The 93,983-nt window shown below is 45.0% G+C and carries 87 protein-coding genes, 2 tRNA genes and 1 pseudogene; 50 read left to right on the forward strand and 40 right to left on the reverse strand.

Features of this window, described 5'->3' with window-relative positions:
* Nucleotides 1–88 precede the first annotated feature (88 nt).
* The 4 genes from DSM107010_RS08355 to DSM107010_RS08365 all read right to left on the reverse strand — a co-directional run bounded on the left by DSM107010_RS08355 (nucleotide 89) and on the right by DSM107010_RS08365 (nucleotide 3,218).
* On the reverse strand, nucleotides 89–880 hold the full coding sequence (locus DSM107010_RS08355; RefSeq protein ID WP_158631754.1) for a TonB-dependent siderophore receptor: 792 nt from the start codon (nucleotides 878–880) through the stop codon (nucleotides 89–91).
* A gap of 78 nt (nucleotides 881–958) precedes the next feature.
* Nucleotides 959–2,074, reverse strand: a complete 1,116-nt coding sequence (locus DSM107010_RS08360; RefSeq protein ID WP_106165967.1) for a TonB-dependent receptor plug domain-containing protein — start codon at nucleotides 2,072–2,074, stop codon at nucleotides 959–961.
* Between the two features lie 124 nt (nucleotides 2,075–2,198).
* Complete coding sequence (locus DSM107010_RS39505) at nucleotides 2,199–2,339, reverse strand: helix-turn-helix domain-containing protein (protein ID WP_277871319.1); 141 nt, start codon at nucleotides 2,337–2,339, stop codon at nucleotides 2,199–2,201.
* A gap of 6 nt (nucleotides 2,340–2,345) precedes the next feature.
* Nucleotides 2,346–3,218 (reverse strand): AraC family transcriptional regulator, encoded by an 873-nt coding sequence (locus DSM107010_RS08365; protein ID WP_199755445.1) that lies wholly within the window; start codon nucleotides 3,216–3,218, stop codon nucleotides 2,346–2,348.
* A 373-nt stretch (nucleotides 3,219–3,591) separates the two neighbouring features.
* Here DSM107010_RS08365 and DSM107010_RS08370 point away from each other — a divergent pair, with 373 nt between their 5' ends.
* The gene (locus DSM107010_RS08370; RefSeq protein WP_106168688.1) at nucleotides 3,592–4,170 is read left to right on the forward strand and encodes a Uma2 family endonuclease; all 579 of its coding nucleotides are present in this window, start codon (nucleotides 3,592–3,594) and stop codon (nucleotides 4,168–4,170) included.
* Between the two features lie 4 nt (nucleotides 4,171–4,174).
* On the opposite strand, the gene DSM107010_RS08375 is transcribed toward DSM107010_RS08370, so the two are convergent.
* The 7 genes from DSM107010_RS08375 to DSM107010_RS08405 all read right to left on the reverse strand — a co-directional run bounded on the left by DSM107010_RS08375 (nucleotide 4,175) and on the right by DSM107010_RS08405 (nucleotide 14,712).
* On the reverse strand, nucleotides 4,175–5,596 hold the full coding sequence (locus tag DSM107010_RS08375) for an oligosaccharide flippase family protein (RefSeq protein WP_106168689.1): 1,422 nt from the start codon (nucleotides 5,594–5,596) through the stop codon (nucleotides 4,175–4,177).
* 98 nt (nucleotides 5,597–5,694) lie between these two features.
* Nucleotides 5,695–6,684 carry a glycosyltransferase family 2 protein gene (locus tag DSM107010_RS08380; RefSeq protein WP_106168690.1) on the reverse strand — a complete coding sequence of 330 codons (990 nt, stop codon included), beginning with the start codon at nucleotides 6,682–6,684 and terminating at the stop codon, nucleotides 5,695–5,697.
* 494 nt (nucleotides 6,685–7,178) lie between these two features.
* The gene (locus DSM107010_RS08385) at nucleotides 7,179–8,195 is read right to left on the reverse strand and encodes a methyltransferase domain-containing protein (protein WP_127022784.1); all 1,017 of its coding nucleotides are present in this window, start codon (nucleotides 8,193–8,195) and stop codon (nucleotides 7,179–7,181) included.
* Nucleotides 8,196–8,215: 20 nt separating this feature from the next.
* On the reverse strand, nucleotides 8,216–9,739 hold the full coding sequence (locus DSM107010_RS08390; protein WP_127022751.1) for an O-antigen ligase family protein: 1,524 nt from the start codon (nucleotides 9,737–9,739) through the stop codon (nucleotides 8,216–8,218).
* A gap of 24 nt (nucleotides 9,740–9,763) precedes the next feature.
* Nucleotides 9,764–11,902 carry a GumC family protein gene (locus tag DSM107010_RS08395; protein ID WP_015155527.1) on the reverse strand — a complete coding sequence of 713 codons (2,139 nt, stop codon included), beginning with the start codon at nucleotides 11,900–11,902 and terminating at the stop codon, nucleotides 9,764–9,766.
* A gap of 38 nt (nucleotides 11,903–11,940) precedes the next feature.
* Nucleotides 11,941–13,143 (reverse strand): glycosyltransferase family 4 protein, encoded by a 1,203-nt coding sequence (locus DSM107010_RS08400; RefSeq protein ID WP_015155528.1) that lies wholly within the window; start codon nucleotides 13,141–13,143, stop codon nucleotides 11,941–11,943.
* 339 nt (nucleotides 13,144–13,482) lie between these two features.
* The gene (locus tag DSM107010_RS08405) at nucleotides 13,483–14,712 is read right to left on the reverse strand and encodes a glycosyltransferase family 4 protein (RefSeq protein WP_106217432.1); all 1,230 of its coding nucleotides are present in this window, start codon (nucleotides 14,710–14,712) and stop codon (nucleotides 13,483–13,485) included.
* Between the two features lie 625 nt (nucleotides 14,713–15,337).
* On the opposite strand from DSM107010_RS08405, the gene DSM107010_RS08410 reads away from it, so the two are divergent.
* A complete protein-coding gene (locus tag DSM107010_RS08410; protein WP_127022754.1) occupies nucleotides 15,338–16,915 on the forward strand; it encodes a dolichyl-phosphate-mannose--protein mannosyltransferase in 1,578 nt (525 codons plus the stop codon).
* Between the two features lie 91 nt (nucleotides 16,916–17,006).
* Here the strand turns inward: DSM107010_RS08410 and DSM107010_RS42125 are convergent, their stop codons facing one another.
* Complete coding sequence (locus DSM107010_RS42125; protein ID WP_258184070.1) at nucleotides 17,007–17,129, reverse strand: hypothetical protein; 123 nt, start codon at nucleotides 17,127–17,129, stop codon at nucleotides 17,007–17,009.
* A 97-nt stretch (nucleotides 17,130–17,226) separates the two neighbouring features.
* Here DSM107010_RS42125 and DSM107010_RS08415 point away from each other — a divergent pair, with 97 nt between their 5' ends.
* Nucleotides 17,227–17,922, forward strand: a complete 696-nt coding sequence (locus tag DSM107010_RS08415; protein ID WP_106170506.1) for a DJ-1/PfpI family protein — start codon at nucleotides 17,227–17,229, stop codon at nucleotides 17,920–17,922.
* Nucleotides 17,923–17,987: 65 nt separating this feature from the next.
* On the opposite strand, the gene trmB is transcribed toward DSM107010_RS08415, so the two are convergent.
* The 5 genes from trmB to DSM107010_RS08440 all read right to left on the reverse strand — a co-directional run bounded on the left by trmB (nucleotide 17,988) and on the right by DSM107010_RS08440 (nucleotide 24,792).
* Complete coding sequence (gene trmB / locus DSM107010_RS08420; protein WP_106170508.1) at nucleotides 17,988–18,617, reverse strand: tRNA (guanosine(46)-N7)-methyltransferase TrmB; 630 nt, start codon at nucleotides 18,615–18,617, stop codon at nucleotides 17,988–17,990.
* Between the two features lie 198 nt (nucleotides 18,618–18,815).
* Entirely contained in the window at nucleotides 18,816–20,024 is a 1,209-nt protein-coding gene (locus tag DSM107010_RS08425) for an FIST signal transduction protein (RefSeq protein ID WP_041463243.1), read from the reverse strand.
* A 281-nt stretch (nucleotides 20,025–20,305) separates the two neighbouring features.
* Nucleotides 20,306–21,937 (reverse strand): ArnT family glycosyltransferase, encoded by a 1,632-nt coding sequence (locus DSM107010_RS08430; protein WP_127022757.1) that lies wholly within the window; start codon nucleotides 21,935–21,937, stop codon nucleotides 20,306–20,308.
* Between the two features lie 158 nt (nucleotides 21,938–22,095).
* Nucleotides 22,096–23,901 (reverse strand): ArnT family glycosyltransferase, encoded by a 1,806-nt coding sequence (locus DSM107010_RS08435; protein WP_106165924.1) that lies wholly within the window; start codon nucleotides 23,899–23,901, stop codon nucleotides 22,096–22,098.
* 276 nt (nucleotides 23,902–24,177) lie between these two features.
* The gene (locus tag DSM107010_RS08440) at nucleotides 24,178–24,792 is read right to left on the reverse strand and encodes a hypothetical protein (protein ID WP_015155536.1); all 615 of its coding nucleotides are present in this window, start codon (nucleotides 24,790–24,792) and stop codon (nucleotides 24,178–24,180) included.
* 210 nt (nucleotides 24,793–25,002) lie between these two features.
* Between DSM107010_RS08440 and DSM107010_RS08445 the strand changes: the two genes are divergently transcribed.
* The 4 genes from DSM107010_RS08445 (at nucleotide 25,003) to DSM107010_RS08460 (ending at nucleotide 27,871) form a co-directional block, all read left to right on the forward strand.
* Nucleotides 25,003–25,335 (forward strand): DUF565 domain-containing protein, encoded by a 333-nt coding sequence (locus DSM107010_RS08445; protein ID WP_015155537.1) that lies wholly within the window; start codon nucleotides 25,003–25,005, stop codon nucleotides 25,333–25,335.
* Nucleotides 25,336–25,441: 106 nt separating this feature from the next.
* Entirely contained in the window at nucleotides 25,442–26,365 is a 924-nt protein-coding gene (locus DSM107010_RS08450; RefSeq protein WP_106165923.1) for a glycerate kinase, read from the forward strand.
* A 4-nt stretch (nucleotides 26,366–26,369) separates the two neighbouring features.
* The gene (locus DSM107010_RS08455) at nucleotides 26,370–26,741 is read left to right on the forward strand and encodes a YunG family protein (protein WP_106165922.1); all 372 of its coding nucleotides are present in this window, start codon (nucleotides 26,370–26,372) and stop codon (nucleotides 26,739–26,741) included.
* Nucleotides 26,742–27,247: 506 nt separating this feature from the next.
* Nucleotides 27,248–27,871 (forward strand): Uma2 family endonuclease, encoded by a 624-nt coding sequence (locus DSM107010_RS08460; protein WP_106165921.1) that lies wholly within the window; start codon nucleotides 27,248–27,250, stop codon nucleotides 27,869–27,871.
* A gap of 114 nt (nucleotides 27,872–27,985) precedes the next feature.
* On the opposite strand, the gene DSM107010_RS08465 is transcribed toward DSM107010_RS08460, so the two are convergent.
* Nucleotides 27,986–29,407, reverse strand: coding sequence for a protein adenylyltransferase SelO (locus tag DSM107010_RS08465; protein ID WP_106165920.1), 1,422 nt, complete (start codon nucleotides 29,405–29,407; stop codon nucleotides 27,986–27,988).
* A 292-nt stretch (nucleotides 29,408–29,699) separates the two neighbouring features.
* Here DSM107010_RS08465 and DSM107010_RS08470 point away from each other — a divergent pair, with 292 nt between their 5' ends.
* From DSM107010_RS08470 to glmM, 4 genes are all read left to right on the forward strand, one after another.
* Nucleotides 29,700–29,921, forward strand: a complete 222-nt coding sequence (locus tag DSM107010_RS08470) for a Calvin cycle protein CP12 (protein WP_015155543.1) — start codon at nucleotides 29,700–29,702, stop codon at nucleotides 29,919–29,921.
* A 170-nt stretch (nucleotides 29,922–30,091) separates the two neighbouring features.
* Nucleotides 30,092–30,688 (forward strand): DUF3177 family protein, encoded by a 597-nt coding sequence (locus tag DSM107010_RS08475; protein ID WP_015155544.1) that lies wholly within the window; start codon nucleotides 30,092–30,094, stop codon nucleotides 30,686–30,688.
* Nucleotides 30,685–30,984, forward strand: coding sequence for a DUF7734 family protein (locus DSM107010_RS08480; protein ID WP_015155545.1), 300 nt, complete (start codon nucleotides 30,685–30,687; stop codon nucleotides 30,982–30,984). Before DSM107010_RS08475 ends, DSM107010_RS08480 begins: the two co-directional genes overlap by 4 nt.
* Nucleotides 30,985–31,217: 233 nt before the next feature.
* Complete coding sequence (glmM, locus tag DSM107010_RS08485; protein WP_015155546.1) at nucleotides 31,218–32,660, forward strand: phosphoglucosamine mutase; 1,443 nt, start codon at nucleotides 31,218–31,220, stop codon at nucleotides 32,658–32,660.
* A gap of 583 nt (nucleotides 32,661–33,243) precedes the next feature.
* On the opposite strand, the pseudogene DSM107010_RS08490 reads toward glmM, so the two are convergent.
* Nucleotides 33,244–34,209 (reverse strand): annotated as a pseudogene (locus DSM107010_RS08490) (aldo/keto reductase).
* A gap of 29 nt (nucleotides 34,210–34,238) precedes the next feature.
* On the opposite strand from DSM107010_RS08490, the gene DSM107010_RS38255 reads away from it, so the two are divergent.
* The 5 genes from DSM107010_RS38255 (at nucleotide 34,239) to DSM107010_RS08510 (ending at nucleotide 37,748) form a co-directional block, all read left to right on the forward strand.
* A complete protein-coding gene (locus tag DSM107010_RS38255) occupies nucleotides 34,239–34,409 on the forward strand; it encodes a hypothetical protein (protein WP_158631755.1) in 171 nt (56 codons plus the stop codon).
* A gap of 47 nt (nucleotides 34,410–34,456) precedes the next feature.
* Nucleotides 34,457–35,587: a D-alanine--D-alanine ligase family protein gene (locus tag DSM107010_RS08495; RefSeq protein ID WP_015155548.1), complete on the forward strand. Its 1,131-nt coding sequence runs from the start codon at nucleotides 34,457–34,459 to the stop codon at nucleotides 35,585–35,587.
* A gap of 89 nt (nucleotides 35,588–35,676) precedes the next feature.
* Entirely contained in the window at nucleotides 35,677–36,516 is an 840-nt protein-coding gene (locus DSM107010_RS08500; protein ID WP_106165919.1) for a hypothetical protein, read from the forward strand.
* A 23-nt stretch (nucleotides 36,517–36,539) separates the two neighbouring features.
* The gene (locus tag DSM107010_RS08505) at nucleotides 36,540–36,947 is read left to right on the forward strand and encodes a ChuX/HutX family heme-like substrate-binding protein (protein WP_015155550.1); all 408 of its coding nucleotides are present in this window, start codon (nucleotides 36,540–36,542) and stop codon (nucleotides 36,945–36,947) included.
* Nucleotides 36,948–36,965: 18 nt separating this feature from the next.
* A complete protein-coding gene (locus tag DSM107010_RS08510; protein ID WP_041463246.1) occupies nucleotides 36,966–37,748 on the forward strand; it encodes a DUF6816 family protein in 783 nt (260 codons plus the stop codon).
* On the opposite strand, the gene rpsU is transcribed toward DSM107010_RS08510, so the two are convergent.
* Together rpsU and DSM107010_RS08520 are read right to left on the reverse strand one after the other, a co-directional pair.
* Nucleotides 37,745–37,924, reverse strand: a complete 180-nt coding sequence (gene rpsU / locus DSM107010_RS08515) for a 30S ribosomal protein S21 (RefSeq protein ID WP_015155552.1) — start codon at nucleotides 37,922–37,924, stop codon at nucleotides 37,745–37,747. The two genes, DSM107010_RS08510 and rpsU, sit on opposite strands and share 4 nt — an antisense overlap.
* Before the next feature lie 237 nt (nucleotides 37,925–38,161).
* A complete protein-coding gene (locus DSM107010_RS08520) occupies nucleotides 38,162–38,479 on the reverse strand; it encodes an RNA recognition motif domain-containing protein (protein ID WP_015155553.1) in 318 nt (105 codons plus the stop codon).
* 258 nt (nucleotides 38,480–38,737) lie between these two features.
* Here DSM107010_RS08520 and DSM107010_RS08525 point away from each other — a divergent pair, with 258 nt between their 5' ends.
* The 5 genes from DSM107010_RS08525 (at nucleotide 38,738) to DSM107010_RS08545 (ending at nucleotide 44,241) form a co-directional block, all read left to right on the forward strand.
* Complete coding sequence (locus tag DSM107010_RS08525; RefSeq protein ID WP_127022760.1) at nucleotides 38,738–40,552, forward strand: ABC transporter ATP-binding protein; 1,815 nt, start codon at nucleotides 38,738–38,740, stop codon at nucleotides 40,550–40,552.
* A 52-nt stretch (nucleotides 40,553–40,604) separates the two neighbouring features.
* Nucleotides 40,605–40,686 (forward strand) — tRNA-Tyr (locus DSM107010_RS08530).
* A 22-nt stretch (nucleotides 40,687–40,708) separates the two neighbouring features.
* A tRNA-Thr gene (locus tag DSM107010_RS08535) sits at nucleotides 40,709–40,780 on the forward strand.
* A 160-nt stretch (nucleotides 40,781–40,940) separates the two neighbouring features.
* Complete coding sequence (locus DSM107010_RS08540; protein ID WP_199755447.1) at nucleotides 40,941–42,071, forward strand: tyrosine-type recombinase/integrase; 1,131 nt, start codon at nucleotides 40,941–40,943, stop codon at nucleotides 42,069–42,071.
* A 610-nt stretch (nucleotides 42,072–42,681) separates the two neighbouring features.
* Nucleotides 42,682–44,241: a metallophosphoesterase family protein gene (locus DSM107010_RS08545; RefSeq protein ID WP_106165917.1), complete on the forward strand. Its 1,560-nt coding sequence runs from the start codon at nucleotides 42,682–42,684 to the stop codon at nucleotides 44,239–44,241.
* A 91-nt stretch (nucleotides 44,242–44,332) separates the two neighbouring features.
* Here DSM107010_RS08545 and DSM107010_RS08550 read toward each other — a convergent pair whose 3' ends face one another.
* The 3 genes from DSM107010_RS08550 to DSM107010_RS08560 form a co-directional block, all read right to left on the reverse strand.
* Nucleotides 44,333–45,283, reverse strand: a complete 951-nt coding sequence (locus DSM107010_RS08550; protein ID WP_015155556.1) for an alpha-E domain-containing protein — start codon at nucleotides 45,281–45,283, stop codon at nucleotides 44,333–44,335.
* 86 nt (nucleotides 45,284–45,369) lie between these two features.
* A complete protein-coding gene (locus tag DSM107010_RS08555; RefSeq protein WP_127022763.1) occupies nucleotides 45,370–46,803 on the reverse strand; it encodes a circularly permuted type 2 ATP-grasp protein in 1,434 nt (477 codons plus the stop codon).
* Nucleotides 46,804–47,031: 228 nt separating this feature from the next.
* Nucleotides 47,032–47,412, reverse strand: a complete 381-nt coding sequence (locus DSM107010_RS08560; protein WP_015155558.1) for a DUF1636 family protein — start codon at nucleotides 47,410–47,412, stop codon at nucleotides 47,032–47,034.
* A 72-nt stretch (nucleotides 47,413–47,484) separates the two neighbouring features.
* Between DSM107010_RS08560 and DSM107010_RS08565 the strand changes: the two genes are divergently transcribed.
* Nucleotides 47,485–47,709, forward strand: a complete 225-nt coding sequence (locus DSM107010_RS08565) for a hypothetical protein (protein ID WP_015155559.1) — start codon at nucleotides 47,485–47,487, stop codon at nucleotides 47,707–47,709.
* Between the two features lie 397 nt (nucleotides 47,710–48,106).
* On the opposite strand, the gene DSM107010_RS08570 is transcribed toward DSM107010_RS08565, so the two are convergent.
* The 3 genes from DSM107010_RS08570 to DSM107010_RS08580 all read right to left on the reverse strand — a co-directional run bounded on the left by DSM107010_RS08570 (nucleotide 48,107) and on the right by DSM107010_RS08580 (nucleotide 51,922).
* Nucleotides 48,107–50,149: a primary-amine oxidase gene (locus DSM107010_RS08570; RefSeq protein WP_106165915.1), complete on the reverse strand. Its 2,043-nt coding sequence runs from the start codon at nucleotides 50,147–50,149 to the stop codon at nucleotides 48,107–48,109.
* A 36-nt stretch (nucleotides 50,150–50,185) separates the two neighbouring features.
* Nucleotides 50,186–51,340 (reverse strand): LbetaH domain-containing protein, encoded by a 1,155-nt coding sequence (locus DSM107010_RS08575; protein ID WP_241994159.1) that lies wholly within the window; start codon nucleotides 51,338–51,340, stop codon nucleotides 50,186–50,188.
* A 348-nt stretch (nucleotides 51,341–51,688) separates the two neighbouring features.
* Entirely contained in the window at nucleotides 51,689–51,922 is a 234-nt protein-coding gene (locus DSM107010_RS08580; protein ID WP_127022766.1) for a hypothetical protein, read from the reverse strand.
* A gap of 90 nt (nucleotides 51,923–52,012) precedes the next feature.
* Between DSM107010_RS08580 and DSM107010_RS08585 the strand changes: the two genes are divergently transcribed.
* The 5 genes from DSM107010_RS08585 to DSM107010_RS08605 all read left to right on the forward strand — a co-directional run bounded on the left by DSM107010_RS08585 (nucleotide 52,013) and on the right by DSM107010_RS08605 (nucleotide 56,561).
* Complete coding sequence (locus tag DSM107010_RS08585) at nucleotides 52,013–53,644, forward strand: alpha-D-glucose phosphate-specific phosphoglucomutase (RefSeq protein WP_106165926.1); 1,632 nt, start codon at nucleotides 52,013–52,015, stop codon at nucleotides 53,642–53,644.
* Nucleotides 53,645–53,731: 87 nt separating this feature from the next.
* Nucleotides 53,732–54,040 carry a hypothetical protein gene (locus DSM107010_RS08590; RefSeq protein ID WP_106165914.1) on the forward strand — a complete coding sequence of 103 codons (309 nt, stop codon included), beginning with the start codon at nucleotides 53,732–53,734 and terminating at the stop codon, nucleotides 54,038–54,040.
* 279 nt (nucleotides 54,041–54,319) lie between these two features.
* Nucleotides 54,320–55,576, forward strand: a complete 1,257-nt coding sequence (locus DSM107010_RS08595; protein WP_106165913.1) for a 5'-methylthioadenosine/S-adenosylhomocysteine nucleosidase family protein — start codon at nucleotides 54,320–54,322, stop codon at nucleotides 55,574–55,576.
* A gap of 97 nt (nucleotides 55,577–55,673) precedes the next feature.
* On the forward strand, nucleotides 55,674–55,862 hold the full coding sequence (locus DSM107010_RS08600; RefSeq protein WP_106165912.1) for a hypothetical protein: 189 nt from the start codon (nucleotides 55,674–55,676) through the stop codon (nucleotides 55,860–55,862).
* Between the two features lie 288 nt (nucleotides 55,863–56,150).
* Complete coding sequence (locus tag DSM107010_RS08605) at nucleotides 56,151–56,561, forward strand: hypothetical protein (RefSeq protein WP_015155566.1); 411 nt, start codon at nucleotides 56,151–56,153, stop codon at nucleotides 56,559–56,561.
* Here the strand turns inward: DSM107010_RS08605 and DSM107010_RS08610 are convergent.
* Nucleotides 56,545–57,957: a HEAT repeat domain-containing protein gene (locus DSM107010_RS08610; protein WP_127022769.1), complete on the reverse strand. Its 1,413-nt coding sequence runs from the start codon at nucleotides 57,955–57,957 to the stop codon at nucleotides 56,545–56,547. The genes DSM107010_RS08605 and DSM107010_RS08610 overlap by 17 nt on opposite strands.
* 707 nt (nucleotides 57,958–58,664) lie before the next feature.
* On the opposite strand from DSM107010_RS08610, the gene DSM107010_RS08615 reads away from it, so the two are divergent.
* The 10 genes from DSM107010_RS08615 to gatC all read left to right on the forward strand — a co-directional run bounded on the left by DSM107010_RS08615 (nucleotide 58,665) and on the right by gatC (nucleotide 72,594).
* Nucleotides 58,665–60,281 (forward strand): ferredoxin--nitrite reductase, encoded by a 1,617-nt coding sequence (locus DSM107010_RS08615; protein ID WP_015155568.1) that lies wholly within the window; start codon nucleotides 58,665–58,667, stop codon nucleotides 60,279–60,281.
* A 72-nt stretch (nucleotides 60,282–60,353) separates the two neighbouring features.
* On the forward strand, nucleotides 60,354–61,688 hold the full coding sequence (locus tag DSM107010_RS08620; RefSeq protein WP_106168373.1) for a CmpA/NrtA family ABC transporter substrate-binding protein: 1,335 nt from the start codon (nucleotides 60,354–60,356) through the stop codon (nucleotides 61,686–61,688).
* A gap of 113 nt (nucleotides 61,689–61,801) precedes the next feature.
* Nucleotides 61,802–62,632: a nitrate ABC transporter permease gene (ntrB, locus tag DSM107010_RS08625; protein ID WP_106168374.1), complete on the forward strand. Its 831-nt coding sequence runs from the start codon at nucleotides 61,802–61,804 to the stop codon at nucleotides 62,630–62,632.
* 92 nt (nucleotides 62,633–62,724) lie between these two features.
* Nucleotides 62,725–64,725 (forward strand): ABC transporter ATP-binding/substrate-binding protein, encoded by a 2,001-nt coding sequence (locus tag DSM107010_RS08630; RefSeq protein WP_106216523.1) that lies wholly within the window; start codon nucleotides 62,725–62,727, stop codon nucleotides 64,723–64,725.
* Nucleotides 64,726–64,879: 154 nt separating this feature from the next.
* A complete protein-coding gene (locus DSM107010_RS08635; protein ID WP_106167779.1) occupies nucleotides 64,880–65,716 on the forward strand; it encodes an ABC transporter ATP-binding protein in 837 nt (278 codons plus the stop codon).
* 498 nt (nucleotides 65,717–66,214) lie between these two features.
* Nucleotides 66,215–67,735: a NarK family nitrate/nitrite MFS transporter gene (locus DSM107010_RS08640; protein ID WP_106167778.1), complete on the forward strand. Its 1,521-nt coding sequence runs from the start codon at nucleotides 66,215–66,217 to the stop codon at nucleotides 67,733–67,735.
* Nucleotides 67,736–68,266: 531 nt separating this feature from the next.
* A complete protein-coding gene (locus tag DSM107010_RS08645) occupies nucleotides 68,267–70,483 on the forward strand; it encodes a molybdopterin oxidoreductase family protein (protein WP_106167777.1) in 2,217 nt (738 codons plus the stop codon).
* 387 nt (nucleotides 70,484–70,870) lie between these two features.
* A complete protein-coding gene (locus tag DSM107010_RS08650) occupies nucleotides 70,871–71,617 on the forward strand; it encodes a sulfite exporter TauE/SafE family protein (RefSeq protein WP_106167776.1) in 747 nt (248 codons plus the stop codon).
* Nucleotides 71,618–71,688: 71 nt separating this feature from the next.
* Nucleotides 71,689–72,210, forward strand: coding sequence for a photosystem I assembly protein Ycf3 (locus DSM107010_RS08655; protein WP_015155576.1), 522 nt, complete (start codon nucleotides 71,689–71,691; stop codon nucleotides 72,208–72,210).
* 93 nt (nucleotides 72,211–72,303) lie between these two features.
* Entirely contained in the window at nucleotides 72,304–72,594 is a 291-nt protein-coding gene (gatC, locus tag DSM107010_RS08660; RefSeq protein ID WP_015155577.1) for an Asp-tRNA(Asn)/Glu-tRNA(Gln) amidotransferase subunit GatC, read from the forward strand.
* Between the two features lie 8 nt (nucleotides 72,595–72,602).
* Here gatC and DSM107010_RS08665 read toward each other — a convergent pair whose 3' ends face one another.
* Nucleotides 72,603–74,030 carry a sodium/proline symporter gene (locus DSM107010_RS08665; RefSeq protein WP_106167775.1) on the reverse strand — a complete coding sequence of 476 codons (1,428 nt, stop codon included), beginning with the start codon at nucleotides 74,028–74,030 and terminating at the stop codon, nucleotides 72,603–72,605.
* A gap of 546 nt (nucleotides 74,031–74,576) precedes the next feature.
* On the opposite strand from DSM107010_RS08665, the gene DSM107010_RS08670 reads away from it, so the two are divergent.
* Nucleotides 74,577–75,557, forward strand: coding sequence for a glutathione S-transferase family protein (locus DSM107010_RS08670; protein ID WP_106167780.1), 981 nt, complete (start codon nucleotides 74,577–74,579; stop codon nucleotides 75,555–75,557).
* A 29-nt stretch (nucleotides 75,558–75,586) separates the two neighbouring features.
* Here DSM107010_RS08670 and DSM107010_RS08675 read toward each other — a convergent pair whose 3' ends face one another.
* Entirely contained in the window at nucleotides 75,587–76,768 is a 1,182-nt protein-coding gene (locus DSM107010_RS08675; protein WP_127022772.1) for an RtcB family protein, read from the reverse strand.
* A gap of 32 nt (nucleotides 76,769–76,800) precedes the next feature.
* Between DSM107010_RS08675 and DSM107010_RS08680 the strand changes: the two genes are divergently transcribed.
* The gene (locus DSM107010_RS08680; RefSeq protein ID WP_127022775.1) at nucleotides 76,801–76,980 is read left to right on the forward strand and encodes a hypothetical protein; all 180 of its coding nucleotides are present in this window, start codon (nucleotides 76,801–76,803) and stop codon (nucleotides 76,978–76,980) included.
* 193 nt (nucleotides 76,981–77,173) lie between these two features.
* Here DSM107010_RS08680 and DSM107010_RS08685 read toward each other — a convergent pair whose 3' ends face one another.
* Nucleotides 77,174–78,400 carry an MFS transporter gene (locus tag DSM107010_RS08685; protein WP_015155581.1) on the reverse strand — a complete coding sequence of 409 codons (1,227 nt, stop codon included), beginning with the start codon at nucleotides 78,398–78,400 and terminating at the stop codon, nucleotides 77,174–77,176.
* Between the two features lie 108 nt (nucleotides 78,401–78,508).
* On the reverse strand, nucleotides 78,509–79,177 hold the full coding sequence (locus tag DSM107010_RS08690; RefSeq protein ID WP_015155582.1) for an HAD family hydrolase: 669 nt from the start codon (nucleotides 79,175–79,177) through the stop codon (nucleotides 78,509–78,511).
* A gap of 106 nt (nucleotides 79,178–79,283) precedes the next feature.
* Here DSM107010_RS08690 and DSM107010_RS08695 point away from each other — a divergent pair, with 106 nt between their 5' ends.
* From DSM107010_RS08695 to DSM107010_RS08705, 3 genes are all read left to right on the forward strand, one after another.
* On the forward strand, nucleotides 79,284–80,486 hold the full coding sequence (locus DSM107010_RS08695; protein WP_015155583.1) for an ROK family transcriptional regulator: 1,203 nt from the start codon (nucleotides 79,284–79,286) through the stop codon (nucleotides 80,484–80,486).
* A gap of 150 nt (nucleotides 80,487–80,636) precedes the next feature.
* The gene (locus tag DSM107010_RS08700; RefSeq protein ID WP_106167320.1) at nucleotides 80,637–81,515 is read left to right on the forward strand and encodes a class I SAM-dependent methyltransferase; all 879 of its coding nucleotides are present in this window, start codon (nucleotides 80,637–80,639) and stop codon (nucleotides 81,513–81,515) included.
* Between the two features lie 14 nt (nucleotides 81,516–81,529).
* The gene (locus DSM107010_RS08705) at nucleotides 81,530–82,258 is read left to right on the forward strand and encodes an HAD family hydrolase (protein WP_015155585.1); all 729 of its coding nucleotides are present in this window, start codon (nucleotides 81,530–81,532) and stop codon (nucleotides 82,256–82,258) included.
* A gap of 111 nt (nucleotides 82,259–82,369) precedes the next feature.
* On the opposite strand, the gene DSM107010_RS08710 is transcribed toward DSM107010_RS08705, so the two are convergent.
* Together DSM107010_RS08710 and DSM107010_RS08715 are read right to left on the reverse strand one after the other, a co-directional pair.
* Nucleotides 82,370–82,717 carry an HNH endonuclease gene (locus tag DSM107010_RS08710; protein WP_106167321.1) on the reverse strand — a complete coding sequence of 116 codons (348 nt, stop codon included), beginning with the start codon at nucleotides 82,715–82,717 and terminating at the stop codon, nucleotides 82,370–82,372.
* A 195-nt stretch (nucleotides 82,718–82,912) separates the two neighbouring features.
* Nucleotides 82,913–85,663, reverse strand: coding sequence for a two-partner secretion domain-containing protein (locus DSM107010_RS08715; protein ID WP_106167322.1), 2,751 nt, complete (start codon nucleotides 85,661–85,663; stop codon nucleotides 82,913–82,915).
* A gap of 841 nt (nucleotides 85,664–86,504) precedes the next feature.
* Here DSM107010_RS08715 and DSM107010_RS08720 point away from each other — a divergent pair.
* Nucleotides 86,505–86,903 (forward strand): response regulator, encoded by a 399-nt coding sequence (locus DSM107010_RS08720; protein WP_106167323.1) that lies wholly within the window; start codon nucleotides 86,505–86,507, stop codon nucleotides 86,901–86,903.
* A gap of 213 nt (nucleotides 86,904–87,116) precedes the next feature.
* Here the strand turns inward: DSM107010_RS08720 and DSM107010_RS08725 are convergent, their stop codons facing one another.
* The 5 genes from DSM107010_RS08725 to DSM107010_RS42875 all read right to left on the reverse strand — a co-directional run bounded on the left by DSM107010_RS08725 (nucleotide 87,117) and on the right by DSM107010_RS42875 (nucleotide 90,620).
* Nucleotides 87,117–87,464 carry a hypothetical protein gene (locus DSM107010_RS08725; protein WP_106167324.1) on the reverse strand — a complete coding sequence of 116 codons (348 nt, stop codon included), beginning with the start codon at nucleotides 87,462–87,464 and terminating at the stop codon, nucleotides 87,117–87,119.
* 152 nt (nucleotides 87,465–87,616) lie between these two features.
* Nucleotides 87,617–88,006, reverse strand: coding sequence for a response regulator (locus DSM107010_RS08730; protein WP_106167325.1), 390 nt, complete (start codon nucleotides 88,004–88,006; stop codon nucleotides 87,617–87,619).
* A 490-nt stretch (nucleotides 88,007–88,496) separates the two neighbouring features.
* Nucleotides 88,497–89,108, reverse strand: a complete 612-nt coding sequence (locus tag DSM107010_RS08735) for a hypothetical protein (RefSeq protein ID WP_106167326.1) — start codon at nucleotides 89,106–89,108, stop codon at nucleotides 88,497–88,499.
* 122 nt (nucleotides 89,109–89,230) lie between these two features.
* Nucleotides 89,231–90,352: a hypothetical protein gene (locus DSM107010_RS08740; protein WP_127022778.1), complete on the reverse strand. Its 1,122-nt coding sequence runs from the start codon at nucleotides 90,350–90,352 to the stop codon at nucleotides 89,231–89,233.
* Nucleotides 90,339–90,620 carry a helix-turn-helix domain-containing protein gene (locus tag DSM107010_RS42875; protein ID WP_373425468.1) on the reverse strand — a complete coding sequence of 94 codons (282 nt, stop codon included), beginning with the start codon at nucleotides 90,618–90,620 and terminating at the stop codon, nucleotides 90,339–90,341. The genes DSM107010_RS08740 and DSM107010_RS42875 overlap by 14 nt, the downstream gene beginning before the upstream one ends.
* 76 nt (nucleotides 90,621–90,696) lie before the next feature.
* Between DSM107010_RS42875 and DSM107010_RS08750 the strand changes: the two genes are divergently transcribed.
* The 7 genes from DSM107010_RS08750 to DSM107010_RS08780 all read left to right on the forward strand — a co-directional run bounded on the left by DSM107010_RS08750 (nucleotide 90,697) and on the right by DSM107010_RS08780 (nucleotide 93,200).
* The gene (locus tag DSM107010_RS08750; RefSeq protein WP_106167329.1) at nucleotides 90,697–91,074 is read left to right on the forward strand and encodes a hypothetical protein; all 378 of its coding nucleotides are present in this window, start codon (nucleotides 90,697–90,699) and stop codon (nucleotides 91,072–91,074) included.
* Nucleotides 91,075–91,188: 114 nt separating this feature from the next.
* Nucleotides 91,189–91,461, forward strand: a complete 273-nt coding sequence (locus DSM107010_RS08755; protein WP_106167330.1) for a hypothetical protein — start codon at nucleotides 91,189–91,191, stop codon at nucleotides 91,459–91,461.
* A gap of 21 nt (nucleotides 91,462–91,482) precedes the next feature.
* The gene (locus DSM107010_RS08760) at nucleotides 91,483–91,767 is read left to right on the forward strand and encodes a hypothetical protein (protein ID WP_106167331.1); all 285 of its coding nucleotides are present in this window, start codon (nucleotides 91,483–91,485) and stop codon (nucleotides 91,765–91,767) included.
* A gap of 35 nt (nucleotides 91,768–91,802) precedes the next feature.
* Complete coding sequence (locus tag DSM107010_RS08765) at nucleotides 91,803–92,027, forward strand: hypothetical protein (protein WP_106167332.1); 225 nt, start codon at nucleotides 91,803–91,805, stop codon at nucleotides 92,025–92,027.
* 76 nt (nucleotides 92,028–92,103) lie between these two features.
* Nucleotides 92,104–92,415 carry a hypothetical protein gene (locus tag DSM107010_RS08770; protein WP_106167333.1) on the forward strand — a complete coding sequence of 104 codons (312 nt, stop codon included), beginning with the start codon at nucleotides 92,104–92,106 and terminating at the stop codon, nucleotides 92,413–92,415.
* 119 nt (nucleotides 92,416–92,534) lie between these two features.
* Nucleotides 92,535–92,843, forward strand: coding sequence for a hypothetical protein (locus DSM107010_RS08775; RefSeq protein WP_106167334.1), 309 nt, complete (start codon nucleotides 92,535–92,537; stop codon nucleotides 92,841–92,843).
* An 18-nt stretch (nucleotides 92,844–92,861) separates the two neighbouring features.
* Nucleotides 92,862–93,200, forward strand: a complete 339-nt coding sequence (locus DSM107010_RS08780; protein WP_106167335.1) for a hypothetical protein — start codon at nucleotides 92,862–92,864, stop codon at nucleotides 93,198–93,200.
* Nucleotides 93,201–93,429: 229 nt separating this feature from the next.
* Here the strand turns inward: DSM107010_RS08780 and DSM107010_RS08785 are convergent, their stop codons facing one another.
* Nucleotides 93,430–93,636, reverse strand: a complete 207-nt coding sequence (locus DSM107010_RS08785; RefSeq protein ID WP_127022781.1) for a hypothetical protein — start codon at nucleotides 93,634–93,636, stop codon at nucleotides 93,430–93,432.
* Nucleotides 93,637–93,983 lie beyond the last annotated feature (347 nt).

A 93,983-nucleotide genomic window follows, 5' to 3' on the forward strand; every position in this document is an offset into this window, starting at 1 on the left:
CTAATACCATTTCACTAAAACTATGCTACAGAAGATCCCCCCTAGCCCCCCTTGATAAGGGGGGTTGGGGGGATCTCTTTTGTCGTAGTCAAAGAGTAAATTGGTATAAGGTAGCTGTCAGTCTATTATCAAGAAATTCAGTTTTTACACCGACTTCAAACTGTTCGCCACGAGTTGGCTCAAATCGATCGCCTGCTAAATCGGCTCCAAACTGCGGGACAAACGAGCGACTCCAGCTTGCGTAGAGGGAGACTGGCTCGATGGGTTGATAAACAAGACCGATACGGGGGCTAAATGCATTAACTTCAGTATTTTCTGAAAAGTCTTCTATCCTATCTTCAAAGTTGTCGGAATACCAATCGAATCTTCCACCCAGCAAAACTTTTACCTGCTCGCCGATCGCAAGTAAATCTTGGGCATAAATCCCAATGATGTCGGTTGTGCTAACTTCATAATTTCGTTCAGACTCGTCGGGAATTGAAAAATTGCCATACTCAGGCTCGAATAAATCGATTGGTGGAGCATCTGCATTGACAAATCTTCTGGTGTAAACATTACGCTGAAGCTCTACACCCAGCAATAGATCGTGATTAATAATGCCTGATTGAAATTCGCCGTTGACATCCGTTTGTAATATATAACTTTCGTTATCAGCCTTATTGTTATTAGCAAAACGAAGTACAGTTCGGTTATCAGCTTCAAGAGCTTCAAGACCGCCATTTGCCCCAACCGATCGATCCTCAAAAGTTGAGAAAGAGGCGATGAATCGATTACGCAGCGACCAGCGATCGCTAAACTGGTGATTGAGACGATACCCAACGCTACCTTCCCATAAGTTATATCTGTTATCAGGCTCTCCCAAAAAACGCGATCGAGGCACTTCTCCTAAAGAATTGGGTAAAACCGTACCAACAGTAGGTAAAGGCTGTCGTTCTATAGCAGATATATTTTCATAAGTTCATTCAAAGGCTAAAGTTGTCCTTTTACCTAACTGAAAACTTAAGACTGGAACAACACAAAACTGTTTGTTCTCAACAAAATCGACAAACGAATCAGAGTTTTCATAGGCAAGATTCAAACGGTATAAGATTGTTTTGTTGTCGTTCAGGGGATCCGTTAAATCGATCGTAGAACGGTAAAAATCAAAGTTACCAATAGTTCCTGTAATTGCATAAGCAGGCTCTTTGAGGGGTTGTTCGGTGACGAAATTGATTGTACCTCCAGGTTCTCCATTACCGTAAAGTACGGATGCTGGTCCTTTCAGAACTTCTACTTGTTCGATATTACTTAAATTCAAGTTGGTTCGACGAAAACTGCCTTCTACTCTAGCGCCATCGCTGAAGAAGTTGTCAGTCGCATCAAAGCCACGAATAGAAAATAGCCCATCGACTTGCGAAATGCCACTAACATTGCGAAGCACTTCATCCACTTCAGTCGCTCCCTGGTCTTCAATTACCTGACGAGGCACGACTTGAATCGACTGGGGAATATCCCGCAAAGGTGCATCTGTGCGCGTTCCCACGCTGGCATTCGGCACGGCATAGCTTTCTTGTTCTCCCGTTACTACAATTTCCATTTCTGCTTTAGCATCAGGAGTCACCGCGATCGCTAACCCATTGCTAGTAGTATTAATCTTGGCTGTTGGCGCTCCAGTTTCACCAATGACTCTCACTTCAAGACGATTTTCTGGCTGTTGCGTCACCGTTACTTGGCTAATTTCTGCGACTGGATTATCTGCTTGAAAAATTTTTCTAGGTTTTAATACAGCATTAGGAATATCTGCAATTAGAATATTGTCTTGAGTTCTGGTAGTGGCTGGAATAGTTGCACCAGTTGCCGTTTCTAGAATGATGTTCAATCCTGTTGGCGTGGCGTTAACTTTTACTGCTGTAACTTCTACAACCGTTGTATTATCTTGATTCTGAGCTAATCTTTCATTCCTACGCTGTTCTAGATTTACCTGCTGCTCGATCGCAGCGCGATCGCTATCTATTGCTGCCACTGCTAAATAAGATCCAAATCCTAAACTAGCGCCTGTCAGTAAAAGGCTCCAGAGCAAAGCTCTAAACTTCATCAGCTCATCTCCATCACACCAACAACTACCCTTTGTTGAGAAACTTTCTTAAATATCTCAAGCAAGACAGTATGTTATCAGATTCGCACTTGCAAGGTGAGTGCTAGAGGGAGATTTTTGAACTCTAAAAGAATTTCGAGCCTTTTTTCAGCATTTCACTGGGATTTATGCCAAATTTTTGTCGAAAGGCTTTGGCGAAATAACTGCGACTGGCAAATCCCACTTGATAAACCACCTTCTCAACGCTCATTTCTCCTTCTAACAATAATTTTCAGGCTTGTTCTAGGCGGTAGTCGTGCAAATATTTGAAGGCAGTTGTGCCGAAAACCTGACGAAATCCGCGCTTTAACTGAAAATCACTCATACCTACTCGCTGCGCCAATTCTTGCAATGAAGGTGGATTTTCTAGATGGTTAATGAGAATCTCTTTTGCTTGGTAAAGACGATCGCGATCGCGCTGTTTAATTTTCGGTAGGTTCTCTTGTGGGGAATTCTGCGCTTGAAATTGAACAAATTGAAGCGTCATCAACTCCAACGCCTTAGCTTCCAAATAAGTTCGCTTCATCAAACCTTGAAAAGGACAGCATAAAATTTGGTGTAGTACCTGCTGCATTTCTAAGGTAGTTCTTCCTTGACGGTAGTATGGTTGAGGGCGATCGTCAATTACCGCTTGTCGAATTTCTAGGGGCAATTCTGCCAATTGTACCTCAGTTAAACCTGCAAACAAACGCTTTGGGTCAATCCCTAAATAAACCCGATGAAATTGTTCCGCTGCCCAAAATTCGGTTTCCTTCGTTCCTACCTCACAACATAGACAGTTATGTCCAACTAATTCATCGATTTCATCAGTTAACCCGTGTAGAATCGTCCTGACTTTCCCTGCAAGAAAAAATGTCAAACTCCACCAATGACTATCACTTTCTTCTGCTGGAGTGAGAATTAAATCTTCGATTATTTTATTATCTTGAACCCCGATGTTTAGTCCCTCTCGCAGCTCTACATTCCAGCCGCAATGACTACCATAATTTAGTAAAATTCCTTGCCAAGCAAATTCAAAATCAGTTTCGTAACAAAAAGCCTTGCCGTTTGTTTCACTTTTATCCCAGAAATCGCACAAATCTTGTTCTGTTAAAATTAGAGTCATAATCAGTCCGTTTTTAAAATTGTGTTTTAAAATCGCGTTTTTAAAATTGTCATATTTAAGCGCTCGCATGGAAAAATATTTTGTTATTGGGAGTAGCAAGTCGTAATCCTCAAAAGCGACTGCTTCTTTGCAAAAATTATGTCAATATCATTATATAATTTCAATTGATAATTTGTATCTCGCCATTCAATCTGGATAACTATTCGCAACTAAATTAAAGTTACTTAAAACAAAGAAGGAAATCGAAGTTTTTTATATAAATAAAGTTAGAAAATTCAAACCATTAATTACGAATTACGAATTACGAATTAGTAATTATTCAGTCATACGTTAAAATCGATCGTGACGTGAATCCTCAAAGTCAAGCAGTGAAATGACTACAACCAGTAAGCGATTCACCTTAGTAGAATACCTTGCTTATGATGACGGCACGGATAAGCGCTATGAATTGGTGAACGGGGAATTAGTTGAGATGCCGTCAGAAAGTGATTTGAATAACTTGATAGCGATATATCTAATTGGAGTCTTCATTCAAGTTGTACCTATTAGCTTGTTGCGTCGAGGAACGGAAATTGTTGTCAGTGGTTCCCGTGCGACATCGCGAGTGCCAGATTTGATAGTGTTAACGGAGGAGTTAGCTGCCGCTTTGACTGGGACTGCTCGCAGTATTATCATGCCCGATATGCCACCGCCAGCATTGGTGGTAGAGATAGTATTACCTGGCAAGGAGAACGAGGATCGAGACTACCGCTACAAGCGATCGGAGTATGCTGCGCGTGGAATTGCTGAATACTGGATTGTCGATCCTCAAAGCGATCGCGTTGTGGTGCTAACCTTGGTGGATGGGTTATATGAAGAAGCAATTTTTCCAGGAGGCGATCGCCTGGTTTCCCCAATGTTTCCTACGCTAGAATTAACCGCAAAACAAGTTCTCCGTGCAGGTGAAGCATAGCAGGCTACGACTTAGGCGTTTTCCAAGCTGCATACAATTCTAGAGGAATGCTTCTGAGGGTGGGTCGAGCCAGAAATAAAATACTGTAGCTGGCAACCAACAAACTCAAACTGATGTAAAACGGTAGCCAGGGACCAGCAAGTAGGGGAATTGCCGTGGCGATAATTAAACAAATTGCATCCCCGTAATCCGGTGCGCCACACAATCTGGTGATGGAAAAATGCAGCGCCAAAAAACTAGGTAAGGCAAATAATTCTGCCACGCCATAACCCCAAGCTCCTAAAACTGGTAGGAGCAGCCAAGCAGCTAGCCAAAACAGACTAATATAGATGGCGTTAAACCGAGCCACATCGCGATTGTGTCCTGCGGCATATAACGCCGAAATATGCATGTTGAATACCGTGTAGAGCAAGGTTGCTAGGGCAACGAACGTAAAGACTTGGGTGCTGGGTAGCCAACTCTTGCCAAACATTAAAGGGACGATCCAGTTAGCACAGCAAGAAAAGAGAGCAAACACTGGACCAACCAACAGACCTTGATAGATAATCCCACGACTGATGGCGCGGCGCAATGCATCAGTATCGCCGAGTAATTTGGCAAGAGTGCTGATGGAAAGCCGAGCGATCACGATCCGCAGCATTCCCAACTGATCGGAAAGACGGATGGCAATACCGACAATTCCAGCCGCTTCTAACCCACCTAGACGGCTCACAACTAGGGGGACGGTGAGAGTTTTAAAATTCCAAATTAAATTAGAGCCGGAGTAAGCCAGACCGCTACGCAGTGCAGAACTGATGAATTGCGGTTGCCAGCGCCAACGCCACGCGATCGGATAGCAAACAGAAGCCATCACTGCTAGTAGCGTAAACTGAACGACAAAACCAGCGATTGGTCCCCAATAGCCCCAATTTAGGAGTACGAGCGGTACGGAGACTGCATAGTTCGATACCTGTGCCAAAGTTTCAACTAAACCAACTTGAGGGAAACGCAGTTCTCGCTCCATCATCGCGATCGAGGCACTAGCTACCATTTCCAACCAAATGACGGGAACTAGCCACCGCAGGACTTCGACTAGCACGCTTTGTCCCGTCCACGCACCCACTAGAGGCGTAGCAAACCACAGCAACACGCACAGCCCGATTCCTACCGTATTGTAAAACGCTAAAATCTGCTCTGCGGCATCTTTCGGTAAAGTGGGTTGGCGGATCGAGTAGACATCTAAACCGCATTTTGCCGTCCAGAAAGTGAAGTAAAGAATAAATGCAGCCGAGACAACTACGCCATAATTTTCTGGTCCTAAGACGCGAGCAATTACCAGCACGCTGACTAAGGAAAGCGCTGATGCTGCCAACTGTCTAATAGTTAGATAAATACCTCCTTGGAGGACTTTGTTTTTGAGAGTTTTGAGAGATTGGTTGGTATGCATTAATTCTTGGTTTTAGACGGTAGTTCGTCGCCGTCCGGTCGCACTAAGCTAGACGATTGAGGACTCGAACTACTTGAAGCATAAGTTACAAGCAACACTTAACCCGTACTGAGAGGAAGTGAAAGCCGATTTCTGAGGTTTGAGATTCGCCGCCGCAGAGCATGAAATATTGCCAAGAGACGATTGTAGCCATCAGCACCGCACCAGCGCACGATCGCAATTGCTACACTCAGGCGAACGTACTCTTTAGAGTACCGCAGTTGAGGGGAATAGGCGATCGCGGTGGTACGAAATTGAATCGCTTGTTTGTAATCCTTGGTTTGAGTTTGCAGGCATTTCCAAGCAAGGGTTAAGTTTACCAAGCCATAACAACGGTCTTTTAAATCTTGTAGTTCTGGCAATTTAGATTGAAATGCTTTGTCCAGCACTGTATAAAAACATTTCTCCACCCGCTGCCAGTTTTTGGACATGCTGTTCGAGTACTGGCGATAGTACACTAAAGGTTCCTCGATCGCCCCAAAATTATAGCGAGCGGCAATTCGCAAACACATATCCCAGTCGCCAACGTGGGATAAGGTCGTGTCGAATACCCCTACAGTTTCAAAACAGCAACGGCGCATCATAAACGAACTGCCAGATTCCGTAATATTGCGCTGTACGAGTTGCTGCCACACGTCACCCCGATCGCGACTAGCAAAGATTCTGCCCGTAGGTCTACCTTCGGGATCGATCAATGCTGTCCAAGTATACACTAAGCCGACTTCTGGATGTTCGTCCAAATAGCGGACTTGTTTAGCTAACTTGGTTGGATGCCACAAGTCATCTGCGTCGAGGAATGCTATGTATTCTCCTTGCGCCAGAGCAATACCTGTATTGCGTGCGGCACAAGTACCTTGATTGGCTTGAGTCATGAATTGGACGCGCCGGTCTTGGATTTGACTGCCCCATGCAGCAGTATTATCCGAACTACCATCATCAATAATTAAGACTTCAAAATCAGTAAACGTCTGTCTCAGCACGCTGTCCAGAGTTGCTGGTAAATAGGTGATGGAATTGTAGGCTGGAATAATGACTGAAACTTTAGGCATATTGTTAAATTTCAACTTGGGAAATTATGTTTCTTAAACTAGAGTATTTCTTTTCAGTTCGTCTAGATATCGGAAATACATAATAGCCAATTGAAATCATTTTTTGACTTGATGCGATCGCTTCGATCTTCATGACAAGAAACAGCGATCGGGCAACATCTCTTCACAGATGAACAAGTCTTGATACAAGCACGATCTTGTCATTCATTGACTTGTCTTTATCTCACTTTCTACGATAAATCGATATATTGCTATGCAGATATAGCGGTTTCAAATGATTTGTAAAGTAGGCTTCTAGCCTGCGGCAGGCTAGAAGCGTTCATGAATCAAATAGGATTGCTATATTAGTTAATAATTGGGCTTTGAAATGTATCGAGATAGAGTGCGATCGATCGCATTAAATTGCGATAGCTGCAAATCCAGGGAAAGATTCTGCTTTGCAGCTATCATTGGTTTCTATCAGGTAAGATATACCATTGTATGGTAAAGCTCTTTTAAAAAGAGCTAGCTTGAGCGCCTTTATATTGAGCCAGCAATTCTCGATCTGAAACAGTGCGATCGCTTTTCGTACCGAGAAAATAGAAACCAGATGCCGCATCATACGTTCCGGCGCGGTCAATTAAGAGGTAGTCGAAATACTTCAACCAAAAACTAGTTAGCCTTGTTATTATCTTCACCACAGCTCTAGCAGCGGATGACTTGACAAAGCTCAGCAGAAAATACTGATAGCTCCAAGCGAGTGCCATTCCCGTACCGCAAACTGGACCGCTGGCGATTTCGGCGAAATTCCTAAATAAACGCTGATGTCCCAAGTGGGTAAAGCGAGTAAAATCATATCTCCCCAAGTGGACTTGCTGCATGAAAGGAGTCTCGGAATAAACAACTCCTTCTGGTTTGAGAACGCGATGCACCTCTGCGACGCACTGATAAGGATCGACGACGTGTTCGAGGACGGCTTGAATGACAACTCCATCGAAAGAATTGTCTGCAAAAGGTAGGCTGTGAGCGTCGCAGATAATTGAGACATCCGCGCCAAAAGCAACATCTGTTTCTACAAGTTCTAAGTCAGGAGCAGAATACAGGGGTTCCATTCCTTGACCTCTGATGCTACTACCAACAACTAAAACTTTTGGACGGGAATGGCGTTGCTGAAGTAGGGCAACAAATTTTTGATAGTTTTGCTTGCCTTTAAGATTTAAATGAATGCTGGGAATTAAATTAATGAGTTGTCTTTCCCATAAAGGTTTTGGTTTGAGAGTTGAATTGTCTATATCGAGATAATCGTCGATCGCAAACACGCTTGCCTCATCATCAATCAATATGGGGATGCCATTCACGATCGGAAAACAAGCCTGACATAGAGTGTTCGTACATTTGAGCTGAGACTCGTCCAATTCTAATTGAGCGGAACAAACTGGACAACACAACAATTGTTGTGTTTCCTCAGATGGACGCAGGGACGAACGAGTACTGTCAGCAGTTAATAAGGAAATGGGAGATTGTGTTTTCACGGATTCATTTGGAATGAGGATTAATTTTTCACTTCGATAGCAGTCTCCATCGTCAACAGCATGGCGCGATCGCCTGCACTGCGATCCTTCCGCTCTTGCCAGTTCCAGCCTGCTATGCCCATTACAGTCCACCAGTAAAAGTAAAAAGCCGTACCGCTCCAAACATTATCCGTTGCCATACCCAAGGACGTTGCAATCAGTAGGGCTAACAAACTCCAGCAGAAATTCCAGCGATCGCTACCTTTAGGAGCTTGTCGCAGCAGTTGGAGCAGTCGGATCGCCTGTGCCACCAAGAGTGCCACAAACGTTACCAAACCGATAATACCTCCTTCTGCTAAAGCGCGAATGTATGCGTTGTGCGGTACTAAATTATACGGACTCAAGTAAACGCCAGTACCAAGTCCGTAGCCAAACCAAGGTTCGTACAGCCATGCGCGTAAAAGATAATACCACTGGGCAATCCGCCAGTTAAAACTGTTGTAGTCGGAAAACGACATAACGATCGCCCGCGAAACGTCGATATCTGGGTTCAGCAGTGGTGTATTGGCAATTCCATCCAGGCGGCTGCGTCCGTAATCCGTACTGGCAAATAGAACTATAACCAACAGCAGTAACATGATGCCACCAAGGGCATTATAAAATTTCAACCTGGGGGCGATCGCAATTCCTAGAGCCGTCACGAGCATGACTAAACCAAAAATTGCCCCAGTACCGACGTAGAGATTTGCCATTAAAAATAAGAGAATCAACCACATCCAGCGTGGTTTGCTTCCCCGTAACAGTTGCCAGAAAGCCAAACAAATAAAAAGTAGTAAATAAAGTACGAAATTATTCGGATGGGCAAACGTGCTGTTGATCCGCGTGCCTGAGACCACCTCCGCTGGCACAAACTGACTAACAATCGCTGGCTTTTTCAATGCCAGGATAGATGGTAGCAAGAAATTAGCATATTTCTGCAACATGCCGACAATTATTGGGGGAATTAACGAGAAAAATAGCAGCGCGATAATCTTTTGCGGTGCAACTCTATCTTTCATTTGCATGACTAATAGATAGACCATTGCCCACGAGAATAAGCGCGTCCACTCTCTGACGTTATCTGCTAGGTAGGGCGAGGCATTCAGTCCCAAGCCTCCCAAGATGCAGAGCACGGGCCACAAACCTTGCAGCATCACCCACGCCAACAAAAACCACCAAAACCAATCTGTCTGTATGGTGCGTCGTTCTAAAAACGCAGCGGCGACGTAGAGTAATGTTAAAGCCGCTAGTCCTAGCGCAAATAACGCCGGGATTTGCTGCGCCGAGAAGATATCCAGCGAACTGCGAAGAATTAACAGGGCGATCGCCGTGCGTTCAAAATCAGCAAAGAAGTTGATAATAATCGCAAAAGCGATCGCCCCAGCAAATAGATAAACAGGCTGAGCAGCTACCAGGATGCCCGCAGCTAGCCCTACCAAGACACCCGCCACTCCGATCCAAAAAGAGACCTGTGAAGCAGGCAGGTAGCTGGTGGCTAACCTTCTGATTTCATTTCTCACGTTCATAACACCTGGTTTTAGCAGCTAGTTCTAGGAAACATTAGTCAGAGTCTTGTAGCTTTGGAAAGCATAACGGTAGTACTTGTCAATTTGAGGATCGATCCCATTGACGGCAACTCCCAAGATCTCGACTCGTTTCGCCCTGAGTTCTGCCACTGCTTGCGTGAAGATATCCCTTTGCGTAAAGCTCGGACGGGCAACTAGGAGTAGTTTTTCGCCGTTGCCGCACAAGCTCACGGCATCGACGCAACTCGTCACGGGGGGAGTATCTATGACGATCAGGTCGTATTGACTCGCAGCAGCGGCGATAACTTGCTGAATCTGCCTGGATTCAAATAATTCCGAAGGATGGCTGCGAGGTCTGCCGCTACACAAAACCTTTAATTTGTCAATACCCGTAGTTTGAACGGCTTCTGCCAAAGCTAGCTTACCCTGTGCCACTTCTGCAAGACCTGGTTTGGCAGCAAGTTTAAAAAGTTTGTGTTGTGTCGGACAACGTAAGTCGGCATCAATGAGTAAGGTGCGGCGCGATAGGGTGGCGGCGACTGCGGCAAGGTAGGAAGACACTAAAGATTTGCCTTCACCAGACAGAGCGCTGCTGACGACGATAACTTTAATATCCTCGTTGGCAGCAAATTCTGAGGATCTCAGCAGGCTGCGATAGGATTCTAGAATCGCTGGCTCTTGCATCAAAGCATCAGCGTATTCTTTGCCCCTGACTTCTGGTGAGATCACAGGCAGCACCCCCATGATGGGAACTTCGACTAGACTGCTTGCTTCTGTAGCATTGCGTAGCGTGCCGTCGAGTCCTTCTTGTAACAGCACAGTCCCGAGGGCTAGCGTACCTCCAGCGACGGTGGCAAGTACCAAAACGATCGCGGGATTGGGCCAAGTCGGTAATCTGGGCGGCTCGGCAAGGTCAACCGGACGCAGGTTGCTGACTTTTTGCGCTTCGGCAATCCGTGCTTCTTCTAACTTGCGCTGCAAAAACTCTAAGGAGGTGACTGCTTCTTGGCGTTGCCGTACCAAGGCGGCTAATCCTTGTTCGCGGATTGGCAGTTGGTTGAGGCGTTCTTGCAGGGTAGCGCGATCGCGACGAATTGCTGCAAGTCTACCTTCTAATGCTGAAGCCTCAACCTCTCCAGTAATTAATTGCGTGGCAAGATCTTGGCTTAACTTGTCAGTAGCGGCGTTGGGAGTGCTAGCCGCTGGGTTGCCTGTTTCGCTACCGATTTTTTGCTGATAGAGGGCGCGGGCTGCATCCCGTTCTTCGATTAAATTCAGCAGTGGTGGGCTGTCGGCTTTATATTTCGATTGAGCGCTAGCAACTTTTGCCTCCAACTCTACTAATTGCGTGCGTAGTGCTTGCAGTTGCTCGTTCTGCCCGCTGCGGACGGTGGCATAGGTATTTTTTAAGGTGCTGCTATCTGTCACCTGTTCTAGGGAACTATTGCGTGCCTTAACTTCTTGCAGTTGGGCAAGCGTGGTGCGTTCCTGTTCTTCTATCTGGGCTAGACTTTCGACTATACTCGTCGTCTGGGCGTTGTCCCGTCCTTGATCGTCGGCGATCGAGACAATTCCCTGCGATTGCTTGTACTGCGATAGCGTTGCTTCTACTTGGGCAAGCTGGGCGCGTTTTTTCGGAACTTCTACTGCTAAGAATTGCCGTGCCGAGCCAGCCTCGCGCCGAATCACTGCCGTATCCTCGTTAATCATGGCTTCTGTTAAAGCATTGAGCAGTTTAGCCGCGATTAAGGGGTCTTTGTTGCTGTATTTAATTTCCAGAATGCTAGTTGCAGGAACGGTTTTAACTTTTAACTGTTTTCTGAGTTCTTCTACCGTTGGTGGTTCTGCGTTACTATTGCGATTATTTGCCGTATACGCTTCGTAAATTGCTTGACGTAAAACTTTTTGGGAAAGGGCGAGTTCCGCTTGGGTTGCGACTGGGTTGGAGTCAAGTCGGGCTGATTCTTGAGTCAAATCGCGTCCTGTTTCTCCAGCTAGGCTCAATTGTTTGCCATCAAGCATTAGCCGCGCTTCTGCTTCGTAAGTCCTGGGGGCAAATATAAGATAGACCAGCGCACCAAGCATCACTGAGATGAAGGTGGCTAAAGCGGGCAAGCGCCGCCGATAAAAAATTGTCGGTAAAAGCGCGTATTTCTGTTCCATCACAACACCTTCATCTATCAGCCTGTTGGTTAACGTGGTTAGCGACTTATTTTTTCTGAAGCTTGAACGGGAGGGGTAGTAGCCAGTTGCTTGGCAACACTGGGGCGGATTGTTGTTGTCTGATTCAGTGTTTTGTACACGTTCAGAGTTTCAGTAGTAATATCATCCCAGTTATGGTGCTGCTGAACGTATTTTTGCGCTCGATTTGCCATTGCAGCCAGTGCTTCGGGATGGGCGATCGCTCGCTCTAAAGTCTGGGTGCAATCTGTTACGTCGCCAGCCCCGAACAGCAATCCCCGATCTTGAGCAATTAATTGCTGGTGGGCGGGAATATCGCTGGCGACGACTGGTACGCCTTCTTGCATGGCTTCTAGCATGGCTAGGGGTAGTCCTTCCAAATCGGAAGGGAGAGTAAAACATCCCGCCCCACGCACGATTTCTGCTAGTTTTTGCCCCCGGAGTTCTCCTGTAAAGACAATGTTAGGGTTGTTATTAGCGAGTTCTGATAACTCGGTGGCAAAGGCATTAGTATCGCTTGTCCCGCCGACGAGAACGAGTTTCCAGTCACGCGGCTTTAGCTTTTGAAAAGCTTGAATTAGCAAGTCTGGACGCTTTTCCGGTACGAGTCTGCCGACATAGGTAATGTATTTGCCTGGAGTCAGTCCTAAGGAAGTACCGTAGGCAAAACTACCATCTGTAGGAGCGTATCTAGCGGGTCCGTTAGGGATGTAAACCGTGTCGCGATTGTATGTCTGTTTGAAATAGGTGCGCAGTTCGTCAGAGACGACGACAATTCCATCTGCAAATCGTGCTGCGGCTCGTTCGCCTGCATGTAAGATGCGGCTGGAGATTTTACCCCACTTTGCCCGCTGCCAATCTAAGCCCTGACAGGTGACAACGACTTTGGCAGTGGAGGCAAATTTTGGCAACCAGCTAAATACCGAGGGTCCGAGAGCGTGGAAATGAATGATGTCGTATTGACTGCCGCTTGCCGCGATCGCCCCTAGTAGGGAAGTGAAAAAGGCATCTGCTCCTCTTAGCTGCAAACAGGGCAAGGAAATAACTCTCACCCCTTTGTATTTATACTGTTCCAGCCAGGAAGAACCTAGATAAGAGGAGCGGGCAAACAGGTCTACGGAATGATTGCGTTCCACCATACGGGGATACATTTCCTGGCAGTAATGTTCGATACCACCCTGGTTGGCGGGCAATCCTTTAGCACCAATAACGGCTATTCTCATGCAAAGTGTGTCTGTTAAATCTACGTGTGTTTGGGTATACCAGTCGTCTCTAGATTGGCTTAGAAGACTAGCTGGCTTGTTGCATTCAATTTGTCGATCTTTTTTGTCCTTACTCGTTCCAATGAGTCAATTGTTGAATCTTGAGCTTTCCCTTAGAAACTATGGGCGAGGCAAATTTTGTTGGCTAGTATAAGAGTGGACTCCTGAGATTTACGTGTGTTTGGGAGCCTAGCGGTCTTTAGATTGGCATCGGAGACCGCTTCTTTTGCCACAGGTGCGGCAAGTTGATTCGGGTCGTATCTTATCCCTGTCATACTTCCTCATCCATAGGTTGACCAGCTAGACATAACTTGTAGACACACCAGATGCTAACTGACGCTGTTCCCAGCGCACCCACATATTTTGATACACATCACTGACAATTTGACGCACCCCGTATGGTGCAGCAGCCCGCACGCAAGCTTCGATTGTATAATTTTTATCTCGTGAAAGGATCTGACTTATGGCAGAGGCGATCGCTTCTGGCGTGCGTTCTTGACAAACGATCCCGCTACCTGAACTCAGTAATTTAGGTGTTTCTCCACAATCTGTAGTGACTACTGGCGTACCGCAAGCTAATGCTTCTAACGCTACTAGCGGCAAGCCTTCGTAAGCACTCGTTAATACAAAGGCGCTACAAACTTGTTGTAGCTTTGCGAGTTCGGTTGGTGGAACCGCGCCTAAAAGAGTCACTTGCTGAGATAGATCTAATCGAGCAATCTCTGCTTTTACTATCTCAGCTAGTTCTCCTGCACCTGCAATTAGGAGGTGTACGTTTGGCTGCTGCATGGCAAACAGCGATCGCACCAACAAAACGGGATCTTTTTGCGGGTGCAAGCGTCCGGCAAATAATAAAAAACGAGTCTCCGCCGATTTGCCCATCCGCGCTGCTAAGGCGCGTCTTCCTTCCTCGCGTTGCTCGGGAGAAAGCGGGTAAAATACTCCATTATCTACCGGATTTTTGATGTATTTAATTCGTTCGCTTAGATTAGCATAACGTTGTTGATAAAGCTTGACTGATTCCGTATTACACGATAAGATTTCGGCGAATTGCTTTATTAATAGTCCTTCTAGCGCAAAATAGCCTGCCGGAAAATATCGCCATAAGATTGCCTTCTTATTATCCTTGGCAGTCATTTGCTGGCGAATATCGTTGTGAATAAAAAGAGTCTTATCTCCCTGCCAATTAAGCGAGGCTAGCGTTGGTTCGATTCGATGAAAGTGCATGAAATCTGAAGCGAAGTCATGCTGCAATAACGCTACGGTATATTTCACCGTGGTCGGCAGCAAACCCCTTACATCATCATTCTCCACGGTCAGCAAGGGAAAAAACTGAATCGCCCTTCCCTCCAGCTCTGCTTCTTGCCACTTTCTAGAAGAGAAATTAGCTCGGTCTGAAGTTCCTACAACTCTGACATCAAACTCGCTAGCAGCATATTTGATAAAGTATCGAATGACGGTTTGAATGCCTCCTATGCTGGGAAACCAGGGATTAAACTGATAAAAAATGGTTAAAACTGGTTTTCGCATTCTAGTTTGCTTCAGAAACTGAATTTTTCGTCTATTTTACTTGGCGTTATAAAATTTATACTAATTTAATACATTAGGTCAAGTTAAGAACGTCACCTACTCGATCGACAGTCGTTATTTTTCGCTCTGCTGCAATCTCTCTACCATGTCTTTTGCCTTACGGCTAACTTTGCCACTACGAAACATGACAGAATTTTGAAGGCTTCTCAGCCTAAATGAGCTTTAACAACAACAGATAGTCTAGTCTTCTCCAGCGAGAGATTTTTTCTGGAAACAGAGCATCTAACAGTTTTGGGGTTACGTGCTTTCGTGTTTGAGGGCGAACAGGTTGAAGACTGAAATTAACAATATTTTTAGTTCATGTAGATTTATACTAGATTTGCCATACCAGAAGCAATCCATGATTGATTAATATATTTAAACTAATAACCGCTACTGCTGGCAAAAGTACTTGTATAGCTTATGTCTAGCTAAAAGATGGGCTGCATTAAATAGTCTGAATCAAGTGAAAAACTAGCAAAAGTGAGTACAATCGCCTTGGGAGTGGCTCCATTGCACGGTTAGGTCGTTAAGATAGAAGACTGATTTTAGCATGTGCTAACTCTTTTGAGTTGAGTGACATCATATGCCCTCTACTAGAAAGTTTCCGCGTCCTCCCTGGTTGGTGATCGCTATGGTTGCAGTGTTTGCATTCAGCGCTGGCTTGCGGTTTTGGCAATTGAGTCGATTCAATACACTAGTCTTTGATGAAGTGTATTATGCAAAATTTGCGAACAACTATCTGACGCAAACGCAATTTTTTAACGCCCATCCACCACTGAGTCAATACATTATCGCGATCGCAATGTGGTTGGGCGGACACATGCCGATCGACCGAGACATAGTGAACGGACTGACGGGTTCTTTGCATTCTCCTTGGAGTTATCGCTGGCTGAATGCCTTAACAGGCTCGTTTGTGCCGCTAGTTGTGGGGGGAATTGCCTATCAGTTGAGCGATCGCCGCAGTTATGCTGTAATTGCAGCCATCTTCGCCGCCGCCGATGGGTTATTTCTCGTCGAATCTCGCTACGCCTTGAACAATATATATTTAGTCATCTTAGGGCTACTCGGGCATTGGTTTTTGTTAATAGCATTGAAAGCACCTAAAAAAAAGCGCTACTTGTGGCTTACCCTAGCTGGAATAGGTTTCGGTGCATCAGCAGCAATTAAATGGAACGGCTTAGGTTTTTTATTAGGAGCCTATTTACTCTGGATTGTGGGATGGATTGTCAAACGGACAAGGGAGCAGGGAGTAGGGAGCAGGGAGCAGGGAGTAGGGAGGGACAAGGGGGACAAGGGGGACAAGGGGGACAAGGGGGACAAGGGGGACAAGGGGGACAAGGGAGCAACTACCAATTACCAATTACCAATTACCAATTACCAACTACCAACTACCAACTACCAATTACCAACTCTCCTAGAAATAGCTTTTTACCTAGCAATCATCCCTGTTGCCATTTACAGTATCAGTTGGATTCCTCACCTCATGCTCAATCCCATACCTAACTTTTGGGAAATGCAGCGCGAGATCTTGTTTTATCACCAGCGCATCGGTAGTAGTGCAGACGTGCATCCATATTGTTCTCGCTGGTACACCTGGTTGTTGATGTTGCGTCCGGTTGCCTATTTTTACAAAACTACCATTTCTCTTGACGAATCAGTACCAGTCGTGGGACCACCTCTACCAGAAGCGAGCGCAAAAGTCATCTACGACGTACACGCAATGGGAAATCCGATCTTGTGGTGGTTCTCCGCTGTTGCAATTGTGTATGCTGTTTGGATAGTCGCTAAAAGCGCGATTGCGTTTGCAACTGTTAATTCTGCCACATCACAAAATCCTAGAATTCAAAATTTTGGAATTCAAAATACTGGAATTTATTTGTTCTTCACCCTGAATTGGTTAGCCAATTTATTACCGTGGATGCGGGTGACGCGCTGTACGTTTTTGTATCACTACATGGGTGCTTCGGTGTTTGCCGTGCTAGCCTTGGCTTGGATCGTCGATCGATGGTTGCGCAGTTATCACAGAAACCTACGGCTGTTAGGCGTAACGGCAATATTTTTGATTCTTCTGGCTTTTGTCTTTTGGATGCCGCTTTATTTAGGTCTACCGCTGTCTCCTGAAAGTTATCGCTGGCGGATGTGGTTGCCGTCTTGGGTTTAATCGAACGGTCTTCTATCTGCAATCCTATGCCGCTTAACAAAAGTATCTGAGACACCTTGGATATCGCAATTGGCTGTGCGGTTCTCTCGATCTAGAAACTAAATCCCCCAGCTTTGTATCCCGAAGTACGTGCCGACACCATCCATGAACCTGCATCGCAATTCTCGTTCGGTTGATGCAGTAGCGATCGCCTAGAACGAAGAGAACTAACCATAATCGTGCTAAAAGTGTACCCACTTGAGGACTTCCCAGGATTGGAGCCTCTGCCTACAATCGTTTCACGATCGGAAATTTCAGGCAATAGTGAAAATATGACCCTACTACAATTCGGCTTTTTGATTTATCCTGGCGTTATTCAACTCGACGTGACGGGAGCTTACCAAGTTCTGGCATTTCCGCCCAATACGCAAGTACATTTAATTTGGAAAACGCTAGATCCAATCGTCAGTAATGAAGGACTAACCCTGATTCCAACCACAACACTGATAGATTGTCCACCCCTTGACGCGATCTGTGTCCCTGGTGGTGGGATGGGACAAGTTGAAATAATGAGAGATCCTGAAATTCTAAATTTCCTGAAACAGCAGGGTACGACAGCCCAATATGTGACTAGTATATGCACGGGGTCGATGATTTTAGCAGCAGCTGGTTTATTGCAAGGCTATAAAGCAACCTGTCATTGGGCATTTCGAGAGCAACTGGCAATGCTGGGGATTGAAGTTGTTCCTCAACGGGTGCAGATCGATCGCAATCGAGTGACGGGGACTGGTGTCACATCAGGAATCGATCTTGGTTTAACTCTGCTAGGCTTACTCTGTGGGGAAGATATGGCGAAGATGACTCAGCTGATGCTGGAGTACAGTCCCGAACCGCCTTTTGATGCAGGCACGCCAGAAACAGCAGGTGAAAGAGTGTCACAATCTTTGATGCAGTTTGGCAAACCTCTGCTAGAAGCATTCCTAGCTCAAACTAAAGAAACAGCAGCTCACATGGAACTGAAAAGCTGATTCCCAGCGATCGCGCAACAGCTAACCTCCAGGTTACTCTTCCCACCAAGAACATAGCAGGATGACTAACTTCTGAGAAATACAGTCCGATACACGGGTTCCCCCCGCGACAGAGTAGACTGTTCCCTTTCCGTAGCTACGGGTAAAGGGTTTTCTGACAACCAATTTTCACTCTGGATTTGAAACACAGAACAGGCGAGAAAGCGATCGCGCATTTCTACTGCGATCGCTTCAACATCTGATTGTAAAAATACGATTCCCCCAGGAATGAGATATTTGGCGATTTCTTCTACCAACTCCGGTTGTACGACTCGCCGTTTAGCATGGCGATTTTTAAACCAAGGATCGGGAAACTGAATCGTGACGCGCTGCAATACTCCTTCTGGTAAAGAACTGAGGATAGGTAATAGCGAATTATTCACATTACAAAATAGGTAATGCAAATTGGTCAATCCCAATTCATCCCGCCACTTATTCGCCTCATCTACTAACGGTTCCCGAATTTCCAGTCCGAGAAAATTCCAACTAGACTCTAGCTGCGCCATCCTCAACACAAAACGTCCCTTCCCGCAACCTATATCTAGATGTAGCGGTTGGGTAGGCAGAGCAAATATCTTATCCCACTCTGGCGGACTGACCGGAGTTTGATACTTGTTAGCTAACGGATTAACGTGCTGACGAACGCGAATAACCACTAGTTTAGGGAGCAGTGAGCAGGGAGCAGGGAGCAGAGGGGCAGAGGAGGACAAGGGGGACAAGGAAGCAGAGGGGCAGAGGGGCAGAGGGAGCAGAGGAGATCGAATAACTAACTGGTCACTGGTCACTGGTCAGGAGTCACTGTCGCCCCACACCCTTTCTTTACCGATAACTGATAACTGATAAGTGATAACTGGTTACTGTTCCCTACATATAGCAAAAACAGAGGTATACCCGTGCAGAAAGGTACTATTGCCGACAGGACCGATTTCACCGTTGCAGAAAAAGCCACCCAAGGGTAGACCTGGTAAGTATTGGCGGAATAATTGCGAATCGAAATTAGCTTTACCATAAAGTCCTTCACCTCTGCCCAGACAGGAGAACATCAGCGCTCCAGCCGCAGCAGGAGAAGATTGAGTTTGAATTTGATAGCGTTGCAACAAATATTCTAAATCTTCAGCTGAGGTATTGGCATCGCGCAGATGAAACTGAATGCGCTGTCCTGGACGAATGCGATCGCCAATCGCAATTGCGCCAAACTTCGGGTCTACTCCTAGTAAGTTACGGATGAGAAAGTCCCCCTGTTCTAAATCTTGCTTGAATTCGTCTCGCGCTACACCAATGAATAAGGAATTTTGTGCCAACTCGCGATCGTCTTCGCTTAAGTCTTCCAATATATCTCGCAACACTGTCAAGGGGGGTTGAGCTTCTAGTTCTAAGACGATATTGCGATCGCAAGCGCCGATCTGATAAGGTTTGCCAATCGGACGACAACCTTGCGCCACAATAGTTTCCAACACGACATTTCCGCTTAAAGCAACACCGACTGCTCCTTCACGGTAGACTTTATCGTTGAAAAACAAATTGATTCGACCACCCATTTGACTACTGCTGGCAAGTCCGCCAACAGTCACCGAACCAGGATAAGCAAAGTCTAGTCCTGCAAGTAAATCGTTGATTTGAGATGAAAATGGTTCAGCTAGTAAAATGAATTGCGGTGTAGGAGATGCAGGAACGCCCAAAAGCTCCTCCCAGGTATTAGGAGAGCTATCTAAGTCAGGCAATTCCTCTGAGACGATATGAAACGGCGTGACTTGCACGCCAGGAAGATGTGCTAACGTCAAGCTCAGGGCTGGTAAATCTTCTATTTCTTGGGTTTGTTTTTGCCCATCCATCCCAATAATTCCACCACCGCTACAGCCAATTAGCACTGGGATGGATATGCGTTCTTTCAGCAAAGGTAGCAGGCGGGGATATTCGCTGGTAAAAGCCGACGAAATAAAGACTATGCCTAAATCTATTGGTGCTTGTAAAGCAGAAGTTGCCACTTCCACAACTTCCGCCACCGCAGCCTCTAAAGAAGGGCGAGTTGATAGGGCGTTTGCCCACTGCATTTTATCTGCCATGAGTTCTACCATCCCTTCTCGATCTAGATTTATGCATCATTTCATCTAAAATTATGGCAATCGATCTTCCTTAAAAGCATCTTACTTCAGTTATCAGTTATCAGTGGCTAGTGGCTAGTGGCTAGTGGATAGAATTGCTTCCTCTGCTGCCTCAGTTCCTCAGCTCCTCAGCTCCCCTGCTTCCTTGTCCCCCTTGTCCCCCATCTCCCCCTAATCCCCACTCCCTTCGGTCGTGGGGTCCCCGAGTTCCCCCTTGTCCCCCTGCCCTTCTGCTCCTCTACCTACTTGTTTCCATAGGGACGCGGATAGGGTTTAAGGAGATTTTTTGCCTGGTAGATGTGAAAAGTATCTATAGTTGCTCCGCCACGCTTGATGGGTACAGTGCCAATCTTTTCAATCGATTGGAAGTAGAGATTGTAGCGATCGAGAAATTTTTGGTCTTGGACGAAAAGATTGTTGGTGACGTACAAAGCATCTTTGCCAATCCATTCGTCAGGCTTTGACCAAAATGCAAATCCCCGCAAATCGCGATCGAAGGTTGTCATCGGTGTTGGCGCGAGAGGAGCCAAAGCCATCCCTATTTGTCCGGCGAGATAATAACGATTGGTAAACACAAAGCTGGAATTTTGTAAAGCAGAGAGTAAAACTGGTGATGTGGCAAATCCCTGTCTCAACTGCTGAATGTCGAATATTTGGATCGAAGGATCGTCCTCTGGAGGGACAAAGCCGCCAAATAAAGCATACTGACTTGGTTTTTGTAAGGTTCCAGTAGTTACGTGCAGCAATGCAAAGAGCAAGAGACTGCTCAGTGTGATTCCCGTTCCCCACAGCCAGCGACGTACCCAGCGAGGATGGGCGATTTTCCAGGCTGTTGCTGCTTGCCCTAACAACAAAGTAGCTCCCCAAAATCCAGGTGTAGCCCAAGTTGGTAAGATTTGTTTGTATCCTCCCAACCAAGTAAAACCTAAAATTAGGGGTAAAGAAACCCAGAGAATGAATATTTCGCGATCGCTACCAGTTACTATTCCCCGTTCCCCGCTTCCGGTTCTCTTAAACTTCGATCGAGGTAACTTTGCCAATATATTTCTAAAAAATCTCTTTAAGCTAACCCACCACAAAGGAAGTCCTAATGTGGGAAATAAATAGCCAATTCCAGACAAGAAAGTGACAAATAAATCTAAGAAATTGTATCCTCCCGAGGGAATTCCTCGTCGTGATTGAAAGCGGAAAGAAACCCATTCATGCTGGCTATTCCAAATTAAGATGGGAGAAATTGTTAAGCAAAATAATCCTAGTCCAAACAGAGTCCAAGGAGAATATAAGGCAGAACGATAGCGGGAACGAGTCAAACAAAAGCCAACTAATCCTAGTCCTAAAATAAACCCGTGATATTTGCTTAGGCAGGCTAAACCAACAAGTAAGCCCAGAATTGCCAAACGATAGCTGGGCTGGTATCTTTTAGGTCGATCTTTTTCTTGTTTGTTAGGAAAAAATTCCCAGCTAGCGCAGTATAGGCTAGCCGTCCAAAAAAAGATTAAAGGACTATCAGGCAAAGTTAAAACACCAAAACCGATTTGAAAAATGGGGACGAGAGAGGCGATCGCCAGGGCAAATATTCCGGCTGAAGGTGAAAATAATCTTGTCCCAGTTAAATAGAGTAAAAATAGAGAGCCTGTATGTAAGATTAAGGCTCCTAACCGAATGGTAAATTGAGATACTTCCCCTGTTAACCAACAACCAAAACCCGTCATCAGAGCCACTAAAGGCGGATGATCGAAATAGCTTAAATCTAAATTTAACGTGTAGAGAAAGTAATAAGCTTCGTCAAAACCAGGATAAAGCAAAATTGCAATGATTATCCTAAATATCAGTCCTCCAATTAATAAAGCTGCTACTTTTTGGTCATTTGTCATTTATCAGTTATCAGTTATCAGTTATCAGTTGTCAGTGGAGAGTGACTAGTGGCTAGTGGTAAATAGGGTGTAGAGTATTTTTGCTCCCTCAGCTCCCTCAGCTTCGCGACTCTCCCTCAGCTCTCTTCTCTCCCTTGTCTCCCTTGTCCTCTTGCCTCTTACCTAACTCGAAGTAATTGATAGATTCCAGCCTGACTAATTGGTTCGGATTGCTGGGGTGTCAAGCCTGTTTTAGCTAGAGCTTTACTGGGGGCAATTAATAACACTGACTTAGTATCCGACTGTCGATCGCCCAGAATTTGCCGAATCTTGCGCGAAGTGCGGGACGATCGCAGAACGTATGTAACGGGGTGTTGGGTATAAAATACTAAACTGGGTTTGGGAAATCCCTTAGACAGCATAACTAATTCTTCCCCAGGCTGGCGAACTTGGGTAACAGCTTGGGCTAATTGACGTAGAGGAAGTTGTCGTTCGAGATCGACTAAATGAGAGAAGGGGAATGCTACAAAAATCAAAAAAGCAACAAATCCAATTAAGTTGACTCCCCAGAGGCGATGATGCTGGCGTTTAAGTACTAGAATTAAACACGCGATCGCGCTGCTTAACCAAATCGCCGCCCCCATAATTGGTAAAGTCGCCTGTTGTATGCGTGCGCCAATATTGGGCATAGAAGGATCGTCTTCTAACCAGTTGGGGCTGTAATAGCAGGCAAATGCGAGGACAATTAAGAAAATTAGGTTGGCAATGCAACTGAGTTTAAATCCCCACCCAGGACGGCGAAAACTTTGCGTTTGAGCAATGCGATCGCTCCACCATAAAGCCACAATAATGCTAGCCGCAGGCATCAACGGCAAGGTATAGCTGAAATACTTCGTTGCCGCAACGGTAAAAAAGCCCAACACTCCCACAAACCAGAATACGGCAAACAAGCCGAGGTGGTGCGATCGCGGTCGTTCTTGCCAGTGCTGGCGCTGTAAAGGCTGAATGCGGGCGATCGCCACTGGTAAATAAATCGACCAAGGAGCAAAACCTAATAAAACAACAATAAAGTGAAAATACCAAGGTCCCTGGTGTTCGTTGACGACGCTGGTAAATCGCTCGAAATTGTGAACGCCAAAGAAAGAATCAATATAAGCTTCACCATTTGCCAACGTGACGAGAATATACCAAGGTACGGTAATGGCTAACACCAGCGCCATCCCGCGCAACCAGGACATTTCTCGCAACACTTCTCTAACTTTGCCTAGATAAAACAAAAAGCTGAAGATAATCAATCCTGGCAAGACAATTCCCACTGGTCCCTTAGTTAAAATCGCTAAGGCAATCAGAATGTAAAAAGTGAGATACCATCGCGATCGCACCTTTGGCAATTCTGTTTGAGCGTAACCTAGAAAAAAAGCAAACAGTCCGCCGCCAAAACAAGCGCTCAATAACATATCTGAGTAGCCCAAGCGCCCGAAGAAAAAAGTCAAGGGATGAAGGGCGAGCATAGTTGCCCCTAAACCCGCCGTCAGCCATAATTGACTCGGCCTAGAGAGCCGATTTTTCACTGGCAGAAATTCTTTTTTTGCCCTGGCTGCAATGCCATAACGCTTCAGGACGTAAAAACAAAAACTAACTAAACACAATCCCGCGATCGCTGAAGGAAGTCGCGCCGCCCATTCGTTGACTCCTAAAGCGTGAAAGGCGATCGCGATCGACCAATATATCAGAGGTGGTTTATCAAATCGCGTCTCGCCATTGAAATAGGGCGTGATCCAATCTCCCGTCACTGTCATTTGGCGGGCAGCTTCTACAAACAAAGGTTCTGTCTCATCCAGCAGCCCGTTGCTACCCAAGCGCCAGAAAAAAGCCATTCCTCCTAGTAGCAACAGCCAGATAATAGCCAACAGCCAAGCTAAGGCTGTCCGATCCGATCTGTTTTGCAGCCAATGGTCGAGGCTGCGAGCCAAACTCAGTTTCATGCGATCGCGCAGTCAAACGACTCGTATGAGTGGTCGTGTTTAATTGTAGTAGGGAGTGGGGTGACAGTGACCAGTGACCAGTTATCAGTGACCAGTTATCAGTGACCAGTGACCAGTGACCAGTGACCAGTGACCAGTGACCAGTAAATAGGGTGTGGGGTGTGGATAATGGGTAATTGGTAGTTGGTAGTTGGTTAAAAAGTGGTACGTGGTGCGTGGTGCATGGTAGTTTTGCTCCCGATCGCTCCCGATCGCTCTCTTATCCCGACTCCCGATTTAAGGCTGTAAAACTAATTGCCACTCAGAAGTTTGCCGATCTAAAACTGGTGCTGGTGTCTCGCCTACGATATATGGACCCCAATAACGACGCGATCCATCTTCGGCGAAAGCGACAATCACATCTCCTTTTTTCAGTTTCAGGCTGCCTTGAGGTAGGGATAAGATTAATCCTTGGCTGCTACCTTCTCCAGGTGCAAAGTCCCAGTGGATGGGTTCGCTGTATTTATCCTTGCTAGCTGTAGAACTCGTTTCAGGCTGTTTTGTCAGTAGTGCGACGCGCAAAGGTTGCTCGCTTTGGTTGCTAACGCGCAAAGCCCCAGGAACCGGTGCTGCGGTTGGTGCTTGTGGAGTAGACTGAGCTATAGTTGTTGGTTCTGGCGATCGCTCTGATGGGGTAGAGGCGGGTGAAACAATGGCAGTACTGTTAGTTACGTCAGATTTATCTGGGGAATTTATCGCTGATTTCCCTGGCAAGACTGCTGTATCCGATCCCATTGGTTCGACAGTAATCGAGACTTGAAACCACAGCAGTAATATTCCTACCAATCCCAATACACCCAATACAGAAGCAATAATTACCGCAGGATAAGATCCGGGAGATTTGGCGTTCATATTGTCTACAGATAAAGATAATTCTTGAAATTAACGTGCGGTTTGGTGACTGAGCGGGATGCTATTTTTATTAACTGGTTACTGTAAAACTGGTAACTGTTGCGATCGCTCCCTATTACTATTGAAACAGGCTTAAAGCTGGTATGTAATACGGCGAAGGAAATATTAGCTCAAATTTTGTTGTGTCATAGTTAGCACCAATTTCAACAAATGCAAAATACTCGAATTAACGGGCTTTTAGGGGCAATTGCGGCAGCAACACAGCGCTGGTTTTTCAATCCTTGGCGGCGCTTATCTGTTTTAATAGTCAGCTTGCTATTTGGCTTTTTCCTCGGTTCTGCTTTCTCCACCATAGCCGGACAAGCGGCTGATTGGGATATCATCGGCGCTGGGGTTTTGGTTGCTGGCAGCGAAATTATCGATCGCATCTACTACAACCGTATCTGGCAAGCAAGGCGCGGGTTGTGGCTTGAAGCACTAAACGCGCTCAAAATTGGTTTAACTTATAGTTTGTTTCTAGAAGCGTTTAAGCTAGGGTCTTGAATCAGTGACCAGTGACTAGTGACTAGTGGCTAGTGGTTAGTGGAACCAGTGACTAGAAAAGAGTCTAGCCACTCACCATCAACCATCAACCAATGACCAATGACCAATGACCAATGACCAATCGCAGCTTTTACGCTCTTTTTACCCGACTTTCGAGCATTTTTGTCAAAACACCCTTCACAAACCACCACAGCAGTTAGAGGAGACGCTACGGGGTTTGTGGCTACCCTTGGCTATGCAGATAGCCTCCTACCGTCAGGCGCAGTCGCGTACTTTAATTCAAGGCATTTTGGGCGGACAAGGGACGGGGAAGACGACTCTAGCAAAAATCCTTAGTCTAATTTTAGGACATTTGGGTTATCGAACTCTGAATTTATCCCTTGATGATTTGTACAAGACTTATAGCGATCGCCTAGCTTTACAACAGCAAGACCCGCGTTTCATTTGGCGAGGTCCACCAGGAACTCACGATATTCAATTAGGTTTGCAGGTTTTGGATCGATTGCGCCAATCCGATCCCCATTCACCCATTGAAATTCCCCGTTTTGATAAATCAGCTTGGCATGGTGCGGGCGATCGCGGTACGCCTGAAATTGTGAATGGTGCTGATATTGTTTTATTTGAAGGTTGGTTTGTAGGAGTTCGACCGATCGAGCCGAGCAATTTCGATCGTCCACCGCCGCCGATTAATACTTACGAAGATCGGCAATTCGCGATCTATATGAATACTCGATTGCAAGAGTATTTACCTTTATGGGACAAACTAGACCGATTAATAATTCTTTACCCAGTTGATTATCGTCTCAGCCAACAGTGGCGTAAAGATGCCGAACATCAAATGATAGCAACAGGTAAAACAGGAATGACAGATTTACAAATCGAGCAATTTGTAGAATATTTTTGGAAATCGCTTCACCCAGATTTATTTATTAAACCCCTAATTCAAGACTCCCAGCGATTAGATTTAGTGATAGAAATTAATTGCGATCGGTCTATTGGCAAGATTTATCGTCCAGGTCATCCGAGTTAATTCAATGGTATTAATTGCTATGAACGAGAAATTAATTACACATCTGCTGAAAAAATGTTGGTCGCGAGAATCAAGCTCTCTCTATACTCAAGACAATCCTACAAAAGGACAATGTAGCGTGACTGCTCTTGTTATTCAAGATTGCTATGGTGGTCAATTACTTAAAACTAGAGTTGGTGAAAGCTGGCATTTCTATAACTACATAAATAGGATGCGCTACGATCTTACAGCAGAGCAATTTGGTTTACCGATAGAGTATTTAGATTTAGCTGCAACTAGAGAAGAAGCTTTTGATGATACGAATGTAGTGCAGTATAATTACTTGTTAAATGCATTTCAGCAGCGTCTTACAAAGCAGACACAGAGAAGAAAATAAGTGAATTAGGCGGATGAAAAAAACTCGATCGGAATAAAGAGTTTCTGTTATGACTGCCAAAAACCAATCGACATAAAAGTAGGACAAGCAGTAGTTAACCTCTGTCTTAGATGGTTTACTTCATCTACTTGTTCATTTTGTGGGGCAGCAGTAGAATCAGACGATACCGGTTTTCCACCAGATGAAATCTGACAGAGTATTTTATCCGAACAAGGTGAGTGGATTCTCGTAATCGAGAAATTAGAGGTCAGTAAAGTCAAAGCAATCAAAATATTACGTCAAGCTCTGAATCTATCAATTGTAGAAGTAAAAAAAATGTTAGAAAACTATTCTAATATCCTCATAAAGGGGACTCTAATTGAGATGCAATGGTTAAAAGAGATTTTAGCAAACGAAGGAATACAAGCTACAATAATCAAACAAAAATAGAATACTGAAAATTTGCCATCACATCTCTAACTAAAAATGTTACGATAAAATATAAAAATCCAGTAGTAGATAAACTCGTGTCTACCTTTCTTTCATCTAGCGTCCTAAACTTCGAGCAACCTCCGATCGTGCCAACTGAACCAGTATGGCGCTTCAGTGTCGAGCAATATCATCAAATGATTCATCTTGGCATTTTAACTAAGGACGATCCTGTGGAATTATTAGAAGGGTGGATAGTCCGAAAAATGCCAAAAAACCCCTTACACCGCGCGACAACAAAACTAACTCGCAACGCCCTAGAACAGATTGTACCGGAGGGGTGGTATGTAGATGCACAAGAACCTATTACTCTGGATGACAGCGAACCTGAGCCTGATGTCGTAGTTGTTAAAGGTAATACTCGCGATTATCTCGATCGCCATCCAGGTGCAAAAGATGTAGCATTAGTTATAGAAGTTGCAGACTCTACTTTAGAGCGCGATCGCAATTCTAAAAAACGCCTTTATGCGCGTGCAGGCATTTTATTTTACTGGCTTGTTAATCTTCCCGAACAAAAAGTAGAAGTTTATACACAGCCTACAACCTCAACAATAAAACCAACATATCAACAACGCCAAGACTACAGCTTATCTGACGAAATAGTTGTTTTCATTGAAGGATTAGAAGTCGGTCGTATTACTGTACGCGATAGAATTCCATAAAATATTAGAAATCTCTTTGTGTCTTTACTTTGCGTCTTTGCGCGGACACTTTCCTCAACGGGGGATACCCCCGCACGTAAGTGTCCTTGTCTTTGCGCGACACAAAAAAAGACCTTACTGCCCTCCTTGAATCTGCCTTACCAAATCGTAAAAAGGCTGCCAATCATCCTCATTTATAATCGCCTCCCAAACCGATTCTATAACTGGTCTTAGCAAAGCAACATTAGGATTAACTTCTTGCAATCTCCGAGAAACATTATCCATCTCTTCCCGAGAAAGTTGACCTAAAACCTGATGATAAAGTCTTCGCCATTCATCCCAGTAATCTAACGGTAAGACATCCACCAAAAACAGAATTGAATTCACATCCTCGCGCCAACTAGGCGAAAAGCTTTCAGTCAATTGAATAAAGAAATGATGGTAAGAAATCTGAGTCTCTTTAAGCAAACTCACCGTCAATTGCAACAACCGATCTAATTCAGATGAATTTGTCGCAACCAACCCCAACTTTTGTAGCATCAAACTTCGATAGGCGATCGCATAACATTCATCAAATTTTGCTAATCCAGCTTCCAGATCGTTCGCATCAATAACCGCTTTTAACGGCTTCTGAAGCATTGCCAAATTCCACTGACAAATATTTGGCTGTTGTCCGTAACAATAACGCCCTGAATAGTCAAAATAAGCCGCAGTAAATAGCGGATCGTAAGTAGGAATGAAAGCATAGGGACCGTAATCAAAACTTTCACCCGTAATCGACATATTATCCGTATTCAAGACCCCATGACAAAATCCAGCCGCCATCCACTGAGCAGTTAATTCCGCCACTCGCTGGACTAGCTCGGCATAAAATAGGGCATAAGCATCAGATTTACCCCAAATGTGTGGATAGTAATATTCGATCGCGTGGTCTACAAGTTTCTTAATTAAATCTGCACGTTTGAGATAGTGCAAGCGTTCAAACGTCCCAAAACGAATGTGCGATCGGCTAAATCTTACCATTACCGAAGATCGCGTCGGGGAAGGTTCGTCACCGCGCCACAGTTGTTCCCCCGTCTCGACTAAACTGAAACAGCGAGAAGTCCGCACACCCATGTAATGCAAAGCTTCTGCTGCTAAAACTTCCCGCACCCCTCCCTTAAGAGTTAACCTACCATCGCCGCCACGGGAATAAGGAGTTGTGCCACTCCCTTTTGTGCCAAAATCGTAGAGTTCGCCGTCTACACCACGCACTTGACCGTAGAGAAAACCCCTCCCATCACCCAAAAACGGATTATATTCGCCAAACTGATAGCCGTGGTAGCGCAATGCTAGTAAAGGTTCTCGTCCTTGAAATTTACCAAAAGCCTCGATAAAATCTATATCCTTTACTGCTGCGGGATCTAGTCCAATTTGAGGTAACAGGCGATCGCTACGATAGCGCAAAATATGTTGCGGAAATTCGGCGGCGCTAACTTCATCAAAATAATCGTCGCCGAGAGATTCTAAAGCAGGTTCGTAGTCGAGGGACAGAAAAGGATTGGGTCTACTATTCATTACCAGCAGGTTTAATGAGCTGCATAGTCTATTGTTGCATCTAGACTTGTAGGTATTTCTTCCTTTTGTCCGATCTAAACGCAGAGGTTAGATTGTACGATCGGTGAAAGAATATGATTGTAGTTGCTTGTATTCAATGATAAGTGACTGCCCTGTTCGTTTGCTACAGCCAACTAGAGCGAGTTAAAGATCGCTTTACATCACAATCGCCGAAAAAACCTTTGACAATCGCTTTTGACAATTGCGAAGGTTTTCTATACTGAGAAGAGGAATACTGGACTACTTAATATCTATGAGCAACATCCAAGATCAAATCGAACAAGCAAGAGAGCAAGCCAGGCAAGCTTGTGAAACCAGCGGTGAAGATTCTGCTGATTGCGCAGTAGCTTGGGACACAGTAGAAGAATTACAAGCTGAGGCTTCCCACAAACGGCAGGTCAAGCCCAAAAATTCTCTAGAAATGTACTGCGATGAAAATCCTGATGCTGCTGAATGCCGCGTTTACGACGAATAAAGTTCGAGTTAGCATTACCGAACATTAACTTAGATGGCAACAAGGATAACTTTTCTGTATCCTTTGTTGCTATTTTTCATTAAATCATTGGCACTTTGCGATTAGCAATTATTATTGTTATCGGTGGTTGAATACACAAACCTTAGTCCTCGATCTCTAGCCTCCGATATATGCAAAGCGATATTTGGTTTCGACCTTTCATTTGGATGGATTTTCGTTTGGCGCTGTTATTTACCGTCATAGCACCATTAGTTTTAATTATCTGGGCGTTCGTGCGGAAAGTAGAACCTATGCAACACCTGCTGGCAATTTACTGGCGGGTGGCGAGTTTGCTAGCGATCGCATTGTACGTGTCTATCGCACCGTTTCAAGTTGGATTCATTGCGGGATTGATGTCACGCATTCTCATTCCACTATCTCTCTGGTTTTGGATCGATCTCAACGAAGAAATTGAAGACCTGCCAGGTAGTGCTTTGAAACTCAGCTTCAATGCTTGGCGCTGGGCGGTGACGCTTTACTGTATTATCGGCGCGATCGCTCAATTACCGAGTTTGCAGTGTGCCTTTTCAGATACGTTCTTGCAAGATCCGTTGTGTCAAGCTTGGCTGGAAGTGCCTTTAGTTTATAAAGATATCTTTCATCCAAACACGCAAGCAGGTTTCCTCGGCTTTATTGGTGGCATGGGTTTAGTTGTTTACGTCTTGTACTTAATCTATTTTGTTTTCCTTAAACTAGGTAAACAAGGACGATTTGCAGTCAGACAATGATAGATTCTGCGGGAAAACGACTGGAAAAATATTCGGCGATCGCCAAACAAGAGGTTTTGATCGTCACTGTGGAGATTGACGGTGTTGGCGATCGCATTGCGATCTTCAAAGGTTTCTCCAGTTCGTTAACCAGTCCTACAGCCTTCGATCCAGACGTTCCAGTCATTCCAGATACGGCGAGGATTGTGGCGATCGATCGCGTCGCCAGTCCCTACAATCCTCAGTCTCCTCAGTACATTCAGCAGGGGCTGACTTGGGAGGAATTTCAACCGCTACTAACGGCTTTGGGGATATAGCGCTGCTTGCAGGCAAATTTAAGCAAACAAATTTAAATTTTGAATAAAATTACACCTTCTATCGCTCTTGCTGCACTCAGAAGATAGTAGGATTGCGAATGAAAGTCTACTAACGTAGTACTAAGAAAATACTAAAAATATTTTTGTTTTACAAAAATCTACCGAAATTTTTAAGGAAGTGTTATTCTCCAAACGTGGGTATTACGTGAGGAGTTAGGAGTCAATAGTTTAATATGCTAAAGCAAAATTATAAACGCGATCGCCAAAATAAAACAAATATACTATCAAATAGCAACTCGCAACTCGATCTTCCCGCTACCGCTTTATTTGGTACAGACGGCATTCGGGGACGAGTAGGAGATTTACTCGATGAAGCTTTGGCTTGGCAGGTAGGTTTCTGGACGGGTCAAGTTTTACAGCAGCAGACAGACAACGATCTCAGTCCGGTTATCGTGGGGCAAGACTCCAGAAATTCGAGTGAAATGCTAGCAACTGCCTTATCTCAAGGTCTTGTAGCTGCGGGACTAGATGTTTGGCATATCGGTCTATGTCCGACTCCTGGCGTTGCCTATCTCACTAGTGCTAGCAATGCCGCAGGTGGAGTTATGATCTCCGCCAGCCACAACCCTCCAGAAGACAATGGAATTAAAATTTTTGGCAGCAATGGCGCTAAACTTTCTCAACCCTTACAAGAAGCAATTGAAGCAGGGATCAGAGGAAAGGCAGTACCCACCTCTATTCAAGGTCAGGGATATTATGTTCGGCGACCGGAGTTAGTTCAGAAATACGTCGAATCTTTAAAAGTGCCGCTATCGCCCAATCATGGCGATTTTAGTGGAATGCGTGTCGTGTTAGACCTGGCTTGGGGGGCAGCAGTTGGATTAGCACCGAGTTTGTTCCGCGATCTAGGTGCAGAGGTAATTTGTTTGCACGATCGACCCGATGGCGATCGCATTAACGTCAACTGCGGTTCCACTCACCTCGGACTGCTGAAAACAGCCGTTAACCAAAATTCAGCCCACCTGGGATTTGCCTTTGATGGGGATGCCGACCGAGTGCTAGCAGTCGATTGTCAAGGTAGACCTGTAGATGGCGATTACATCCTTTACTTATGGGGTCAAACCTTGCGACAAGCGCAAAAATTGCCAGATAACTTGATTATTTCTACTGTCATGGCAAACTTGGGTTTCGAGCGGGCGTGGCAAAAGCAAGGTGGTAAACTGATTCGGACGGCTGTAGGCGACCAATACGTACAAGCAGAAATGGTACGAACTGGAGGTATGTTAGGCGGAGAACAGTCAGGACATATCCTTTGCCGTCACTATGGTATTGCTGGAGATGGTTTATTAACTGCCCTCCACTTAGCTGCATTGGTTAGACAGGCAGGAGTCTCTTTAACCCAATTAGTAGACCAAAGCTTTCAAACTTATCCGCAACTATTACGCAACGTGCGAGTTGAAAATCGCGATCGCCGCATGAATTGGCAACAGTGCGAACCCTTACAAAAGACGATCGCGCAAGCCGAAGCCGCAATGGGCGATCGCGGTCGCATCCTCGTCCGCGCCTCCGGTACGGAACCCGTAATCCGCGTCATGGTCGAAGCTGCCTGTAGCGAACTCACTCACCATTGGACGGAGACTTTAGTTTCTGCCGTTGAAAAACATGTTGCGGCGTAAGTGTAGAGACGTTACATGTAGAGACGTTACATGTAACGTCTCTACACCAATCGCGTAAAAACTTTTTGGGGTCTAGCTAGTGCTGCTAGACCCCTACAACGTCGGTTGGATTTAATTCGTTCAAAGCAGACTCAATTAATGCACAACAACTAAGGTGAACAACTCTTGGATCTCTAGCATAGTTGCGTCTTTCCAGACCGTAGGTTGGCTACCTTCACTCTTGAGTGATTTACCTATTGGTCTATGCTTGAGCGATCGCAAGTGGGCTTTTGACAGGGGACACTAGGTCATTGCCCGTATAGATTTGTTTTTTGTTTTTGTTTGTGTCCTATGTATCTAAAACTAGCACTGCTATCTTCTTACCACAACCTACTATTTACTAAAATTAAAAAGTTGTGAAATTTCTCCAAGTTCTCGCAATATTAGGTAACGCTCAGCAAGTCAAAAGTTAAAAGTTAAAAGTCAAAATGTTTAAGCCCGCTCGTAGCAGGCGATTTGATTGCACTCATAATGCAAGTTAAATGTGTGACAGCTTAACAGTTAACAATTAACTGCCAATCTTTGACCATCAACTATCAACCATTTAAACATCAAAATTCCACATCACAGGGTTTTCATCTAAACGATCGGTGACGCTTTTGCCGATCGCGTCAATTTCCTACAACTCTTCCGGCGAGAGATAGACATCTGCGGCTTTAGCATTAGCAACGGCTTGTTCGGTGTTTCTCGCCCCAACGATCGCATTGGTTTGCGGTTGGGCAATTAACCAAGCGATCGCTAAATTAGCTAACGAGACTTGATGTTTCTCGGCAATTGGGCGCAGTCGATCTAAAGCTTGTTGCGCCCGCACGTAATTTTCTCCCTGAAACAACCGATTCTTGTTGCGATGATCGTCGGGATGAAATTTGTGTTCGGGTCCGAATTTTCCTGTCAGCAACCCTTGCGCTAAAGGAGAGTAGGCGAGGATAGAAATATTATTTTCTACGCAATAAGGCGTGAGATCTTTTTCTGCCCAACGCCAAAACAGAGAATAAGGTGGTTGAACGCTATCGATCCGCCCGTATTGGGCTGCTTCTGCTAGTTGGGTACGGGAAAAATTAGAAACGCCGATCGCCCGAATTTTACCCTGCTGTTTCAATGTATTTAAAGCACTCATCGTCTCTTCTATCGGTACGACTTCACTTTTATACGAACCAGAGGGCCAGTGAATTTGGTAGAGATCGATATAATCTGTATTGAGATTTTGCAGCGATCGCTCGCACGCTTCGATAACTTGGTCGTGTTTTAAATGATTGGAAAATACCTTCGTTGCATAAACCACGCGATCGCGCACGTCAGAGAGGGCTTGTGCAACGATTTGTTCTGAATGCCCTTTTCCGTAAACTTCCGCCGTATCTACAGTCGTAATCCCAGCCTCAAATGCTGCCCGGATCGCTTTAATAGTTTCGGCATCCTCTATTCCTACCCACATAGCCTTACCAGCTTGCCAGGTTCCCATAATCACGGGAGTAATTTTAATCTCCGATGTCCCAAGCGATCGCAATTCCATGCCATTCTCCCAAGTTATAAAGTTCAGGTATGAAGTTCTGTATAGATTTTAAAAGCCTGACACAGATCGTGCTTACACCTATACTTAGTTATCAGCCATCAGTTATCGGCGATCGATTATCAGTGACATCTTTTCAAGTACCACCCAACTACCAACTACCAACTACCAATTACCGATTACCACTCTTTCCCCAGTTGTGATAGGCTATTGCGCATTAATAGTGTCTAGAGGCTGAGAGGATAAAAAAATGAAGGTAGGACTGTTATTCGGTGGACGATCTGGGGAACATGAGGTGTCAATTAATTCGGCAAGGGCGATCGCTAAAGCCATCTCAACCGGAGAAAACCGAAATAAGTACGAGCTACTACCATTTTATATCCAGAAAGACGGGCGCTGGCTGGCAGGACAAGCATCTCACAAGGTTTTAGAGTCGGGGGTTCCTATACTCACAACGGCTGATTCTGTTGCTTCTCAGTCTCACTTAGGCGGATGGGAAGATGAGGAGATGAAAAATAGCAGCCAACTAGACAACTTCCACGATGCAAAAATGCTCGATTGCATCCCAGCTTCTTTACCCCAAGTTGCATCTGTCGATGTCTGGTTTCCAATCTTACATGGACCTAATGGAGAAGATGGGACGGTGCAAGGACTGCTGAAATTAATGCAAGTCCCCTTTGTTGGTTCTGGTGTTTTGGGTTCGGCGCTGGGAATGGATAAAATCGCGATGAAAATGGCATTTGCCCAAGCGGGATTACCGCAGGTAAAGTACGTCGCCGTCAATCGTTCTCAAATCTGGTCAAATCCGTGCGTATTCCCCAAACTTTGCGATCGCATTGAAGAAACTGTGGGTTATCCCTGTTTTGTCAAGCCTGCTAACTTAGGTTCTTCAGTTGGAATTAGTAAAGTGCGATCGCGATCGGAATTAGAAACTGCTCTCGACAACGCTGCTAGCTACGATCGCCGTATAATTGTCGAAGCTGGTGTGGTTGCAAGAGAGCTAGAATGTGCGGTTTTAGGTAATGATGAACCCAAAGCCTCAGTAGTGGGCGAAATTACTTACCAAAGCGATTTTTATGATTACGAAACCAAATACAGTGCAGGGATGGCAGATATTATAATTCCCGCCGCCATTCCAGAAGCTGTTGCCGCTCAAATTCAGCAAATGTCTCTCGAAGCTTTCGCAGCTGTCGATGCTGCGGGATTGGCTAGAGTAGACTTTTTCTATACCGAAAGCGGCGAAGTCTTAATCAATGAAATTAATACCATCCCTGGGTTTACTGCGACTAGTATGTATCCCATGATGTGGGAAAAAAGTGGTATTCCTTTTCCAGAATTAGTCGATCGATTAATTCAATTAGCTTTAGAAAGAAACAGTTAACGGTTATCAGTGTACAGACCTTACCTGTAACGTCTGTACAAGTTATCTAGCCACCAGCCACTAGTTCCACTAGCTACTTACTTTTTCTAATGCAGTATCAAAATAATTCGCAACATACTATTACTAAGCCTCTTGCTTCAGACGATGAAATTAAAAGAGTTAAAAAGCAAAACGAACGAAAAAAAGTAGCTAATTCTTATTTTTTTCGAGAACTGATTCAGCGCCATCCAAGGTGGGTTTTGCTTGGAGTTAGTGCTTTTTTATTATTCGCTATTTACTCTTCTATCACGAGTATATTTCAGATTGGCGTTCTGAAAGAAGAAACTGGAACGACATCTATAACTCCTGTAAATACTTCAAATTCTTCACCTGCATCGTCTGATAATTCTTTGTCTTCGTGGTTGCTAGGTGCAGTTACTCTGGGGGCTGCTGTAGGTGGAGTTGCGATCGCCAAGCGTTTGTCTAAGTCATCGTCGGACTTGTCTCAATTTTTCTTACAATTTCACTCTTCTCCTCAGCAACAATTTTCGCCATTGCGAGAATCAATTCTCAGTCTTTCCTCTCTCAAACTTTCAGAACCGAAACCGACTTGGGTAGAATCTTCTATGGAGACAGAATCGAAGTTAAATATCTATTCAGAAACAGACGAATTTACTATTTTGATAGAAGAAGATTCATTAGACGATGGAAAAGAACACTTTTTAGAGACGCTAGAACTAACACCAGAAGAGAAAAATCTTATCTTTGAAAATATTGTTTTTCATCAGAGATCGGAATTATCTTCAGTAGAAGATATCTCCCCTTCTGAAACTGAATCGAATTCAGTACCAGAAAATGATGTATACTCTCCTTGTAGTAGATCTTTAGCAGAAATGTTAGATCTGCGTCAGAAACTTTCTCTAGCAACACTGTTAGAAATTGACAAATAACAGCCTTAGTTCCTTATCTCCTCATGTCTGCCACACTAAAAGAATTCTTGGAAGCCTGCGAAAGCCTCTCCACGCTGCGGATCATTGTCACTAGCAGCGCGGGTGTTTTAGAAGTCCGCAGTAAGTTACAAAAGCTGTTTTATGCTGAATTACCCAAAGGAAAATATGCAAATATGCACGCCGAAGACTTTGAATTTCACTTGAATATGGATGAAATTCAGCAAGTTAAGTTTGAGACTGGGGAAGCGAAACGAGGTAATTTTACAACATATGCAATTCGATTATTAGACAAACAAAATCAGCCTGCTTTGAGTTTATTTCTACAATGGGGCAAACCAGGAGAATACGAACCTGGACAGGTAGAAACTTGGCATTCCTTACGAGAAAAGTACGGTGAAGCATGGGAACCCGTACCAGTTGAAAGTTTATAAGTGTTGAAAAACTTTCTCGTGAAAAAAATTTTGCTGCTATCCCTAACTCTAGTCTTATTCTTATTCTGGATAGGTGAAGCTAATGCCGGACAATTAAGCGATCGCATTGCAACCTTTCCTAAGTGGGATAATAAGCCTACGGTACAGGTTGCATCTGGCGATTTAGTCTATCCAGAGTGGATGGCAGGAACTTGGATGGTAAAAAGTACTTTAGTTGATTTGATTGCTCCTTTAGCCCCAGAGATTACTACCCCTGGATTTGAAGGTAATCGGCGTTATTTGAACCAATCAGTCCAGTTTCAAGTCAAATTTATCAAACAAAACTTACTCGGACAGCCCTCAAAGTTAATTCCCCAGCCTGTGAAGGTAAAATCGGCTGTGGTAGCAGATCGAGCTTTTAATGGTCTAAGTCTAGCAAGAGCATATCTGGGCGATCGCACCGTGAAAGCAGTAAAAGTCGATCCAGACTCGCCCAACCGTCAGATTACCTTATTACAAGGCGATCGCCAACTCATTTCAATTGTGACTGGTCGTACTACAGAAGTGACAGCAGAGAATGGATATGTTACTACAGAAATATTCGGGCAGCAATTTCGCGGTAATAGGGTGCGTCCCTATTTCAACCAAGTAGAATCGACAACCGCATATCACTACGTACCCAATTCTACTGTTAAAATTGTCGCCGACCAGTTTACGGCTGTTTATCTGTCTGCTCAAGATCCAGATTACTTTAAAGCGGGCGATCGCCCCGTTGCTCTCTATCGCTACCGCTTGGAATTTTCCCCACAAACCGATCTTTAAAAGCGGCTTCTCTTACGTCGTCTGGCGATCGCTTTGCGCTTGCGCTTTTCAATTGGAGTTTCAAAGTGGCGCAGCCGTCTTAAATCTGGGAAAATTCCAGCCTTCGAGACTTGACGCTTAAACCTACGTAATGCCGATTCTATATTTTCATTTTCACCCACAACCACTTGGGTCATCGTATTTCCTCCTAAACTTGCGTTGACGATCGGGCAATTGCACTTCCTCTGAAAAGAGTTTGTGCTAAATTGCCCGTTCAAACTGGTACACTCCTGACAGTGAGTGCAAGACTAACGTTGAACTTCAAGCTATCCAGCTAAATTACAGTAGCAAGTTCTGTCGGAAATGCTAATGCATTCGATCGAAATTGGAAATTCTGCTCTAATTGTAACTGTCTACTTTCGTCTCAAAGGAATTTAGTAGCGATTGCGCGAGTAACCACCGCCACCACCGCCGCGATTATTTCCCCAGCTACCACCACGGCTCTTTTCTTCGCGCGGTCTAGCCTTATTGACCTTAAGTTCTCTGCCCATCCACTCAGCACCGTCTAAAGCTTCTATCGCTGCTGCTTCCGCTGCTTCTGTTTCCATTTCTACAAAAGCGAAACCGCGCGGACGACCAGTTTCTCTATCGGTGGGTAGTTGCACCCGCTTTACGGTGCCATATTCGCTAAATACTTTGCTGAGTTCTTCTTCTGCGACTTGATAAGACAAATTTCCTACGTATACTGACATTGCGTCCCTCACTGTGTTGTCGAAGTACTTCCGGAGAGGCGCTTGTGAATAATTGAACAAACACTACCACCGAATCTACTTTTCTTTTAGTAGACTAACACAATATTGACTGGGAGCAATGTTGACTTCGAGCAAGTCTCAATTTGACTTAACAAACCTGTAACATTGCCGCTCGATCGCCACAACTTAACTTTTGTAGTATAGTGTAGTATAAGTTTCCCAGTAGCACCGTGCTAAAGAGTTCGGCTCCCAAGCATTATGGCGAAATTTCAAGACTTATTCAAATATTATCGTCCCTGGCGGACAATCGCCCTGTTTAGCATTGCCGCAGCCTGTTTTTTCGAGATTGTCGATTTAGTAGTTCCTTATGCAATCGGACAGATTTTAAACGTACTGTCTAACCACCCCTTAGATCGTCCCATCCAAGAAGCAATCGCTGCCATTTCTCAACTGACTCATTTGCCACGCGATCGCTTTCTATCTTTAATCGTCCTGATGGGTGTGATTTTTGTCGTCACTGTTGGCAAAGGTCCAACGCAAATGTGGTTAAGTGGTTGGTTTCACTGGGATATAGCCTTGAGATCGCGTCAGTATCACACGCGAAAAGCGATTGCTAAAATTCTGACTCTGCCGTTAGAATTTTACGATGTAAATAACCCAGGTAGAATCTCCGGTCGAGTCGCCAGAGGATTAAGCAATCATACTTGGACATATCCAGAGATAGCCGGACAGTTAATTCCTAAACTGTTTCGCGTTCTGGGAATTTTTGTAGTGATTTGGTTTATTGAGTGGCGTATTGCTGTTTTATTTCTAATTTCGTTTATCGTTATTCTCGGTTTTAGTCTCAAAGATTTAACCCGGTTGATTAAACAAGAAGAACGACTCGATCGGTACATGGAAAATACCGAAAGTCGAACTTCAGAAATTATCACTAACATTAAAACAGTCAAAGCTTTTGCCACCGAGGGTTTAGAACTAAAACGCCAGCATCAGCGCCTCAATCGCGAGTTAAAGGTCGTACTATTTCGCATCCATTTAGGTTATGTAAAACTAGGAACTTGGCAAAAAACTGTCATTCAATTATGCGTTTTTGGCGTATTGGGATTAACGCTCAAATCCACAATTCAAGGACAAATTTCGCTCGGACATTTTATCACGACTTTGACTGTTTCTAGTATGGCTTATGCAGAGTTAGAACCGATTAGCAACTTTGCCGAAATTTTTGCCCGTCGGTATGCTTCTATGATGCGACTGCATGAGTTTATGCAACACCCCATAGGTAAAGATGCTGGCAGTCTAGAGACTTCATCTGATGTAACTCAATATCGTTTTACCGGTAAATTGGAGTTAGCTAGCGTTACTTTCGGCTACGATCCGCTACGTCCGGTATTGAAAGAGATTGACTTGTCGATCGAACCTTATCAAACAGTAGCATTAGTAGGGCGATCGGGTTCGGGCAAATCTACTTTGGTTAAACTACTGTATCGCTATTTTGAACCAAACGCAGGACGCATCTTGCTAGATGGACGAGATATTCGGCAATTTGATATTGCCGCTTACCGCAGACGATTGGCGATCGTGCATCAAGAGGTGGACGTATTCAATGGTAGTTTGATAGATAACCTAATTTATGGCAATCGTAGTGCTAGTTTTGAGGAAGTAGAACAAGCCTGTGCGATCGCCCGTTTAGATGAAGTTATCGCGCAGTTACCTGAAAGATATTTTACTGTAGTAGGTGAGAGGGGCGTGCGCTTATCTGGCGGACAGAGACAGCGATTAGGAATTGCTAGAGCATTGTTAGTAAACCCAGATATTCTAATTTTTGACGAGGCTACCTCTAGCCTGGATTACGAATCAGAGAGATCGATTCAGCTAGCCATGCGCTCGATTCTCGGTACTCGCACTACCATCATTATCGCCCACCGTCTCAGTACAGTGCGGGAAGCAGATAAAATTGTCGTCCTCGATCGCGGTAGGATTGCGGAAGTTGGCAGCCACACAGAGCTATTAAACCACGCCGGAATTTACCACCGTCTGCATTCTTTGCAAGAAACTGGAGAATTGCTTACATAAGCCTTGTCATCTCAGATAACTCATGTTACTATAGTGAATCGGTGGATTCAATGGGTCGATGCCCGAGCGGTTAATGGGGGCGGACTGTAAATCCGTTGGCTATGCCTACGCTGGTTCAAATCCAGCTCGGCCCATATCCACAAAAAGAATAAATTTGCCCGTGTAGCTCAGTGGTAGAGCACACCCTTGGTAAGGGTGAGGTCATGAGTTCAATCCTCATCACGGGCTTTAGTCAAAACCCTCTATTGGAGAGGGTTTTCGCGTTTGTGAGGAGCTGTAGCATCCCTAGTTCATTCTCAATAAGGGTGCTAGTTTGGGGCATTTTAGGTCTTGTTTATATCAAAAATTGAGATAACAATGAGATACAAAATTTAGATGTATTGCCCTTATGTCAAGCATTAGGAATGCTGTCGAGAAGACGAGCGAACTCCCACACTTATCTCAATCGTTATCTCAATCGCAATCTCAACAAAGAAGGAAAGCACCCAAGGGGACGGTTTCAGTCCAGGTGTTCAAAGACAGGCTGCGTTTGTGTTGGAGCTACTACGGCAAACGTTACTTTTTGTATGTTGGGTTGCCCGATAGCAAGATTAATCGAGTGGTTGCCGAACAAAAAGCCAGACAAATAGAAGGCGACATGGCGACTGGTAACTTCGATCCAAGCTTAAGGAAATATAAACCGGAGTACCAACAACATCAAAGTATTAGCGTTACCAAGCTGTTTGAACGCTTCATGGAACAAAAAGCTAAAGATGTCACACCTAAAACAATGGAGAAGTATCGAGCTACCCTTGTCTATCTAAAATGCTTTTTTAAGGATGTAGCCGCCGAATCAGTTACTAGCTCTAACTCTGAAGGCTTTGCTCGGCATCTAAATGACGAAGGTTTAGCACCAAACCAATGCAAGCGGAGGTTAGAAGAATTAAAGGCTTGTTGGAATTGGGCGATCGCCAAAAATGCGATCGCGTCTAACAACCCCTGGACTGAAGTTGCTAAGCGGATCAAAGTACCACCGAAGCAGAAACCCAAGCCGTTTAGCAAAGAGGAAATTAAGGCGATCGTCCAGGCGTTTAGGACAGACCATTATTACTCGCATTACACCGACTATGTCGAGTTCTTGTTTGGTACGGGAGTCCGAACTGGGGAGGCGATTGGACTGCGATGGAAGCACCTCACAGATGACTGTTCCATTGTCTGGATTGGTGAAATTCTGAGCCGAGGCAATCGTAGACCTACCAAAAGTAATAAGGATAGAACTATCAACCTCACTCCTAAACTACAGAAAATGCTACTAGCGCGTAGACCTGCAAACCCAGATCCAGAAGGTTTAGTTTTCGTCTCTCCTCCAGGTAAAGCTATAGAAGACCAGAACTTTAGAACTCGCGCTTGGAAGAAAATACTATCCCACTTACAGATTGACTATCGCAAGCCATACACAACTCGCCACACCTTGGTCAGCCATGCTTTGGATTCAGGGATGAATCCTGTCAATGTTGCTCAGCTAACAGGACATACATAACGTTAAGACACTGTACGAAAACTATGCGGGAAACGTTAATAGTCGTCCCCTGTTACCGGAGCTATAGGAATGAGCGATCGCATAATACCAATTTACTCTTTGACTACGACAAAAGAGATCCCCCTAACCCCCCTTATCAAGGGGGGCTAGGGGGGATCTTCTATAGCATAGTTTTAGTGAAATGGTATAAGGTATTAAGAATTTCCTCTCTACCAAATTTATAGGGGTTGCCTCGCAAAACCCACACTAATTCGCACAGTACAATGTTGGCGATAAAGCACAGTTGCCTGCTTTCTATTACCTCACAAGCTTGTTGCCACTGGCTTTCGTCATCCCGTGTTAGCGAAGCAAGACATTCATATCAAGTCCAATCACTCGTACCCAGGTGCGATCGCTTGCTCCATTTCCTCGATCGTTGCTGCTTTCATTCCCTCACGATGCAGAATTCCCGACAACGCATTGGCAGGAACATTTAAGGGGATAACTTTTACCTGTCCGTCAGCATCAATGACCTCAATTTACCAAATTCCCATATTGATAGATGCCCTATAACTAGACCTACAATTACGATTATTGTGGTTTGCAGTTGAGCATCTAGAGGTAAGTAGCCTTGAAACTCGTGTCCGATCCCGCGATCGCTGACAAAATTAGCAGAATGAAGGAACGAGTCCGGTGGCAAGATCCTGTCATTCAACGACGAGGAATTGACCAAACTCGGCTAGTGCTGGAAGACTATCGAGCGGACGATCCAGAGTTTTCGTTTTTAGTTATCGGCGATACTGGCACTGGTTCGCACCGATATAATAATCCCCAACGCGAGGTAGCTGGACTATTGCAGCCGCATCTTGCCGACAGTAGTTTTATGCTACATACGGGCGATGTCATTTATCTAGTTGGATCGAGCGAGTTTTATCTGGATAATTTCATCAAGCCTTATCGAGAGTTTTTAGTCGGTGGCGAAAATCCCAAAGCGATCGCCTACGACCAAATGACTTTTAGCCGACCCATCCTCCCGGTTCTGGGAAATCACGATTATTACAATTTGCCATTATTATTTGGCGCAATCTCTTTGACGACATTACCCGTGCGCCGTCTGCTTAAATTTAGAAGAGACTTTGATGTAGGTTGGCACGGATCGAAACAGGGTGATGCTTATGCACGAGCATTTTTAGATTATCTCAAAGCGTTGAGACTACCTGGCGAATTAGATAATCACTTAAATAGACACTACACGGCGAAAACAGATACGGGTTATTGCTTGCGCTACGAACCCGGGCATTTCACGCGCTTGCCCAATCGTTACTATACTTTTCGCTATGGCGGAATTGATTTCTTTGCTTTAGATTCCAACACGTTTAACGACCCGATCCCACTATCAACCACCCCAGAGGGAGAAGCACGTCGTCAGCAGTTAATACAGCGCCGCGATCGCCTAGAACAAGAAAAGCTACAAATTCTTGACGCATCGGATAAACTGAATCCCGACGATCCCGACGATGCAGAACAACTAGACGATTTGCAAGTCAAACTGTCGCAGATTGAGGAAATTATTGTCGATATCGAAAAGCAATTAGCTATTAACAAAGCAGTTGTCACCGACACCGAACAACTCGATTGGTTGCAACAGCGATTAATTGAATCGTGGCATACAGATGAGGTACGGGGTAGGGTGCTGTACTTCCATCATCCCCCTTACGTGACTGAGGCGACAAAATGGCATCAAGCGCAAACTTTAGCAGTGCGCGATCGCTTGCGTAACGTCCTCAACGGAGTCGCTGAGGCTGTGGGTTCTCTTCCCCAAGGTCGTCCAATTGTCGATCTAGTTTTAAACGGTCACGCCCACTGTTTAGAATACCTAAAAACTATGGACACGGGACACGCTGACTCCAATATCAATTGGATTGTTTGTGGTGGAAGCGGTTACAGCTTGCGCCGCCAGCGCCAAGAGGGGACAGATCTAATGGAAGGAGAGGCGGAAGAAAGGTTAGTAGCGCGATCGCATCTGTTTGTCGGTCGCAACGGTTATGCTACCGAAAAACGTCGCCCCTACACTTGTTTGCGAATTGACGTACAAGATGGTTGTCCTCCCAAATTTGTCATCCGTCCTTTTGTTACCGAACGATATCAAAAGCAGTGGCACAGATACGCGATCGATCCTTTTACGATTTGAATAGTATTGGTAATGGCGAGAAGTGAGGAGCGAGGCGATCGCGCTTGCCGAGGTTTATACCAAAAATTCAACTCTACGACTCACTACGCGCTTAAACAGGATCGACCGCTACAAAAGTCGTAAAAATCTTGTCACCCACATCGTTAATTTGATGCTGAATGCGATCGAGAAATTCATGCAGTCCAATATTGACAATTTCCTCAATTGTGATGTATTCCAATTCCGATCGCGATCGACCGAGGGCGCGTTCGGCGGGATTTTGCCAAGTACCGATGGGAGTTCCAGTAATTTGATGTAGCGATTGCTCTGCTTGGAGTAAGCAAAATTGAATCGAACGAGGAAATTCGCGGTTGAGAATCAAAAATTCCGCTACAGCTGTAGGCGCAATGCGATGTCGTCCCCATTTACGATACATCTCGTAAGCACTCGCAGATTTTAGCAATGCTATCCATTGCAACTGGTCTAGAGTCGTCCCCACATCTTTAGCTGAAGGTAGCAAAATATAGTATTTTACATCTAAAATTCGAGCAGTTTTATCAGCTCGTTCTAACAAACGTCCAATTTGTCCGAAATGCCAACCTTCATTGTGCGTCATGGTTGCATTCATCACCCCAGCAAACAAGTGACTGGCTAGCTTGACTTCAGCAAAAAAATTCGACCATTCAGGAACGGTATGAGATTGAGCCGCTTCCTTGACTAGGAAATAAAATGCATTTACCCGTTCCCACATTTCCGAGGAAATAATTTCACGGATCGATCGCGCGTTCTCTCTAGCAGCAAACAAGCAAGAAGCGATCGAATTAGAATATTCGCGATCGAACGTTAAGAACTGAATCACATTTTCTGCTGTCGCTTCACCGTAGCGTTCTTGAAATAATGATAAATCTCCTGTAGTTAAAATCAAAGGTTTCCACTGCTGCGCTTCTCCAGTAGGAGCATCCAACAATAGAGTTAAATTAACATCAATAAAACGGGCAACATTTTCTGCCCTTTCTACATAGCGGTTTAACCAGTAAATTGAATCAGCAACTCTGCTTAGCATAATCGGTTATCAGTTATCAGTTATCAGCGATCGGTGGCTAGTAGCTGAATTCTTCATCTAGCCACTAGCCACCAGCCACTATCCACTCATTTACATACCACCCAAGTATCTTTACTCCCTCCACCTTGGGAGGAGTTGACTACTAGAGAACCTCTTCTGAGGGCAACGCGGGTTAGTCCACCTGGATTGACGTAAATTTCTTTGCCGTAGAGGATATACGGTCGCAAGTCTACGTGACAGCCTTCAAATTGGTCTTCTAGAATGGTTGGCACGCGAGACAAACACAAAGTTGGTTGGGCAATGTAGTTGCGCGGACTAGCCTTAATTTTTTCGGCAAATTCTTGGCGTTGTTCTGGGGTGGCAGAAGAACCAATGAGCATTCCGTAGCCACCAGATTCATTCGCTGCTTTGACAACTAACTTATCGAGATTTGCCAAAACATGAGCCTGTTGATTAGGTTCCCAACAGAGGTATGTAGGAACGTTAGATAAAATCGGTTCTTCGCCCAAATAGTAGCGGATCATCGCTGGAACGTATGCATAGATGACTTTATCATCAGCTACACCAGTTCCTAGTGCGTTAGCCAGCCCCACTCTACCCGCACGATAGACTTCCATCAGTCCAGGTACGCCTAATAAAGAATCGGGGCGAAATGCTAAAGGATCGATAAAATCGTCGTCAATCCGGCGATAAACGGCATCAACGCGCTTTAAGCCTTTGGTAGTCCGCATTTGTAGGTAGCCATCCGCCACTACCAAATCTCGTCCTTCTACCAACTCCACACCCATCTGCTGTGCCAAGAAGGAATGCTCGAAGTAAGCTGAGTTATAAATTCCTGGTGTTAAAACAACTACCGTTGGATCGTAGAGTTGAGGAGGAGCCAGGTTGAGTAGGGTTTCTAGTAAATGACTGGGATATTCCTCAACGGGCTGAATTGTCATCGACTCAAAGACTTTGGGAAAAGTGCTTTTCATGACGCGACGATTTTCCAGCACGTAAGAAACGCCAGAAGGACAGCGCATGTTATCTTCTAGCACGTACCAACGACCATCGCGATCGCGCACTAGGTCTGTTCCGGTAATATGACACCAGATCCCACCAGGCGGTTTTAGTCCAATACAAGGCTTTAAAAATCCCGTAGCCGATTCGATTAACTCGCTCGGAATCACGCTATCTCTGATAATTTTCTGCTCGTTATAAATATCGTTGATAAACAAGTTCAGGGCAAAGATCCGTTGCTTCAGTCCCTTTTCTAGAGACTGCCATTCTTCGGCTGAGACAATGCGAGGAATGATGTCAAAGGGAAAAATCCTTTCTGTACCTTCACCCTCACTGTAGACATTAAAGGTGACTCCCATGTTCATCAAAGCAATTTGCGCTGCTTGATGTCGCCGTTGTAATTCTCCAGCTGGTAGAGAATTAATTCTTTCTAGCAGTGGAATTGCCTCCGCACGAGGTTTGTCTTTAGTGACGAATAGCTCGTCGTAAAAGTCTCCTGGTTCGTAATTGTCGAATCGCACAATAGAAAGGGTAGGGGTAAGGGGGAAAGTCGTAAGTCGTAAGTCAGAAGTTCTTCCGACTTGCTACTTTTTAGCGATCGCAGTTTGTCTGTCGTCAATATTGAATTACCTTACCAAATAGAATATCGATCGCATTTCAACTGTAGTTTTGACTACAAAATCAATTGTTAATTTGTAAATGAGGGGTAGGTAGTGGCGCTTTGGCTGGGGTGAAACCAGCCTGAGAATTCAACTACTCATGGGCGGAACTCGCGCCACAATACCTTTTTTCAGTGGTTCCGGTCGCTCCGACCAAGGCAGCAGACCGTCGTTCTTAGCATGATACTTGCTAGCGCACTCGAGTATGGCAGCAGCGCTATCTTCAGCTGGTAGTGTCCCAAATACGTAAGTACACTTTCCTGCTGCCGCAAACGTCACAACGCAGGGAGAGTTACACGCACTCATGCACTCCACCGCTTGTAAAGAAAATTCTGGTGCGAGTTGCCACTCTTCATAAAGTTGGGTTAAGCGATCGAACAAGATTTGACCACCACTCACTCCCACTCGTTTACCGTCCTGCCAAGTACTGGCGCAGGTTGTACAGACAAATACAGTGTGTTTCTCGTTCATAAATGTTGCAAAACTTAATAAAGTTTGTTAAGTTTATTTAAGACAAAGTAACAAATAGACAAAAACAACCTCATGACACGCTCTGGATATATTACTTCACCTGGCGAAGGCGAAAAGCTCAACAATTTCGCAGTCGAACCCAAAATGTATGTAGATGAGACCCCTCGCATTGGTTTTACCGAGTACGCAGAACTACTCAACGGGCGTTTAGCAGCAATTGGTTTTGTGGCTTTGATTGCAATGGAAGTATTGACTGGTCACGGCATCTTTGGGTATTTAGCTGGTTTAGGACAGTAGATATTAGAGCCTGCATTGCGATCTGATGGAGAATAAGAGTCGTAGAGGCGGGTGCGCGCAAACAAATTCACAACCTCAGCAGTAAACCAGGACTCAAAACCCGCCCGTACAGGAGTCGGGAGTGAGAAAGAATCTTCATTCCTGGTTGTGAATTCCATTCATGATGTTCTCTTGTGCGCATTCAAACTCCATCTGCGTTCTATAAGTATTAAATTTTTTAAAATCTAGCGCTTTTGCAAGAACTCTGTTGTTGGTAGTTGATAGTAAATTGTCATCAACTATGAGCCATTAACTATAGCAATCCTATTTGATTCATGGTGGAGCAAGCTTCTAGCCTGCCACAGGCTAGAAGCCTACTATTACAAATCATTTAGAACTGCTATGTCAACAGTTCTAATTAGGAAGAGTGATTGATGGGCGTTGATTCTGGTAGGTTAATAGCAGGATTGCGCGTGAAGAACCCTACGGGCATCAACTTAAAACCAGCATGGTGAACGGGCATAACAGGCCAGTCTTCAGGGCGAGGAACGTGGGTAGTACCGAACGTGTACCAAGCTACCAAGTCTTGACCTATAAGCGGTTCATTATCCGCAACAAGGGTAGGTAAGCCCTGTTGGGAGTTGCTTTGGTTGGGATATTCTCCTCCAGCGTGGAGTTCTTTAGGTTTATACTTAGTCACCCAGAAATGGTGAGTAGCGAAGCCCGCGCGATCGCGAATTGTTGCGTCTTGGCGGGGAAAAAAGACTGTATTTCCAGACGGCATGAGCATATAACTCGTGGGTGCGCCGAGTTGATTTTTGCGAGTCGTACTGGCGATCGCCCATTCTCTGTTTTCCGTCATATTCAAATCCCGAACGGCGCTTTCCTCTGATGTTAAGGGTACGTGTTTGGTAACAAATGCATTCCCGTGAGGATTATTTGCACTGATAGGTAGGGATTGAACCGTCATTTCCATCGGCATGTTTGCTTCGCCGTCTACATCTAGATCTAAGCGAAAGTTAAAAAAGTGCTGGTGGTTGACACCGACAATATTTTTGGCGATTAACTTGCCGTAGCTATCTCGACTTGCAGTGGTGACGGAATCCGATCCTTGGGCTAAAACAAGTCCGTGCAAGTCAGTCCGCACGTCTAACGATCCGTCTTGGTGAAAGATCCAGTTGATGGCATAGTCGTAATTACCAATTGTTGCTGTCGTTGTGACAATGAGCTGGCGATCGCGTCGGACATCCTTGCGTTCGGATCTATAATCGTAGTGCTTCCACAACACGCCATTATCTTTTTCATAGATCCCGACAACATCAGGCATGGCATAAGGTTTGCCTTGCGAGTCTGCTAGCACTGCATCTAGCAATACCCCATTTTCAGGAACTTCTTTGCCTAGTTCCTGAGTATTAGTTAGCGTACCGAAATTGTATTCTCCGACATCAAAGGCATTGCGAAACGACCACTGCGGATTGGGATCGCCATAGGGAACGACCATTTCAGATAGGCTGGCACGATACATAACTGGACGAAATTCGCGACCGTCTTCATGCTGCACTTGGTAAAGGATCAAGCCATCCCGTGGATGCATCATGTAGCGGAATTTCCACCCCTGCCAACTCACTTCATTACCACTGAGTTTGAAGGTGTGACCGTTTGGTTGCAGGATTTTTAGTAACTTGGCTGCCGTTCTTAGGGGACTGAGCGATCGCCGATCGTAGTCCCAATTTTCCTTGGAGAGAGCTACGACACCCGTATCGCTAAAACTAGCCAGTTTTTTCGCATTGAGATCGACAGTTGCAACGACTCCCTCTATTGGCGTGCCGTAATAGTTCCAGCGATCGCCTTTGAAGTAAGATAACGTGCGACACAGACGCGCCCCACTTGACTTTTCTGCTTCAGTCACCAGCCCTACTGCCCAGCCTTCAACGACAACTTGTTTGAAGTCAGTAATGCCTCGCTTCCTCATGGCTGCTTGCCAGCGCGGATCGGCTTTAGTGACTGCCGCTGCTATTTCATATTCTGGTTCCATGATGGCTGGCTGCACGCCAGGAATCTCTTGCCAGGATGATAAAACCGCAGCTTTAGCTTTAGTTTTAGGTTTTAAAGTTACAACAGCTTCGTAGGTTTTGTTTTGAGAGCGATCGTAAACCACGGCAAAAACTTCTCGTTTGAAGGGTTGTCCTGGCTTGAAATTCAAGACTTCTGTTTTATCTGGTTCATTCAGAGCAACGATGGGAAAGTGAATTTCCTGTTGGGGCATTTTTTGTTTAATGAGTGCAACGGCTGCTGTAATCTCTTGTGCCGTTAATGAATCGAGTGGATGAGTAGGGGTGACTATTCGAGCTAGAGAGATTTGAATCGAACTGATGGCGATCGCGACTACGATAAACATGGCTATAGATAACCAAAATTGCTTTCGCCGCTTCGAGAATAACTGGGAAAGAATTTGCAACATAGGAAGACTTCTGCGCTGTCAGATTTGTAGCCTTGGCTATCGCACTAAGGCATCTGCTTGCTTTTGGGTGGTAATAATAGCGCGATCGGGAACTTTTACGCCGTTTTGCAGCGTTACGCCCACCACTATAGCCTCGCTGCCGATTGTCACGTCATTACCAACTTTAGAACGAAATAATACAGTATCATCTCCAATTGTGAGATTATCGCCAACTTCGAGAGGTCCGTGAAAAACGATGTTATCGCTCGTATCTAAGTTTTTACCAATATGGATGCTCGTACCTTTGAGCGCATGAAACGTGACTCGATCCTCAATTTGGGCATTCTCCCCAATGATAATTGGCGTGCCTTCATCAGCACGAATTGAAGTTCGCTGTCCCACGGTGCTATTATTGCCAAGCCTGACATCTCCAACGATGCGAGCAAACTCATCGAGTTTTACATTCTGACCGATCGTGGGTTTGACTGGTTTCGGATTCCAAGATGTTTTTGGTGCTGTACTAACACCCGTTACGGCATCAAATCCTGCTTCTTCGTATAGGTGGCTGTAGTTTTCAGCAAACTCGGCATTGACTTCTAATACTTCTTCTTGAAACTTAGAATTAGCTTCCGTTTTGAGTGGGAGAGCATCAGCCTGCGCTTGAGTCGTAATAACTGCCCCGATTGGTACTAAACGGTTTTTGCCAATCCGCACGTTCGACAGAATCGCACCATGTAGTACAAAAGCACCGTCTTCTAGCACTACGTTGCGCAAGCGAGTATGAAAACCGATAAAGGTGAAGTTGCCAATTTGTGAATTCTCAATATTTGCCTGATGAGCAATACTCACTCGTTCGCCAGTACTACTTGATTTTGCCGCACAAGCACTTGGAGGAGCCGTATTTCTACGGAGGGCTAGAAATAAAATATTGTCTTGAAAATTAGTCCGATCGCCAATACAAATGCGAGTGTCGGGCTCCGCTCGGATGATAGTGTTACTAGCAATAAAAACTTTTCGCCCAATTAAAACATCACCAAAAAACTCATCCAACGGACTAATAAAGCTAGAATTAACTACGATTTTAAATGGTTCAAATAAACTGGTCGAACCCTGAGAATGAATGTTAACAACAATCGTATTTAGTGTAAAAATAATAATAATCAGACCGAGGAACACGAAAAGCTTCAACCTACTTTTAGCATTCTTTAACATAGATTATTTACCAAAAGTCATGGCAAGTTGTGTATTTAGAAGCTTAACTTGAAGTTTTAAGGTTGAATAGTTCGCCATAATAATAATACAAGATGCGATTTATCAAGATCACAACTTTTGTCTGTACTTACGTCTCTAATCGTGAAATTGAAAGCGGGACAACAGCACATTGTTTTTCTGAATTGAACGCTTGCTTGGCAGGTTTTTAATTTGTAAACTCGTTTAGTAGAAGTAGGTTGAAAAAAATGACCTGCATTTGCCAACTCAACAACTAAAGCATTAGGCAATTCAGTGCGAAAAAGCTCGATAAATTATGATTTTGGAGGTAATGCAAAACCTTTCATACCTTCAGCGATCGCGATCGGCTTTTGCCTCATAGCTGCGAAGCGCGAAGCATGAGCGTAGCGATCGCCTCTGCACCTTCCTCTCAGCTTTCATCGCACCACGCAATTCACTGCTCGATCGCTCGTGCGCTCCCTGATAACTGACTTGAGAGTGATGGCAAGGGAGGATGGTAATGTGAGAATAGCGCCAGACATTCTGATATTTCAAGCAAAGTGTCACAGTGCTAAGTGCAATCACGAATATAGATCGAAAGTTCAAAGTAGCGCGATCGCCCTTTTTGAGAAGTTTACAGTTGCAAACGCTCGGTCAGGAACAATAACCTATTCCATGAATATCCTTGAAGTCTCCACTACTCCCTTTACCGACCAGAAGCCAGGTACTTCTGGTTTGCGAAAAGCGGTCAAAGTGTTTCAGCAACCCCACTATTTAGAAAACTTCGTCCAATCCATCTTCGATAGTCTCGAAGGTTGTCAGGGACAAACTTTAGCTTTGGGTGGTGACGGTCGTTACTACAACAGAAAAGCGATCCAAATTATTTTGAAAATGGCTGCTGCGAATGGTTTTAGCCGAATTAAGGTCGGTCATCGCGGCATTCTCTCTACTCCTGCGACTTCCTGTATTATTCGCCAATACAAAACCCTGGGTGGAATTATTCTCTCTGCCAGCCACAACCCAGGTGGGGTAGATGGGGACTTTGGCGTAAAATACAACACTGGCAACGGTGGACCCGCACCGGAAAAGGTGACTGAGGCAATCTATGCCCGTAGTAAAACAATCGATCGCTACAAAATTCTGGATGCACCAGATATCGATTTAGACACGTTAGGCGAGTCTCGGTTGGGAGAGATGACGGTTGAAGTTATCGACTCAGTTCAAGACTACCAAAAACTGATGGAGTCGCTATTTGATTTCGATCGCATTCGTCAATTTCTCACCTCTGGTAAACGCATCTGCATTGATTCCATGCACGCAGTCACGGGTCCCTATGCCCGGGCAATTTTCGAGCAAAGCTTGGGCGCACCGCAAGGTACGGTAGTCAACGGTACGCCTTTAGAAGATTTTGGCGGCGGACACCCAGACCCGAATTTAGTCTATGCCCACGATCTCGTAGAAATTCTGTTTGGAGATAATGCGCCTGACTTTGGTGCTGCTTCCGATGGAGATGGCGATCGCAATATGATCTTGGGCAAACATTTCTTCGTCACCCCTAGCGATAGTTTAGCAGTGCTGACAGCCAACGCTAAGTTAGTCCCTGGTTATGCTTCAGGACTTGCTGGAGTCGCAAGATCTATGCCCACAAGTCAAGCGGCGGATCGCGTAGCGGCTAAATTGGGAATTGATTGTTACGAAACTCCGACGGGATGGAAGTTTTTCGGCAATCTCCTCGATGCAGGCAAAGCCACCCTGTGCGGGGAAGAAAGTTTTGGTACGGGTTCCAACCACATTCGCGAAAAAGATGGGCTGTGGGCGGTGTTATTTTGGTTGAATATCCTTGCCGTGCGCCAACAATCGGTAGAACACATCGTGCGCGAACACTGGCAGACATACGGACGCAATTATTACTCGCGCCACGACTATGAAGGAGTAGATAGCGATCGCGCCAATACCTTAATGGAAAAGCTGCGTTCTGTCGCCCCCACACTCAAAGGTAAGCGTTACGGACAATATGAAGTCGAATATGGAGACGATTTCAGCTACACCGACCCGATTGATGGTAGTATCAGCAGCAAACAAGGTGTGCGGATTGGTTTTGTTGACGGTTCTCGGATCGTCTTCCGCCTTTCCGGTACAGGAACCCAAGGAGCAACATTACGGGTTTACTTTGAAAGTTATGAAGGTGACTCTAGCAAACAAGATCTAGAGGTACAACAAGCGCTAGCCGAACCAATTGCGATCGCCCAGGAAGTTGCTCAAATTCGCGAACATACTGAAATGTCGAAACCAACTGTGATTACTTAATCAGTTATCAGTAGTCAGTTATCAGTTATCGTAAGCCGTAAGTGTTTTTTTACTTACGACTTACGACTTATTACTTACCCCTGTGTTATGGCAAAAACTCTGGGAGAACAGCTTTTAGCAGTGACTGTGCAACGCTCTCACCATGCAGGAACTCGTTCTAATTGCTGTAGTGTTTGTGGGAAACCCTTAAGTGGCGATCGAACTTCTAGCGATCGCCAAGTTGTAACTGAATCAGATTCAAGTCAAATACTCGTTTTTGGGCTAACTGTACTCATCGGTTTACCCATGCTTTGTGGTGGACTGTATCTACTCGGAAGTACGCTAGCAGATCTGCAAACTAAAGGGAGTCGCGCGAATCCGGCGATCGTCAATCGTTGCAACGTTCCCGCGCGCTAGCACTGATTATGCGATCGAATAGGTATCAAAATCTGTTTCTTGACTCCGGACTCCCCTGTACGGGCGCACATGTAGGGGCACACCGCTGTGCGCCCCTACCGACTCCCGCTTTTTACAGCAAGCACTGACAAATAAGTCAACTTTTCTATAGTTTCACGACAAAATACAATGTTTGATTCTAACTAATAGTTAAGTTGCAAATACTACCATTTTGCGTGGTTGCCAATACTACTATCCTAATGACCTAGCGTTACAACAAGAGGGTAGGAGAGCAAAACCATGAAATTTAGCAAGAATACAACTATTAGCAGATTGCGTTGGTGGCAACTGCCTGTTTTGCTCTCTTTTGCGTCTCAGTTACCCGTCAGCACCACTCAAGCCGCACCGATTCAAGGGGAGTGTAAAGCTAATACTGATACAGTTCCCAGAATTGCTCTCGTTTCGGCATTTTCTGGTGAGGCAGATCGATTTATTGATGAAATGCGTTTGAATGACGGTCAAAATAAATTCGATGGCTGTCTAAATATTAACGGACATCGCTTTAGTAAGGGAAAATTGCGCGGTAAGAATGTCGTTGTCGTGCTGACTAATATTAGTATTGTCAACGCTACAATGGTGACGCAATTAACGCTAGACAAATTTAACGTCTCGAAAGTGATTTTTAGCGGGATCGCTGGTGGAGTTGGTGGGGTTGGGGCAAACGACGACGACCCTAATACCCCGAACGAGACACCCATCGGTTCGGTGACGATCCCCAAACGGTGGGCTTTCCCCCAAGAGACGTATTTCAATAACACGGCAGAAATTGTACCGTGTGCTTTCTCACCTGGACTTCAGCTCAATCACGTCTTGCAAGACCCCTTAGAGGAAGCTAAGACTTGCAATTTTTTACTAGGACAAGCATCAGAACCAGGGCAAGCTAACCCAGCAGGAATCTTTCAACCAGATGCTAAGAATGCTTTTTTACGCAATACAAATGTCAGTTCCGATCGCGCACCACAATTTTATTTCAACCAGAACAACGAACAAATCATCCGTCAAGTTCCATTCCCAGGTGCATCTGTAAATCCAGAGACAGATCAGGACTTAAAATTTTGGTTTACGGTGGATGAGGCAATGTTTAAAAAAGCAAGTCAGCTGGAAGTTAAGTTATTGGATTGTCCTCAAGTTGACCAGGCGGGAAATTGCGCTACTACGCCGATCGATCCACCACCTCAACTGATCGTCGGTCAAAATGGGGTCGCCGGACCTACATTTGTTGACAACGCCCAATATCGTAGATTTCTAGCGACAACTCTCAATTTTGACGAACAAGGCAACCGTAACGCTGAAACGGATGTATTAGTTGTCGATATGGAAACCACCGCATCGGCAATGGTAGCCTATTCTAATAACGTCCCTTTTATTGCCGTCAGAAGCGTTTCCGATTTAGCGGGTGGTGGCGAAGAGGCAGCAGCAACGCAAATCGGCACATTTTTTGCGATCGCGGCGGAAAATCAAGCACGGGTTGTCTTTGCTCTCCTCGAAAAGCTGTGAGCGATCGGTTGGCAACAACCTCGTTTGATATGACAAATGGTAGCCAACGCAGTATATATTGACTTCGTGCTACCTGTAATACCGGAGGGTTAGATTTATGTCTGCTCATGATGCTAATGCGCCTGCCCATCCTACAGACCCAACCATGTTGGATAAAGGATTGACTAAACGCGAATACATTGCCGCGATCGCCCTAGCCGCAACTGATGCTAGTGCAACAGCCCCAGAACGAGCCAAGCAAGCTGTTGAGTTGACAGATGCTCTGTTTAAGGCACTGCATGGTTAATTCATAATTCGTAATTCGTAATTATTACTTTGTCATTGTTGTTTTAGTTGCGAATTGCGAAGAATTAAGCGTTAATTAGTACCAACTACTTTATTTCTTCCGAGCTTTGTTTTATAATACCTATATTACAATGGTAATATTTGCAATTTTTAAAAATCTGAATATGTTTCCATTATGAGATAGATAGTAACAAAAACTTCGCACAAAATCAAGTAGCTTACCTACTGATGAAATAGAACTACCATAGCAATTTCTATAATTAGAGAAGGATAGCTACTCAGTAAAACAATGGAACGTGGTTTGATTTGGTTGCCACTGCTAGGATTATTTTTTTGGTTAGCTTGGCAGGGAAGAAACGAATTTCAAAAAGTAGAAGCCTACCAAAATTGGGCAAAACAATTTGAAAAGTCAAAATACGATATTTATGCGGTTTTGGGGCAGAATGGGAACGAATTAACTTGGGGAAAACCAACACGCACGGGACCCATTGACCTGAAAACTTTTTCTTTAGATCGGGTACAAGAAATTCACTTACTAGTAGAGGAAAAACCAGTAGCGTTGGAGACACCACCAAATAAAGGGAAAGCGATCGCGCTAGAATTTATCATGCAAGATTCACAAGATACCGTGCGGATTCCCTTTACAGAGATCCCGATTGCTGTAGAGTGGGGTAAATATTTACTTAAAAAGAAGAATTAAGATCCCATTCTCGCAAAGCGATCGCCACTCCCTGTTGTAGTTGCGGTGAAATGTTAGCATCAGCAGCAAGTTGAGTTAACTGCTGATAGGCAGCAGTAGAATTTAACTGTTTGAGAGCAGCGATCGCGTGCAATTTGACGGCAAGATCTGAGTCTGCTAGTAATTGAATTAGCGATGGAATTGCTTGCATTTCACCCAATTGACCTAAAGACAAAGCGATCGCTTGCTTGAGTTTGGCATGTTGTGCTGCTAAGCGATTGGTACGCAGCAATTCGAGTAAAATCTCTGCTGCTTGTGGCTTTAAACTTAACTGTTCGACTCGTCCTAAAGCATGAATTGTTTCTTGCCAAATTGCGATTGAAGTTATTGGCTCGAAAACTTGCCGTAAATATTCCAGACTAGCTGAGGTTGCAATTCTGCCTAGAGCTAAGACAATTTCTATCTGTAAAGCGCTCGGCGTATGGGGAGACTGCAAGACTCGGAACAAACCTGTTGCAGCTCGATCCGTTCCTAATCTACCTAAACCGTTTGCAGCAGCTAGACAAACATCTATGCTGAAGTCATGCAATCTCAGCAGCAAGAGATCGACTAAATTCAATTCTTCACGTAAATCGGGGCGAAAACTCAAGCCAGTAACGGCTTCTTTTCTCACTTTTGCCCTCAAATCGCTTAAAGCTTCAATTAAAATGGGGGGAATTTTAGGATCGTGAAAGCTACTCAAAGCTTCGATCGCGATCGCTCTAATTTCCACATCTGAGTCTCGCACAACGCTGAGTAGAGGCTCGATTGTTTCTTTAGTACGAATATAGGCAAGCGATCGCGTAGCTAGCGCTCTGGTATTCTCTCGCTCTAACAACTTTGTAATTGCAGATACAGCATTCGAGCCAATTTCTGCTAAAGCTGCGGCTGCTATTCCCTGTTCTTCTGGATTTGCTGATGTTTGCAACAACTCTACCAAAGCGGCGATCGCTTCTGGATCGTCAAAAGTCCCCAAACTCCGCACGGCAAACCAGCGCAATTCTTCATCCGCATCTTCATCTGCCAAAATCTCCAATAAAGATGCGATCGCCTCTCGTCCGAATTTAGGCAGTAACTTTGCCACATCCCACCGTTGATGAAAATCTCCCCACGTCAAAATATCGATTGCCCATGTTAGGGGAGACGGTAGGGGCGCACTGCTGTGCGCCCGTACAGAGGAGTCGGGAGTCGGCGAGAAGAGAGCTGGGGAAGCTGAGGAAGCTGAGGAAGCTGAGGGAGAAAATTCACTTCCGAATTCCGACTTCCGACTTCCAACTTCCGCCATAAGTTGCTGAAGGCATTGGAGTAGCAACGCCCAGTTAGAAGCAGCGTGGGCGAGTTGTGCCTGTTCTAACAAATTAGCAGTTTGTAAATTCACGGTTAAATTACTGCGATTTGAATTAGATAATTGTCAGGGAGCAGGGAAGAGAGCTGAGGGAGCAACTACCAATTACCAATTACCAATTACCAACTACCAATTTCCCACACCCCGTTCGCCGATCGCTAACAACTGATAACTGATTTCAGTCTGACCTAATTGAGACATGCTACATCCGTCTTTGTACCGATTTCTATGTCATATCTGCATAGAAATGATGCAAAAAGTTCAATAAAAGCAATGATTTGTTACTTAAGTTACGAATTGGTAGGAAAAATCCGCGTAAGTTAGTTTTTAACGAGCAAGCAACACGGGTTGGCACTCGATCGAACTGCGATCCATCAAATATTCAGACTGCAAAGACTGGGGTTGTTGCTCAAATTCGGAGGGTTAATCGTACAGAAGGCGATCGCAAAGTATCGAATGTATCAAAAATACAGGGATGACTTTTCATATGATGCCATTTTAAAGCCATTTTAAAATAACTGCGTGGTGTCTTGTCTGATTCCAACCTCAAACGAAAAGAAGGTGCGTCGCGAACGCCCATCATACCGATGAAAAGAAGATTTTGCCAAGGAAGACAACGGACAGCAGGTTGTAACAAAATCTAACAGATGACAGAAACTTAGAACTAGCGGAATTTTTGATTTTTTCAACATAAGTGCTGGTAGTGGCACGGACATAGCAGATAACAGGAATAAAGCCATATGACGGACGCAGCAACCTCCAAGGCAAGTCTGAATAAATTTGAAAAATTTAAGGCAGAGAAAGATGGTCTTGCGGTTAAAGCAGAGATCGAGCAATTTGCCTCTATTGGTTGGGAAGCAATGGATGAAACAGATCGCGACCATCGCCTTAAGTGGCTAGGCGTGTTCTTTCGTCCAGTCACTCCAGGTAAATTCATGATGCGGCTGCGGATGCCTAATGGCATTATCACCACCCATCAGATGCGAGTCCTGGGTGAAGTCCTGCAACGCTATGGCGATGACGGTAGCGCAGACATCACTACCAGACAGAATATTCAGCTGCGGGGCATTCGGATTGAAGACTTGCCAGAGATCTTTCAAAAGTTTGCTGCTGTGGGATTAACCAGCATCCAATCGGGGATGGATAACGTCCGTAACATTACTGGCGATCCGCTAGCAGGACTCGATACCGAAGAGTTATTTGACACGCGAGACTTAGTGCATCAAGTGCAAGACGCAATCACCAATTACGGTGAAGGAAACCCAGAATTCACCAACCTACCGCGAAAATTTAATATTGCCATTACTGGTGGTCGCGATAACTCCGTCCATGCAGAGATCAACGATCTTGCTTTTGTTCCGGCGTTTAAGGGCGGGAGTCGGGAGTCGGTAGGGGCGCACGGCTGTGCGCCCGTACAGGAGAGTCAGGAAAAAGAATTTGGTTTTAATATCCTAGTTGGTGGTTTCTTTTCTGCTAAACGTTGCGAGGCGGCGGTTCCTTTAGATGCTTGGGTAGCACCAGAAGATGTAGTTGCTGTATGCAAAGCAGTTTTGGAAGTTTATAGAGATAATGGACTGCGAGCCAATCGACAAAAAGCTCGCTTGATGTGGTTGATTGACGAGTGGGGGATGGAAAAATTCCGTCTAGCTGTAGAAACCCGAATGGGTAAATCTTTGCGATCGGCAGCCGCTAAAGACGAAATTGACTGGGAAAAACGCGACCACATTGGCGTCTACCCTCAAAAACAGCCAGGACTAAACTACATCGGCTTACACGTTCCTGTCGGACGGCTCTACGCTCAAGATATGTTTGAAGTAGCGCGGTTGGCAGAAGTTTATGGTAGTGGTGAGATTCGCCTGACTGTAGAACAAAACATAATTATTCCCAACATTCCCGATTCGCGTCTCGGAACCTTCCTGGCGGAACCACTCTTACAACGCTTCTCCATAGAACCCGAAACGCTAACCCGAGGACTCGTATCATGTACGGGCGCTCAGTTCTGTAACTTTGCCTTGATTGAAACCAAAAATCGAGCGCTGGCAACAATTAAGGCGCTAGAGGCAGAACTAAGATTTACTCAACCAGTCCGCATTCACTGGACGGGATGCCCTAACTCCTGCGGACAACCCCAGGTAGCGGACATTGGACTGATGGGAACCAAAGTCCGTAAAGATGGCAAAGCTGTAGAAGGTGTTGATATCTACATGGGTGGCAAAGTCGGCAAGGATGCTCATTTAGGTAGCTGCATCACGAAGGGAATTCCCTGCGACGATTTGCAGCCAGTATTGCGCAATTTACTCGTCGAGCATTTCGGCGCTAGACCGAGGCAAGAAGTTGCAATAGGGGCTAGAGGCTAGGGAAAGAAGTCAAAAGTCAAAATCTACCTCTCGCCAATTACCAATTACTCATTACCAATTACCACTTCAAGAATGACCAAGTTTACAAGACGGCAATTCATCATTACCACAAGTGCAGCAGCGGCAGGTTCAGCTTTAGTTCACGGCTGTAGTTCAAGCAACACGGCAAGTAACAATACCTCTACTACGAATACCAGTTCGACAGCTAATGTTAGTCCCGTTGCCGACGCTCCCAAAGTGGAGACGACTACAGCAAGGTTAGGCTTTATCGCCCTGACTGATTCTGCACCCTTGATTATTGCTGCGGAAAAGGGACTTTTTGCCAAATACGGCATGACTGATGTGAAGGTGGAAAAGCAAGCCTCTTGGCCCGTCACCCGCGATAATTTAACACTAGGTTCTGGTGGTGGTGGGATTGATGGGGCACATATCCTTACGCCAATGCCTTACCTAATGAGCTTGGGAACGATTACTGAGGGTAAAAAGGTTCCCATGTACATTCTGGCAAGGTTGAATACCAACGGTCAGGCAATTTCTGTTGCTGAAACTTACAAGGAGTTAAAGGTAGCTAAGGAAAGCACGCCACTCAAGGAAGCCTTCGCTAAATCTAAAGCTGCTGGCAAAGATCTCAAGGTAGCCATGACCTTTCCTGGCGGGACACACGACTTATGGATTCGTTACTGGCTAGCGGCTGGTGGTGTTAATCCTGACTCTGATGTTTCGGTCGTCCCCGTTCCACCACCGCAAATGGTCGCCAACATGAAAGTGGGCAATATGGAAGCTTTCTGTGTCGGAGAACCTTGGAATGCTCAACTCGTGAACCAAAAGCGGGGTTATACAGCTTTGGTAACTGGAGAGTTGTGGAACGACCACCCAGAAAAAGCTTTTGCAATGCGGGCTGACTGGGTAGATAAGAACCCCAATGCGGCGAAAGCATTATTGATGGCAGTACAAGAAGCCCAACAATGGTGTGAAAAAGCAGAAAACAAAGAGGAGATGGTGAATATCGTTTCCCAGCAGAAGTGGTTTAGAGTCCCAGCTAAAGATATTATCGAGCGAGCTAAGGGCAACATTGACTACGGCGACGGTCGTACAGAAGAGAACTACGCCCACAAAATGAAGTTCTGGGCAGACAATGCTTCCTATCCCTATAAGAGCCACGACCTGTGGTTTTTGACGGAAAATATTCGCTGGGGTTATATTCCGGCAAATACCGACACGAAGAAACTCGTAGACCAGGTAAATCGCGAAGATCTATGGAAAGAAGCTGCTAAAGCAATTGGCGTACCAGATGCAGAGATTCCTAAGAGTTCTTCCCGTGGTGTGGAAACTTTCTTTGATGGAGTCAAATTCGATCCGGCTAATCCCGAAGCTTATTTGAAGAGTCTAAAGATTAAGAAAGCTTAATGATGGGCTAGGGAAAGAAGAACTCCTGTAGAGACGTTATATGTAACGTCTCTACAATTCCCGACTCCCGACTCCCGCAATTCTTTATATAAACGTAGAAGCATAGGAGGAGCATGACCGCAACGTTAGATCGTTCGAGAAAAAGTTTACAGCAGAAAGCGATCGCCAAGTTTATCGCTAAAAAAGTGATTCCGCCCATCGTGGCGATCGCCATTTTTGCATTGATTTGGCAGTTACTTACAATGAGTGGGATTCTTGCTTTGCCTTCGCCGATCGAGGTAATTCAAGAAACATGGGACCCTTACATCATCAATCCCTTCTTTGATAATGGCGGGACAGATAAGGGATTAGCATTACAAATTCTGGCTAGTTTGGGACGGGTCGCAATCGGTTTTTCCCTCTCAGCTATTGTCGGAATTACTCTGGGAATTCTAATTGGCTCGAATGAATTTGTTTACAACGCTGTAGACCCGATTTTTCAAGTTCTTAGAACCGTTCCACCTTTGGCATGGTTGCCATTATCGTTAGCAGCATTACAACAATCCAATCCCTCCGCAATTTTTGTAATTTTCATTACAGCAATTTGGCCCATCATCATCAACACAACAGTGGGCGTACAACAACTGCCTCAAGATTATCGCAACGTCGCCAGAGTTCTCAAACTCAGAGGAAAAAAATATTTCTTTAAAATTCTGTTTCCCGCCACCGTGCCTTACATCTTTACAGGTTTGAGAATCGGGATCGGTTTATCTTGGTTAGCAATTGTTGCCGCAGAAATGTTAGTTGGTGGAGTCGGCATCGGCTTTTTTATCTGGGATGCTTATAACAGCTCTTTATTAAGTCAAATCATCATCGCACTGATTTATGTTGGTGTTGTCGGTCTGCTATTAGACAGATTAGTGGCTTTCATTGCTAGTAAAGTCGTTCCAGAAGAACAAAACTAGCTAATAGCTAATGGTTAATAGTTAATAGCAATCAGCAATCAACTATTAGCAATTAGCAACTACCAACTACCAATTACCAACTACCAATTACCATGTCAGTTTTTGTTGAAGTTGACCACGTTGATAGAATATTTTCATTGCCAAATGGTAGTACCTATACGGCACTGAAAAATATTGAATTAAAAATTAAACAGGGTGAGTTTATTTCCTTAGTCGGTCACTCTGGTTGCGGCAAATCTACGCTACTAAATATTATTGCTGGTCTAGACCGTGCTAGTCGTGGTGGTGTAATTCTAGAAGGACGGCAGGTAAAAGAACCTGGACCCGATCGCATGGTGGTATTTCAAAACTACTCTCTACTGCCCTGGATGACAGTGTACGAGAATATCTCGCTGGCGGTTGATGAAGTTTACAAAAATCAAACCAAGGCAGAAAGACGATCGACTGTCGAACATCACATCGATTTAGTCGGCTTGCGTCACGCTAGAGATAAGCGTCCGGGCGAACTTTCTGGAGGAATGAAACAACGGGTGGCGATCGCCCGTGCTTTGGCAATTCGTCCTAAGTTGCTGCTACTCGACGAACCCTTTGGGGCGTTAGATGCTTTAACGCGGGGCGGTTTACAAGAACAGTTGATGAAAATCTGCGAAGAAAGTCACGTTACCTGCGTGATGGTGACACACGACGTAGACGAAGCCTTGCTGCTGAGCGATCGCATTGTCATGCTCACCAACGGTCCTGAAGCACAAATCGGACAAATTCTGGATGTCAACATTCCCCGTCCCCGTCAGCGGATGGAAGTTGTCAATCATCCCAGCTACTACGCTATGCGTAACGAGCTGATTTACTTCCTCAACCAACAAAAACGCATCAAGCAGCGCAAAGCAAAACAACACGTCGTCGTTGCTGGCAATGGCTTAGAAAAAGTCAATTTAGAAATCGGCTTTATTCCGCTGACCGACTGCGCCCCGTTGCTAGTCGCCAAAGAAAAAGGCTTCTTTGCTAAATACGGCTTAACCGATGTCACCCTCAGCCGCGAACCGAGTTGGAAGGAAATCGCTAAGGGGGTAGGTACGGGACGCTTAGACGCTGCCCAAATGGTTGCAGGAATGCCCTTAGCCATGACTTTAGGGGCGGGTGGTAAAACTCCTATCCCCATCGTCAGCGCCCTGACTCTTTCCCGTAACGGTAACGCCATTACGCTGAGCAAAAAGTTTTTCGAGCAAGGAGTTAGAACCCTAGCCGACTTAAAAGCCGCGATCGCTTCTGACTCCGATACCGTCCACACCTTCGGTATGGTACACCCAGCCTCAATGCACAACTTGCTGCTGCGTTACTGGTTGGCGAGTGGTGGCATTCATCCCGATGAAGATGTCAGCTTAACGGTGATTCCGCCACCGCAAATGGTAGCTAATCTCAGAGCTGGAAACATCGACGGTTATTGTGTTGGCGAACCTTGGAATTCCCGTGCCGTTTACGAAGAATTAGGATTTGTCGTTGCCACCGATTTAGACTTGTGGGCGGGACATCCAGAAAAAGTTTTAGGCGTGCGGGAAGAATGGGCAAACCAATATCCACAGACCCACGTTGCCCTAGTTAAAGCCTTATTAGAAGCTTGCGACTACTGCGACGATCGCCGCCATCGGGAAGAAATTCTCGAATTACTCTGCCGACCGGAATACGTCGGTTCCGATCCCGCTTACACCCGTCCTGGGTTCCTCGATCCCTACAATCGCGGCGACGGTTCCGCACCCCAACAACTATTGCATTTCAACCAATTCCACGTAGACAAAGCCAACTATCGCGATCGCACCGATCTGCTGTGGATCTTGACTCAGTTGGCACGCTGGGGATTAGTTCCATTTCCGAAAAACTGGGTGGAAGTCCTCGATCGCGTCAGCCGTAACGATGTATTTGGCATCGCCGCCCGCGAACTTGGATTTATGGACATTGGACACGATCCCCAACCCATCAAGCTATTTGACGGCAAAATTCTCTATCCCGATCGCCCGATTGACTACCTCAACAGTTTGGAAATCAAACACCAAATCCGCGTCGAAGAAATTGCGATCGATCCTATAGTCACTGTTTAAAAAAGGGTAATGGGTAATGGGTATTACCAACCACCAATTACCAACTACCAATTACCAACTACTCCTGTGTACGGACGGGTTCACGCGAAATCTCTGATAGTAGTAAAAACTCTTGGTAAACCCGCCCCTACAACTCCCTACTCCCTCAAGAAACATGCAAATTAGAGAAACTCAATCTTTAGTCCAAGTCACTCAAAATCAAACTCGCGAACCATTTCTAGTTATAGAGGATGTTTCCAAGGTCTATCCTACAAAAAATGGTCCTTACACAGTTTTAAAAGATGTTAATTTCACAGCTTGCGAAGGTGAGTTTATCTGTCTGATCGGTCACTCTGGCTGCGGCAAGACTACCCTGCTAAACATGGTGGCAGGATTTAACAAACCGACTACGGGAGAAGTTCGGCTGCAAAACGATCGCGTCACCGAACCAGGACCGGAACGGATGATGGTGTTTCAAAATTACTCCCTGCTGCCTTGGATGACGGCGTTTGATAACGTTTATCTATCCATTGATGCCGTCCATCCCAATATGCCGGCGGCGCAGAAAAAAGCGCTCGCTAAAGAGCATTTAGCAATGGTAGGACTGACGGAAGCTGCCGATAAAAAGCCGCGTCAGCTATCTGGAGGAATGAAACAACGAGTGGCGATCGCCCGTGCTTTAGCTATTCGTCCCCAAATCCTGATCCTCGACGAACCTTTCGGGGCGCTGGATGCCATTACCAAAGAGGAACTCCAAGAAGAACTGCTAACAATTTGGCGAGAACACCGCGTCACCGTGTTGATGATCACGCACGACATTGACGAAGCCCTATTTTTATCCGATCGAACGATCATGATGACCAACGGTCCTTCGGCAACGATTGGTGAAGTTGTGGAGATTCCCTTCCCTCGTCCGCGCCAACGCGCCCGTATCATCGAAGATCCCCGTTACTACGAACTGCGCAACCACATCCTCGACTTTTTATATCATCGTCATGCCCATGTGGAGTAGAGAGTGGCTGGACTATATTCTAGTCACCAGTCACTAATCACTGATAGCTGAAAACGGCGATCGCTCCGACATTTAGGCGATCGCTATTTTTTTGCAATCTGTCTTTGGGTGGTAAATATGCATGAAAATGCATGAACACTATGCGTTTATTTCATAATTAATGTAATTTCGTTACAAAATATACGAAACTTCTGGCTTTAGTAATCCAATCTAGAGTAGTAACCAGTATTGAAAGTGCCATTAAAAATTCAGACACAATCACTTTTCTATCAGTGTTATGGATGTAATTTGTGCAAATAAAAAGTCAAGCCAGCAAATGTTTACGGTATGGTTCGCCAATATTTTCGACACTGATAGAACTTTTTCAAACTGGTAAAAGATAGCCTAATTCAGACTTATAGAACCCAATAGCTCTTACAACACTCTTGAGGCAATTCACAGAATTGCTAACAGCACAACTTTTGCAATTCCTCTTCTTTTGACTTAGGAAGTCATCTCATGCTCAAAGGCTTAATTTCATTCCAGGGTCGCTATCGCATCTTACATCAAACGTGGTTTGCTTTCTTTTTAACTTTCGTTTGTTGGTTTAACTTTGCACCCTTTGCCGGATTAATTCAGAAAGAACTTCATTTAAGCGATCCCCAAAAAACAACTCTCCTCATCTGCAACGTAGCACTGACAATTCCAGCTCGTATTATTATCGGTATGCTGCTGGATCGGTTTGGTCCAAGAATTACCTACTCTTTTCTGTTGATGTTTGCTGTAGTTCCTTGTATGGCAACAGCGATGTCTCACGATTTCAACCAATTGGTATGGAGTCGTTTGTTGATGGGGATTGTCGGTTCTGGATTTGTCATCGGCATTCGCATGGTGTCTGAGTGGTTCCCGCCCAAAGATATTGGTATTGCTCAAGGTGTGTATGGCGGCTGGGGTAACTTTGGGGCTTTTGGTGCTGAATTTGCTCTCCCAATTCTTGCAGTAGCTACTGGCTTTGTTGCAGGTGGTGCATCTAACTGGCGTTTGGCAGTTGCCTTTACAGGTATTGTTGCTGCAATTTACGGTGTTATCTACTTCAATACTGTCCAAGATACTCCTAGCGGTAAAGTTTACAAGCGTCCTAAGAAAAATGGCGCGATGGAAGTCACCAGCAAAGGCAGTTTTTATGCCATGCTGCTGTCAAATTTCGGTTTGATTTTCGCTCTTGGTTTGTTAGCTTGGCGTTTGGCTCAACCTAAAATTCACTTCCTCAGCCAAAGCCAAATGTATATTGTTTGGATTGGACTATTAGGATTGTATGCTTACCAAACTTATCAAGCTTGGCGCGTCAATAAAGAGTTATTAACCGGACAAAAAATCTACTCTGCATCCGAACGCTATCAATTTCGTCAAGTCGCTTTACTCGAATTTACTTACGTCACAAATTTTGGTTCGGAATTGGCAGCAGTTTCTATGCTCCCAATCTTCTTTGAAACAACTTTTAGCTTGGATCATCATATGGCAAGTATTATTGCCTCATGCTATCCATTCTTAAACTTAGTTTCTCGTCCTAGTGGTGGTTTAATTTCTGATAAATTAGGTTCGCGCAAATGGACGATGACAGTTATTTCGGTTGGAATTGGGATTAGCTACTTACTCGCTTATGAAATTAATGGGAGCTGGGCTTTACCACTAGCGATCGCCGTGACAATGCTCTCTGCTTACTTTGCTCAAGCTGGTTGTGGTGCAACTTACGGGATCGTACCTCTGATTAAAAAAGAAATTACCGGACAAATTTCTGGTAACGTCGGAGCATATGGTAACTTTGGTGGGGTAATTTATTTAACAATTCTCAGCCTGACCAATGCCCGTACTTTGTTTGCCACAATGGGAATTGCTGCTCTAATTTGTGCTAGCTTGTGCGCCTTCTTCTTGAAGGAACCAAAAGGCTCTTTTGCTGAAGATTATGAGGCTACTGCTGCAACAGATACACCAGAACACGCGCTACCAAGTAGTTCTATATTGGCAGAGGAATTAGAATAAAATCTCTTGCTGCATTCCACCTACCTAATCTTTATACGGGATAACGCAGGTAAATTTTAAACTGCGTTATCCTAGTTTTCTATTATTAGCACCCAACGACGCTTATAAAAGAAAGTTATCAGTTGCCAACTACCAATTACCAATTACCAATTACCAATTATCAATCACAGCAATCGCTAAAAGTTCTTTAAAATACTATATTTGTTTGCTTCTATCTACGGTTATAATTTTTACTAGGACTGATTGAGGTAAATAGTATATCTGGATATCAAAATTAAATAGGATCTGTTCGAGCTATTTCGATTTTGACTATGTCAGAACTTTCAGACAATTTTACTCTTGAAAACGGTATTTGTGTAACATTTTCTACAGACTAAAATTTCAAACGTGGGTATGTTGTCTGGTAATGTAGAATCGTGGTTTAAAGTGCTGAAAAACTGTCAAATTTATCAAATTTACTGAAAGAGCTTCTAATAATTCTCCAACTTTAAATCTGTAGCCCATTAACGAAAAAATTGCGGTAACACTGTCATGACTGACTCCACCAAAACCCTATGTCCTTATTGTGGTGTCGGCTGCGGCTTAGAAGTCTCACCCCCAGCCGCTGCTGGCAAAGCGACCAATCGAGACAGTCAAGGGAATCCAGTCTGGAAAGTGAGAGGGGATAAAGCCCATCCTTCCAGTCAAGGAATGGTGTGCGTCAAAGGCGCGACAATAGCAGAAGCGATCGCCAAAAGCCGCTTACGCTATCCAATGGTGAGAGACTCGCTCAATGAAGAGTTCCGCCAGGTAAGCTGGGAAGAAGCACTAGAAAAAATCGTCAATCGCATTCAAACAGTTCGCCTGACTCAAGGGGCTGATGCAATTTGCATGTATGGTTCCGGTCAGTTTCAGACCGAAGACTATTACATCGCACAAAAACTCATGAAGGGGTGTTTGGGGACGAATAACTTTGATGCCAATTCTCGCCTGTGCATGTCGTCCGCGGTATCTGGTTACATACAGAGTTTTGGCGCTGATGGTCCTCCCTGTTGCTACGAAGATTTAGAACAAACCGATTGCGCTTTTTTAATCGGTACGAACACTGCTGAGTGTCATCCAATTGTTTTCAACCGCCTCAACAAATACTGCAAGCAGAACCGCAACGTCAAAATGGTCGTTGTCGATCCCCGCTACACAACTACGGCGGAAGCTGCTGACTTGCATCTGGCGATTCATCCTGGGACGGATATCGACTTACTTAACGGGATCGCCCATTTGTTAATGCGTTGGGGCTGTATCGACTTAGATTTTATTGAAGATTGTACGAGTAATTTTCCTGCTTATGCAGAGGTAATTCAAGATTACACCCCAGAGATGGTGGCGCAAAAATGCGGAATCTCTGCTGCCGATTTAGAGACGGCGGCGCGATACTGGAAAGAATCGAAGCGCGTCCTATCTATGTGGTCGATGGGCGTAAACCAGTCTTCAGAAGGTACGGCAAAGGTCAGAACCATTATCAACTTGCACCTCATGACAGGGCAAATTGGCAAGCCTGGTGCGGGTCCATTTTCCCTCACGGGACAGCCGAATGCAATGGGCGGACGGGAAGCAGGGGGATTGGCACATCTGCTTCCAGGTTACCGCAGCGTGAAAAATCCACAACACCGCGCCGAGTTAGAGCAACTTTGGGGTCTGCCAACTGGTAGTATATCTTCTGAGGTTGGTAGAAATACTTGGGAAATTATCACGGGCTTGGAGTCAGGGGAAGTCGGCGTATTGTGGATTGCAGCAACTAACCCAGCTGTAAGTATGCCAGATTTGGAAAGGACGAAAGCAGCACTATTGCGATCGCCTTTTACCATTTACCAAGATGCCTACTATCCTACTGAAACTGCTGCCTACGCCCACGTCTTGCTTCCCGCCGCACAGTGGAGTGAAAAGACGGGCGTAATGACAAATTCCGAACGGCGCGTAACTCTGTGTAGTGCCTTTCGTCAGCCACCAGGAGAAGCTAAAGCAGACTGGGAAATCTTTGCTGAAGTTGGGAGAAGGTTGGGCTTTACCGAACAGTTTGCTTTTTCTGCTGCCACCCAAGTTTACGCTGAATTTACCAAAGTTACGCGCGATCGCCCTTGCGACATGTCAGGATTGAGTCACGAACGCCTCCGCGCCGAAGGACCGCAGCAATGGCCCTGTCCCGAATCTGAGTTAGGTAAATCGGATCGTCACGAAAAAGCCAAACGGTTGTATACAGATTTTAAATTCCATACCCCTGATGGTAGGGCGAAGTTCGCCGCCTATCACTCGCGGGGACTGGCAGAACCACCCGATCCGCAATATCCTTATGTCCTGACAAACGGACGATTATACGGGCATTGGCACACCCTAACTCGCACGGGCAGAATTGATAAAATTCAACAGATGCATCCCAACCCATTTATCGAAATTCATCCCCGCGATGCTGCGAGTTTGAAAATTAACAATGATGATTGGGTAGAAGTGCGATCGCGACGCGGTAAAGCTAAATTTCCTGCTAAAGTAACAAAAGCGATCGCCCCTGGTACGGTGTTTGTGCCGATGCACTGGGGGGCATTGTGGGCAGAACAAGCTGAAGCAAATGCCCTCACCCATCCCGAATCTTGTCCTGATTCCAAACAGCCAGAATTAAAAGCTTGTGCGGTGCAACTGATTCCTCTGAGTAACAACTTTTTCTCATATCAAGAAGCAGAGCAATACGATCCTGCGCCCTCGCCCATTTCCGTGTAAGTAAAACAGTTCAAAATTCAAAATTCAAAATTCAAAATTCAAAAGTCAAAGGGAGCAGAGATAAGGGAGCTTCTGAGTAGGGAAACCATGCTTAAAAGCATAGGATTGAAATATTGATTTATTATGTCTTGCGATCCGCGCAATCTCGACATAATAATTTGTTTTTAGAGCGATTGGATTCCCTAGCCTTAGTTTATGATTCTGTAACCCTGCTCCCTACTCCCTGTTGTGGTCAAAATTTCAGAAGGTACAAGCCTCTAACGAATCTCTGTGTCTGCCTCTAGCTACAGTAACGTAAAGAGTGCAGATTCGAGTAGCAACGGATGCAAGTAAAGAGTTAAAGTAAATACTTAAGATTATAAAGATTTATTAAAGGCGATCGCCTCTATGACGGTTCTCCTGTTGGCAGTGTCGAGCTTTATTGCTTGGGTTATTAGTAGCTTAGCTGGTGGGGGAAGTCCGTTTATTATTATTCCGATGGTAAACTTCCTGCTGGAAACGCCAGCTATTCCGCCAGTCGTGACCACAGGCATGTTATTGGGGAACTTGCAACGAGTTTTTGTTTTTTGGCAAGATATAGACTGGCGGCTAACTTGGTGGTATTTGCCTGGTGCAGTGTCGGGGGCGATTTTGGGTGCGATCGCATTTACTCAAACTCATCTAGAGTGGATACAAACTCTACTAGGGCTATTTTTAGTCAGTTCTGCTTTCAGTATGTTTGTAGGCGAGAGCAAACCATCTTTTCAAGTACCAGGTTGGGTTTTCTTACCCGCTGGGTTTATTCACGCTTTTCTCTCAGGCTTACTCGGTAGTATTGGTCCAATCTTAAATCCACTGTATTTAAATTACGGCTTATTCAAAGAAAAAATGATCGGCACGAAATCCGCCCATGTTCTAGTAGTACATATAGCCAAAATGTGTACTTACGCTAGCTTGGGAGCATTTACCAAATCGTATCTCTGGTATGGATTAGTCATTGGGATGGCAGCAATTCCGGCAAACTGGGTAGGACAGCAAATGTTACAGAAAATGAGTAACGAACAGTTTCACAAGTTTGTGACTGTGCTGATAACTATTAGCGGTTTATCAATATTGTGGAATCAAAGAAAATTTTTTGCTATTTTGTTGCAATGAGATTAAGACTGCCGCACTCACGTTAAGATAGATCGCAAAAGCGATACACCAAACGGTAGCTCGGACTCGATATGCCAAGAAGCCAGCGTAATGACAACTTTGTAGATAAAACATTTACCGTCATGGCAGATATCATTCTGAAGATTCTGCCTACCAATAAAAAAGCTAAAGAAGCTTTTGTCTATTACCGCGATGGTATGTCTGCTCAGGGGGCTGGAGAGTATGCCGAAGCTTTAGACAACTACAGACAGGCTTTGGAACTAGAAGAAGATCCCTACGATCGCAGCTACGTTCTCTATAATATGGGATTAATTTATACAAATAATGGCGAACACGAGATAGCTTTGGAGTACTACGAAAAAGCACTCGAATGTTACCCCAACATGACGCAAGCCTTGAATAACATGGCTGTCATCTATCACTTCCAAGGGGAAAAAGCCAAAGAAGAAGGAGATAGCGATCGCGCCGATAGTTTATTCGATCTCGCTGCTGACTACTGGAAACGCGCTATCCAAATAGATCCCAACAACTATCTCGAAGCACAAAACTGGCTCAAAACCACCGGACGTTTATCAAAAGATATTTACTTTTAATGGTAATGGGAAAGTCAAAAGTGAAAAGTGAAAAGTCAAAAACTATAGATGACAAACTACTAACTACCAATTACCAATTACCAATTACCATCCATGCTCGACAAAGAACAAGTTCGTAAAGTTGCCCATCTCGCACGCTTAGCACTCACTCCCGAAGAGGAGGAACAATTTACCACTCAATTGAGTAGCATTCTAGATTATTTCGAGCAGTTGAGCGAACTTGACGTAACTGACGTACCTCCAACCATGCGGGCAATTGATGCTAGTAACATCACCCGTGCGGATAAACTAGAACCATATGGCGATCGCGATGCTATACTCGAAAGCGCTCCAGAACAGGATGGGGAATTTTTCAAAGTCCCCAAGATCCTCAACGAAGCCTAATTCTCTCGTCATCTATGCTGGTTAGATCTAGACTTAGAAGCCAGCAATCGCGCTATGACATAGACTAAGCTACCTGCAATCATACCTGGTAGGACTTCGTAAACTACGGAAGATAACTTAAATACCAGGTTCCAACTAATAGCGGTGATGATTCCAACAGCCATCATTAATAGTGCTACAGGCGTACTGACGGGCAATTGCCCAACTCGCAATAGTAACAGTGGACCTAAACCCGAAGCTAAAGCCGACCAAGAAAATGTAATTAAGAGAAACACATTATCATCGCCTACTAAAGCAATACTCAAAACGATCGCAGTGACAGTTAAAGTGCCTAACTTGACAATTCGATAGGAATTAGCAAATTGAGGCGCGATGTCTTGAGTCAACGCCGCCGAACAGCACAGAATTTGAGAATCGGCAGTAGACATAGTAGCAGCAAAAACTCCGGCTAGCATCAGTCCGACAAAGCCTGCGGGTAGCAATTCTTCTGCTAAATACGGCAATGCCAACTCAGGATCGCCACCTGATATCAAGTCGGGTAACAACACCCGTGCTGCTAAGCCGATGGTAATGGAGGAAAAAGATGTGGTTAAACTCGCAATAGTTTTGATATTCAGCGCCCTATTGACATTATCGGGGGAGTCAATTGCCATTGCTCGGACTAAAATATGCGGTTGACCGACTACACCAAATCCAGCCACAATCCAACCAATAAAAAAGGGCAAAAAGCCCAACGGGAGATTAGATGGACTCAAATTAATTAGCTTTGCATCAATCGCGCCCAATCTTGTCCAAAGTTGCCCAAATCCACCACAGTCGGTAATTGCTACGGATAGTAGGAGCAGCAACGAACCAATCATAATTATCCCTTGGACTGCATCCGTCCAAATCTCCGCTCGCACACCTCCAGAAAAACAGTAGATAACAACTATTACTGCTCCGAGAATAATTCCTAGACGATAATCCCAGCCGAAGACGACATTCAGTGCTTTGCTACCTGCTACGAGTTGCGATGCTGCATACGCACCGAGAAAAGCCACAATAATAATACCTGAGACAATCGAGATCCAACGAGCGCCAGAAGTGTTTTGCGCTAAGAAATCAGAAACAGTATCCGATGCTGTTTCTTCGGATCTTTTTCTTAAACGTTTGAAAAATAAAAACCAAGCGAGATAGTCTCCTATTGCCCAACCAATAACTAACCATATAGCCGAAACTCCGGCTGTGTAGGCAAAGCCAACTTGACCGAGAAATAATAAACCACTCTGACCCGTTGACATGGCGGAAAGCGCCGTCAGCCAAGGACTTACCCCGCGACTAGCGAGGATGTAGTCAGCAGTTGTATTTTTCTTATGAGTTGATGAGTAGATGCCAACGCCAATAATCAGAGCTAGAAAAACAATGAAAGCAGCTGCAATAAATATGCGATCGCTCATAGATTTATCAGTTATCAGTTATCAGTTATCAGTGTAGAGACGTTAGATGTAACGTCTGTACAAAGTTATCAGTGGTTGCTGATGCAGATGACTTTACTTTTTGTTACATCTTAAGACATCCTGCTTCTGAGTGAAAGTGAAAATCAACTGCTGATTTGGTTAGAAGGTGAATGGCGATCGCAATTTATATTTGATTTATGAGAACAAATTACTATTTTTTGATGATTCAATCTTAATATTTTATTTTTGTCTTATAGCAATTCTCAACTGCGTGCGTGACATTTGTAGGGGCGCATAGCTGTGCGCCCCTACAGATTGCGTGTTTTACCTAAATCAAAACCGCTATTAGTAGAATAGGCAATGCTCGCCTACATTTGAATTCTCACTTCACTCGATGAGCCTAATTTTTTATACCATAAGATAGATGCATTTTTCTCCAAACTAGTAAGAGAAGACTTCTAACTTCTGACTTCACTTTATTGGTTTAGCATGTATGAAGAGCGAACTCAAACACTCACAAGTAAAACTTCGCACGAGGGGCGATCGATGGGTTTAGGTATTCTAGCTGACGGTAAATGGATTTCCGAACGGGAACAAGAAGATAACCAAGGGAAATTTATCCGCCCTTCTACTACCTTTCGCAATAAAATTACTGCTGATGGTTCGAGTGGTTTTAAAGCAGAAGCAGGACGCTATCACTTATATATTTCTTGGGCTTGCCCTTGGGCACATCGAACGGCAATTATGCGTCGTCTGAAGGGACTAGAAGATGCAATTGGATTATCTGTAGTAGCAGCAGAGATCGACCAAAATAGTTGGGAATTTAGTAGTGAACCTGGAGCGATTCCCGATACTGTTAACGGGACGCAATATCTTTGGCAACTTTATCTAAAAGCCGAACCAAATTATAGTGGACGGGTAACAGTTCCCGTGTTATGGGATAAGCAAACTCAGTCAATTGTGAATAATGAATCTCGCGAAATTATTCGCATGTTTGATACTGAGTTTAACGATATTGCGAGTAAGAATGTCAACTTCTACCCCAAAGATTTGCAAGCACAAATAGACAAAACTATCGATGAGATTTACCAGCCAATTAATAATGGTGTCTACCGAGCCGGATTTGCCACTCAACAAGTGGCTTATGAGGAGGCTGTAATGGAGTTATTTGAGGCTTTAGACCGTTGGGAAAATGTTTTAGCTAAACAACGTTATTTATGTGGTAATTGCATTACAGAAGCCGATTGGTGTATGTTTACAACCTTACTGCGTTTTGATGCTGTTTATTACGTTCATTTCAAATGCAACTTACGCCGGATTGTAGATTATCCTAACTTGTGGAACTACTTAAAAGACTTGTACCAACAACCAGGAGTGAAAGAAACTTGCAACTTGGATCATATTAAAAGACATTACTATCGGAGTCATCCCAAAGTTAATCCTACTCGCATCGTGCCTAAAGGACCAATAATTGATTTTGAGGCTCCCCACAACCGTAATGAAATAGGTATTGCAGTTGCAGTTTAAAAAGTAGGGTGGGCATTGCCCACCCTACTTTAACCTTTGACGCAAACAACTTGCTTCAATGTTGCTACAATTTCGACCAGATCTGACTGATTATTCATTACCTCGTCTATCGGCTTATATGCCCCAGGAATCTCATCTAAGACACCCGTGTCTTTGCGGCATTCTACGCCCTTCGTTTGCTCGATCAAATCGTCAAGTGTATAGACATTTTTTGCCTTATTACGAGACATCAAACGCCCCGCACCGTGACTGCAAGAACAATAACTTTCAGCATGACCTTTACCTCTGACAATAAATGATTTCGCACCCATTGAACCAGGGATGATCCCATAATCTTCAGTCTGCGCCCTTACCGCACCCTTACGAGTCACGTAAACATCTTCGCCAAAATGCACTTCCTTTTCGGCATAGTTGTGATGGCAATTGACTTCTAATAGAGGCTTGAATGGCTTACCACCAGCTACATGTTTTTCCACAACTCGCTTAAAGCGTGCCATCATTACGTCACGATTGACACGGGCATAGTTTTGCGCCCACTGCAAGTCTCGCCAATAAGCAGCAAACTCTGACGTACCGGAAACAAAATAAGCCAAGTCAGGATCGGGCAAGCGATCGCCTGCTAATTTTGCTAGTTCTTTAGCAGTATTAATATGGCACTGTGCCAACTTGTTACCGATATTTCGGGAACCAGAATGCAACATCAACCAAACTCGATCTTCCGTATCGAGACAAACTTCTAAGAAGTGGTTGCCACCGCCAAGAGAACCCATTTGTTTCATGGCTTTTCCTTGCAAGTCTTGCACCCCGCGATGTAGATCTTTAAAATCATGCCAATGTTGCCAGTTAGTAATAGATTTTTCTACATCTTTATTTTCGTTAAAACCAACTGGAATTGATGCTTCAATATCCAAACGGATTTTTTTCAACTTGCCTTCTAATTGTTCGGCATGATATGGAGTTTGAATGGCAGCCATGCCACAACCAATATCTACTCCCACAGCCGCAGGCAAAATTGCATCTTTAGTTGCTACAACCGAGCCGACTAAAGCACCTTTACCTAAGTGGACATCGGGCATCAATGCGACATGTTTAAATACAAATGGTAGCGATGCCACGTTTTTCGCCATCTGGGTTTCTTCATGTCCTAAAGCATGATTTGCCCAAGAAAGTACGGGTGCTGGTGTATTAATTTCTAGTTTTTCGTATGGCATATTTTTAGTTAAAAATTAAGGAAAAATAACTGATGTATCGGTCAGGGCGCACGACTGTGCGCCCCTACAGAAACATGATCCAGGGCGCACGGCTGCCCCTACAGAAACATGATCCAGGGCGCACGGCTGCCCCTACAGAAACATTGCCCAGAGCGCACGACTGTGCGCCCCTACAGAAACATTGCCCAGGGCGCACGGCTGTGCGCCCCTAGAGAATACTTGGGTTTTTGATTCCCAGATTGACTATCTCTACAGGGGAGAATACTAACTTAGCTTATGCAAGTTCATTTTACATAATACATTGTGCTACAAAAAAATACAACAAGAGAACTCCTCCGAATATGGGTGTAAGGGCGGGTTTATTAAACCGCTTCGTTTAGCAGAGATTTTAGGTGAAACCCGCCCCTACATCGATCGCTGCTCCCTGCTCCCCGTTCCTACTAGCCATCGATGTACAATTACCATCACTAGGGCTAGAGGCATCATTAAAACAGGAATAATTTCCAAACTAGTACGGGAGGCGATCCAACCGACTGCACTGGGCAAACTGGCTGCACCTAAACTAGCGACACTCGACACGAAACCGATCGCGGCTGGTATTAATGCAGGAGATATCCTCTGTGGTAATAAGGCAATTGTTGCCGGATAGATTGCCGCAAACCCGAAACCAATCAGCGGTAAGCTCAAATACAGGTTTGGTACTAGCCACCAAGCTAGTAAACCAATACTCAGCACCACTAGAGAAATATCCAACGTGCGGACTGCACCGAGTCGTCGCATGAAATATCCCAAACTCAAACGCCCAATTGTCAGTCCCAGCCAGTAAGCGCTAATGCTGTATCCAGCAACGATTGGCGGGATCCCGCGACTGAGATTTTGCACCGAGTAAGCCCAGTTACCCACACAAACCTCTGCACCCACATAAACCATCAATAGCAAACCCGTTAGCAGGACAGCAGGTGTCTGTAAAGCAACGCGGAGATTAGCCTTAGCACTCGTCCCAGAAGCATTGATTTTCTGCGTCATCGGTCGATAATTTTGGACGATCGCTATAGCCACCGCCACCACCAACAGCCCTACCACTCCTGCAAATACCAAATAGATCGATCGCCAATTCAACCCAAAAGCTAGTAGCGAAGTGGCGATCGTGGGACCTAACAATGCACCAACACCATAAAAAGCGTGCAACATTCCCACGAGATGGTTAGTCCGTTGGTTATCCACAATAAAAGTGTTAATTCCAGCATCAATCAGGGCAATTCCCAGCCCCAAAAGCACGCCAGCCGCCACCATCACCCACCAAAACGGATTCAGCGCATAGATTATCAGCGCCCCCATCAGCAACATTGCCGCTACTAACAGCATCCGTGCCAACCCCAAACGGCTGCTAATCAGACTACTAGAGAACGCTGCCACAACATAACCACCCGTCTGACTGATAAACAGCAGCGTTACAGTTGCCGGATTTAAATTATATGCAGCCAAAATCGAAGGCAACAAAACCCCCAATCCCGCCTCTGCTACTGCGATCGCCACAAAAGCATAAAACGCGATCGCTACCCCAAACCAAACCGCCTCTTTCCCAAAATGCGATCGCTTCACATTTTTGCCTAACACCCGCTTATCACCCATATCTCCCCTGCATTTATTTGGCTTGGGTACGGGCGGGTTTTCACCAAAGATTCACTGTTTCAGTGGTCGATCTATTCGCTAAACCCGCCCCTACAACTTCTGACTTCCTCACGCTTCTGCTAACAACACTCTTAACCCAACCCGATCGCCATCCATCACCTGTTGCTCGATCGCCATCCCTACCAAAGCGGGTACGATCGCATCCGCCTCAATTAAATCTGCTGGCTGATAAGTCGTCGCCACCGCCACCACACTCATTCCCGCTGCCCGTGCCGCTTTGACACCAGCCACAGCATCCTCCACTACCAGACAGCGTTCTGGTGGGACACCCAACCTTGATGCTGCTTTGAGATATCCTTCAGGATCGGGCTTACCACGGCTAATATCATCTGCCGTAATCATGACTTTGGGAACAGATAAACCAACATGACGCAAACGGTTGGTTGCGATCGCCTGCGTCCCTGACGTGACAATTGCCCATTGCCGATCTGGTAATGAATTCAGTAAATTTGCTACTCCTTCCACTTCCACCACACCAGCTAAATCCTCCGCCTCCCGTTGCAGAAACGCCCTACCTTCTTCCTCTGCAATTAAGTGCGGCGCAACTTCGCGAATTGTCTCTGTCGCCGGACGACCGTGAGAGATTTTCAAAATTGCCTCTGCATCTAAACCGTGCTGCTGCGCCCACCTACGCCAATGTCCTTCTACAGCTACATTTGAATTGACCAATACACCGTCGAGATCGAATAGGACTGCCTCACAGTCGAAGCTTTTCATATCTTTTTCTCCAGCAGAGATGTGACATGGAACGTCTCTACACACATAACGTCTCTATAATGCTAATTTGTTTGTTAGAAAAACAAACTTACTAAAGATTAGAAAAATGACCGCAGATCGACATTCACCATCGATCGCCACCAATACAACACTGTTAAAACAAATCAACTATGCCCGCATTTTGGAACTTCTTAGATGTCGTGCGCCAAAGACTCGGGCTGAAATTGCCCGTTCCACAGGACTGACGCGATCGACTGTTACCGTAATTACAGCCGAATTAATCTCGCAGGGCTTAATTCGAGAAAGCGGTGAAATTATCGCGCCTCCTGGAGGGGGAAGACCAGGAGTCGGATTGAGTTTGAATCCCGATGGGGCATTTTTTATTGGTGCGGCGATCGAGTACGAACAGCTAACGGTAGTGCAGTTGAATTTAGCTGCCCAAGTTGTCAACCGCATTCAAGCACCACTAATAGGTAGTCGAGAACCAGAAATTGTCCTCAGCCAACTCGGACAATTAATTGGGCAAGTGCAGCAGTCCGATCCGACCAAACAAGAGCGATCGCGAGGAATTGGGCTAGCCATCCAAGCAACCATGAACTTAGCAGGTGTGGTCATCTATTCGCCATTTTTACAGTGGGTAGGTGTCGATCTGCGCCGCTACCTTCAGCCTCACATTCAATTGCCTTTATTTGTAGATAATGATGCGAACGCCGCCGCTTTAGCAGAGGTGTATCTAGGTAGTGCCATGCACTGTCATAGCTTGCTCTATCTATTAATTAATAAGGGAATTGGGGCGGGAATCGTGTTAAACAATCGCATCTTTCGCGGCGCTTACGGCACTGCGGGGGAAGTCGGAGCAATTTTACCAATGCCAACTGGCTGCGGAGATTTAGGCACATTTGTCGGTAGAGAGGCGTTGCTGCAAAACTATCGCCAGCGGGGAGGACAAGCAGGAGAAATTGGCGATTTGGTCGTACATTTCCGCCAAGACGAACCCCTCGCCCGCGCGGTTGTGTCTGAATGGGTGCAGATATTAGGCTGGGGATTAATTAACTTAGCAAATATTCTCAATCCCGAACGAATCGCGATCGGCGGACCGCTTGCTGTATTGGTTCCTCACGTTAAAGAGGAATTGGACTCGATGTTGCGAGACTGCGTACCTGGTAATGGTGGTGGTGGATTCTTCAGCGATCCGAAAGCTCGTTTTGACGTATCAGTTTTTGGCGAAGATGCGGCAGCAATTGGCGGGGCTGTACTTGCCTATCAGTCACTCTTTCAAGTTCCCGATTTAGTTTTGTTAGCTGGCTAATTTCAGGAGTTGGGGGAGTTGGGGAAGTTGAGGGAGCAAGACAATTCTAGTCACTAGTCACCAGCCACTAGCCACTGACAACTGCAAGAATGTATTAAAATTTGTAAATAGAAATAGCAAGTCGCGATCGTCCCTTAGCGAGGCATACTTATGGCAGCGCGTCAAGATACAATTTGGGAACAGTTCTTAGCGCCTGTCGTGCGTTTATTTATTGACGAAGAGGAGTTAAGGCGATACGCCCGTAGTATAGACTGGGAGAAAGAAAGCGATCGCTTTCGCCGTCCAGAGGTCAAGGTTCCCGTATATTACAGCAGTCAAAATTTTCACGGAATTAAGGGCGGATATCTTAATTCTGGTGCAGCTGTTTCTTACGATCCAATTACTCAATACGTCCTGCTACCTAATGAAACTCTAGTCCGTCAAGGATTGCTAGAACGTATTCGCGTTAAGCCAAGCAGAATTATAGATTTAGGCTGCGGTACTGGTTCCACGACGCTGATGTTAAAACAGGCTTTTCCCCAAGCAGAAGTTATCGGCTTAGATTTATCGCCATACATGCTAGTCAGGGCAGAAGACAAAGCCAAAACCGCAGGATTAGCGATTAAGTGGCTGCATGGAAATGCTGAAAAGACAAAACTACCAGCTGCCAGTTTCGATCTGGTGACGATATCCTTGTTATTTCACGAAACGCCAGCACAGGTAACTCAAGCGATCTTGCAGGAAAGCTTTCGATTGCTGAAAGCAGGCGGCGAGGCGATCGTTTTGGATGGCAATCAGCAGACTTTACGCCATCTCGATTGGTTGAATAATGTGTTTGAGGAACCATACATTCGAGAATTTGCGCAGGGAAATTTGGATGTCTGGATGGGTAAAGCAGGCTTTGCAGCAGTGCAGACTGATGATGTGTGGTTAGTCAATCAAGTAACTCGTGGAATTAAGCCTTTGATGCAGGAGACAGGAGACAGGAGACAGGAGACAGAAGAAGATATGGTAATAACAGAGGAATGGATTCCGGCTCCTGGGTATTAAGGTAATAATATAGTATGGCGTTAAAGGCAGTTTTATTTGATTTTAATGGCGTTATTATTAATGACGAACCGATTCATAAACAACTGATCGAACAGTTATTAGTTGAAGAAAATTTACGCCCAATCCCGGGTGAGTTTGAAGAAGTTTGTCTAGGGAGAAGCGATCGCGTTTGTTTAGCTGAATTGCTCAAACGTCGAGGTCGATTTGTGAGTGAGACATATTTACTCCAATTAATGCAGCGCAAGGCGCAGGCATACCAGCAAGAATTAGAAAAAATTCCTAACTTACCTACGTATCCAGGTTTAGAAGATTTGGTTTTTCAAGCCCGTAGCCAACAATTAAAGTTAGCTGTAGTTAGTGGCGCAATGCGATCGGAAATTGAATTAGTTTTGCAGCGTTTGAATTTGACACAATACTTTTCTGTATTAGTTGCTGGCGATGATATTACTACCAGTAAACCAGAACCAGATGGCTATTTGTTGGCAGTAGAACGCCTCAACCAACTCTATCCCGAACTTCGGTTGCAGCCAAGAGAGTGTATTGCGATCGAAGATACTCCAGCAGGAATCCAAGCAGCGAAGACAGCAAAAATTCCGGTTGTTGGAGTTGCAAATACCTATCCATTTCACATGATGCAACGTCAAGCAAACTGGGCTGTAGATTACCTCAACCAGTTAGATTTGGAATGGGTGCAACAAGTACTTTCCAAAGCAAACTCACAAGCCACCGTCGCTGAATGTTAAAATACCAAGTGGCATATAGGAATTTGAGACTAGCAGTCCAAAATCTAAAATTAGTACGGGGAATTAGCTCAGTTGGTAGAGCGCTGCGATCGCACCGCTATAGTAAGGTTTTCAAGCACTTACATTGTCAAAATTACACAAAACTTTATTTAGGTGGGCATACTCACCGTGATACTCAAGAGCTGCTTTGTTGAAAGCGCAAGCCGCATCTTCAGCTATAGAGAACCTACCGAGATGCTTTGTCTTACCATTGACTTTAATCTTTGCTACCCATTTCTTGTTTGTCTTATCCCAGCACACGCCTCTAAAACCGCTTTTGTTACCTCTCGTCTTGCTATTGGCTTGGTTCTGAGCGTTAGTAGCCGGACGTAGGTTTTCTAACCGATTATCCAGCTTGTCACCATAGATGTGATCGACTTGCAATCCACCTAGCCTGACGTTGTAGTAGCTCTCCAACACCTACCGATAAAGGTAAACCCTAGCTTGTATGAGCTTTCCTTCGTACCAACATTTAGGTAATTTAGCAGCAACATAGCCATTACAGTTTACGTGCCACCTCCATCCGTAGCCTATCAGCGCCTCCTACACCTCATCATCGGTAAATTCCCCTTTGCTTATTGGTAACAGTTTCACGCCGACACCTCTGCCGTGTAGTCATGAACTGGGACAGTTGCTAGGGGTTGCTTCAAACTGATTTGGTGTGGTGGGATTAGCATTGGTGAGAATAATTTCGCCTTTGGAGCCAAATTGCCAAGTAGTTGCTTCTACTAAGGGAGTTACTGTATCATTAATTACTTCTGGGGTAGTTGTTTCTACCGTTGCACGGTTTTCAGTTTCCGGTGTTTCTAGAGTTGCCCAATTGGTGAGGAGGGCATCAGAGCTGAGTTTATTGCCAGGCGCAGGAGGTAAGCCGCCTCGTCCAGCGACAACAAAGCGGTTTTCCGCTCCAGATGGACAACCTGCCGCTACTAAGGTAGAAGCATCGACTGGTGTTGTGGGTAGTTCGGCAAGATCGCGGCTGGGATCTATATCAGCGGCGTTGAAGGTAACAGTACCGCTTAAAGAAGGGTTGGCTTGAGAAATTGCTGTGATGTCATTACTTTGCAAACGAATTGGATCTAATTGCGTAGGATCGTTAGTCCTTAATAGAGTCTGGAGTTCTTGACGACTGCGTGGAACTAGCCCAAAAACTCTTTCAGATGTGATGTTGACGCTCCCACCACTCCCACTGAAAGCATTGGCGGTGATATCGCTATTTTCATCTGGAGCAGCAATGATGAAGGGAGTGTTAATTGTAATGTTGCCTCCATTACCAGGTTGTTGTGCTGTACCTGCTGAAGTTGAGATGCGGCTATTGTTACGTAATCCTAAATTTCTACTTACCTGCAACTCAATATTTCCGCCATTACCTGATGTTGTTTCTGCTGTAATTTTGCCGTCATTCAAGTTTAGGGAGCGAGTATTGATAATTAGGTTGCCTGCATCCCTTGTTCCCTGATTGCTTACAGTCACTTCAGCTCCATCTTTGACGTTCAACTGCCCAGTAGAAATATTTAAAGAGCCGCTTTGACCTGTGGAGGCTTTGGTTGCACTAGCAAATAATCCACTATTAGGACCTGCATCACTGACAAAATTCTCATCAAATTGAGCCAGTCGATCAAAATATGTGGAGTCGCTACCTGAAAGGATAATTCTGTCGGTCACATTCAGGTTTATGTTACCTGCTTTGCCACTGCTACGACTTGTAGTACGGACTTGTCCGCCGCCAGTGGCTTCAAGAGTATTGGCATTAACGGTAATGTTACCTCCACCACTAGCATTTCGGGTGGCAGCGTTGATAGCAGCACTATCTGCTATACGCAAAGTACCTGTATTGACTGTAATATCTCCTGCCTGACCGCTTGCTCCTTGCTCGGTGATTGTCAACAGTCCACTAGAGAATCTCTGGTTAGAACTCAATCCAGCAAGATCGATAGAGTCTGTTGCAGTAACTCGGATATTTCCTCCTTTGCCTTGTCCTCCAGGTAAACCTCCCTCTTGTCGGAAAACAGAGCTAGAAACTTGAGAGCCATTCGTTAAGGTGAGCGATCGCGTTTGGATCTCAATATCGCCACCAGCACCTATTGCTCCCTCTGTTACAAGACTAACGATTAAGCTGCTATTTGTGAGAGTGATAGCACCATCAGCCCGCATAAATATGTTTCCCGCATCTCCCTGTCCAGAAGTATTGGCATTCAGTTCAGCATCATTTAAGGAAAGCGAATCAGCCACAATATTGATGTTACCGCCGTCACCTACCGATCCCCTTTGTACAGTGTTGAATATACCTGAGCCTGGTGAAGCATTAAAGACTTTGGTATTAACAAAAATGTTACCTGCTTTGCCAGCAGCATCAGCGAATGTTTGGTTGTAGAGACCAGAGCTGAGACCAGTAGCTCCAATGCCAGAGATGCTGAAATTGTTTGCATTAACAATGATATCTCCTCCATTTCCCTGTCCCTCAGTTCCCGCTGCTAAGCGTCCACCGTTGGCTGCCGTGAAGCTATTGGCATTCACCACAATATTTCCCCCTTCCACACCTCGGACGCTAGCTCGTCCGTCATTACTGAGGGTGACATTTGACAACGGGCTTTCTGGCGGGAAAGTAAGACTGAATGTGTTTCCTGTTGCTGCTAATCCTACAGTCCCTACCCCTACTATTCCCCCCAACTCCACTCGACCGCTAAAAGCATTCAATCTCCCACCATCCTCTAGGGACACATCTCCGCCTACTAATAACAAACTCCGACCATCTGCAACTCGCAAACCAAATTCATTCGCACCTGATGGTGTTAATCCTGCTGGTGCTGTTGAAATATTTTTGATGGAGCCATTAGGAGGTTGATTAAACAGAAATGCCGAAGGGTTAACTGTCAGTAATGGCGGAGCATTAGGATCGGTTGCACTGAATAAGCCCTGTTCGCCAAACTGTATAGCATTAGCTGTACTCGCTACAAACGAGCCACCAATATCTAGCTGAGCATCGCGTCCAAAAACAATACCATTGGGATTGAGCAGAAATAGATTAGCCGTGCCGTTGGCTCCAATCAAGCCATCAATATTAGAAATCGAGCCGCCTGTAACTCTGGTGAGGATATTTTGAATATCTGGAGCATTGTTAAAAATAGCTGCTCCGTTGGTGGGAACAGAAAACTGTTGAAAGCTGTGAAATAAATTTCCCCCTCGCGTGGCTCCACCAGTGACTGTATCTACGCTATCAGTACTGGTAACAACAGAATTTTCCCCACCTAATGTATTATCCGGTACAACCTGAGCCAGCGCAGTACTCGAAAACGCGATTATGCCCCATATTGCTGTGCCAGCCAATCCTAACCGTACTGCCCAGTACTTAAGAATTAAAGACATCCGCAGATCTATCCTGTCTATTGAGCTAAATCAGTTTCACACAGCGAATCATCAACAACTGTAAATGCTTGCGGAGAAAAAATCAACTAAAGAGAAATAGGTAATGTAGCTCGATCTAACCTACTTAAATAGCGATAGATCAATACTTTTAGTTTCCTACTCTATGAAACAATACTTTGTAATTTAGTGGAACGAGCAAGATTTAGGCGATGAAAATAGCAGGCAATGAGCAGAAAAGCCTACAAAAGTGACCTAAGCGATAAAGCAGTTTGATGAGGAGGTTATTGCGGGTAAGCGTCTATTATTTATGTCGGACTCCTGCCGTGTAGCCGATTTCAAATCGGACTGCGCTCCACCGTCCCCTGGAAATTTACCGGGGCGCTATCGGGGGCAGGGCTATACAACCATCTGAAACCCAGACACACTGCGGCTTTAAGGGTAGCGATCGAACATCTTGCGACTATACCAATATTCTCAGTATAGCTAAGGTGCAAAAGGTGCGCGCAGACTTTGTGTGCGAAATCGCTAGTGTGACCGATTATGCCAAAATTTCGGCTAAAATGCCCGATTAAGGTGCGCGCGAGATATCTGTTAATTTTTTCCGTTTTCAAAACGGAGAACTTAACTAGCTTGGAGTGTTTCGGTTTGAAACGGAGCAGGGTAAACTCTTGCTGACACCCGTGGATGAGGATGGCAGGTTAGTCAGGTAAGTGCGTAATTTACGCAGATGCAGTGCTTATGATGGGGTAGAATTCATTTGCTTGCTATGCCCGTAGATAGAAGGCAATTTAACTGACTGTAGTGTCCAATACAAAGGATAATCAACCAGTTCCCTCCAAACATGGTTTTACAGCGTTCTCCCCAGAACAATCAGCAGGACAACAGCCACCCGCTAGTGCTGGCTGTTAATGATTATGCTGATAATCTAGAATGCCTTACTTGTCTGCTAGAGATAGTCGGATGTGATTCTATGGCTGCATATCACGGTCGGGGTGCAATAGAAATGGCACAGCAATATCAGCCAGACTTAATTCTGCTAGATATCATGATGCCGGAGATGGACGGTATGGAAGTTCTCAAGCGACTTAGAAACAACCCAAAAACAAGAGAAACTCCAATAATTGCTGTCACAGGAATGGACAGGAACAGAGAGTACTTTCTGTCAGCAGGTTTTGATGACTGGCTGGGAAAACCAATTGAGTTAGAAAAGTTAGAGGAAGTTATACGTCGTCACATCTAGCTTATGAATTCATGAATATCCTTTGATTTCTTAAAGGTCAGTAGCTTCAATTGTTGGTATGCACCTAATAAAATTCCTACCAACTAGCGCCGCAGTGGGAACGAGTATGAAACGCCTATGTATTACCTTATTTGATATTTCTGCACGGCAGCGTACTTTTCCTCAACCAATAGGCTGAATTCCTCATCTCAAGCGTTTATCAGCGAAATATAACTATAGATGCTTCCCAACTAACTTGATTCTTTTTTGCATCATCTGGGCGAAAATAGTTATCGCCTGAATAAACGCAGCTCTTGCTTCCGATTGTGTATGTGCAATCAGCATCATCAAAGCCGAAGAATAATCCTCCAGTTCCATTGCTACCTGGGTGTAGACAAGTGCTTCTTCTGCTTTGTGCTGAATCACCTGACCGCATTCCTCGATAAGTAGACCGTGTTCTAGTGCCAATTGGTCGCTACGTTCTTGCAATCTCTTACCCCACTCCTCTACTTTGAGTCCGTGTTCTTGTAATTTCAGGGCATGTTGCTCCAGTATGCGGGTAGAGATTGCAGCTTCGTGCATGACAAATACGATAATGATTTACAGCAGAAGAATACCTAAATCCTGCAACGACTGGCTTCTACCGAAAGTTAGCAGTACGAATGTTGTATTGGTAACTGTTGTAACAGTCTTAGAGATTCAAAAGCGATTATGAAACGGTTAGTGCTTTGTGTCTAGGAAACATAACTTTTAATCACTGTTTCCAGAAATTCAATATCGTAGGGTTTTGCAACGAAGTCATCACAACCCGCTGACAAACATCTTTCTTTCTGTTCTTTTGAGACCATACCAGTCACGGCAATGATGGGTATTTTCGCTGTCCGAGAGTCTTGCTTGAGACACTGAGCAACTTCTAAACCACTTATGTCAGGTAGCACTATATCCAATAAAATCAAGTCGGGCTGCTGTTGGTGTGCCATAGCTATTGCAGTCCGACCATCAGTAGCGGTGATGAATGGAAAGCCTATCAACTCCAATACCTGGATAATCAATTCTAAGTTGTCCGCACCATCTTCAACTGCCAGAATTAATCCCCGTTGAGAATTGTCAACCTGACTCTCCACGACAGACGAACCCTCTTAACATTTATAGCTGCTAAGCTCTATCTTAAGTGATACGTCTTATGGCATACACTCTATGTTACTTAAAAACTGTTACATTATACTTTCCGTAGCATAAATTAACTCACTGTGGTGCATATGGCTGCAATACCTGAACCGAGTCACCATAAAGCTTGTATCTGGGGAGGTTCGTCGAGCCTGTGTTTAATGAGTTAGTCAAAGCAAAGCCTCCTGTGTTAGTGCCAAGAGGCTAGCAGTAAAGATTTATCTACTTGCTTCTGATTATGTATCAGGAATAACAATTATAGACTAGACTACGGCAAAATCTTAACAGAAACCCTTGCCTGCCTTATTGACAAAATGGAGGGAATCGCCCCTATCTAAATCCTTGCTGTGTAAGGCTTCCAAACTATTGGGAATTCTCGGTGTTTGAAATCCTGAGTAGAAAATGGTTTCAGCTTTAGTGTTATTGAGAATAAATATACCAATAATCTCAGTATTGAGATGCAGCTTCGCGAAGTTTTGCGACCATGAGCTGTATAATTTCGCCCGGTGTGGTGTCTAGCTCTTTAGCCATTTCTATCACTGTGTTAGCCGACTTGATATCAGTAACGATAGCCCGCTTAGTCTTTGGCTTAGCATCTTTGGTCTTATACCGCTTGATAAAAGACATGGCGGAGGTGACGGAAGGTTCGTTGCCACACTCTTGCATGAAGTCGTCCCACAAAATCGCGATCTCTTCGTCGTCCAAACTACTCCAGGTGCTGTACAGGGAGTAGCTGGGCGGTAATGTAGCGGTATCGTAGCCAGCCGATATCAGCGTGCGGTATACGCGGGAAGCCTTAATGTACTTTTGCGCCATGTTGCCCGTCAGACCCCATTTGGCATAGACATATTTGGCAAATGTTTTATAGCCCGCAACTTTAAATAAGCTCTTCGCTCTAATCCGCTCTATCGCCTCGCCCATCTCTACGAAATTCATGCCTAGCTGGGTTACAGTGGCTTCTAACTGCTCCAACTCTGATTCGGCGGATAACTCTAGGGCTAAGGCTAGCGCTAGTGGTTTTGGCGGCTCTTTGAATGCAGCGGGAGATTCACAAGTCATTGCTAACACGATATATCCTCTCTAATTAAAAGTTCCGCAATATGCAGTCCAGGCTTTATTGATTTTTGCCGTCATTTCGGTAGCGATCGGTAGTTTATTTCGGTCAGGATGCCAAAACTCGATTAGCTTTCTGTAGCGCGGTGGTTGTACTCAATACCCTCTAGCTCCCGAAGACCCAACACAGACCAGGGCGTGTCTCTTTGACCTAGTGTATACTGGTGGCTTAATTCCCACAGCTTTAAAAGTTCTTGTTGCTCAGTAATCTTAGCCTTCAACACCTCCACTTCGGTCTGCCCCAATAACTGCCTTGCCTTAATCAAATTGTCGCGATTCGCCAATGCCTCCCTGACCAAATCTCGCGTCTCTTCGGTGCTAAGGTTTTGATTTAGTCCCAGTCGTTGAGCTAACCCCTTAACCTCTCTCGACCCTAACTTATCTGCCTCGATCGGCACAGGCTTTAACCGCTCTACCTCATGCCGCAACCTTTCATTTTCTGCCCTGAGCTTGGCGTTTTCATAGCCCATCTCTAGCGGATCGATCTGGATAGTAGCCAATGCCACCCTCCTCTTTTTCTCTTCCCGCTTAATCTGGGCTTGTGTCTTCGGCTTAACTCTAGCCAGATAGCTAGCCATTGATGCTATGTCCCCCGGCTTCAGCGCTACACCAACCGGCATTGTGTCGCTCCTCTCTAACTTATATAAAGCCGCCTCGACCCGCTCCAAATCATGTTCTAGCTCATAGATATATTCCACCAACTCCGCCCCCGTCGCTCCCGCAAACCCAGGCTTAAACCTCGGTTCAATGTCTTCAAAACTACCGCTGCTGTCACTTTCAACATCGGCTGCCTTAAGGTTGGGTACGGCATTTGTTGCGTTTTGTAACGGATAAATGTCACGGTGACAAATATCCGGTGTCGATTTGTATCCCTGAGTTACCCTTTTCCGCGCCGCATCTGGACTAGGATTTAGGCGCTTCGCTTCTTGGTGCTGCTGGTATTCCAAGATGTTTTCTAAGCGGCGGTAGAGCGTGCGGTCTGCCACGGTAATGCCTGCGCCCATGTCACGGTAACGGCGGATGGTAGCGGGAAAGCTAAGACCGAGCGCCAACGATTCTTTCCAAAGAAAGTAGGCGACATCGGTAAGGTCGGATTCAGCACGCTGCACCTTGAACGTAATCCATTCAAGAGAGCCGTAAGGTGGCTCACATGTCGCTGCCAGAGGTAGTTCTACATCAGTGCTTTGCATCGTGCGCCCTCCGACTCTCTTGTGCTGCGCTTATTAACTCATCTAATGAAACTTGATAAACCTCAAGTAGTTTCGGTACATCCTCTATCGGCACTCTTGGAGAGTGTTTGCCATTATCCCAATTCCTAACTGTGGACTCGGCAATACCCAGTCTTGAGGCTATGTCCACAGTCCTTAGCCCAACTTTTTCGCGTAGTTCTTTCATATTCATGCGAAGAATTTTACTATATATAGTATAGCATTTAGTTGCTATGGATTCTAATAGCATTTTGTGCGCAAGCAGTTGACAACAGCAGTTAACTGCGCTATTATATAAGAGTAGAGACAAGACAGGAGGTAAATAAGTGGAAGACGATCGGATCAAGTTGATAGTAGAGATTCAGGATCTGGTAGGAAAGTTGACAAAGCTAACCAATTTTGGACTTGAGTTACCAACGCGATACCCGAAACCATCATCGATTAATCTTACAGGACAGCAATTGGAGGTCTGGCAGCTAATCAGAGATGCGGACGAGAGCTACAACTGTGCGAGTATCGGCAAAAAGCTGATGAATTCACACTCTGACTGGGATAAGAAGCGGGCAAATGGCGTAGCTTCTAGAACCCTATCTAGACTCTTTAAGCGTTACGGCTTGATCGAGTACATCGGCAAGACCGCTGTTGTGGAGAAAGGTAGGCTTTTAAGCCACTACCGCACCATCCGCGACAACAGTAATAACTAACGACACCTCTAGCCAAAGGTTTCTGCGGCTAGCGGCTGTCAAACGGGCAGCAAAACAAAACCCTCTTTCTGTTAGCCGCAGAAAGAGGATTGTACAAAAAAGGAGTTGTTTTAAATGTTCTTACCCCTATTATATCCCGAAAACCAGCTAGATGAGTACGACGCTATGGTGCTAGACAACTTGCTGGGACTGGATTTAAGCGCCAACGCTGAAGCCAAGCACGACCAAGGAGGTAGCTATCAAAGCTATGCCATATTAAAGCCCACAGAAGGCGGCGTGTATAAGGCGATCGAGGTCTGGACGAAGAGCGACAACCCGCTAAGCGTTCTTAACTATATCCGAAGCCTGTATCACCCGAGCGACTACTACCTGCTACACCTTTGTTAACTACATATCAAGAAATCAACTATGCAATATGTACTTCGTTTCGATAGCGGCTATAAATCTATCTGTATCGGCTCCCTAGAGCAGATGGGCATGAGTAGCATAAGTGAGTTTTGTAGCGTTTATAGAGACCTCTTTGATGAAGGTGAAGTAGCTGACGGTATCACGCTAATTTGCGGTATCAACGGCGAACGACTATATATCTCCAACAGTGAAGAGGCTATGTACCAATATGCAGAGGAAGTTAATCAAGCGCTATACGACGAGTTAAATCGACCCAGCGACGTGCCAGACGAACAAGACCGTTAGACCACTAGACCACAAACACATCAAAGGAGACCAATATGCGACAAGTTTACAGTTTTAAGCCAGGACGCGATCCCGTGTTACTTGGCAGCTTAGAGGAGTTTTCGGAGTTAACAATCTGCGGCAAGAAAGATAAGGATTTCGGAGTGATTGAAATCGATTTGGACGGAGGCAACCTGTTTGTTGCTGACAATGAAGTTGAGATGTGGATGTATGCAGGCGAGTGTAATGCCTTGCGAGACGATTATCAACCGACCAAATAGACAACGTTAAAAGCTACCGCAGCGCCTAGTAAACAATGCGGTAGCCCTAGCCCAAACATCAAGGACTAAAACAATCATGACATACGAATACCAGATAGAGTATCTCGACAACCTAAATCAAGAGCAAGAAGACAACATCTCTATTGCTTTGGAAGCAGATGGAGCAGATGACGGGTATCGCGGCATACCCCTCCAATCGACCGATCCGGTATACGTCAGAGGCTATAACGTCGGCACTATCGCCAAAGCCGACGCAGAGTTCGCCAGCTTCCAACGTCAAATAAGGATCGCCAAAGAGAATTGCGACCGCGCCCTAAAAGACTGCCGGGAAATGGGACGGATGCTAGACGACCTTAAGTTCCAAGATTGGTTGGACGAAAATTTCTAACAACTAGTACCGCACCCATCTCAATGACGGTGGGTGCTACTTTACAAAACTTTACATTTATAGGGGAAAGTTATGACTGGACACCAACAGATAGCACAAGAATTTAGCGGGGAGTGGACATGAAGACACTATTACTCGCCCTATTTATCTCGCTGTTGCAAATACCTGTATCGTTAGCACAGCCGAAGCCCTTATATCTTTGGGAGAGGTGCGATCAGCTCAGTTATAACTGCTCCAACTATGATGCGCTCAATATTGCCAGAGAAATGCGCTACTGGTATCGCGCTGTAACTAAAAAGGATGTGCTTACCGATAAAGATCTCGTACAGTACTACCCCGACACAGCCGAGACCAGGGAAATCATGGACAAAGTAATTCGGGATTGGTTCGCATCACAAGAAGATACCTGCCAAAGTTCACGCTTTTGAATAATACGAGGCAAAAAGATGGCAATAGATTTTAACCGCGCACTCCAGCGCAAATTTGTTGAGGAGATGTTTCGGAGTCCGGCAACCTTGGGCGCTCTATTTACCACCGATGACGAGCGGCTTAGATATCAAGACCTTTGCTTTCCCTACCTTGAGCAGATGTACCAAGCAGCTAAGGCAGACGACTCAGATCGCTTCTGGTCGATATTCAGCCGTGTCGAACACGCTGAACCGCAACGCTTGGCATGGTTTGCATACCATTATCTGCTTGTATGTGAGGATCGTAAGCTCGTCGTCTGGTATCTCGATCAGGTGATCGACGGTAAGAGTCATCCGTACATGAAAAGCCCGAAATAGCCTTCTATGTAAGGCTCTACCCTGCGCTAAAATAGAAGCGTACACGCATCAAATTCTACTGAACGGCGTATTGACCGCGGCAGCAGCTCCACCACTCAGGGGCTGTTTTTTATTGCGGGTCTGAAGTTAAAAGATTGGGGTGTTAATGCCTTACTTTTTCCTATAAATATATATAGTTTTAAGAAAAAAGTGAGGCAAGACTGTATCAAATTATGATACAGAACCTCGATCAGACGGGCAATTCAACACCAATGACCGCAGCAATCATCCGCCTTAACTCCCACCTCCTTCTACACGGATAAGGTATTCGCTCGTACTCATCCAACATCCTTTTAACGGTATCTCGATGCTCCGGCAACATACCGTCTAGCTTCTTCTGTAGGACTTCCGCCCGATTATGCGCTAGTCCCAATGCCGAAATAACACGATACTGCATTTATCGATATCTCCTACTGAGCATTCCATCGGGTAACTGCTGCCTCAATAACTCTGCCTCCACTACTCGTCTTACCTGTTCAGTAAGCTTTTGTGCCTGGTTATAATCCATAGCACCTTCACCTGGAGCGTTATTGACTGTGATGTTAATACTATTGCTTAGGTTGTTATTGCGGTTGTACTTGGCAGGAATAACCGCTTCACCTTGATGCAGATAGGCTAGTTGGTTAGTGGGGACGTATGGCGTACCGGATGCATAGCCTGGTATGCCTAGTACTACAGTTGTAGATAGCTGAGCGATTGGGAAAGGCGACGTTTGTAATGATAAAACTTAGCAATCGCTTGATG

It is taken from the genome of Chroococcidiopsis cubana SAG 39.79 (genome assembly GCF_003991895.1).
Taxonomy (GTDB): domain Bacteria; phylum Cyanobacteriota; class Cyanobacteriia; order Cyanobacteriales; family Chroococcidiopsidaceae; genus Chroococcidiopsis; species Chroococcidiopsis thermalis.

Excerpts from the sequence above, each read along its gene's own strand:
- DSM107010_RS08585 (WP_106165926.1), top strand. The coding sequence starts at position 52,013 with ATGAATATCCTTGAAGTCTCCACTACTCCCTTTACCGACCAGAAGCCA.
- DSM107010_RS08765 (WP_106167332.1), top strand. The coding sequence starts at position 91,803 with ATGCGACAAGTTTACAGTTTTAAGCCAGGACGCGATCCCGTGTTACTT.
- DSM107010_RS38255 (WP_158631755.1), top strand. The coding sequence starts at position 34,239 with ATGAAGTTCTGTATAGATTTTAAAAGCCTGACACAGATCGTGCTTACA.
- DSM107010_RS08495 (WP_015155548.1), top strand. The coding sequence starts at position 34,457 with ATGAAGGTAGGACTGTTATTCGGTGGACGATCTGGGGAACATGAGGTG.
- DSM107010_RS08655 (WP_015155576.1), top strand. The coding sequence starts at position 71,689 with ATGCCAAGAAGCCAGCGTAATGACAACTTTGTAGATAAAACATTTACC.
- DSM107010_RS08415 (WP_106170506.1), top strand. The coding sequence starts at position 17,227 with ATGACCCTACTACAATTCGGCTTTTTGATTTATCCTGGCGTTATTCAA.
- DSM107010_RS08630 (WP_106216523.1), top strand. The coding sequence starts at position 62,725 with ATGTCAGTTTTTGTTGAAGTTGACCACGTTGATAGAATATTTTCATTG.
- DSM107010_RS08755 (WP_106167330.1), top strand. The coding sequence starts at position 91,189 with ATGTTCTTACCCCTATTATATCCCGAAAACCAGCTAGATGAGTACGAC.
- DSM107010_RS08675 (WP_127022772.1), bottom strand. The coding sequence starts at position 76,768 with ATGCCATACGAAAAACTAGAAATTAATACACCAGCACCCGTACTTTCT.
- DSM107010_RS08505 (WP_015155550.1), top strand. The coding sequence starts at position 36,540 with ATGTCTGCCACACTAAAAGAATTCTTGGAAGCCTGCGAAAGCCTCTCC.
- DSM107010_RS08445 (WP_015155537.1), top strand. The coding sequence starts at position 25,003 with ATGCAAAATACTCGAATTAACGGGCTTTTAGGGGCAATTGCGGCAGCA.
- DSM107010_RS08705 (WP_015155585.1), top strand. The coding sequence starts at position 81,530 with ATGGCGTTAAAGGCAGTTTTATTTGATTTTAATGGCGTTATTATTAAT.
- DSM107010_RS08615 (WP_015155568.1), top strand. The coding sequence starts at position 58,665 with ATGACGGACGCAGCAACCTCCAAGGCAAGTCTGAATAAATTTGAAAAA.
- DSM107010_RS08550 (WP_015155556.1), bottom strand. The coding sequence starts at position 45,283 with ATGCTAAGCAGAGTTGCTGATTCAATTTACTGGTTAAACCGCTATGTA.
- DSM107010_RS08695 (WP_015155583.1), top strand. The coding sequence starts at position 79,284 with ATGACCGCAGATCGACATTCACCATCGATCGCCACCAATACAACACTG.
- DSM107010_RS42125 (WP_258184070.1), bottom strand. The coding sequence starts at position 17,129 with ATGGTTAGTTCTCTTCGTTCTAGGCGATCGCTACTGCATCAACCGAAC.
- DSM107010_RS08715 (WP_106167322.1), bottom strand. The coding sequence starts at position 85,663 with ATGTCTTTAATTCTTAAGTACTGGGCAGTACGGTTAGGATTGGCTGGC.
- DSM107010_RS08735 (WP_106167326.1), bottom strand. The coding sequence starts at position 89,108 with ATGACTTGTGAATCTCCCGCTGCATTCAAAGAGCCGCCAAAACCACTA.
- ntrB (WP_106168374.1), top strand. The coding sequence starts at position 61,802 with ATGACCGCAACGTTAGATCGTTCGAGAAAAAGTTTACAGCAGAAAGCG.
- DSM107010_RS08480 (WP_015155545.1), top strand. The coding sequence starts at position 30,685 with ATGATAGATTCTGCGGGAAAACGACTGGAAAAATATTCGGCGATCGCC.
- DSM107010_RS08665 (WP_106167775.1), bottom strand. The coding sequence starts at position 74,030 with ATGAGCGATCGCATATTTATTGCAGCTGCTTTCATTGTTTTTCTAGCT.
- DSM107010_RS08780 (WP_106167335.1), top strand. The coding sequence starts at position 92,862 with ATGGCAATAGATTTTAACCGCGCACTCCAGCGCAAATTTGTTGAGGAG.
- DSM107010_RS08690 (WP_015155582.1), bottom strand. The coding sequence starts at position 79,177 with ATGAAAAGCTTCGACTGTGAGGCAGTCCTATTCGATCTCGACGGTGTA.
- DSM107010_RS08525 (WP_127022760.1), top strand. The coding sequence starts at position 38,738 with ATGGCGAAATTTCAAGACTTATTCAAATATTATCGTCCCTGGCGGACA.
- DSM107010_RS08595 (WP_106165913.1), top strand. The coding sequence starts at position 54,320 with ATGAAATTTAGCAAGAATACAACTATTAGCAGATTGCGTTGGTGGCAA.
- DSM107010_RS08760 (WP_106167331.1), top strand. The coding sequence starts at position 91,483 with ATGCAATATGTACTTCGTTTCGATAGCGGCTATAAATCTATCTGTATC.
- DSM107010_RS08470 (WP_015155543.1), top strand. The coding sequence starts at position 29,700 with ATGAGCAACATCCAAGATCAAATCGAACAAGCAAGAGAGCAAGCCAGG.
- DSM107010_RS08380 (WP_106168690.1), bottom strand. The coding sequence starts at position 6,684 with ATGCCTAAAGTTTCAGTCATTATTCCAGCCTACAATTCCATCACCTAT.
- DSM107010_RS08620 (WP_106168373.1), top strand. The coding sequence starts at position 60,354 with ATGACCAAGTTTACAAGACGGCAATTCATCATTACCACAAGTGCAGCA.
- DSM107010_RS08670 (WP_106167780.1), top strand. The coding sequence starts at position 74,577 with ATGGGTTTAGGTATTCTAGCTGACGGTAAATGGATTTCCGAACGGGAA.
- DSM107010_RS08375 (WP_106168689.1), bottom strand. The coding sequence starts at position 5,596 with ATGCATACCAACCAATCTCTCAAAACTCTCAAAAACAAAGTCCTCCAA.
- rpsU (WP_015155552.1), bottom strand. The coding sequence starts at position 37,924 with ATGACCCAAGTGGTTGTGGGTGAAAATGAAAATATAGAATCGGCATTA.
- DSM107010_RS08590 (WP_106165914.1), top strand. The coding sequence starts at position 53,732 with ATGGCAAAAACTCTGGGAGAACAGCTTTTAGCAGTGACTGTGCAACGC.
- gatC (WP_015155577.1), top strand. The coding sequence starts at position 72,304 with ATGCTCGACAAAGAACAAGTTCGTAAAGTTGCCCATCTCGCACGCTTA.
- DSM107010_RS08500 (WP_106165919.1), top strand. The coding sequence starts at position 35,677 with ATGCAGTATCAAAATAATTCGCAACATACTATTACTAAGCCTCTTGCT.
- DSM107010_RS08645 (WP_106167777.1), top strand. The coding sequence starts at position 68,267 with ATGACTGACTCCACCAAAACCCTATGTCCTTATTGTGGTGTCGGCTGC.
- DSM107010_RS08560 (WP_015155558.1), bottom strand. The coding sequence starts at position 47,412 with ATGAACGAGAAACACACTGTATTTGTCTGTACAACCTGCGCCAGTACT.
- DSM107010_RS08680 (WP_127022775.1), top strand. The coding sequence starts at position 76,801 with ATGTATCGGTCAGGGCGCACGACTGTGCGCCCCTACAGAAACATGATC.
- DSM107010_RS08600 (WP_106165912.1), top strand. The coding sequence starts at position 55,674 with ATGTCTGCTCATGATGCTAATGCGCCTGCCCATCCTACAGACCCAACC.
- DSM107010_RS08450 (WP_106165923.1), top strand. The coding sequence starts at position 25,442 with ATGACCAATGACCAATCGCAGCTTTTACGCTCTTTTTACCCGACTTTC.
- DSM107010_RS08540 (WP_199755447.1), top strand. The coding sequence starts at position 40,941 with ATGTCAAGCATTAGGAATGCTGTCGAGAAGACGAGCGAACTCCCACAC.
- DSM107010_RS08435 (WP_106165924.1), bottom strand. The coding sequence starts at position 23,901 with ATGAAACTGAGTTTGGCTCGCAGCCTCGACCATTGGCTGCAAAACAGA.
- DSM107010_RS08575 (WP_241994159.1), bottom strand. The coding sequence starts at position 51,340 with ATGTTAAAGAATGCTAAAAGTAGGTTGAAGCTTTTCGTGTTCCTCGGT.
- DSM107010_RS08365 (WP_199755445.1), bottom strand. The coding sequence starts at position 3,218 with ATGACTCTAATTTTAACAGAACAAGATTTGTGCGATTTCTGGGATAAA.
- DSM107010_RS08520 (WP_015155553.1), bottom strand. The coding sequence starts at position 38,479 with ATGTCAGTATACGTAGGAAATTTGTCTTATCAAGTCGCAGAAGAAGAA.
- DSM107010_RS08475 (WP_015155544.1), top strand. The coding sequence starts at position 30,092 with ATGCAAAGCGATATTTGGTTTCGACCTTTCATTTGGATGGATTTTCGT.
- DSM107010_RS08570 (WP_106165915.1), bottom strand. The coding sequence starts at position 50,149 with ATGTTGCAAATTCTTTCCCAGTTATTCTCGAAGCGGCGAAAGCAATTT.
- DSM107010_RS08430 (WP_127022757.1), bottom strand. The coding sequence starts at position 21,937 with ATGACAAATGACCAAAAAGTAGCAGCTTTATTAATTGGAGGACTGATA.
- DSM107010_RS08650 (WP_106167776.1), top strand. The coding sequence starts at position 70,871 with ATGACGGTTCTCCTGTTGGCAGTGTCGAGCTTTATTGCTTGGGTTATT.
- DSM107010_RS08700 (WP_106167320.1), top strand. The coding sequence starts at position 80,637 with ATGGCAGCGCGTCAAGATACAATTTGGGAACAGTTCTTAGCGCCTGTC.
- DSM107010_RS08785 (WP_127022781.1), bottom strand. The coding sequence starts at position 93,636 with ATGCAGTATCGTGTTATTTCGGCATTGGGACTAGCGCATAATCGGGCG.
- DSM107010_RS42875 (WP_373425468.1), bottom strand. The coding sequence starts at position 90,620 with ATGCTATTAGAATCCATAGCAACTAAATGCTATACTATATATAGTAAA.
- DSM107010_RS08400 (WP_015155528.1), bottom strand. The coding sequence starts at position 13,143 with ATGAGAATAGCCGTTATTGGTGCTAAAGGATTGCCCGCCAACCAGGGT.
- glmM (WP_015155546.1), top strand. The coding sequence starts at position 31,218 with ATGCTAAAGCAAAATTATAAACGCGATCGCCAAAATAAAACAAATATA.
- DSM107010_RS08565 (WP_015155559.1), top strand. The coding sequence starts at position 47,485 with ATGACACGCTCTGGATATATTACTTCACCTGGCGAAGGCGAAAAGCTC.
- DSM107010_RS08440 (WP_015155536.1), bottom strand. The coding sequence starts at position 24,792 with ATGAACGCCAAATCTCCCGGATCTTATCCTGCGGTAATTATTGCTTCT.
- DSM107010_RS08720 (WP_106167323.1), top strand. The coding sequence starts at position 86,505 with ATGGTTTTACAGCGTTCTCCCCAGAACAATCAGCAGGACAACAGCCAC.
- DSM107010_RS08740 (WP_127022778.1), bottom strand. The coding sequence starts at position 90,352 with ATGCAAAGCACTGATGTAGAACTACCTCTGGCAGCGACATGTGAGCCA.
- DSM107010_RS08370 (WP_106168688.1), top strand. The coding sequence starts at position 3,592 with ATGACTACAACCAGTAAGCGATTCACCTTAGTAGAATACCTTGCTTAT.
- DSM107010_RS08425 (WP_041463243.1), bottom strand. The coding sequence starts at position 20,024 with ATGGCAGATAAAATGCAGTGGGCAAACGCCCTATCAACTCGCCCTTCT.
- DSM107010_RS08640 (WP_106167778.1), top strand. The coding sequence starts at position 66,215 with ATGCTCAAAGGCTTAATTTCATTCCAGGGTCGCTATCGCATCTTACAT.
- DSM107010_RS08405 (WP_106217432.1), bottom strand. The coding sequence starts at position 14,712 with ATGCGAAAACCAGTTTTAACCATTTTTTATCAGTTTAATCCCTGGTTT.
- DSM107010_RS08360 (WP_106165967.1), bottom strand. The coding sequence starts at position 2,074 with ATGAAGTTTAGAGCTTTGCTCTGGAGCCTTTTACTGACAGGCGCTAGT.
- DSM107010_RS08605 (WP_015155566.1), top strand. The coding sequence starts at position 56,151 with ATGGAACGTGGTTTGATTTGGTTGCCACTGCTAGGATTATTTTTTTGG.
- DSM107010_RS08770 (WP_106167333.1), top strand. The coding sequence starts at position 92,104 with ATGACATACGAATACCAGATAGAGTATCTCGACAACCTAAATCAAGAG.
- DSM107010_RS08635 (WP_106167779.1), top strand. The coding sequence starts at position 64,880 with ATGCAAATTAGAGAAACTCAATCTTTAGTCCAAGTCACTCAAAATCAA.
- DSM107010_RS08410 (WP_127022754.1), top strand. The coding sequence starts at position 15,338 with ATGCCCTCTACTAGAAAGTTTCCGCGTCCTCCCTGGTTGGTGATCGCT.
- DSM107010_RS08775 (WP_106167334.1), top strand. The coding sequence starts at position 92,535 with ATGAAGACACTATTACTCGCCCTATTTATCTCGCTGTTGCAAATACCT.
- DSM107010_RS08685 (WP_015155581.1), bottom strand. The coding sequence starts at position 78,400 with ATGGGTGATAAGCGGGTGTTAGGCAAAAATGTGAAGCGATCGCATTTT.
- DSM107010_RS08465 (WP_106165920.1), bottom strand. The coding sequence starts at position 29,407 with ATGAATAGTAGACCCAATCCTTTTCTGTCCCTCGACTACGAACCTGCT.
- DSM107010_RS08725 (WP_106167324.1), bottom strand. The coding sequence starts at position 87,464 with ATGCACGAAGCTGCAATCTCTACCCGCATACTGGAGCAACATGCCCTG.
- DSM107010_RS08390 (WP_127022751.1), bottom strand. The coding sequence starts at position 9,739 with ATGAACGTGAGAAATGAAATCAGAAGGTTAGCCACCAGCTACCTGCCT.
- DSM107010_RS08395 (WP_015155527.1), bottom strand. The coding sequence starts at position 11,902 with ATGGAACAGAAATACGCGCTTTTACCGACAATTTTTTATCGGCGGCGC.
- DSM107010_RS08455 (WP_106165922.1), top strand. The coding sequence starts at position 26,370 with ATGGTATTAATTGCTATGAACGAGAAATTAATTACACATCTGCTGAAA.